Source organism: Spirochaeta isovalerica (assembly GCF_014207565.1).
GTDB lineage: Bacteria > Spirochaetota > Spirochaetia > DSM-2461 > DSM-2461 > Spirochaeta_F > Spirochaeta_F isovalerica.
Window position 1 is genome coordinate 692,059 of the sequence record NZ_JACHGJ010000001.1, and the last position, 115,343, is coordinate 807,401.

Genomic DNA, 115,343 nt, shown 5'->3' on the forward strand with positions numbered 1-115,343 from the left:
CAGGGTTGTCAGATCCCTTCGAATGGTTATGACTGATACGCCGAGTATGGAACTCAATTCATCGACTCTGACAATCCCCTGTTCTCTCAGCTTTTCGAGAATGCGGACTCTCCGTTCAGCCGGTATTTCATTTTTCATATTAATGATCCTTTTAAAAGTTCATTATGCATCAAAAACGATCATATTGTCTAATGGAAAGGATCTCTTATCCCGCGGTCGGTATCTGCTGCAAAATAGTTGGTTTCTTGTGTAGCTCTGTCTATGGTGAGCCGTAATTATTGAGAAGTGCCATATCATGTTTTAACGATGGAAAATCATCAGGATTCTGTTCCTTTAAGGCTTATTACACATGATTTTACCGTGAATATAGCTTTTCAGTTGACCGCTGACAAAATTCCTGTTATCAATGTAAGTAACTGATAAGTTGCGTTGATTACCCGCTTTCTATCCCGATTTCCCTCTGGCCGTGTCTTTTCTGCACTTCTGCTGAGTATTACGACTAAAGATAATCATAGCATAGCGAATGATAAAAAACGTAATCTCAACAGTTAATTTCTATAAAAGGATGGACAAGTGTCTAAGAAGATCTATGTAGGCAATCTCAGCTACAGAACAGTTGAAGATGGCCTGGGAGACCTTTTCGCCCAGTACGGACAGGTCAACAGTGTTAAAATCATTTTCGATAGAGAGACAAACCGCTCTAAAGGTTTCGGTTTTATCGAAATGGAAGATGATGAAGCGGCAGAAGCGGCAATCAGCGAACTGAACAACAGTGAGTTTGAGGGAAGAAATCTGAGAGTAAACGAAGCTATCGAGCGGGAAAGACGCCCCAGAAGAGATAACTTCAACAACTACTAATTACCGTTTTATTTAAACAATTCAAAGCAACCCTTTTCCCCAGGAAGAAGGTTGCTTTTTTTATTGTCATTTCTCTGCCAGGAATGCCTTTTTGTTTTTCCGCTCCGGAAGAGGAGCCAACAGAGGAAGCCACGGCGCTGTCATTTTCTTCCAGCGGATATAGCCTTCATATTTCCCGGCCGTAATATTCTCGGCCATGATGGTACTGCCGACAAAGAGAGCGAGAAGAACGACCGGCCCGGCCAGGGTATAGTGAAGCCCGACTCTGCTGTGCAGATAAAAATAAACAACAAACCACTGCCCCAGTTCGCATACATAATTGGGATGTCTGGAGTACTTCCAGAGTCCCAGAGTATTGAATCCCAGCTGAATTCTGCGATTATTTTTTTCAGCCTCATCAGAGCGTTTTTTATAATAAGTCAGTTGCTGTATATCCGCAGTCATCTCGCCGGCGAGGAGAATGAAATGCAAAGCAAACAGGATATAATCAACAGATGTCAAAGGTCCCGTTTGTGAACCTAGATAATACAGGGGGAGAGTGAAGAGATAAATAAGTCCCAGTTGGAAGCCCGAGATAAAAAAGAGATTGAACAGTTCGAACAGAACCGGGTTGGGAATTTTCGCTTTCAGAACATCCCACCGGTAATCTTCACCGTAAAATCCTTTTTTGAAGGAGAAAGCATATCCGCCTTTGATGGCAAAGTTTGTTGTCAGTCTTATTCCCCACAGAACAACCAGAACAGCGGCAATAACATATCTGGGGTTCGATGAGAAGTCTTTCATCCATATCAGAACATAGACGGGAGGCAGTACGGACCAGAGACGGTCTACCTGTGAATAATTTTTCGTAATCAGCCCGCCTAAAAAAGAATAGGCTATGGCCGCCAGCAGTATGTAAAAAGTTAATTGCAATGTGTCCATTAAATAAGGCTCCTAAATGTGAAGGGCTTCCTGCCGTTTGTAATGATCTTCCAGAACCAGACAGGCCATGGCTTCCACGACAGGTACGATTCTCGGACAGATACAGGGATCGTGCCGCCCTTCGGTTTTGATGTTGACCTCTTCTCCTTCGAGATTGACAGTCCATTGTATTTTACTGATACTCGATGTCGGTTTGACAGCTATGCGGAAGATAATGTCTTCGCCTGTCGTTATCCCTCCGAGAGTACCTCCGGCATTATTGCTTACAAATCCGCTCTTGTCCATAGGATCATTGTGTTCAGATCCTTTCATGGAAGCGCAGTTGAAACCGGAACCTATCTCAAAGCCCTTAACGGCTCCGAGACTCATCATGGCTTTAGCCAGATCGGCTTCGATTTTATCAAAAACCGGTTCGCCCAGTCCGGGAGCGACACCGGAAATGCGGCACTCGACGATACCTCCCATGCTGTCCCCTTCCTCGGCAAGCTTCTCAATAATGGGAACCATTCTGGCAGCGGCATCGCTGTCACAGGCTCTCATGGGATTCTTTTCTATCTGATCAAAGTCGATGGTCCGGCAGCTGATTCCGGCGGCTTCCTTTGTATAGGCGGTTACGGAAACACCTCTCTCTTCCAGGATTTTCCTGGCAATGGCCCCGGCGGCGACGCGGCCGGCCGTTTCCCTACCCGATGCCCTTCCCGATCCTCTGTAATCCCGAATGCCGAATTTTTTCAGAAATGTAAAATCGGCGTGACCCGGACGGAACTTATCTTTAATATCGTTATAAGCGGAAGGCATGGCATCCTTATTGTACAGGATGACGAGTATGGGAGTTCCTGTCGTTTTGCCTTCGAAAAGTCCGCTCATTATATGAACTTCATCCAGTTCCTTCCTGGGAGTTGTCACAGAAGACTGCCCGGGTTTGCGGCGGTCCATCTGGATTTGAATATCTTCTTCCCCGAGCGGCAGTCCCGGTTTTACTCCATCGATAATAACCCCGACGGCACCGCCGTGTGATTCTCCGAATGTCGTAATTCTAAAACTCTCTCCAAAACTGCTTCCCGCCATAAATACTCCTGATATACGTTTCTATGAATAACAACTTACGGATTTTTCACCTTTCTAGTCAATAGGATTGTCCTTTCGCATAAAAACGATTGCTGGAAATATCTTTTCTAATATATGATTTCCTTCATATGAAAAAAACAACCCTGTTTCGCCTGTCCCGTTGGGGAATTCTTCTCTCAATTCTCGTTCTGACAACAGTAATGGGTAGACTTCATCAGATGATAAAGCTCTATCCCTCGACAGATGCCTTCTGTCCTTTCGGAGGACTGGAAACATTCTGGGCTCTTCTCAGATATAACAGCCTGATCCGGAAAGTCGCATTGAGCAGTGTTATACTTCTGGCCGTTTCCACCGGGACTGCCCTTTTATTCCGGCGATCATTCTGCGGAAACCTCTGTCCTCTCGGTTTCATTCAGGAATTGTTCGGAAGCGCCGGAAAATCATTTTTTAATAGAAAATTTTCCCTCCCCCCTCTAATCGATAAAATCCTGAGATATTTGAAATATGTCGTTCTGGTCCTTGTTCTTGCCCTGTCATGGCAGACCTTCTCTCTTGTCATTCAGCCTTATGATCCCTGGCTTGCCTATCATCATATAGGTACAGAAGATCTGTTTTCCAAATATCTGGTGGGAACCATTATTCTTTTTGCATCGCTGGGTTTGGGAATATTCATAGAACGGCCTTTCTGTCGCTATCTCTGCCCTATGGGCGGGTTTCTGGGACTTATTTCAAAAATAGGTTTTATCAGGATTCGAAGAAATACAGAAACCTGTATAGATTGCGGAATCTGTGACATAAGCTGCCCTGTCGATATATCCATTTCAACAGCCGAACAGGTTGCTACAGCAGAGTGTCTTACCTGCAGTGCCTGCATCAACCGCTGTCCAGTCGAAAACACACTGTTTTACAGCTTACCCGGTAAAAAGAAGAGGAAAGTTTCCACCGCTTTTGTTCTCTTCGGAACAGTCGCCCTTTTTACAGCGGTTATCGCCTATGCAACTGTGACAAAACAGTTTATCTGGAAAGCCGATACCGGTCTGGAATGGAAAGTGGAAAGATTACTGGCCGGTCCCGATCGGATAAAAGGAGATAATCAACCTGTCCATATCATCCAGATATATCAGATACCGCCATCATATCTTCAGGATCAATTTTCACTTTTGACGGAAGAGGATTTTTATAAAACCTTTGATGAACTGGGTATCGAACCTTCTGATGTGGGAGATTATGTCTCTATGCTCTATGAACAGGCAGGTATGGATCCGACAAAACTTCTCGGCGGAAACGGAGGCGGCCGCGGTCATGGCCGTAACAGCCATGAAGAGGATGACCATTAATCAGCTTTTTCTTGACAGGGTTCTAAAGGGCATTCAATCTTTATAAGAGGGGTCAACTAATGAATTCTATTTCCCTGCTGCCTTTGAAAACCTATCTTGATGAGCTTGAAGATAAAAGCCGCACCAGTCTTCTCCCGGCTCTACTGAAAGCCCAGGAACTTTACAGCTATATTCCCGAGGAAGCTTCACTGCTCATTTCCGATCGTTTGAAAGTTCCGCCGGTACACATATACGGAGTCATAGATTTCTATTCGCTTCTTCATACCGAGCCGGTCCAGAAACCTCATATACAAGTGTGCGTCAGCCCTGTCTGCTCCAGCAGGGGATCACATAAAATAATAGAGGCTCTAAGGAAAACCGATGAGAAGAAAAGGATATACGTAGAGGCTGTTCATTGCCTGGGTCTATGTACGAATCCTCCCTCGGCTCTGGTTGACGGAAAACAGATCTGCCGTGTCAGTGCCGATAAAATCGATGACCTGATCGCCGGCCGGGGGGCGCCTCCTGTCAACAACAGCCGGAGCAGCCACCCTGTCCTTACCGGAAGATTTGAGCATGATAATGGAATATCCCTTGAATCCTACAGAAAAAGCGGCGGTTTCTCCGGTTTGAAAAACGCCCTTTCCATGGAACGCAATAAAGTCGTTGATCTGGTCAAAAACAGCGGGCTTCTCGGACGGGGCGGTGCAGCCTTTCCCACTGGCTTGAAAGAAGAGAGTTCGGCAAGAGACGGAAAAACTGATGTCTATATCATCTGTAATGCCGACGAGTCGGAGCCGGGGACTTTTAAAGACAGAGTACTTCTTCAGAGAGACCCCTTCAGCATCCTTGAAGGTATGATAATCACAGCTTATGCCATCGGTTCGAATAAAGGGTTCATATATATCCGGGGTGAGTATGAAGCGGAGCAGAAGCGATTCGCTGAAGCGATAAGAGATGCGGAAAAGAACAGTCTTCTCGGGAACTCAATACTTGGGTCGGACTTGAGCTTTCACGTGGAAATCCGCTCCGGAGCCGGTGCTTATATATGCGGAGAGGAAACGGCTCTCTTCGAATCAATCGAAGGTAAGAGAGGGTTCCCCCGCAATAAACCGCCTTATCCTGTAAATTCCGGCCTTTTCGGCAAACCGACAGATATAAATAACGTTGAGACTTTCAGCTACATCTCCCATATACTCGCCCGGAGCGACTATGCACCGGACGAACTCCCCTCTCCATCCGGAACCAGGCTTTTCTGTTTATCGGGAGATGTCAAACGTCCGGGATTATATGAACTTCCCTTCGGAACTCCTCTGAGCGATGTCATTTACAAGTGGGGAGGCGGGATTATAAAAGACAGAGATCCGGGACAGATAATTTTGGGTGGAGCTTCCGGAAGCTTCGTTCCTCCTGAACACTACGATATTCCCCTTGATAACCAGAGCCTTAAAAAAGCGGGGTTATCCATGGGGTCTGGGGTCATAATGGTTTTCGATGACAGCCGGTCCATCCTTTCATTGCTCGAAGATATCACTTCGTTCTTTAATCATGAGAGTTGTGGAAAATGTTATCCCTGCAGGTTGGGAACAGGAATTCAAAAGGAAATAATCAGCAGAATACACAAAAATGGTCCGGAAAAAGGCGATCTGGAAAAACTGGAAGATATAGGTATGACAATGAAAGATGCCTCATTATGCGGACTGGGCCAGACCGCCTCTACCGCCGTCTTAAGCGCCATTGCATTAAAACCGGAACTATTCGGCAAGGAGAGGCAATCATGAATCAGATTTCACTGACCATTGACGGAAAAAGGATTCAATGCGAAGAAGGTCTGACGATTCTGGAAGCTGCACGCTCACAGGGAATCGACATTCCTACGATCTGTTACCACGAAAGTCTTACACCTCCCGGTCTTTGCCGGCAATGCGTCGTTGAAGTAAAGGGCGCCCGGGTCCTTCTCCCTTCCTGCATTACGGAAGTGAAAGACGGCATGGTCGTTGAGACGTCATCACCCAGAGTGATGAGAGCCCGCAGGACAATACTCGAGATGTTATCCGCTTCGGCTGACTTATCTGAAGCACCTGATCTTAAAAAACAGATTGACACCCTTCAAGCTCAAACTGAACGATTTAAGCCGAAGGTTCCCAATATCCAGGAGCCTCTGATAGACAATCCATTTTATATCCGCGACTACGGGAAATGCATACTCTGCGGGAAATGCGTACAAGTCTGTTCCGAAGAAGTCCAGCTCTCATATGCCCTGACTGTCGCCGGTCGGGGTTTTGACAGCCGAATAGCCACCTTTTACAATCGCCCCCTTCCCGAAACCAGCTGTGTTTTCTGTGGAAACTGTATAGAAGTCTGTCCAACCGGAGCCTTGAAACCCAGAAAGGAATTTGAAAATGAAATTTGACCGAACGGTAAGCACGACCTGCCCCTATTGCGGAGTGGGATGCCAGATTGATTTGAATATAAAAGAGGGAAGAATCATCAGCGCTAAAGCTTCTGAAGGCAAAGCTCCCAATTTCGGCAGACTCTGCGTGAAAGGCCGGTTCGGAACAGATTACACTCATCATCCCACAAGGTTGACAAAGCCCCTCATCCGTAAGGATCTGGATAAAGAAAAAAGAGAACCCTGCGGTATGGAAGGCTTCAGAGAAGCTTCATGGGATGAAGCTCTCGATATGGCTGCAGACCGGATAAGCCGGACGTTCCTGCAATCCGGCAGCTCCGCTTTCGGCACGTTCTGCTGCGCCAAGGCGACAAACGAAGATAATTATCTGTTTCAGAAATTCGTACGCTCTGTTCTGAAAACCAATAACATCGACCATTGTGCCCGTTTATGTCATGCGGCTTCTGTAGCGGGGCTTCAGAAAGCGCTCGGCTCGGCAGCGATGTCCAACTCCATTGCGGAGATGAAGGATCTGGATCTTTTTATCGTTACCGGATCCAATACAACGGAAACTCATCCTGTCATTAGTACCTATCTCAAAGAGGCGGTCGTAAAAAATAACGCCCGTTTGATTGTTATCGACCCCCGTAAAATTGAAATGGCCAATTTTGCCATCCTCCATATTCAGCACAAACCCGGAACCGATGTGGCTGTCTACCAGGCTATGGCTCATGTGATAGTAAGAGATAAACTGTACAGCAGGGATTTTATTGACAGAAGAACGGAAGGTTTTGAACAATACTCCGCTTCCCTCGATGCTTGTACACCGCAATGGGCGGAAAAGATTACCGGAGTTACAGCGGATAAAATCGAACAGGCAGCCAGACTCTATGGGGAAGCGGAAAAAGCCGCGTTTTACTGGGGCATGGGGATCAGCCAGAGCGTTCATGGAACTGACAACACCTTATCCATTGCCAATCTGGCATTAATGTGCGGCCATCTGGGAAAACCGGGAACAGGGGTCAACCCTCTGAGAGGACAGAACAATGTTCAGGGCTGTTCCGATTCGGGAGGACTCCCCAATATCTATCCCGGTTACCAGAACGTAGCCGATGAAGAATCCGCTTTGAAGTTTGAAAAAGCCTGGGGTACGGACCTCAACAGAAAACCCGGTCTGACAACGCTGGAAATGTCCGATGCCATCGGAGAGGGTATCATCAGCGATTTCATTATTATGGGGGAAAACCCCCTCATGAGTGAACCGGATCTGAACAAAGCGAGGGAACATCTTTCCAAACTGAAGAATATGATTGTCATTGATATATTCCTGAACGAAACGGGTCAGTATGCCGATGTCATCCTACCGGCGGCGGCTTTCTCCGAAAAGAACGGCACTTTTACCAATAGCGACAGAAGAGTCCAACTGGTTCGAAAGGCTTTGGATCCTCCTGGAGAAGCCCGGGAGGACTGGCAGATCATCAGTGAGCTGGCTAAAAGGGTTGGAAGGAGAATCGGACAGGATTTCTCCTCTGAATTCAATTTTTCAAGAGCTGATGAAATCTGGGATGAGATGGCAGAGCTGGTTCCGGCATTCGGCGGAATCAGCCACGAACGGATTGAAAGAGAAGATGGAATACACTGGCCCTGCCCCGACAAATCTCACCGGGGATCGCCATATCTTTTCAGCGATTCTTTTCCGAGGGGAAAGGGAAAGTTTCATGAGCTGAAACTGACGAATCTTTCTGAACAGCCTGACGACGATTTTCCCTATATCCTTTCGACAGGCAGAGTTTTATACCACTGGCATGGCGGGACTATGACAAGGAGGTCGGTTCTGAACGATATATCCCCCCGCCCCTTTGTTGAAATCCACCCTGATGACGCCCGGAAAGAAAATCTGGACAGCGACAGCACAGTTCGTGTTTCGTCCCGGAGGGGTTCCATCGAGCTGGACATCCGTATCAGTGATCGGTCACCAACAGGCGTTTTGTTTATCCCCATTCATTTCGCCGAAGCTGCAGTCAATGAACTGACCAGAGATATACGGGATGCTTCGGCAAAAATACCCGACTATAAAATCTGCGCTGTTAAAATTGAAAAGGGGCGCTGATTCCCAGTTGTGCAAGTGCTTCCGTCGATGAATTGACGGGTTTCAGACAGTAATTATCCCGGCAGATCATAACTGTTCCGGGTTTTTCAGAATCATTTTCTTCTCCAGAAGAGAAAAACATCAGGTCGGGTATGTAATTTTGTTCTATTTCTCTTCTCAGCGTCTCTTTCTGCTTTCCGCTGAAAGTGGCTACATAGGGTTTTTCTGTAATGGTATTGATAAGAGAGTTCCAATGAGCAAAATGTATGGACCCTTTTTCACAATGAGCTCTAACGGCCCTGACCATAGATTCAGCCCGATCTACATACTGATCATTATGGAGCATCATTCCCATGCGGAATAAATTCTCAGCTGTCTGAGAGTTGGATGAAGGAATAACATTGTCGATGATTTCCTTCTTCCTGGCTATTAATGGTGAATCCACATCAGATTTATAGAATAAAAGAGGAGACCGGGAGTCGTGAAAGTGCGAAAGCACATACCGGGTTAATTGGCCTGCAATTTCCAGCCATGGAGAATCGAATGTGATTTCGTAAAGGGCGATGAATGCCTGTACGGTAAAGGCATAATCATCGAGAAAACCATCAATATAGGGCTTTCCGTTCCTCAGGGTTCGATAGAGCCGCCCATCAACAAAGAGTTTATCAATTATATACTGACCGGCCCTGACAGCTCGATCCAGAAAAGCCTTACGGTGAAAAGCTTTATAAGCATCGGCGTACCCTTTGATCATCAGCCCGTTCCAAGACGTCAGTATTTTATTGTCCAAAGAAGGTTTATTCCTTTTTTCCCTCTCCCCGAGCAATTTTTTCTTTACCTCTATCAGGTCGTCAGGGACTTCAACATCTCTTCGAATATGAAGGATATTTTTGCCCTTTTCCCAGTTTCCTGTTGATGTTACGGAATAGTATTTTTTTACAGCATCGCTTCTGTCACCCAGAATCTGATCAAGTTCATTTTCAGTCCAGATATAATACAGACCTTCCACGCCGTCACTGTCCGCATCAATGGAAGAGTAGAAAGCGCCTTCGGGAGATGTCATTTCCCTTTCGATGAAAGCAGCCGTTTCAAAAACGACCTGTCTGTACTTATCCTTTCCCGTTCTTTTGAAAGCATCGCTGTACAGGCTCATCAGCTGACCGTTGTCATAGAGCATTTTTTCAAAATGGGGGACTTTCCATTTCCGGTCTACGGAATAACGGGCAAATCCACCACCAATCTGATCATAGATTCCACCATCAGCCATTCTGTCCAAAGTCAGGAATACCTGATCACCGCCTTCAACGTTACCGGAAGAATAACTGTATCGTAAAAGAAATTGCAGAGCCGCCGGCATGGGAAATTTGGGCGCACCCATCTGCCCGCCTTCTACAGCATCCTGCAAATGAAGCATTTTGGTGAAAACACGATATGAGAAATCCGCATCAAATGATTCATTCCTATCTGCTTCCGGATCTAAAAGTGATTGATTAAGAGCTTCGGTTAATGAAACTGACTGTTCCAGAAGCTTATCACCTTTCTCTTCTGCATATTCAAGGATCTGATCCAGCAGCTTCAACCAGTTTTGAACAGGAAAATAGGTTCCACCGAAGATCGGTCTCCCGTCAGGAAGAGCAATGACATTGAGCGGCCAGCCTCCCGAACCTGTGAGAATCTGAACCGCTTCCATGTATATCTGATCAATATCGGGTCTTTCTTCCCTGTCTACTTTGATTGAAACGAAGTTTTCGTTCATAAACCGTGCCGCTTCTTCATTTTCAAAACATTCTCTTTCCATGACATGGCACCAGTGGCATGCGGCATACCCGATACTGATGATAAGAAGCTTGTTTTCCTTTTCTGCTTTCTTTAGTGCCTCTTCTCCCCAGGGATACCAGTCTACAGGATTAGTGGAATGCTGAAGAAGATAGGGACTTGTTTCATATTGAAGCCTGTTTTTATTCATATTGGAAACCCTGAAATTTCATTTGTTTTATCTAATATAGTGAGGATTCTCTATTTTTCAAACTAAAAAAGAGAGACTGCCGGCAGGAGGCAGTCTCTCAAAATATTTCAGACAGTATTGATTTACTGATTCTGAGTCTGGTTCTGAATCTCTTTCTGAATATTCATAAAGGATTCGAGTCCGACAGCGTCCCAGGGATTCATGGGAGAGCCTTCGCCTCCTCCGAAAATCATCATTTCGGGAAGATCGACGCTCGCCATGTTTTTAGAAACGACGTCGGCAATCTTGAGATCAAATTCTGCTTTCTGCTGAGGAGTCAGACCGGCGGCGACTTTCAATCTGTTAGATTCAGCTTCCGCTCGTTCTCGAACGAGTCTGGCTTCCGCTTCCTCCTCGGCTGACTGTCTGTTCAGCCTGGCGACTTCAAGCTGCTTCTGGGCGTTAAGCTCGGCAACTTCTTTTTCCTTCTGAGCCTGTGTAACAGCTGTAATTTTCGCTACGTTTTCATCGGCTTTCGCTCTGGCTTCCCTGGCTTTACCTTCTTCTTCCGCTGTTATGGCATCCTGACGGGCCTTTTCAGCGTTGGTTATAGCTACAGCTTTTTCCTGTTCGGCTTTTTTCTTCTGAGCGATGAGCGCGTCGATAGTTTCATCGTAATCGATATCTTTCAGAGTATTATTAACCAGCTCCAGATTGTATTCCTTGAAGATACCCGGTTTGGTCACGATGGGATTTCCCGCTTCATCTGTTTTGATAACAACTTTAGTAGAAGTCGCCATAACAGGATTGCCCTCTTCATCTACTTCATTTGTAGGAGTCTGCACTTCCACAGTTGTCGTGGCATATAAACCATGTGCTATCTGATCTGAAATGAGCTGTGCGAATTCCCCTCTTCTTGTCGAATAAGTCTCATCCGCTTTAAATGTGGAAGCCGTCTGTTTTTCGACTTCGATTACCCATTGTCTGACCTGGGCTGCCATGGACTGAAACGATCGGAAGTTTCTGTGGATTTTGATAATATCCTCATCGATCAGAGGCATTCTCCACTGCGTTACGGAACCGATTTCCGCCGTACCACCATCTCCGAATCTAACTGTAGTAGCCTGCGTATCGCTACCCATTCCGCCGTCGAGCGGATCGTTCGATAAATAAGTTTCATGGGTTCTGTAATACTTTGTGATTTTTCCGAACATCTGGGGATACAATCCCTCTTCTGTCCTGATTGTAAGAGTACCGGTAATGAATGCCTGTTTGACGTGAATCTCTCCACCTTCCACTGTCTCGACGAGAGACTGCGAGAAAAAGAGTACCACACCGGCAATAATAGCGAAAACTACTAAAAATCCGATTCTCCTGGGACTTACTTTTGCCATTGATTTTCCTTTTATTCAATGAGATTTGCGGCGCCATATTGCGCACATAATAAAAATAAACAATTTCTGAAGAAATTTCACAGGAAAAATTTATTTATTAACGGTTATTTAAGATTTAGTTGTTTTTAACAATATTACCAAAATTTTCCTTGTCTATTTATATTATAAGTGAAAATATAAAACGTTTATATCTGCAAACATTATTTTAACAAAACCAAATAAAGAGGTTTTCATGAAAATTAAGAAATTAATACAGCTGTTGGGAATTTTGATTGTCATTATTTCCTGTACACAGCCTTCATCAAATGATAGTGAGTCTGAATTTTCAATTATTACTGAAACAGAATCCTTAGGTTCTACACCACAAGATGTCTATTTTATTTTTACAAATAGTTCTTCGAGTACAACAAAAGTTGCACCGGAAGTGAATAATAACACAAGAAACCTTGATTCTAATCTGGCACAGGATAAAGAGGAAATAACATATACTTCAAACAGATTTTCTCATTCATATGGTATCATTGAAGAAATTAGGGAATATGAATCTTTACCGATCAATTTCCAATACGATAATTCGAGAACAGTTTCATCTCCTGTTTTTTCTTACACAGAGTTTCCCGATAATCCCAATGTAGATTCAAAAGATTTTTATATTTCAAATACAGGTTCAACAACTGTTCGATCAACAAACCGATATTATGAAACCATGAATAATGGAACAAAAGATATAACTTTATCCATTTGGGTAGCTGATGAAAGTTGGGTAACTGGAGGATCAAAGAACGATTTGATTACTTCAGAAATGATAACAGCTCTAGCCAGCTCTTTTTTAATTGCCGGTCCCGGTAACGATATATATGACTGGGTTACCGGAATATATGGTGAGCCATGGGGTGACCAGCCTTATCCATACCTTCTGCCTCTTGCTGCTGCTGACAACATTACAATTCTTTTATATGATATAGACAATGATGATGCAGATGCTATTACAAATGGAGGAACAGTCGGTTACTTCTGGAGTAAAGACAACTTCAAATATAATGCAATTTCAGATCCGGGATCTAATGAAAGAATTATGTTTTATATTGATTCCTCCATGTTTGCTCATGCTGATGATCTCGGTCCCTGGGAAGTTGCTGATTCATGGCCTTCTACTGTAATAAGTACCTTGGCTCATGAATTTCAACATATGATTCATTTTTACCAAAAACAAATCCTCAATGGAATCTCATCCAGTACTGATACTTGGATAAATGAGATGTGTTCCTTAGTAACAGAAGATTTTCTTTCCAATAAGTTAAATGTAACCGGACCCAGAGGTCTTATTAATGCAGGCGATGCTGGAAATTATCCCATAGACGAAGGAAGACTCCCTCTTTTTAATTACTGGAATGAAAATTCTTTTATGATATGGGACTACAATGACAGTGATCTAGTTTTGAGAGATTACTCTTCAGCCTATGCTTTTGGTGCATTCCTTGCAAGAAATTATGGAGGAGCAGCTTTATTTCAACAAATTGTACAAAGCTCCTTTACAGATGAAAATGCATTAGTGAATGCTGTTAATACAATAAATTCAACTAATTTGGATTTCAAAGATCTGCTTGTTGCCTGGGGAGAAGCCGCTATTCATACGAGCGATACAACTTATACTCCCGGATATAATACAGGAGCTTACTTTACCAGCGACTTAAATGGTATAACCTATAATCTTGGTTCAATAGATTTAAACAATTATGATCCCCAAATATTCTTTTATGATAGCAATTGGGTTATGCAAGAAATGGGTCCTGGTACTAATATTCTATACAAAGCTGGTTCCAACCTGACTGGTGAACAATCATGGAACCTTATCGTACCGAGAGGTGTAACAGTCACAACAGTTTTAATGGATTCATGATGAAACAATATTATAGAATTATAATAAATTTATTTGTATTCTTTTCAGTATTTACTTCCTTAACCGCTATGGGATCTAAAGATGATCCCATTGAAAATGAGGCACTAAGTCTAACAGGAATAATAAGAATAACAGGTAGTTCTCCCAATATTCACGTTACTTTAAAAACACAAGAAGGGATTTCTTTTTTTTTAATTGGAGAAAAAGCTGATGAGCTTGGCTCACATCATCAGTTACAAAAAGTAAAAATAGTTTATAAACAATTATCGCCGCAAAAACCTGGAAAACCTGCGGAGATAGATGTATTAAGTTACGAAATTATTAATTGAAATAAAAAACTGTTTCAGATTAACCTGAAACAGATTTTTTATTTCACTTAGAACAATAAACCCGGATAGCATCGCGAATAAAGACTGCAAGCCCTTCTCCGTATTTATCGATATTCTTCGTAAATCGAGGATCATCGACATACATTTCGCCCAGGCCTGCCAGCATTTCATTATTTACCTGGTAGAACCATTTCGTCATGTGCTGCTTCCACCGTTCAATCTGATCCTGAACAGCTTTATCGTCGGGATCAGAATCCATCAGGGAAACGAGAGTCTTGTAGATATCTTCCGATTCGGCTTTTATGGCCGCCCACTCTTTTTCCCCGTATTTTTTAGTCCTTCTGCTGCTTTCCCTGTAGGCATCGGTATTGCCCCATCTCTCTTTCACTTCCGCAGCGTATTTTTCCTGATGCTCTTCAATTTCCTTCATGTCGAAGGCATCGAACATTTTTTTCTTTTCCATAACTTTACCTTCCTGTCTGGCAGTTATCGTCTCATCCAGAGCAGTAATGATCCTATCGAGACGGTTTCTTTTCTTAAGGAGAAGCTCCCTTTGCCTGCCGAGTGCGTCCACTCCTCCGAATGAGGGATCCGCCATCATCTCTTTAATGGTTTCCAGAGAGAAATCCAATTCCCGCAGAAATAATATCTGCTGAAGCTGACTGATGTTTTCTTCACTGTACAGCCTGTAACCGTTTTCTCCCACCTTCTTCGGAATAAGCAGTCCGATCCGGTCGTAATGATGGAGAGTCCGTACGCTAATCCCCGCCATTTCGGCCATCTCTTTAACTTTATACATCTTCTTTCTTCTCCTCAGACTTAAGATAAAGTATTACGTAGCGTCATAGTCAATCATAATATTCATTTTTCTTGCAATAATTGTTATTTCGGTTTTTAATAATAATAACTCTATTCAATCAGGCTGAAGAAAAGGGGTGGCCCTTAAATAGTCGCGGATAGCCATGAAGGATTCATTTCCCGAAAGGCTTCCGGATATGGAATCGGGATCTGAATCCTCAGAAAAACTTAACTGAGGATTTTTATATGACCAAAACAAGAATTCAAGACATAATTCTCGAAGATCGCGGAAAGTTTTACGGCTGTGATAGAGATAGGTTCTTCACTACAGGCACAACTTTCAACCACAGAGAATCGCTCGATGGGAAAAAAATTCTTTACGTTACCGATTTTTTTGATCATACCTTCATTACGACAGGTCGCGAAATAATCGAACGTCTGAAAACAGTAGCAGACAAAAATCTCAACGATTCCCTTCTGCCTCAATATCTTCCCGGGATTAAGAAAGAAATGACTTACCCTCATTTTCTTTATCACGGTTCAGATATTACTATACCTCAGGTTGCTGATGGGTATGAAATAATTCCCGCCGATCCTGCCGATCATTCACTTCTTCAGCAATTTCTAAACGGCTGCACGGAAGATGATATTGATGACGCCCTTATTGATCTGGATGATCCCGATGAGGAAATCCGCTTAGTCATGTATAAGGGGAAGCCCATAGGTTACGGAGGTTACAGGAGATGGGGAAAAGAGATGGGGGATGTGGGTATCCTCATTCAGCCGGATCATAGAAAAAAAGGACTGGGCAGAGCTGCCGTTGCAGCGGCAACAGAAGCATGCCTGAAAAATGACTGTCTTCCCTTCTATCGAACATCAAGCGATAATACCGGCTCTGAAACGATAGCCAGAAGTCTGGGCTATCAATTTGAATGGATGACAACAGAATATCATCTCGAAAACTGATCATCGTCCGGAGGCTTTTCCAAGTCTCCGGTCTATAAAAATTACATTTGAACTGGCTGTATCTATCCGAGCAATATAAAATTCAGCCGCTAGGGATATCGCACTTGAAACAAAGCTATTATGAAAAACGGGATCTATGTTTCCTGTCAATCAGGAAGAGGAATCAGAGGCTCGGGATTTCGGGGGATAGTAAATCCAGCCGGTAAATCTTCTGACCAATTGACCGGATGCCATTTTTTCTTGCCTCCGAAAGTTTCCATAAGGGAACTCACAAAAGCCGATCCGGTACCGGTACCAATTGCCGCCTAACATGATCGGCTGGGAAAATAGAAATCGCGAGCCCATACAAAAGCCCTATTTGATTTTTATTGGCATTATTCCTTTAGATTCAATGGTTCGGTTCGATGTGTATGGAAAAGATCATATCATCGCCCAGTTCCTCTTTAATCGCCTCTTCCACTTTATGTGCGATGGAATGCCCATGCTCGATGGAGATTTCTGAATCCAGAAGAATGTGCATATCCACAGCCGATATATTGCCGATGCGCCGTGTCTTCAGATTATGCGGCTGCTGTACTTCCGGAACAGAGGCGGCGATATTCAGTATCTCATTTTGGATTTCCACAGGCAAAGAGACTTCCAGAAGCTCATTAATGCTGTTTTTTCCAATATGCAGCGCTTCTTTAATGATAAAGAAGCTTACGATCACACAGGCGACCGGGTCCAGAATGACCCATTTATCACCCATGAGTATGGCTCCGCTGATTCCTGCAGCCGCTCCCAGTGAAGAAAACGCATCGGATCTGTGGTGATAGGCATTGGCAATAACCGCCGAGCTGTTTATCTTTTTGCCTTTTTTTATTGTATAGCGGAAAAGGCTTTCTTTTACGATTATGGAAATGAGAGCTGATAGGAGCGTAACAATATGAGGTTTTATGATCAGACGCCCCTGAAAAATACCCATTGCGCTGGTAACACCGGAATATCCGATTCCCAGACCGACAATTGAAAGCAGAATCGCAATAATCAAAGCGGAAAGTGTTTCATATTTACCATGTCCGTAATTGTGGGACTCATCTTTGGGCCGGGATGCTATAAACATCCCGACAATGACGACTATATCTGTACCAAGATCTGAGAGAGAGTGAATACCATCGGCTATCATAGCCTGGCTGTGTCCGAGAATGCCGGCAACGATTTTAATCATACTTAAGAAGATATTGATTATCGCTCCGACCGCGGTTGTTTTGTTTGCCTGGATTAAACGTTCTTTAGATTTGGCAGCTGAATGTGTATTATGCATAACAAGACTCCATTGAAATAATTTTCTATGGGTCCCGCGAAATACTCGCTGCTAACGCCCGATCAATTTTATTTTCTGAAAAATAAAACCACCTGATCCCTTTTAAAAATAATACTTATTCATCCGGATAAACGTCAACCTTTAAATTATTCCTTTTTACACCTCTTTCAGTTCATGAATACAATGTGCTCATACCTTCCAATGCTTATAAAAATCCTGGAGAACATAAAATGCTTTTTTTCTGTATTTCTTGTCTTCCGACAGGAGCCCTTTGCGGTTATACCCTTTCTGAAACCGGTTCGTTCTCACAGGGGTTCTGAAATCATATAGAATCCAGGGAGACAATCCGGCGATATAAGCGACTTTTCCGATACAGCGGACCTGTTCTTTATAAAGAGCCTCCTGATGTTCTTCCGTAAACATGTCTGATTTACTGCCGTGCTGTCCCGCTTTGGCTCCGCCTCCCGTTTCGGTTATAATAACGGGCTTATCGGGATGGGAATAATGAGCCAGGCGCATGAAATTACAACCCAGTTCCCGTGCCAGCTCAAAATTCTCGCGGATTTCTTTGTCGGTTACGGCCATGCCGTTGACAACGCTCTCTTCGTGGCAGGAAATCCCTTTCAATTTGAGTGGTATTCCGTTAAGCAGAACCGATGTCCCTTCTGTCCGGACTACTCTGAACCCGGTCCGTTCTTAAAGCAAGTCTTCTCCCGCTTTGAAGGTTCTGATGTATGCCCGGGGAACCAGTTCTGTCTTCTGGCCGATGGAGAAGAGATAATGGAACAGGTTTTTGCAACAGACCCGACAGGTACTATGTGGAGTATATCACCGGCGTAAGAATCTCCGCGGCGAAGGAAATGCTTGTGCGGGGAGAAGGGAAGATTTATGAGATTTCCGAAAAACTCGGTTTTGAGAGCCCCTACTACTTCAGCAAGGTTTTTAAGAAAACCGAAGGAGTCTCCCCCCGGGAGTATCTGCAGAATGTATAGTTGATGTTTTTCTCAGAGATATGATAGCAGGAGAGAACCTTTGCGGTCTCCTGCTATTGTTAATCCCTCTATATGCATTCATAATATTGACTGATGAGCAGCATGGATTTATCAAAAGAATACAGTATCCTGAACAGAAAGATTTTCGACAATTCTTTGCCTGAGACCATACCGGTAAAGTGGAACAACTCACGTACCAATCTCGGAAAAACAAGAATTTCCCTCAATAGAGACGGGACTTATGATTTCGCAATAACCATAAGCCGTTTTTTTCTATGTAGCGATAAGCAGTATACTGAAACCCTTATACACGAAATGATTCATGTCTATATGGCTGTCTCCGGAGAATTCAGGAAAGATGGTAAAATCCACGGACCGCTTTTCAAAAAGCATATGAATCGTATCAACAGAGATTTCCCTCAATTCCAAATAACTATAAAAGAGGAAGGCCGGGTGAATGTTGATATCAGTAAGATCCCCCATCAGAATGGTTTTCTTCTCTGCACCGGGGACAGAATATTTTTTAATCTGCTTAACAAAGATATCGATGAAAGCATTCGCAAACAGGTTATCAGACAGATCCCCCTTGCCTACAGGATAAAGCAGGGAGATCTCTATTTCTTTCAGGGACGCTACAGTCAGCTTGCCACAGTGCCTGTCAGAAGAAACGTGAAAACTTTTATCGGCAAACTGCAATACCTGAGGGACAGGGACTCGATGGAAAGCCTGAGAGATTCCATCCTTCAGAACCATCAGTTACATATTCCTTTGCAGAAAAAAAAAGGGATGCTATGGAACATCGCTTCTTTCTGATATGTTCTGGACCCATCGACCGGAAAAGGGTAAGCGACGCTGAATATCCCTGACTGAATCAGAAGATATTTTCGAGGTCAATGTTGAGTGCTGTCCCGTTATGCTCAACGGAATCACCGGTGTGGGCATGAGCGATATCGAATAAGTGAGAAATTAAACTTTTCTTTGCCTATAATCTTTATTAGATTTATTGAATATAGGAGATATTATTTCATGAAATACAGAAAACTTGGAAACACAGGACTCAGTGTGAGCGAAATTGCTTACGGATCCTGGCTCACTTTTGCCAATCAGGTGGAACTGGACAAAGCGAAAAAGATAATAAACAGAGCTATTGAACTGGGTATCAATTATTTCGACTCCGCCGATGCTTATGAAAAGGGAAAAGCGGAAGAATTGCTGGGAGAGATTCTGCCTCAGAGAAAAAGAAGCCAGTATGTCGTTGCGACTAAAGCTTACTGGCCACAGTCTGAACATGAAACCGATAAAGGCTTGAGCCGAAAGCATGTGATCGATTCGATCCATCTCAGTCTCGACAGATTGAAACTGAAATATGTCGATCTATTTTACTGTCACCGTTATGATACTGAAACGCCGCTTATCGAGACACTGGAAGCCATTGAAGATATGATCAGACAGGGTAAGATTCTCTATTGGGGAACAAGTGAGTGGACTGCTGAACAAATCGCCGAAGCCCACAAAATCTGTACGGAAAGACAATGGCATCTCCCGGTTGTCAATCAGCCCCTTTACAATCTGCTGGCCAGAAATATCGAAAAGGAAATTCTTCCCAAGTGTGTTGAACTGGGTATGGGGACCTGTAATTTCTCACCGCTCGCCCAGGGAGTCCTGACCGGCAAATATTCCGGTGGAAAGGTACCCGCGGGAAGCCGGGGATCAAACGACAGACAGAACATGTGGATGAAAGATCAGATCGGCGATATCGAGCTGCTGAACAGAGTTGATTCGCTCGGCGAAATTGCCAAAAAATATAATCTGACAATCGGGCAGTTATCTCTGGCCTGGATTCTGCAGAATCCGGGAATATCAAGCGTCATAGTAGGCGCGACTTCGATAGAGCAGCTCGAATCCAATGCAGCCGCATCAGGTGTTGTACTTGAGACAGGGGATTATGAAAAAATGAATTCCCTGTTCCCTGTCGGATAATACTATTAAACTGGCTCCGGATTTCGGGAAACTGAAAATTCCGGAGACAGATTACTGATTATCCGGCTTCTCTATTCAGATGTTTGAGTTCAAGAGAGAACCAAACTCCCGTGATAATTGCAGCAAGGGCATCGGCCAGAGGGAATGTAAGCAGCAGCCCCTGAAGTCCGAGAACCGGCGGCAGTATCAGGAGCAGCGGAATAAGCAGCAGAAACTGCCTGGCGAGGTTGAGAACCAGCGAAGGAACAGCTTTACCTACGACCATAAAATACGTCCCGCCGACGATCTGCATTCCCACGAGAGGGAATATGGCGACGACATAACGTATAACGACCGCAACTGTATCCAGAAGATCCGGATCGCTGCTGAATACGGCGGCAATACTCCGCGGGAAAAGCATAAGAATGAAAAAACCTGCCGTAGTATAAATTGATGCATATAATAAGGTGATTTTAACTGTTTTAAGCACCCTCTTGAACAAACCGGCACCGTAATTGAACCCCGCAATGGGCTGAAATCCCTGAATCAGACCGAAAAGAGGCATGAACAGGAACATTATAAGTCTGTTGACGACTCCGTAAGCTGAGATAAAAATGGCTCCGCCATATAATCCCAGAAGATTATTTACCATAATTGAAACAATGCTCTGCCCGGACTGGCGTATAAAAGACGGAATGCCCAGCACGACAATTTCCCTGAGCACACTGCCTTTGGGGATCCAGTGTTTGGGCAGGACCTGAATCAGGGAACGGCGAAGTAAAAAGAACCTCGATGCGTAGACAAAAGCGAGAAACTGACCTGAAACTGTAGCCCATGCGGCTCCGGCGACTCCCATCTTAAAAACAAATATAAAAAGCGGATCCAGAATGATATTTGTCACAGCCCCGATAAGCATGACAGTCATGGAAACTCTCGCTTTCCCCTCGGCTCGGAGAAGATTATTGGAAACCATGGCCATGGCAATAAAAGGCGAGCCGACAAGAATGACCTTTAAATATTCTGTCGCGTGATCTCTCAGGGGTTCTCTCGCTCCCAGAAGATTAAGAAGAGGTTCCAGAAGAAGAGTTCCTGATATAAATGTCGCCAGACCGAGAAACAGAGCCAGAGCAAAAGCATTTCCCGCCGCACGCCTGGCCCGGCTGTCTTCCCCGGCTCCCAGAGCCCTTGATACAATGGAAGCCGATCCCTGTCCGATGGACATTCCGAATGCCATGACTATCATCTGTGCCGGAAAAGCGAGAGCCAGTCCGCCAATGGCATCGGTTCCCACTCCCCGTCCGATAAAAATGGTATCGACAAGATTATATAAACCGTTAACCGCCATGGCGACGGTCGCCGGTATGGATAGTTTCACCAGAAGAGAGCTGACCGGCGCCTGTCCGAGGGCGGCTCTCTCGTCAATTTTTTTATTTTCGTTCATATATATAATTCTATATGCAAATAGTTAACATAGCTACACTGCAAGAGGGAATAATAATGCCCCTGAGCAGACGACTCTCTATTTTTTTGATAAAATGACTTCTTTATTATAAAAAAAACCAATAATCCCCTATACTTGCTAACAGGAGACCCAAATGAAAAACAACAGAACCAATACTGCCATATTCATCATCCTCACTTTGATTACAACTTTCGCATTCCCATCAGGGAATCAGGGATCTTCGGGATCATCTTCAGCCTCAGTAAAAGGAAAAATAGCCTATATGGAAGGAGACGTTCTTCTGAACAGCAGAGAAGCCAATATTGGAGACACCGTAAACAACAGCGACACCCTGGAAACTGGCCCGGGCGCTTTTTGCGAGGTTGTTTTTGAAGACGCGAACGTATTCCGTCTCGATGAACTGACCATAACCCGTATAAACTGGACCGAAAGCGATATCGTACTCGAGCAGGGAGGTATCAGCGCCGTATTCAACAAACTGGATAAACTGATCAGGGAAATGAGAGATTTTACGGTGTCGACACCCACAACGACTGCCGGAGTGAGAGGGACTGTTTTCTACGCCCGCGTCGAAGATCCGGATAATACCTATGTCTGCATCTGCAATGGCGAACTCCAGATGAATTATAGTGATGATTCATTGAATATCGAAGCTCAACACCACAAAGCCTACCGCTTCACCAATAATAACGGCGCCGTTTCATGGAACAGCGCTCCCATGCTCTACCACGATGACCCGCAGATGGAGGAAGTCGCTTCAAGAATCGATTTTGTTATCCCCTGGGATAAAAGTACAAGCAGTTACTGAAACTATTCGGTTCTGAACCTGTTAATTTCTATGCCGAGCTTATCGCTGCTTTCACCCAGCTGAATGGATAAGCCGGCGATTTCGCTCATGGCCTCGTTGACTTCTTCTGTTCCGCGGACAACTTCATCCATACCGTTGGTGACTTCTCCGGAAATGCGTCTGACGTCTTCCATCGCCTTATTGACGAAAGCCGATCCCCTCTCCATTTCTTCCGCGCTGGTGCTGATATGAACGGTTATATCATTCAAAGAGGTCATTGCCTCGAGGATCTGACGTCCACCGACCGAAAGCTCTTCCGTGCTGGAATAAATCTCTGAAAAAGCACTGACGACTTCTCCCACTTCAGACTTAATCATATGAAACGCTTCGTCGGTTGTCGTTATGCTCTTTTCCGTATCGTCTATCCCCTGGATGATTCCCTTGATGCTCTCTTTTATTTCTTTGACCTGTCGGGAAGACTCTTCCGCCAGCTTTCTTATTTCATCAGCGACCACGGCAAAGCCCAGTCCGGAATCCCCCGCATGAGCTGCTTCGATGGCGGCATTCATGGACAAAAGGTTCGTTTTCGAGGCAATGGCGCTTATGATGGACACCATATCGCCGATTCTATCCACATTATCACCGATTTCAGCTCTGAATATGCGGCTTGTGTTACGCAACTGCTCCTCACCTTCCGCAGAGGTTTTCAGAAGCTGTTCAGAAGATTCGGATTTCATTCTGGTTATTTTGGAAACGCTTTCAATGGATGAAATCATTTCCGTAACCGATGCGGAGGTCTGTCGAACCATAGCTGATTGCTCATGCATCTGCCGGTTCAAACCGGAAATGTTGGAATCGATTTCGCCGATGGAACCGACTGAGGATATGATATTCTCATCGAGTTTTGTAATGTGATTCCTCATATTGGAAACGTTTGTCGAAATCTGAACGAGCGCCGAAGCCGTCTCTTCTGTATTGGCTCCCAGTTCGTCGCGAATGCGTAATGTCTGCATGGAGGCGTTCTTAATATTAATGACAATGGCTTTGAGCTGATTTATGAATGAATTGAAACTGTTAGCCAGCAGTCCCACTTCATCAGAGGATCTGACAATGATTTCCTGAGTGAGGTCCCCTTCTCCCGATGAAATCTCAGTAATTTTGGATTCTACAGAGGAGAGAGGCTTAAGTAGCTTTTTTATAGCGAAGAAAATAATCAGGAGAAATACGGCTAGAGCTCCGGACAGCAGAAGAATATAGAATATTTTAAATTCTTTGACCGCGGCAAACTTCTGATCCTGGGTCATTGTATAACAAACTGTCCATCCCCATTCGGGATATGTTCTGAAAACGACCCAGTAATCCTGACCATCAACGGTATAATCGAAATCACCGTCCCGTATTTCAAGAATCCTTTTTATATAATCATAATCTTTCAAATCTCCCGAATTCCGGCCAAGTTCCTTATGCATGATCGTATAGCCGGCACGGTCGATTATATAGGGAACAACGACCTGATCTTTGTTATTGAAATAAACAGCTTCCAGAGAGACGACCGCATTCCTCTGATATTCAGGGCGGTATCTGTTTTTCATTTCCTGTACCGAATTTCCACCATCTGTTCCTGATTCGAAGAGCAGTTTTCCCGTCAGGGAAGAAATATTCTGTTTGTCGACCGCTTCCACCGTTTCCTGAAGCATACGCTCCTGTTCCTGCAGATTCTGGAATACAACATTGACGCTCTCATTGAATTGGGTCTCTTTCTCAAGGCGGATAATCCCCATCAGCGTCGAATTGACGAATAGATACTGCCCGATATTCACACCAAGCAGAAGAACTGCTGAAACGAAAATGATTTTCAGGGAGATTGTCGTTTTATTCCTGGTCATTGTATTACCTCTCAGATATGGAATCCGTATAATACAATATATCCAGAAGTTTATATAATCAAGACCTGTTCTACGCTTTTCATCAAATTAAAGTGCATAATAAACGATTATCGTTTTAATCTGTTTTGAATCGATTAATTTCATTACCCAGGCGTTCGCTGCTGGCACCCAGATCCTCAGAAAGACGGGAGATTGAACTCATGGCGCGGTTTACTCCTTCGGTATTCACAACCACTTCACGCATACCATTCGCCACTTCATGAGATATCCGTTTGACATCATTCATGGCACTGTTCACATCCGCCGAACCCCTCAACATCTCTTCGGAGCCTGTGCTGATATGAACAGTTATATCATTGAGAGATGTCATGGCCTCCAGTATCTGCTGGCCTCCTATGGACAGTTCCTCCGTACTGGCAAAAATCTCCGAAAGCGCGCTTACCACTTCCCTTATTTCCGAACCGATTACAGCAAAAGCGGAATCGGTTTCACCCATGCTCCTCTCTGTCTGCTCGATTCCGGAAATAATACCCTTGATACTTTCCTTGATTTCCTTTACCTGACGATTTGATTCTTCAGCCAGTTTTCTGATTTCATCCGCCACAACGGCAAATCCCAGACCGGACTGACCGGCATGTGCCGCCTCTATGGCCGCGTTCATTGCCAGGAGATTCGTTTTTGAGGATATGCTGCTGATGACGGCTACCATCTCACCGATTTTATCCACATTGGCGCCTATTTCATTCCGGAAGATATTACCGGTTCGACGGAGCTGTTCTCCACCTTTTTCCGAAGTCGCCAGAAGCTGTTCCGAGGATTGGGATTTGACTTTCGTTATCCTGGACACGTTATCTATTGATGAAATCATTTGCGTCACCGATGCGGATGTTTCCCGGACCATGGATGACTGTTCCTGCATCTGGTCATTAAGCTGGGAAATATTCTTTTCGATCTGTCCTACCGCTGAGACTGATGTGGAGATATTCTCATCCAGTTTATTTATATGTCCTTCCATATTTGACATATTGCCGGAGATTTCTTCGAGTACTGTAACGGTTTCCATCATATTCCCGCCGAGGTCGTCTTTGATTTTCAGTGTGGTGGAAGCAGCTTTCTTGATATTGATGACTATGACTTTCAACTGACTGATGAAGCTGTTAAAACTGGTCGCCAATTTCCCGACCTCATCGGATGAGTGGATTTCGACTTCCTGCGTCAGATCACCTTCGCCACTGGATATCTCTCTGATTTTCGATTCTACACGTTTCAACGGTTTCAGAAGAGTTCTCAACGATATAAAAATCAAAACGAGAAAAATGATTAATCCCGCGAGAAGTATTGGAATATACCTGTCGCGGAAACTGTTTACTGCTGAATATTTTTCACTGAAACTTATGGTATAGCAGACAGTCCATCCCCAGGAGTCGAAGGTCCTGAAAACAATCCAGTATTCCTCGCCATCATCGCGATAATCGAGGCTCCCGTTTTTCAGATCCAGAACTTTCCGGACATAGTCTTTCTGACCAAGTTCCATCGATCCCCGATTCAGATCTTTATGCATGATTATGCTTCCATCGGCATTCAATATAAAAGGGACGACAGAATCATTATCATCACCGTAATAGGCTTTCTCCAGATTCTCGACTGCATCATTCTGAAACAGCTCTCTGAAGCGTTTTTCCTGCTGCGCTGAAGTTTCCCCTTCAATCGAAGAGGCATTCCAGAGAAACTGCTGGGTGGCGCTGATATCGTCACTGTAATTCAGAGCGTCAAGGGTACCGATAAGACTGCGTTCCCCCTGCTCCAGCGTCTGAAAAACGATATTCACCTTTTCATTGAACTGAAATTCCTTTTCCTCTTCAATAATGGACCGGAAAACAGTTCTGACGAAGAAAAACTGAGAAAAATTAATCAGAACGAGCAGCAGAGCGGAAAAGCTGATGATTTTGATAGAAATCGATAATTTTGTCTTCATTTGGTACACCTACTCCATTATTATAGTTATACAAAAATGAAAACATCAAATTTTTCTGCTTATTTCTTACTATCAAAAACATCCAGATAACGATAGGAAAAGAAAAGCGCCAACCCGATGATAAAAGAGGTGATCCATATGACCGGCATTCCATAGGAATTCAGTATGAGTCCCGATATGAGGGGACCGCTCGTATGTCCTATTGTTCTGGCAGTGGCAAACCAGGCGCTGAACCGCCCTCTGTAATTCACAGGAGTGTGATTGGCGACGAAAACACCGGAATTGATAACATTCAGAATTTCTCCCAGAGTCCAGATAACGGTCGATAGCAGATAAAAAACCGGGTTGTCTATGGCCAGATAAAGCATGCCAAAGCCTATGGCATAGCAAAGCTGGCCCATTGACATGTTAATCAGCGGTTTGACTTTATGGAGTACAGATGTGAGCAAAGGCGTTAGAATGAGTACTGTTACGGCATTAACAGACATGATGATTCCGAAAAACCGGGCTCCATCGTCATTGAGCCTGGCTTCGAGCAGGAGCGGAAGAGAAAAAGAATGCTGACTGTATATAAATGATGTCAGAGGAATAAGCAAAGTATAGATCAGCAAAACAGGGCGCTTTAAAATCGCAGAGAATATATGGCCTTTCTCGGCTTTCTCCTTCTCCGAATAGACTACTATATTCTCCTTTCTGATAGATGGAACAAAGAGGATAATCAGGATAATGGAGAGAAAGGTGGTTAGGGAATCTCCCCAGAAGATCCACTGTCTGAAATTATTGAAAAGGAATCCCGCCAGGAGCGGTCCGACGGAAACACCGATATTAATACCCAGATATAAGAGCGAAAAAGCTTTTCCTCTGTTTTCCGGGGTTGTCAGATCCGTCAGCATAGCAGAGTTAACCGGCCTGGCTGCACCATTGAAAAAATTAAAGAGAATGAGAACATAAGGCAGCATGGGGCTGTCGGGCATGAATCCGCAAATCGCCGCGATGGACGCGGAAAGCCCCTGGCTGATGATCAGGATTATCTTTCTATCGCCATGATCTGTAATTTTGCCGCCCAGCATCGTACCCAGGACGGAAAATATTCCGATCAGCGTAATGATAGTACCGGTCTGAGCTTCATTCATGCCCAGATAGCGGGTCAGATAGAGTGTGAGAAACAGTTTTACGAAATCCCCCAGGCGGTTGACAATGCGTGCCAGGAAGAGGATGTAGACAGACCGGGGAAGGCCTTTGTACGTGTTGAAAAGCATAAAATCCTCCAGAGCCCATTCTGAACCCTTGGAGGATTTATTTCAAGTTACCATTCCGAACCGGGATATGGATTGATATTTACCGTCTTTCCATCTTCATTATTCAGTCTCACTTCATAGTGAAGATGCGGGCCTGTCGATAAGCCGGAGTTACCCAGTGCCGCAATTTTCTGCCCCTGAACCAGGACATCTCCGGTTTTGACCAGAATGTTTTTATCCAGATGGGAATAAAAGGTTTCAAAGCTCTTTACGCCTCTTCTCCTCTGGTAAGGTATGAGATTCCTGTCGTGCTCTACCGTTACATTCCAGCCGTAGATATGATTATATTCTATGGTTTTGACAACACCGTCGGCTACGGAAACCACATATCCGGGATGATTCTCTTCTCTGACCAGATCTCCCGTTCTCGAGACGTACTCTATGTTACCGATATTGATGATATCAACAGCAAGATGAGGCTTGACTCCTCCTGAACCGAGCGGAGAGACTCTCCTATTGCTGAAAAAACTGGTAATCAGCAAATCTTCTCCCGTATTGTTTTCACCGGGTAGTTCAACGGGATAAATCAATCCGGGGATTGAAGATTCGTAGTGATCCATAGTCGTGATATTTGAACGATCGATCGTTAATGTGGCATAGGCCTGCTTTTCCGTTTCGGGCAGCCTGGACAGATGATAATTAAGCTCTTCATAGTTTTTGGATGACAAGATGCTTTTGGATATGAGCTCATATGATCTTCTTCTATAGAAGAATCTGCTGTTTATCTTCAGTCTCTCTTTTTTAATCCAGTCGCTTGCGATAACACGGCTTTCTTCAATCGTAACTGCCGCGTCTGATCTGTTCTGCTCTCTTCTCTCAAAAAAAGCTTTCACTTCATCCGAATCGACATAAACCGCAGAGTTTCTGCCCGCAGTTTCAGTAACGGAAAAGAAATGAAATGAGAAAGAAAGCAGTAAGGTTGAAAGAATTAACAAGGCGACAGGAAAAAACATTTTTTTCCTTGACATATCTTACTTTTTGTACTCCCTTGATTGCTAAGAGATATTACTAAGAGACAGGCAAAAGGTCAAATTCGCAATTGGCGAATTCCGGAAAATTAATCGATAATTATTTTATGAGTCATATAAAATTCTCCATTTTCAGAAAAATAGCAGAAAATTACACAATCCCCGAGGGTTCCGGTATTCTGCAGGAGTTTCTAAACGCCCTTTCTGACGGCACCGATGTGAGCGATCCCTTCTTTTCTAAAGCTCTCTCCAGAATACGGAAAGAAATAGGCAGAGAGCTTCCTTCCGCTGATGATTCCCATGATCCCTGGGAAATTTATTGGGACTTCTTTTTTCCCGAAGCAGGACTATTAAAAAGGAATTCTGATGAGATAATCCGGGAAATCCGCAGCAACCGTATAATATCCATATCAAAACTCAATAGCACGCCCATAACTGACATCCCTTTGGAAATGACCTTTACCTCAAATATACTCTTAACAGTGCCTGACCGGAACATTCCGCTCGAAAATCTTGATCTGCCGGAATCTGTGATAAACGCAATCCCGGATATAATGAAAGAGAAGCAGCTATACTGGTTCGACCATCCGGTACAGATGGGAGAAGTTCCCGAAAAAAATGAAATAATATATGGCTTGAAAGGCCTTTCAGAGGCTCTTGCTTTTGAAAAAAAACGGGGAACGTCAAGGCATGATGCAAAACTGGATGTTCTCCTGTCAGTTTCCGTCACACACAAGGGTCTTCAGGAAATAGCAGCGCCCTATATCAGTTATGAACTGGAAAAAGCCGGTGGTTTTCCCGATCTCAATATTTATATCTTTACTGAAAAAGATACAAAGGAGATTCTGGCAACATACAGCCGAAATTCAGAATCCATTAGCGAGTTTTTCGGTGTTGATGGAAAATACGGAAGACATTATAACTTCCTCAAATCCGTCAATGTCTTATGGAAACTGGCAGTAAATCCCTCTGTCAAAGGTACATTCAAAATTGATCTGGATCAGGTTTTCCCCCAGGAAAAGTTGGTAAAATACACCGGTAAGTCAGCATTCGAACACTTCATGACACCACTGTGGGGCGCGGAAGGTTCAGATGCAGAAGGAAAATCTGTATCCTTATCGATGATAGCCGGCGCGCTGGTCAACGAAGGCGATATAGCCGCATCGCTTTTTACTCCCGATGTATCCATGCCCGACAGGACCGCTCCCGCAAGCGATCTTGTTTTTTTCAAACACCTGACCATGGCCCTGTCAACAAGAGCAGAGATGATGACCAGATATGGGGAAAAAAGCGGTATTGACGGTAAAAAACAGGCTATAAGCCGCATCCATGTAACGGGAGGGACGAACGGAATCCTGGTCGACGCCCTTATGAAATACCGCCCTTTCACACCGGCCTTTATCGGAAGAGCTGAAGATCAGGCTTATCTTCTGTCAGTACTCAACAGCGAGACTTCTCCCCTGTTGCGCTATGTTCATGAAGACGGGCTGATCATGCGTCACGACAAGCATGCATTTGCCGGGCAATCAATCGAAGCGGCTAAAGATGGAACGTATATAGCGGATATCCTGCGGCTTATCTATTTCAGCTATTATGCGCAGGCTCTGCCCGGCGGTATCGACCGCACGAAAAAAAGCACATATCCCTTCACAGGATCTTACATTAGCCATTATCCCGTAACACTTTCCTATATGCGACTTATTTTTAAAATTCTGGAACATCTTGAACTTGGAGAGAAAGACAGAGCTGAAAACATCCTGGAATTAGGTAAAATCAGGCTCGGAGAACTGCTCGACAAGCTGGATCTTGAAAATTTTCCAGCCGGAGAGTTTTTTCGGGAGCGGGAACAGTGGAATAATTTCTACGATGAAATAGATAAACTTTTTCATGAGCAGAAATCAAAGACTCCGGTTTCCGATAGGATGGTTCTGTTGAAAGAGAGATTGAAAGAATGCAAGGTTAACTGATCTACGGAATGTTACCCCTGAGAGGGACTTCCGGGTCCCGGTAAAATAGTTCAGTAAAGCGCTCGCTGACCTGCAATTTCTCCTCTTCTGAAAAATCCGATACAATTTTTGAAATTGTGAAATCTTCATCCTCAAATCCGGAATTCTCGGCAACCATTAACCAGGCCGCCCCTTCTACCGGGTCGAACATTGATGTATCGGGAGCGAGATACACGCGGGAGAGCTCCACCATAGCCGGAACATATCCCTCCTGTGCTGCTAGCCAGAACCATTGGAAAGCATCCTCACGATCAGAGAGTTTTCCCAATTCGTATTGAGCGGCAGAATCACCCTGAGACGCTTTAAAACGATACAGGACCCGAAGCTGTTCAGTATTACTGCGCCTGGTGGCGTAATCGAGCAAATCATAGTAGGAAGGCGGGTAAATGCGATTATCAAGCTGGCTGAAGAATAAATTTGATTGCTCCGTATTTTCCGCGACGCCAATCCCTTCTCCATAAAATCGCGAAAGGTTGAATATAGCCAGCTGCGAATTCCATCGCGCAGCATTTTCATACAGCTCAAGAGCTTTTTCCGATGATTTTTTCAAGCTATCACCGAATTCGTATAGCCATCCGAGAAAGACCTGCGAACGGGGATCTCCATCATCAACAGCCCTCTGGAGAATTTCAAGAGCCTCATGGTCAGAGTAAGCATTCAGTTTCCCGCCAAGCGATAATATGGCGATTAAAGCTTTACCTGAAGCGTCTTCCACCGCATCGGCCGATCGGAACAGTTTTAACGCTTCTTCCCGGTCTGTTTCTTCAAGAATAAGTCCATAGCGATAATATGAATAGGGATCTTCAGCTTCAACTCCTTTACGGATCCATTGCAGCTGCTCATTTTCCTGACCTTCCAGTATAATAATCAGTTTCCTGATAGCCGGGACATATCTGTTTACAGCCGCTGAATAATACCATTCTCTGGCATCTTCTTCACTTACCGGAACTCCCCGGCCTCTCTCGTAAAGCTGTCCGATGTGGAAATAAGCTTCCGGATCCCCTTTGGCTGAGGCTTTTTTATACCACGCCATAGCTTGTTCAAAATCAACGGGAACACCGGCTCCCTCTTCATAAGCCTTTCCAACTTCAATCTGATCGGAGATATTGCCTGCCATGGCGCCTTCGATATGCTGTTCGTAGAGAGACTTTCTCTCAAGTCCACGCCCCGGATCAGCTTCAGGCATGGAGGTGCAGGAGGTTAAAACAGCCAAAAGACAGAGCGGGAGTATTTTCTTAGAAATCATATTTCACTATATATCCGAATCGTCCGGTTTATCCAATAATTTTTCACATAACTTCATATAGTATTGCGCGAGAGTATCGGCTCCATGAATTTTAAGGACATTGGAAAAACCTCCGTACGCTCGTATATGCTGGCCGGAATAATAGTGAAACAGACTATCTTCAAAAAGGGAACGGGTTTCTTTTTTCAATCTGAATGTTTCCTTTTTATCGGAGTCAAAAAACTCGAACAAAGACAGTCCTTGAGCGAACTGTCCGGCAAAGCGGAAATTATAGCGGTTCGGGTCAGTCAGAGATGCGAAAATCGAATGTTCCATTGCTACGGAGAGATCGATATCAGGAATATCTCTCTGAATATCATGACTCAGACATTTTTTTTCAGCAGACAGGAGTAAAATGGTTTGAGATTTTTTTTTACGGATTTTTAAGGCTCTCTTAACGAGTCTGTCCGCTTTCCGGAACAGAAAATTATCCGGAGATAAAACAATATACTTATCTTTTGTCAAAAACGACCTTCATATTGTCTGTTATTTCAAAATTTTCAGAAACAAATTCAATCAGAGCTTCGTGCCCTGATCTGAACTCAATTTCAAGGTACGGCAAATCATCATTATTGAACAACTTACAGTAGGTGGTTCTGTCGTAGTCGGAAAAGATCATAAAATTCTGAAGAAACATCCGTTTATTTGAAGTTATTACAATGAATGCGGTTTTGCCTTTGTCAGGATAGATATAGAGAGCTTCAATTGATGTGTTTTCTTTAATCCATTCAGTAAAGTCGCGAATAAACTCAGTGGAATCCATATTTCGATTATATGCATTATATGGGCAGCTAGTAAAGAAAGAAAGGGCTGCCGCCCAAAAGACGACAGCCCTCTATTTGATCAGGTCGGGAATTACTTACATTACACCCATTACGAAAACCATAACGAAGAGCGCTACGGTTTCTATAAGTCCCAGAACCATCAGGTAGTTACCGAAACCTTTACCTGTTTCAGCGAGAGCGTCGGCTGCCGAAGCTCCTGCTTTCCCCTGCATATAAGCGGAGTAACCCATAGCGATACCGGCGAAGACACCGGCTGCCAGTTTATACAGAGAAGGCATGGTTGAAGCGATAATGGCGTTCATAAGAATGAAACCGTAGATAGTCTGTGTCAGAGGCGCTCCGACAAAAGCTACCAGCATAAACGGCGCGGGCTTGTTGTTAGCAAAACATTTTTTCCATGAACCAATTGCAGACTGACCTGCCGCACCGGCTCCGAGAGCCGAACCAACTGCTGCCAGACCGATTGCTGCAGCGAAACCTAAATTACCGAGATCCATTTAGTACCCCTTTCCTTTAAATTATTCAATTTTATTTTTCGTCTTCGCGAGCCTTGAAAGGCTCATATTTAATTCCGGCCCATTCCATTCCGAGATGGCCCGAAAATTCCAACATATTGAGTCGCACACCGTGAACGATGACCGACAGAAGTCCCATAGCCAGGTTAAGCGTATGCCCAAGCAGCAAGATAACAACAGCTCCAATTATAGCGGGTCCATGCATCAACGGCGCAGCCATGGCATTGAAACTAGCGGCGATTGCCACCGATGCCAATCCTACGGCAAAAAGCCTGATGTAGGAGATGATATCGGAAAAAGCACCGATTCCATCGAGGAACGTCGTGATAAAACCTCCCAGACCTTTCAGTACGCCTTTGAAGAAATTCACGCCGGGTTCCTGTTCACCAAAGATAAATACCGATCCCAGTCCTCCGAAAATCATATAAATGGCGAAGTCGGGAGTCGGTCCCACGCCGAGAACAAGCTGCATAACCAGAAAGTACAGTCCCAACACCATGCTCAGCCAACCGAGCTGGGCGATGGAAGCGAGACCGGGCATCTGTTTCAGGAAGTTCTTGATGTGCGCAATGCTCAGGTGAATGGTTCCGATGATGAAACACATGGTCTTTATAACCTGCTGTGTCGTTGCTGATGTCAAATTACTGTTTTCCAGAATATCGGGAAAACTGGCGATCTGGGGGATAATCAATCCTTTCAGGAAGGGAAAAGATGCGATTGTCATCGAACCGAACCAGGTTCCCGTAATCGCTCCCCAGATAATCGTCGTCGTACTTATGAGGTAGAGAAGTCCCAGTATGGGGATCATCTTTTTCGTTTTCAAATGAATGAGCACGGCAAGGCTCAGGAATATAAGTCCATAACCGCCGTCTCCGATAATCATCGCATAGAAAACAGCAAAGAAAAGAAGAAACCATCCGCTGATATCGTATTCCTGATAGCCGGGTATGGTTCCCAGCATATCGAAAACAGGCTGGATTATGCTGACCAGCTTGTTGTTTTTCACCTGCGTCGGGACGTGATCTTCCTCTTCCGGTTCGGACAGAGACAGAGCCCATTGTTCCTGAGCCGCAAGGTTTTTCAAATCGTCGGCTTTATCTTCAGGGATGTATCCGGTCAGGTAAACGAGACTTTCATCAACTCCCATTCCGGTCTTATACTTCTCGAACTCAATATCGTGTTTGAGTTTTTCCAGATCCTCTTCCAGGATATGTCTAAATACCGAGAGCTCTTTTAATTCACTTCTCACCGACTGATAGGCTTCGCCATTCTCTTTGAGATTGTCTTTCAATTCGACTATGCCGAACCGGGGAAGATCAAATTCCTCCAGATCTTCCGGAAATTTTCCTTCCAGACTGACAATGGCCACCAGTATCCCCGCCTTCGACTCCATTAATGTGAAGGATTCAAAATCGGAAGACAGCCCTTTGTATTCGTCTTTGGAGAGACGATAGAGTCTGATATCTATCCCTTTCGACCGGAGAATCTCTATATCGGCGGGATCAAACTCACCCCAGATTTCGATGCGCGAAATCTCTTTGACAAGAGTATCCCTTTCATCTTCCAGCTCGACTTTTTTACGGCCGAGTTCAAGGATTTTATTTTTAAGGCTGTGAATCTCGTAACCTTTGAGCTCTTTCTGAAGGATTTTTTTATCGTTTTCAAGGAAAGAAAGAATCTGTTCGGATTCCGTTCTGGCGGATTCCATTTTATCCAGATCCTCGCTGGTTCCGAATGATCTCTCCAGATGGAGAACACCGGCTTTCCTCAGCTTGATAAGACTCTTCTCTTTCTCATATTCGAGGGTTACAAGATGAACCTTTTTCATTGGTACAATCATAAACTATGACACCTTTACCAGATTCTTTTTCGAAATCTTTCCGCGGACAACAGCAGCAGTCTGCTGATCGCCCAGATACACGGAAATCTTCTTGATATTCGTTTTGGTCTCGGGAATTTTGACTTTTTCAAAAAGGTTAACCCTTTGGGAAGTCGTCCTGAGCTCCCTGGCCAGCAGTTCGACCTGTTTATCCAGAACTTTCAGTTCCAGATCAAACAGCATGACCTGCTGAAGTTTTTCAACCGCTTTATCCACCCACAGAGGTTTCTCAAAAAGATCGTAGCTGACCGGCTCAAATTCGGCACCGACGAATACGGGAATTTCCACACCGGCGATATTGCCCGTGTCTGTTTTCACGTACTTCACTTTAATCAGTGAACCGTCGATTCCGACATCTTCGCCGAAGACTCCAATCCAGCTTCTGAAATCCTCATTTATGGCATCTTTCTTCGCCTGAACCTCTTTCTGCCGCATTTCCACCTGGCGTATTTCCAACTGGAGCTGCTGCTTCTTGAGAATAAGGGTCGGAAGGTAGCGGCTGAACATTTTCAGAGCGTCTTTTTGAGATTTCAGCTCATTTTTCGTCAGCTTTACTTTTGCCATATCTTATACGGTTTCCTTTACAGGCCAGAATTTCTCCAGAAGACTGGACTTGAGTCCTGTTTCTTCAGGAGCGAAACTATCGCTGAGGATTTCCCAACCAAGGTCAAGGGCTCGCTCAAGGGGAATATTGACCGTAAGGTCCATCATTCCCGATTCAAAAGCTTCTCCGTATTTCAGGAGTTTTTCATCCCAGCTGGACATATGGAATCCCATGGATTTTTTCTCAAGAGAGTCTTTGTACTGAGCGTAGAGCTTGATCATACCATCCATCAGCGCTCTGTGGTCTTCTCTGGTTTTATCGTTAACCTGCTGTTTCAGACGGGAAAGAGATCCGAATGGCTCGATTCTACCGCCCTTCAGGTAATACTGGCCTTCGGTGATGTATCCTGTGTTGTCCGGTACGGGATGGGTTACATCGTCGCCTGGCATGGTGGTTACACCGAGAATCGTAATCGATCCGGCGCCTTCGATATCAACGGCTTTCTCATAACGGGAAGCCAGCTGGGAGTAGAGGTCACCGGGGTAACCACGGTTGGAGGGAACCTGTTCCTGAGTGATGGCGATTTCCTTCATCGCGTCGGCAAAGTTGGTCATATCGGTCAGGAGAACCAGGACTTTCTTACCTTTCAGTGCGAATTTTTCAGCCACAGCCAGAGAGATATCGGGAACCATAAGAGATTCTACGACAGGGTCGGATGCTGTATGCATAAACATGATTGTTCTGCTGAGGGCTCCCCCCTCTTCCAGTGTGTCTTTGAAAAAGAGGTAGTCATCGTATTTGAGCCCGATTCCCCCGAGGATGATGATATCAACTTCCGCCTGCATGGCTATTCTGGCCAGCAGCTGGTTATAAGGCTCTCCGGATACGGAGAAAATCGGAAGTTTCTGAGACTCGACGAGCGAGTTGAATACATCGATCATGGGAATACCGGTCCGGATCATGTTCCGGGGAATGATTCTCTTGGCGGGATTGAAGGAAGGACCGCCGATCTCGATCAGATTTTCACTGAGCTCCGGTCCATTGTCTCTGGGAACACCGGAACCGTCAAAGATCCGTCCCATCAGATTGTCGGAAAAAGAAACCCTCATAGGGTGTCCCAGAAACCGTACTTCGTCTCCCGTGGAGATACCCCGGCCTCCGGCAAATACCTGGAGCGAAACAAGGCCTTCGTCCAACTTGATAACCTCGGCCAGAGATTTACCGAAGCTGGTGGAGACCTCAGCCAGCTCTCCGTATTTAATACCGTCGGCGTAAACGGAAATAACGTTACCGGCGATAGATTCGATTTTGCTATATACCTTTGTCATCTGACTATTTCTCCATTACCTTTTCGGATCCATGGAGGATACCGATTTTTTTATCGGCGATAAGCGTACCGATCTCTTTATCGAGAGCTTTGAATTCATCGCTCTCCCACTGCGTTCCATTGTAGTCCAGGAATGTCTGGCGAACCTTGTTGAACCAGGATCTCGCTTCATCTTTCGTATCCAGGTCAAGCTCCGCCGTAAGGACTTCCATGATCTGACCGAACAGGTAGCTCTGTCTTTCAGGAGTTACCGAAGCATCAACGGGATCGAAAGAGTTCTGCTGGTAGTAAACAGCGTCGAGGAACTCACCCTTAAGATAGGTAATAAAGTCATCCGTAGATGTTCCTTCCTCACCGACAACTTTCATCATGGATCCGATCTCATAACTTCTCCGGAGCATATCGTAGGCATAGCCGGTCTGAACCGGGTTGATAGATCCGGTATATTTACTCCAGGAATCGAGGGGATGGATGGCGGGATATTTACGGGCATCGGAACGCTCTCTCGAGAGACCGTGGAAAGCGCCGACGACTTTAAGAGTCGCCTGAGTTACGGGCTCTTCGAAGTTACCGCCCGCAGGAGATACAGTTCCGCCGATCGTAACAGACCCTTTTTCTCCAGACTTCAACGCTACGATACCGGCTCTTTCATAAAATCCCGCAATAGAGGACTCCAGATAAGCGGGGAAGGCTTCTTCACCGGGGATTTCTTCCAGACGTCCCGACATCTCACGCATGGCCTGCGCCCAACGCGATGTGGAGTCGGCCAGAAGAAGAACGTCCAGCCCCATCTGCCTGTAGTACTCAGCCAGAGTTACGGCCGTATATACTGAAGCCTCACGGGAAGCAACGGGCATGGATGAGGTGTTACAGATGATAATGGTTCTCTCCATAAGAGAACGGCCTGTTTTCGGGTCGAGCAGTTCGGGGAACTCTTTAAGGGTTTCTACAACCTCACCGGCGCGCTCACCGCAGGCCGCAACAATAACGATATCGACTTCGGCATTCTTACTCATAGCCTGCTGAAGGACAGTCTTTCCGGCTCCGAAAGGTCCGGGTACACAGAATGTGCCCCCCTTGGCTACAGGCAGGAAGGTATCGATAAGTCTCATTTTAGTAACGAGGGGCTCAACGGGCTTCAATCTCTCTGAGTAGCATTTGATAGCTCTTTTAACCGGCCACTGGAACACGAGAGTCACATCGTGAGAGTTCCCTTTCTCGTCTGTCAGAACAACGACTTTATCGGTAATTTTATAATTGCCTTTTTCCGCAATGGATTTAACAGTATACGTTCCCAGAAGATTAAAGGGAACCATGATTTTATGAACAAAGTTCTGTTCCGGTACAGTTCCAAGGACTTCTCCTGCTGAAACCTGCGCGCCTGTGTTGGCTACCGGTGTGAATTCCCACTCTTTATCTCTGGGAAGAGCGTCGAGGTAGATACCGCGCTCGAGGAAGAATCCCGCCTCTTCGGCCAGTTCGGGGAGAGGGTTCTGAAGTCCGTCAAAAACCTGTCCGAGAAGTCCCGGTCCCAGTTCAACAGCGAGCAGATCTTCAGTAAACTCGACTTCATCTCCGATTCCGACTCCCTTGGTCATCTCGAAAACCTGAACCTGGACATTGTCCCCCTGTATACGGATGACCTCACATTTCAGTCTCTTACCGCCGGTAAGAATATAGGCCACTTCGTTCATGGAAACCTGGCCGGTAACGCTGACCGTGACCATGTTTCCATTTACACCAATTACTTTTCCAGTATTTTTCATTTAGAATCTCCGACAGTAATATCTTCATCAACATTACTTAGTATATTTTGGTATATTTCCTGATACTTTTCGTAACCCCGCTCTGCATCGAACAGCGATTTCCTTTCGAGAAGCTGGAGCTGAAGATAGTAAACAGCAAGGGCTTCAAAATCGAAATAATGCCCCGTGCCCAATTGGTCGAGAGCCGACCATCTTGCTCTGTTGAGAAAATTCTCAGCTTCTAGAGGACTGTCGATCTTCATAGCCGAAGCGGCTATTTCCGGTGTTCCGAAAAGAGTTTCACCTTCCCGGATATAATCCTTTTCATCGACATTCATATTTCTGGCTCTGAGTTTAACCAGCTCATTCTTCAGACTTTTCTCCCAGGCCCAGAAATCACGGGCAGCGCCTTCAAGGAGCGCCTCGTTTTCAGGGATGGAAATTTTGCAGTTCATGAGCTTTTCCATGGACTCTTCATTCAGTTCCCGACTGCAGTAGTCCAGAAAAAGTTCACTGTCAATATGCAGCGAACCGTCATAAGAGAGCATGGGTAATGAAGCCATCGTATAATAATACTGACTCAAAATGCTCTCCTTATCCTTTCAGTGTTTCCGCCAGCGAGGCGTTGAGGTATCTCGATAGATAATCTGCCAGGACTTCATCGGTAAAATCGAAAAAGGCTTTACCGTCTTTTTCCGAAACCCGGAAACCGGCAGCGGCCCCCTTGTAGGGCTTCACTTCAAGACCGGCTTTAATTTCCTTAGCCAGTTTGCTTTTCAGTTCCTTATCAATTTCCTTAAGCTGCTTTTCGGAAACCAGAACGGAAAGGTCTTCAACGTCGCCCTTCCAGTTGCCTATAACAGAGGCAATCCCTTCTGTGAGGGCTTTTCCCGAAAGAGCATCGGCTGTGCCGGCTTTAATAAGACCGGTGAAAAGGTCTCCGACCTGGCCTTTTACATCAATGATAAGATCGCGACCCGCCTGTTTCAGAGCTTCCCGCCCCGACTGCTCGGCTCTGGCAGCTTCTGTTTTTGCGTCTTCCTTGATTCTCTGTGCCTCTTTATTGGCGTTGTCAATGATCTCGGCACTTTTGATTTCGGCATTTCTCAAGATTTCCGCAGCTTTATCCTCTGCTGTCTTAACACCGTCTGTTTTGATTTTCTCAATAAGTTCCTTCAGTTGAACATCCATCAAATAACCTCTTTCATCAGGCTCGTAGCCGTATTTTAAATAATAACTGATAGATAAATAATGCTATCCTACATATCCAGGTATTTTCTGACCTTATTTATTTTCGCTTTTGTAAAATTATGTACAGCATCAGAAAACTGCCGTTCTCTGACGATCTGTGCTATATATGCTTCCAGTTCAGTCAATATATGTTCCGGGGTGCTGTATTCATCGATCACAAAATTTTCCAGAAGCACACCAATTCTGTGTATGGAGTCGAGTTCCGCTTTCAATACCGCTCTGTTTTCAAAAAAAACATAGTGGGTTATCTCCGAACTGTCATGCCGATTAATGTAAAGCTTCTCCAGATTAACCAGGTCATGCTCCACTTCTTTCAACTCCAGTTTCAGCATATCGACCAGAAATTCAAGCGACACTGCCATTTCCAGTCCTCCTTTTATATATATATAAAAGTTTAATAGACAGTTTCCAACAATTCAAACTCGATTTTCCAACAGCTACATTAAACAACCAAGTGTGTTTTTTTGCAACCAAAACATATATTTTTTTATATATAACACTATGCTAAAGGCTGCCCAAAGATAAATCACCATGGATTTTGTAAATATGACCATCTTTTTCCACTTCCAAATCTCTATCGGGAAAAAAAACTTTCAACTTTTCCCGCACCATTTCAGCCGTTTCTTTTTCTATGATTGTTTTTATCTCATCGGGCACATGCGACAAAGTTGACATATGAACTTCAATCACATATCCCCGGCCAAGCTCCGATCCGTAACCGGCTGAAAACGCGGCACCCACATTGAACAGACCGTCAGACTCTTTATTGGAGGTTTCGCCCCGGGGCATTCTGTTAGGATGAAGCGGATAGAGATTCCCGTAACGGTCTTCCAGGTAATCATCTATCTCATCAAACATGGCTTTCATAGATTTCTCCCAGGCCACAAGTTTCGGATGTTTTAACATTTTATCTGTACTCCACTGTAAATTGAACATCGGATGGATTTGCCAGGATTTCGGAAACGGACTTGCGGTAAGTAACCGTCGAGCCGGTAAAAGTAGCTCCCTCCACACGGATTATACTTCCGGGGATGACTATCTGAATTTGAATGTAGTCATCTGAAAAACTTTCATTGACTATATTAATTACAGTAGGTGAGATTTCTTCTCCGCCGAAGTTGAAAAGGGATACGCTGAGAACAGTATTATTCCCCGATTGTTCCGAACCGAGGTTCATGCCTGAAAATAGGGAAAGAGCAGCCAGGCCTGTAAATCCAACTGTGCTGTCCGCGTAAAATCTCGTTCCGTCATCACTCTCCGACCAGTTGACAAGAGAGACTCCTTCTGCAGAAAGTACGGCGCGGTCCACAGCGCTCTTGAAAAGAGGAAAAGTAAAAAGAGGCTCTTTCTGATTCACCTTTTCCAGATCAGCGGCTAAGGTCGATATGGATGCGCGATACTGAAGTTCACCGCTCAAATCCTCAGACAGATCAATGCGGGCATCGATTGTCAGACAGGAGGTAAATAGATGGAGGGAGACTGCTAAAAGAAAGATTTTTTTTATCGCTTCAGCCATTTTTCAACTCTTCCATAATCCGCAGATAGCTTTCATACCTGTCAGGATGGATCCTTCCCTTTTCAAGTGCCGACAATACAGCGCATCCCGGCTCATGGATATGGGAGCAGCTGTTGAAGGAACACTGACCGAAGTATGCTTCCATTTCGGGAAAATATTCCTGAAGTTCAAGCTCTTCGATATCATAAAGGAGAAGCTCCCTGACTCCGGGAGTATCGATAATCGTTCCGCCGGCGGTATTTTCAACCAGGATGGAGTAACAGGTTGTATGTTTTCCCCGGGAATATTTGGTGGAGATTTCCGCTGTACGCTGATTGACCTGCGGCTCAATCAGATTGAGGAGCGTTGACTTCCCGACACCGGACTGGCCGACGAAAGCCACCTGATGGTCACGGATTCTATTTTCCAGCTCTTCAATTCCTTCTCGGGATTTGGCAGAACAGAACATGACTTCAAATCCCAGATCCCTGTAATTATCAAGCCTGTCCCTGACCTGATCATCGATTCCCTGGTCCGTTTTGTTCATAAGAATCATAACGGGGACGCCGCCCCTTTCTCCGGAAATCAAAGCCCTGTCTATAAACCTCGGCCTGAAAGGGGGCAATTCGGGCGAGGCGACGCAGATGAGCAGGTCCAGATTGGCTGCCAGCGTCTGGGGAGCTTTCCGTTTTTTGTTCCATCGGGAAAAATAGTTTTTCCGTTCTTCTCTGGAAAGAATCATCCCCTTCCCGGGATGATGATCATCAGCTTCGTATTCTACAAGATCTCCGGGAGCCAGAGGATTATAGGCTCCTATGGAATCCTTCAGAATTTTACCTTTAATGCGGCATTCGAGCGTTTCTTCACCGTCAAGAGGCTTTACATTAAATATATTATTCATTCCGAATAATATTGTCCCTTTCATAAACCCTCCATGACTCCGCTGTATTTCAAACCGAACATTTGAGCGAAAAGTCTGTATGAATCTCCCGGAGATTCAGCTGAACAATAAAAAACATCCTCTTTTTTTTCAGTAGAGAACAATCTGTTTATTTCGAGAACGTGCATGATCTGTCGTCCGACTCCTTCCCGGGAATCTATAATTTCCACATCGCCGCCCAGTCTTTTTTTTAAGATTTCATCGAGATATATAAAATGGGTACACCCGAGAACGACTTTGTCAACTTTCTCACCGGAGAAAAGATTGACAGCATTTTCAACGATTTCCAGCTTTTCTTCATCGGAAGCCCTGAAAAAGTCATTCTCGACAAAGCTGACAACGCCGCTGGCCGCCACTTTTTCCACATGACAGTCCGGAGCGAAATTATCAATAAGTCTTTGCAGATAAGAACCGTCGATGGTTCTTCTGGTCGCCATGACACCGATCCGCTTATTGCGGCTGGACATGGCTGCCGGCTTGACCGCCGGAACAACGCCTACAACGGGAAAATCTACAGCTTTCCGGACAGCATCCAGTGCCGTGACCGAAGCGGTATTGCAGGCGATAACCAGCATTTTGGGGTAAGATCCGTCGCGGAGAGACTTAACAGCATGGAGAACGATATCAACGATTTCGCCGCTGGTTTTTTCTCCGTAGGGGAAATTTTTTCTATCGGCGAGATACACAAAGTTCTCCTGAGGTAAATGCTCTCTGACCCACTGGAGATAAGGAAGCCCCCCGACTCCCGAGTCAATAAAAGCGATAGGTGCACTATTACTCATCAGAACTATTTTACATGGTTAAAGGATCTCAATCAATCAAAGGTCGATAAATTGTTCTTGATAGACAATGGATAAAGGTATTAATGTTTAAATATGTTTATTCTTAAAAAGTGTTCTCATGAAGAATGTGAGTCTCTCTGTCTGGCTGAGGAACCTTACTGTCCCGAACACCTGGCGGATCCTAAGGTTGTGGAAAGGCGAATTCTTGAAGAGCTCATTTCAGGGAAGGATTTCCGGGGCAGGTCATTTTCGCTTATAAATTTCGAAGATACCGATCTGAGCGGGAAAAACTTTGAAAACTGCAGTTTCTCCCATTGCAGTTTCAACCGCGTTGACTTTTCGGGAACCCGTTTCAATTTAACTTTTTTTGATTTCTGCGATATTGAAGAGACCATTTTCAAAGGTTGCGATCTGACCAATACGGTTTTTGCCGGAGCCCGTATTAATAAAACCATCTATAAAGGCTCCGAAATAGTTAACTGCAATTTTAACGGCAGCGAAATCCTCAACTCGGATTTTTCCGATTCGGACCTATATTTAAGCCGCTTCGTCAACTCAAACCTGGCGAAACTTGATTTTGTCGATTGCAACCTGAAGCGAACTGATTTTTCAGGCTCCGACAGAAAACAGATCAAATTCAAATATTCCAATATAGAAGAAGCCCTTTTCAAAGGTGAAGACAGATGAGACTGCTGATGTTTTACGGCTATGCCGGAAGAGCCAATACCTACATAATCGGCCCGAAAGAAGGGGGAAACGCGATCCTCATCGATCCCGGGCGCTTTGAAGTACCGCTGCTGAATATGATTGAAAACAATAATTACTATATCGAGTCCATCATCCTGACCCATGGTCACGGCAGTCATTCAAAAGGTGTCAGCACAACATTAAAAGTATATAATTCCTCGATTTACGCAGCCGTGGGGAAAGTAGATAACTACAGGACCATTATGGTTTCCGATAAAGAAAAATTGAAAATTTCAGGATTCGACGTGGAATTCTTTGAAATCCCCGGGCACAGCACTGACAGCCTTGTGTTCAAAATCGGGAATTTGCTTTTTACCGGCGATATCTTCACATCAGGCTACCTTGGAAATCCCATCAATGCATATGCCCATAATAATATGCAGCGTGAAATTCAGGAGCGGCTGCTGACAATGGATGGGGAAATTATCGTTCTGCCGGGACACGGTCCCCCCTCTACGATTCAGGCTGAGAGGGAAATCAATGAGAACCTCTATATCCCGGCGGATGTGACTACTTGAGCTGTCGGGAAATTTTCCCGATGATTTTCCGGAAACGCACGGGAACCGGTGCTTTGAAAAGAGAATAATCCATATTGCCCGGCAGTTTTATTTTCAGTTTCCAGGCATGAAGCATGAGGGTCGCATCGGGATAGAGATTATCTTTCCGCCCGTAAATCGGATCACCGAGAATGGGACATCCTATATGAACCATGTGAACCCGCAGCTGGTGAGTTCGTCCCGTATTGAGCTTAAGCAGCATAAGCGCATATTTATCCCAGCTTCTGAGAACACGATATTCCGTACTGGCAAACTTTCCCTGACTTTCATGGGTAATATACTTTTTTCTTTCAACCGGATGCCTGGTCAGATGAGTTTCGATAAGGCCTCTTCTTTTTGGCGGATACCCCCGGACTAAAGCCAGGTAGTGCTTTTCATTTGTTTTATCCCGGAACTGTTGTGAGAGAAACTCATGAGTTTCCGGATTTTTAGCGGCAATGATAACGCCCGATGTATCTTTATCAAGCCTATGAACAATCCCGGGTCTTTCCAGCTGGTTGTCAAATTTCTCTCCGAGATTTTTGATATGAAACAACAGCCCCTGAACAAGCGTCCCCGTATAGTTACCATTCGCCGGATGAACAACAATTCCCTGCTCTTTATTGACAACAATGGCATTCTCATCTTCATAAAGAATCTGTAAATCCATCTCTTCCGGTTCGATATCCAGAGCTTCCGGATCATCCCAATGGAGTTCGAAAGTATCGCCATTGCCAACCTTGCGGGATAATTTCACTTCCACACCGTTAATGAAGACCTGGGCGTTTCTGCTTTTGATCTGGCTTCTTGTCAGGATTTCTCTATCGGAGACATATTTATCAATTCTCTGTTTCACTGTCTCCGGTAGAATTACGGTTATTATTTCTCTGTTCATTTAGTTCCTGTTTTTCTCTCTCAGCTTTTTTCTGCTTTACTTTATTAATTATAAAATCCGCCAGACCTATGGTCAAAGAAACCCCGCCGGAAATCAGCAGAAGCCTGGTTATATCATCCTGGGTTCTGTGCGAGGCAAAGGAAGCCCGGTCATACAGATTCGAATCATTATTGTAATTATATGAGTCGATTGCCAGGTAGGTTAAATCATAGACAAGCGCCGTTACCATAAATGACAAGGGAAAGGATCCGAATGTAACGATCTCGGCTCTTCTCAAATCTAGAGTCCACTGGGGGAACTCATCGGGTCGGTAAGGAGCCGGGATGTCCGTTTCCTGACCGAAACAGGCCATCGATGTAAAAGAGACCAGAAGAACAAATGCTATTATTCGGCTTTTCAATATCGCGTCCCGAAAATGGAGCTTCCGACTCTGACCAGAGTCGCTCCTTCTTCTATGGCTATTTTAAAATCACCGGACATACCCATGGATAATGTATCAAAATCTTTCAGGCTGAATAAACGTTCAGCTTTTTCAAAATTTTCCCGGCAAAAACGGAAGCTATTCCGTACAAGAGACTCATCGCTGACAAACGGAGCGATAGTCATCATTCCCCGGATGCGTATATTCTCCATGGCAACAATCTGTTCGAAAGCGCTGAAGAAGTCATCGATATGGGAAAAGCCGGTCTTGGCTTCATCCTGTTCCGCAGTCTTCAGTTCCAGAAGGACATCCTGAACGATTTCCAAGTCTCCCGCTCTTTTATTGATTTTTTCAGCAATTTTTAATGAATCGACAGATTGAATGCAGGTAAATGTTCCCACGGCCTGTTTCACTTTATTGCTTTGTAAATGGCCGATCAGTTCTATTTCTGCATCGGAAGGCAACTCCTTCCTTTTCTCAACCCCTTCCTGTACCCGGTTTTCACCGAACAGGCGCATTCCCGCTTCGTAGGCTTCCAGGAGCATTTCCATAGGCTTGGTCTTGCTGACAGCCATCAGCTTTATATCATCGGGTTTCCGGCCGGATTTTTCTGCGGCATCACTGATTTCCCGAAGGATCTGTTCGATATTATGAGCGATACTGTTCATGCATGGAATAATAGCACAGCTGAAGTTTTACATCAAAGGGGAAAAGATTGTCGCAGGTGTTTTGAAAAGCGTTAATGATGTTTCAGATTCGATTTATAAATAAAAAAGCCGGCGACGACCTACTCTCCCACCATACAGCAGTACCATCGGCGCAAGAGAGCTTAACTTCCGTGTTCGGGATGGGAACGGGTGTGGCCTCTCTGCTATTATCACCGGACTTTGAGAATATACTGACAGCTTCAAAAAAAGTCAATCCATTGTTGACGATAAACAGATTATCCTCTAACCTTGTCCACAAGTCCTGGGGTGGTCTTGTCAAGACCTGAGATTATACCCGTTGAACCTGATGCGGATAATACCGACGAAGGGAGAGACAGGAAACATATCAACCAGAGACAGCATTAATTTATAAGGAGATTTCTCAATGAAATCACTCTTTGTATCTTTTAAAGCTGTTCTAATCATCGCATTAATTACAGCTTCACTAAATCTTTATGCCAATGGGCAATCAGATAAGGCAAAAGCCGGAAACAGCGGCCCGGAGAAACTGGTCGTCTACTCCTACGATACTTTTGCCTCCGAATGGGGCGCCGGCCCCTCTATCATCGCAGAGTTCGAACAGAAATACGGTGTCGAAGTTGAACTGCACGCTCCTGGAGACGGGGTAACTGTCATGTCCCAGCTGATTCTTGAAAAAGATAATCCCCGGGCCGATGTCGTTGTCGGACTGGACAACAATCTTCTGGCGAAAGCTCTTGAAGAAAAAATTCTCGAATCCTATAAGTCTCCCGAACTTGAAAAAGTCAAAAGCGACCTTCTGTTCGATAGTTCATACAATCTTCTTCCCTTTGATTTCGGTTACTTCGCGATCTGTTATGATAGCGAGAAACTGAGCGATCTGCCAGAATCCCTCGAGGATCTGACGGAAGAGAAGTACAGAGACTCCCTCGTCCTGATGGATCCCAGAACGTCGACTCCCGGACTAGGTTTTCTTTTATGGACAATAGCCGTATACGGAGAAGACTATCTGGCTTATTGGGACAGATTAAAACCATCCATTTTAACGATAACAGAAGGCTGGAGCAGTGGATACGGCCTCTTTCTCAATGAAGAAGCCCCTCTTGTGCTCAGTTACTCTACATCTCCCGCCTATCATGTGGAATACGAAGATTCTACCAGGTACAGAGCTCTAAAATTCAACGATGGGAATTATGAGCATATTGAAGGGATGGGTATTGTAAAAGGAACGGAGAACAGGGAAATGGCGGAAAAATTCATAGATCACATGCTAGCCGAATCCTCCCAGAAGACATTGGCGATCTCTAACATTATGTTTCCCGCAGTAAACGGCACAGACCTTCCCGACTCATTTGATTACTCTTTCCACAGCGACACTCCCCTTCTGCTTGATTCAGAAACCATTTCTGAAAACTACGATGATTGGGTTCAGATGTGGGTAGAAAACTACGGCAACTGAGAGGAAGCCGGGGGGATGGGTTGGAACTCATCCCCGCCTTCCTCTTTATCCTGATTATTTTTTACATTCCTCTGGGCGGTGTTCTCATAAAAGGTCTGCAGAACAGCAAAGGTGCTTTTTCTCTCGAAGGAATCGGGCACATACTTGGCTCTTCATATTACAGATCGATTATCGGCTTTACTTTTTTTCAGGCTCTGCTAAGTACGGTTCTATCTGTATTAATCGGACTACCGGGTGCCTGGATACTGTCCCACTACAGCTTTCCCGGGAAAAGGATTCTTAAAGCCGTCATCACAATCCCCTTTATTCTACCTTCCATTCTCGTTGTACTGGGCTTTGTTCTTTTCTTCGGCAAGAGCGGAACTCTCAACTCCCTTCTGAACCGGCTCGGCCTGGGAGAACTGAAGATTCTCTACTCTTTCAAGGCGATCATTATCGCCCATATATTCTATAATTTCCCAATCGCCATACGGATCATATCATCCCTCTGGGCTAAGATTCCCCGTAATCAGATTATGGCGGCACGCAGCCTCGGCGCAGGGAAGATCAGGATTTTTTTCACCATAACCCTCCATCAGATTTTTCCGGCGATTCTCACGAGTTCGATGATTATATTCATTTACTGCTTTATGAGCTTTGCCATCATCCTCGTACTGGGCGGAGGCCCGGAACTGACAACTGTGGAAGTGGAGGTTTACCGCCTTGCCAAAGTGAGCCTGGATATAAATAAAGGAAGTTCCCTGGCTCTGATCCAGTCAACTTTGACACTTATTTTCATGTTTATTTACAGCAGCCTTGAAAGATTTAAGAGTTTTGAAGAAAAACTCCTCTATCGGGACCAAAAGCCTCCATACAGATTCAAAGCTGATTGGCCGACAGTTTTTATCTTTTTATATTTCATATTTGTTCTGATACTGCTTATAGCGCCGCCTCTTTCCGTTATCGGCGAATCGTTCAGGGAAAGGAATTCTCTGTCGGGAAATGAAGTTTTCTCATTGCGGTGGTACAAAGAGATATTCTTTCCGACAGCACAGGGGACGTACAGCCGTATTGCTTTTCAATCCTTAAAAAACAGCCTCATTTATGGGTTTTCAACAGTTATCCTGACGATTCCCGTCAGTCTTCTCATATCGCGGGCTCTTTCAGTCAAAAACATTCCCTTCGCAGGGCTAACCGAACTGATTTTCGTTCTTCCCCTGGGAGTGTCATCTGTGATTTTAGGGATGAGCTATATGCGTTTATCCAATTTTCTCCCCGGTGATTTCCGGGGCAGCGCATGGCTGGTTATCCTGGCCCATTCGGCTATCGCCATGCCTCTGGCGTTTAAATCTGTTCTTTCCATATACAGAAAAATCAAAAAGTCCCTGAGAGAAGCGGGTCAGAACCTTGGCGCTTCGAGATTCAGGATTTTCAGAGATATTGAACTTCCTCTTCTGAAATCCGGTATTCTGACAGGCGCCACTTTTGCTTTTGCCGTTTCAATCGGGGAGATGAATGCGACACTGATGTTATCCCAGCCGGGAACGACGACTCTCCCCATCGCAATTTACCGGTTGATCGGGTCCTATAAATTTTACGGAGCCTGCGCTCTGGGGTCTATTTTAATGTTTATCTGTCTGATCGCTTTTCTTGCGATTGATTATTTTGACGGATTTGGAGACACGATATGAGCATCACTCTGAATGATATCCATAGAGATTTCGGTGATTTTAAACTTCATATGAATTTGCAGGCGGAAAAGGGAGAACTGATTTCTCTTCTCGGACCGAGCGGCTGCGGGAAGAGCACGACTTTGCGTATAATCGCCGGTTTCGAAGAAGCGGACAGCGGATCTCTTTTTCTGGAAGGAAAGGACCTTCTGTCCATATCTCCCGAAAAGAGGGAAATCGCCATGGTTTTTCAGGATTATGCGCTTTTCCCCCATATGACTGTTTTTGACAATATTGCCTACGGCCCGAAAATCCGAAAATGGAGTAAAGAAAAAATACGGGAGGAAGTGAACCGCTTTCTGAAAATTGTACATCTTGAAGGTTTTGCCGATAGAAAGACAGAGATGCTTTCAGGAGGCGAGCAACAGAGAGTGGCCCTTGCCAGAGCTCTTATTACCGAGCCTAAACTTCTCCTTCTCGATGAACCCCTCAGCGCTCTTGATGCCAGATTGAGAAAGAAGCTGCGCAGGGAAATCCGGAACATACAAAGAGAGCTGGAAATTACAACTCTTTACGTCACCCACGATCAGGAGGAAGCTTTGGCCATTTCAGATAAAATCGCTCTTATTGATAATGGGGAATGCATTCAGTTCGACACTCCTCAAAACCTCTACAGAAAACCGCAGCATATTTTTGCCGCGGGATTTATTGGAAACGCCAATCTGATTCCAGTTGGAAACATCGACCTGAAGAGTATGTCTGCTGAAACAGAAATGGGGAAATTCAGCGTAGACTACATTCGCGAAGGATCAGATGAAAAATTCATTTTCTTCCGTTCCGACAAATGTCTGATAGTAAGAGATGATAATCCGGAACTGTCAAATATGATAAGCGGAACAGTTGTTGATGAAGAATACACAGGTTCAAGAAAAGATCTGGAAATTCAGGTGGGGAATCAGATAATTCGCGCCAGCGTGCCGGAAGACAGCCCGGTGGCTGTAAACGATATGGTGACTCTGCACATACCGGAACAGCACTGCCGCGTCTTATAACTACATCTGTTTGGAAGCGTTTTCCGCTTTTTCCCTTGAATCGTAGAGATCGATCATCCCTTCAGGCACAACGCCGTGAATCTCCCCGGCCCGGACTTCATACCAGTATCCGCTGGAACCGTTTTCCCGATCGCTCTCCCGGGAAAGCACTTCAAGAATATCACCTTTGCGAAGAGTGGCAATGATATTATTCAAACGGTCGTTCTCATCGGTAATCCGAATATAGGAGCTGCTGACCACCCCCCACCTGGATGATGCTGTCAGCATCGGGGTTGAAGGCATGGCTATGTCTTCCTTAAGCGTTTCTTCCGAACAGGAAACTATAAATAAGGCCATCAGTGCAATTATCAGACGTTTCATTCATCACCCTTCAGACGGGCGATTTCATCTCGAAGGACGGCAGCCTCTTCAAATTCCATATTTTTGGCTTTTTCCAGCATCTCATTTTCAAGTGCTTTGATGAGTCTCTTCTTCTGTTTGGGATCAAAGAGATTCGTACTGTTTTTCATCATGTCGATAGTCATCTTCTCTGCATCTTTTTTCTGCTCGGCTTTCCTCTGCAGAATATCCTGAACAGCCTTTTTAACTGTCGACGGAGTGATGCCGTGTTCTTCATTGTATGCCATCTGCACAGCCCTGCGGTGTTCCGTTTCCTCTATGGCGTCTTTCATCGCCTGGGAAACTTTATCGGCGTACATAATGACTTTGCCGTTCTCGTTACGAGCCGCCCGGCCGATCGTCTGAATCAGCGATGTCGACGATCTGAGAAACCCTATTTTATCAGCGTCCATAATGGCTATTAAGGAGACTTCCGGTATATCCAGTCCCTCTCTGAGCAGATTAATACCAACCAGCACGTCAAAAACGCCATTTCGCAAATCTCTTATAATTTCAACCCTTTCGAAAGTGTCGATTTCAGAGTGGAGGTAACGGACTTTCAAATCCATCCCCGACAGATAATCAGCCAGATCCTCAGCCATTTTTTTCGTCAAAGTCGTAATCAGAACCCGTTCCTGAACTTCAAGCCTTTTGAGTATTTCGCCATAGAGATCTTCGATCTGACCCTCAGTCGACCTGACTGTAATCTCCGGATCGAGCAAACCGGTCGGACGGATTATCTGTTCAACCATTTTTTGAGACCGGGCGAACTCCTCTTTCCCCGGCGTGGCGGAAACGAAAATCATCTGGTTCTGCATTTCCAGAAATTCGGAATAAACCAGCGGTCTGTTATCAAGAGCCGAGGGAAGGCGGAACCCGAAATTAACAAGATTCATTTTCCGGGACCTGTCTCCTTCGTACATGGCTCTGATCTGGGAAAGAGTGACATGGGATTCATCGATAAAGGTCAGGTAATCTTTGGGAAAGAAATCCAGAAGGACTTCAGGCCTTTCCCCTTCATCCCGTCCGGCGAGAATCCTGGAGTAGTTTTCGATTCCGGAACAGTATCCCATCTCCTCCATCATCTCCATGTCGTATTCAGTTCGGGATTTGAGCCTCTGTGCTTCAACGAGCTTGCCTATGGATTCAAAATGCTCCAGCTGCAATTCCATCTCTTCGCGGATCAGAGAGACGCTATTTCGGATCTTCTCTTCGGGAAGAACAAAATGCTTGGCGGGGTAAACCGTGCACATGAATACATTTTCCGCGACCTCTCCCGTGAGGGGATTGATCCGGCAGATACTTTCGACGGTATCCCAATCGAGACTGATCCTGTAAGCCATATCCTTGAAATAGGCCGGAAAGATCTCGATGATATCCCCTCTTTTGCGAAAGCGACCCCTGTCGAGAACAGCATCGTTGCGGCTGTACTGGAGCGAAATCAACTGCCGCATAACGACATCAATATTTATCTCCTGCCCGACTTCTATCTGCAAACGCATATCTTTATAGGATGCGGGACTTCCGACTCCGTATATGCAGGACACAGTCGAAACGACGATAACATCTTTTCTTTCCATGAGAGAGCGGGTTGTCGACAGCTTGAGTCTGTCGATCTCATCGTTAATGGATGCGTCTTTCTCAATAAAGAGATCTTTAGACGGGACATATGCCTCAGGCTGGTAGTAATCGTAATATGAGACGAAGTACTCCACCGCATTGTCGGGGAAGAAATCTTTAAATTCCCTGTAAAGCTGGGCGGCCAGAGTCTTGTTATGGGATACAACGAGAGTCGGACGCTGCACTTTTTCTATAATTTTTGCCATGGAGAAGGTTTTTCCCGAACCTGTGACCCCTTTCAGGGTCTGAAACTCCAAGCCTTCATCCAAACCTTTTGATAGAGATTCGATAGCCCGGCCCTGATCTCCCGACGGTTCAAAGGGAGAAACAACTTTAAACTGATTCAATAACTCTGCCTTCTTTCGCTTAATTCAACTTCGATAATTTTCCTGTCATTGCCCCGGATGACCGTAACAGGGACGACATCTCCCGGCCTGGAATCTTCGAGAGCGCTGTAGAAATCACTAAGGGACGAAACGGATTTGTCACCGATCGCCACGATTATGTCTCCTCCGAGATAGATAATGGAACTTCCGCTTTTTACTGCCTGCTCCCGGTCTCCGCCCCGAAGCCCGGCTTCAGCCGCGGGACTGCTGGGGTCTATCCGGGAAATGAGAACCCCCTGGCTGACGGGAAGCCTGCCATATCTGACTAAAGAGGGGAACAGCTGTATTCCCACTATATTAATTGTACCCCTTTTGACCGTTCCATAATTGATCAGATCGGGAATAACCCTTCTGGCTGTATCGACAGGCACAGCGAATCCCACACCGACCGATCCGCCCGAAGGGGAATAGATCATAGTGTTGATTCCAATCATCTCCCCTTTTGAATTCAGAAGCGGGCCTCCGGAATTTCCGGGATTGATTGAAGCATCGGTCTGAATCATATTGTTTATGATATAACCTGTATCTGTCTTAAGCGGCCGCCCCAGTCCCGAAACGATCCCCGTCGTCAATGTTCTGTCTAGGGCAAAGGGATTTCCAATGGCCAGCACTTTCTGACCGACTTTTAATCCTGCAGAAGAGCCAAAGGAAATTGTCACCAGCTCGCGGTCCTGCGGGTCGAATTTGATCACCGCCAGATCGTTTTCATAATCTGTTCCGATCACCTCGCCTTCCATCTGTGAACCGTCGGCCAGTGTAAGGTAAACTTTGTAGGCATTCTCCACTACATGATGATTAGTAAGAACGTATCCTCTTGTATCTATTATGGAGCCCGACCCTGAAGTTCCTTCACTGGGAACCGGCTCGGTGAACCATGAATGGTACAGAACTTCTGTGGTAATATTGACAACAGCTTCATTCAGTCTGTCATATATCTCTATGTTTTCAGCTTCGTCAGCTTCATATGTCTGAAGAGCGACCCCGATGGCTGGAATATCTCCTGAAATCTCAGTCGGGCTTACATTCAAAACAAATGGCTCTGCAGCGTCTGAATGATCAGCAACAGCAGAACTTTCTTCTCCGGTAAACATCCCGAACCCGAAAAGAATCAGAAATACGACAAGAGCGCTGCAGAAGCTGTAAAATATGACTTGTCCTCGACTATATAATCTCATCTTTCATCCTCTTGTTATTAATATATAATTATAAGGGACGATTGATCCATTATTTTTCTAAAGTTAAAGCGAGATATACAGATTTATACAATACGAGTATAATTAATAAAAAGGTAAAAAACGATCGGAGGTATTATGAGTCAGACCCTACCAAAGCTTTTAAAAGAAATATCTGAAAAATATCCGGAAAATGCCGCTCAATACAGCAAAGACAGTTCGAAAACATTCCAGCCCACATCGTATAAGGATTTTTATTATGAAGTCCAATGCTTCGGAGCCGGGCTTATGGACAAGGGAATTAAACGGGGAGACCATGTCGGCCTTATCTCGGAAAACAGGAAAGAATGGCTCATAGCCGATCTCGGAACACTGTCGATCGGCGCGGCGGATATTCCTAGAGGCTGCGATTCCAACGCAGAAGAAATCGCCTATATTCTCAGTTTTTCCGAGAGCAGGATTACGATTCTGGAAAGCAGTTCCCAGATAAAAAAGATTGCTCAGAAAATAGGTGAAATGCCGCTTCTCAAGGACATAATTATCCTGGACAGCGATATCAAAGATGAAGATATAGCCGAGGAAGTCAAGCATATAAACTTTCATACTTTTAATGAGATTATGGATATTGGTAAGGCCGAACTGGCTAAAGATCCCGATCTTGTCGTGAGAGAAATTGAAAAAGGCGAGAAAGACGATCTTGCGACGATCATTTTCACTTCGGGAACAACGGGAACTCCCAAAGGAGTTATGCTCTCCCATAATAACTTCCTCCATCAGGTACACGGCGTACCGGAACTGCTTGACCTCAAGCCTTCAGACAAGTGGTTATGCGTTCTTCCGGTTTGGCATTCCTTCGAAAGGATAATGCAGTATGTCTCGATCGGTGCGGGAAACGCCCTTTGCTACTCCAAACCGGTCGGCAGCATTTTTCTGGCCGATTTTGCGGCGATCAAACCGACCTGGATGGCATCGGTACCCAGAATCTGGGAAGCTGTTATGTCGGGAGTTTACAAGAAAGTCAACGCGGCAGGCGGCGCCAAAAAAGCGCTGTTCCATTTCTTTGTATCAGTGGGAAAGAGTTTCAATTTATTCAGAAATATGCTGTACGGTTTGAGACCGGAATACAGAAAACGCTCAAGAGCCGTAGAAATTGTATTATCCATCATTCCTTTTATACTTCTTTTCCCTTTGAAAAAACTGGGGGATATCCTTGTATTCAAATCCATAAAAGCAAGGCTCGGGGGAAATTTTGTTGCCGGGATTTCCGGTGGGGGTGCACTTCCCGCTGCTGTAGATGAGTTTTTCTCAGCGGCCGGTATACTTGTACTGGAAGGTTATGGTCTCACAGAGTCCGCACCTGTTCTCGGAGTCCGCAAGCAGAGCCACCCTGTTCCGGGTACGGTAGGTCCGGTTTTTCCCGGTACCGAAATAAAAATCGTCGACGAGAACGCTAACGTTCTTCCTCCCGGAAACAAAGGTCTTGTTCTGGCCAGAGGTCCTCAGATCATGCTCGGATACTACAAAATGGAAGAGCAGACGAAACTGGCTATCGACAGCAATGGCTGGCTCAATACAGGCGACCTGGGAATGTTAACAATTAATAATGAGCTGACGATCATGGGCCGCGCCAAAGATACTGTCGTTTTACTCGGAGGAGAAAATATCGAGCCTTCGCCGATTGAAGAAAAGCTGAGCGAATCTCTGTATATAAGCAAAGCTGTGCTTCTCGGACAGGATCAGAAATATCTGGCTGCGTTGATAATTCCAGATCTTGAAATGATCGAATCCTGGGCTAAAGAGAATTCCATATCATATATGTATGTTGATGATCTTGTGGATACACCGGAAGTCAACGAAATGATGAACGATATCATTCAGGAGCAGATCAGCCCTAAAAACGGTTTTAAGAGTTTTGAGAGAATCTTCAAATTCAGGATTCTGGCCAATGATTTTGAGATCGGAAAGGAATTATCCGCCAAACAGGAAATCAAGAGGCATGTGATTAACGAAATGTATTCAAAAGAAATAAAAGAGCTTTTCAAATAAAAAAAAGGGGGCGGGACCCCCTTTTTTTTAACCTCTCTCTCTGTCGAGGATATCTTTATCGGGAAGGGTTTCAGTTCCCAGCAGAGAATTCTCAAACCAGATTTCCATGGCGTACAACCTTCTGAAAAAAGAAGAATAGGGATCCATGATTTTGTTAACGAAACCGGGATTGGCCAGCTTTACACCACAATATCCGTAAATCAGGATTTCTTCCTCGCCGGGCATCAGAAGAAGATCTATCTGCATATTCTCACTGCCGACAACTTTAAGTAAAAATGTGACGTTGCTGGTATTAGTCAATGAAAAAGACATGTTCCGGCCGTCATACCGGTATTCTGCGAGATAATAATCCCGTCCGAGATTGGCCTCTTTCATATGTATTTCAAAAGAATCGTATTCGGGAATTTCAAAAACGGGCATATCATATAAAGGCTTTTTATCTTCGCCAACTACATAAACGTCTTCGAAAAGAGTTCTATAGCGCTCCTTGGTTCTTGACCAGTATTGAACTCCGCTAATATGGCTGACCTCACGAACAATATTATAAAGGATCAGGTCTCTGTCTATTTGAGTCTCAGGCATATCATATGGATAGGGAACTGAAAAAAAGGCCTCGACTGTTACATCGGGATCAATTGAATCGTGTCTTAACACAATGTTGTCTGCCAATCCTGTTTCCGGTGTATAAAACAATCCTCTCCTTGTTCTGCCAAGCCGGAACACAACGCCTTCTCTCTTAAGCTCATCCATTTCTTCCGCATTCAGTTTCGAAAGGATCCGGTCTGAGGATGAGTCCTTGCTCTGCTGAGCATGAATAGTTGAGAGAGAAATAATAGCAATAGCTGTTAATAGAATTTTTTTCATTTTATGCATCCTAATAAAATATAGAAGAGATAACAAGCTTCAAAAATTGTTGTCAATCCATCTATCTTCATTTAGGATACACCAATGAAACATAAAATTCTTATCACATTTTTAATTATTGCACTTGGACATTCCCTTTCAGCCGATATTGTTTCTACACCATTGGGGAACCGTCTAAGACAGATATTTCCCGAGATCAGAGATAATTACATCGATTTAAATAAAAACGGAAAACTGGATCGTCTCGATGACATGGACGAAAGGATTTCCGATTTTCTCGTCCAGGATGATCAGCTGCAGGTACAGGAAACCCTCGAGTATATAAAAACAAATTACCGTTATTTTCCTGTCAGAACTCTTGAGTCGGTCAGAGATGCTCTGAACAGTCCCGAAGGGACGATTAACGAGCTGATCGGTTTGAACTACGGTTCCTCAATAAGCCAATTGATTGAAAAAAGGATAGCCATGGGTGAATATGGATTATATCTCCCCCCTTCCGCTCGAAGAGTGGCCATGGCTGAAATGTCCGGTTTTCTCGAAGAGATGAATCAAGCTTATAAAAAAGAAGGCAATCAGGCTGAGAATCAGTTTTCAGCTGCAAAAAGCTCTCTGTATTCCATGCTTGAGAAAGGCTATCCTCTTCCGGAACCCATGACAGAAAACGAAAAAGAGATTCTCGAATCAACCCTTATAAACACTCTTATACGGGAACAGAGTAACAACGAAGCTGTTGAAACCGCTTTATACACATTGGGTCTGATCCGCTCTTCCCGGGGCATACCTTATATAATTCCCCTGGTCTCCCATACTTCTTATTCCGTAAGCAGCATTCGTTCTCTGGGAGCGATCGGCAACCTGGAGGCGCTGGATCTTCTTCTTATCGCTTTAGAGGAAAACCCCGATGATAATAAAAAAATAGAGATTATACGGGCGCTCGGATCAATGGGGGCCAGAGAAAGCCTGCAACCCCTTCTGTCGATCCTCAATGAAGAAGAGTTATCGGAACCACTTCTTAAAGCGGTTTTGGATTCTCTTGGAAAAATTGCGGCTGCCGGGACAAAAGACCGCCGGATCTCCGCAGCTCTGGCCGAATATCTGAATTCGGCTGATCCGGGATTGAGAATCAGTGCAGTGAACGGTCTTGCCGCCTTTAATGACCAGGCGACAGTGGCGTCACTTCTCGGATTATTCAAAAAAGAAAGGTCAGAAACTGTCCTTCTTACGCTGGTAGACAGAGCGGCGGGGATAGAGAATCAGTCCATTGTCCCATCTCTCAGCAATCTGTTACAGAATCCTCAGACATCTCTCGAGCTCAAAATCAGTTGCCTGGAAGCAATAGGCAATCACAGAGACGGAATAAAAGGGGTAAATGGCATACTTGCAGAGCTATCCTCTTCTGAACCGGAGCTGAGGAGAGCCGCTTATGACGCTTCAAAAGCCTTATTTCGATCGGACAGCACTGCGCTGACGGCATCCCTCGCACGCAGTGTCAACATAAACAAGGATCTGCTGTTCCAACAACAGGCTGCACGGTTATTTGCCGAACTGCCCGATGAGGGATCAATTAACAGCCTCCTGGCTATGCTGGACTCGGAAGATCCGGAAGTAAAAAGATTCTCAACCCTGGCTTTGTACAGAATCCGTCCTGCTGGTAATCTGAGAATCACGACAGCCCTCAATAAAATGGTTTCCAATGAAACCGAACCTCTGGATGTGAGAATCAATGCGGTCAGAGCCCTCGGCGCTGCTGGCTTCGACCACCCCTCTGTGAATGTGGAACAGACTCTTATAACCGCTGCGAATATGAGAGACGCCAAATATGCTCAGCTCCGATACTTTTCACTGAAAGCTCTGGGGCAGATGTCCGGTCTCACCGACGACTCAGTAGAAAAGATCATTGCAATTGCCGGCCGGGAAAGAGATATGTCTATACGGGAAGAAGCTGTAAGAACTCTATCATCGATCGGAATCGCCGGCAAAGAAAGACTGGATCTTATTTCATCCGCTCTGGAAAAACTCAACCCCCGCACAAACACATCTATAGCTATTCAATTCTGTGAATTGCTCGGTGAAGCCGGAAATGATAGTTTTATATCTTTCGCAAAGGAACTTAAACCTTATCTGGAGACCATAGGAGATAAAAGACGTCTGGCTTACTCATTTTACCTGAGCGGTACTGATGAAGGATATGAAAATTTCATTATGATGGGCGAAGACAGAGAATTGACAGATTTTATATCTTCTCTGGCTGAAAGTGCCGATCGGGAATTACTGACCAGGGTTATCGAAAGATTAAAAAGAACCGGCGTCAATTCTGAGATCCTCGAATTGACAGCCATTATAGAATCAGAATTGTCCTATTCTTCATAAAAGACACGGCACCCCCTGCGAGTGCCTTTTTTTATCAATTTCTTTATGGAGAAAAGGACCTTTGTGTTCCTGTTCTTGCCATTTACCTCTATGCCTACCCATAAATGCAGTTATTGAATGAAATTTTTTAATATGCATTCCAGAATATATCCCGATCACCATAACGCCTGTAATACACCGCTTCCAGAAAATGATCTTTTTGGATGTCAGAACTTTCCTCCAGATCTGCAATGGTCCGGGCAATCTTCAAAACCGAATGACAAGCTCTGGAGGATAGCGAAAGCTTACTCACTGTTTCAGTGAACAAAACACGGGTCTCCTCATCGAGTTTACAATATTTCTTCACTGCTCCCGCCGGAATCCTTGCATTCCGTGAGAAAACCTCATCGGCAAACCGTTCCTCCTGCATCTTCACAGCGGACTCAACCCTAGTCCTGATACTAAGACTTGATTCGCTCACCCCTTCCAGCAGATAAGCCGGATCGACGGGCTTCACAGGCACCCGCATATCAATCCGGTCAAGCAGCGCCCCGCCGATCTTCTTCCAGTACCGGTGGATCTCATTAGCCGAACAGACGCAGGCGCTGCCCTCCTTCCCGAGGTTACCGCAGGGACAGGGATTGGCCGCCATGACCAGTTGAAAGTCGGCGGGATACCAATAGGAATTTCCCGCTCTGGCGATGGAAATCTTCCCGTTTTCGATTGGCTCTCTCATCCCCTGAAGCAAACTGGCGCCGAATTCCGGTGTTTCATCGAGAAACAGCACTCCCCGGTGAGCCAGAGAAACTTCTCCGGGCAGGATTTCCGAACCGCCGCCGACAATACCCTCTTTAGAAGCGGAGTGATGGGGCATCCGGAAAGGTCTGTCACGAATGACAGCGACGCCTTCGGGAAGCCTTCCGGCCTGAGACCAGATGCGCGTTACCTCCAGCGATTCATCTATGGATAAATCCGGAAGAATTCCCGGAAGCCGCAAACTGGCCATGGTTTTTCCCGAGCCCGGAGGCCCGAAAAGAAGTATGTTGTGCATACCGGCTGCACAGATTTCCATGGAACGACGTAAAACAGGCTGTCCCATCAGATCCTCAAAATCGGGAGCTGAGTCTTTTGTATTCCCTTTATTTAATATAACCGGATTCGACCTGTTCCCCTTCGAACCGGAGGCGACAGCATGAATAATTTCCGGAAGTTCTTTCAGGTGGGATAAACCGAAGATTCGTCCCCCTCCGGGTACGGAAGCTTCCGCCACATTCGCATCGGGTATTATAAAAGTATCGATCCCCTCTGACAGACCGGATGCTACAGCTGAAAGCACGCCTTTGACGGGGCGTATTTCTCCGCCGAGCATCAGTTCTCCGAGAATCATAATATTCAGTTCAGGAGGTCTTGCAATAGCTTCGGAAGCGAACATGATCTCGGCTGCGATGGAAAGGTCGTGTGAAGCACCCTCTTTCCTGACACCTGCAGGAGCCATGTTGACAAGCAGCCTGTCCCGGGGAAACTGGAAACCGCTTCTTTTTACGGCAATTCTGATTCTTTCCCGGGACTCCTTGACAGCGACGTCGGGCAGGCCGACGATATCTATACCGGGAATACCCCTTCTGACATCGACCTCAATGGAAATAATCGTACCATCAAATCCGGCCGATGCATAACTGAAAACACCCATGAAAACCTCCATACTTCTGGAATACGGAGATTTCCATAACGATGCTTCAATTTCAGCTGAACTTTAATCTCTCTTCTTCAACCAGGGAATCACAAAGTTCATTATACTCATCGCCGGAATGGCCTTTTACCCAATTCCACATCAGTTCGAGCTTATCGGCTTCATTTTTCAGAGCCAGCCAGAATTCTTTATTCTTAACCGGCTTTTTTGCGGCTGTTTTCCAACCGTTTCTGATCCAGTTGAAAATCCATTGTGTCAATCCGTTCTTCACATACTGGGAGTCTGTAAATATTTCAACTTTTCTGTTTCTCAGATCACTGTTCTCATTGATATGGGACAGAGCTTTTATGACAGCCGTAAGCTCCATTTTATTATTTGTCGTGGATTCTTCTCCACCTGACAACCGGACTTCGTTTCCGTCATATAATAATACAGCGGCCCAGCCTCCCGGTCCCGGATTTCCCGTACAGCCGCCATCTGTATAAACAGTAATATCATTCATTTACACTTCCTTTTCGATAAACTTCAAGCCCCTTTTTAAGGAGTTCAAGACAGACTCTGCTGTCGTCTTCAGCACTATGGGCCTTTCTGACATTTATTGCCAGAAAAACGGCCAGATTCTGGAGAGAATAGCTTCTTCTTCCCGGCCAGGCAGCTTTAGCCAGAGCAATTGTATCAAGAACCGGAATCTCTGGTACATCCATTTCTGCCCGACCTAAAGCTTTGCGCATAAATCCCACATCAAATGAGGCATTATGTGCAACGAGAACCGACCCTGCGATCAGATTGAGAAATCGCGGAAGAACCTCTTCAATAAACGGTTTGCCTATAACGTCCCTATCATAAATGCCATGAATGGAACTGGCTGAGGGAGGGATCGGAATACCGGGATTGATGACTTCATTCATCGAATCGGTAATGATTCCTCCCGAATACCTGACGGCTCCGATTTCAACAATACGGTCTCTTCTGTTGCTCAATCCGGTGGTTTCCAGATCAAAAACTGTAAAATCCGGAGTTTCGCTTTTAAGAAAATCCAGTTTATAGATCATTTTCATATTTTGAAACTGTACAGTGACTTAAATATTAAATCAAGCAATCTTCCTGAAATGTCATTTTGCTGTTACTATCTCTTTTATGACAATCAAAGAGCTAATGAAAGAGTACAATCTTGAAATTGATGATATACGCTGGTTTCTATCTATCGGAGAAGCGCAGAAGCTGCTCTCTTTCCCTCAGGATCGCAAAGAACTTATCCGGTATATCTGGTCAGGAGAACTGGAAACCAATCTCTATAATATGGAAGAAAAATACCTCGAGAACCTTCAGGAACAGATGGATCGGAATATTACCGATGAATCGGATATAAGGGATATCTTCAAAGAAGCCGAGCTGGCAGCTATTAAACGAAAGAATTTTTGATCGGCTCTATCCCTTATCCTGTTGAATTAAGATCTGAATGTAGCTGGTAATAAAAAGGGGGGCAAATCCCCCCTCTGTTTTACCTATTTCGCCGCCCGGCTGACCATTTCCTTTACTTGTGCTTCAATAGCAGAGATCTTGGCTGTCGTACCGGCTTTCGCTTCTTCGATTTCCATACCCGGCTTTTCACAGCAAGACGCATAGAACTTGATTTTAGGTTCTGTTCCGGAGGGCCTGACCGTTACAAGGCTTCCCTCTTCGAGAATAAACTGAAGAACATTGGATGATGGAAGTTCAATATTCTTTTCGACTTTTCCGGAACTGGTGTATTTCGTTGTTCCATTCTTATAATCAATGATTTCTGCGATTTTTATTCCACCGAACGACACCGGTGGCTCGGCTCTCAAACCGGCCATAAGATTATCCATGACGGCAGCTCCCTGCTGACCTTCAAAGTAATTGGAAAACAGAGCTTCCTGATAATATCCGTACTTCTCATAAATCTCATTGAGATGATCAAGCACCGATCTTCCCTGGGTAACGTTCCATAATGCCATCTCAGCCGTCATGGTCGCAGCAGAAACAGCATCTTTGTCTCTGGCAGCTGTACCGACCAGAAAGCCGTAACTCTCTTCCCCGCCGAATAAATATGTATAGTTTTCCTTCTCTTCAAACTCTCTGATTTTCAGACCTATATATTTGAAACCCGTAAGAACTTTAAAAGTCTTTATTCCATAGGCTTCGGCGATTTTGATTTGAAGGTCCGAGGTGACAATCGTGTTGATAAATGCGCCGTTGGAAGGAAGGGTTCCAAGTTCTTTTCTCGTTCTGAAAATATAATCCGCCAGAAGTGCTCCCAGCTGATTACCGGTAATTAAGCGGAATTCTCCATTCTCCGGCACGGCAATACCCAGCCGGTCAGAATCCGGGTCGGTTCCCATTATGAGGTCGGCGTTTTCCTGTTTACCGTATTTGAGAGCCAGCTCCATGGCTTCGGTGATTTCCGGGTTGGGAAAAGCCACCGTAGGAAAATCTCCATCGGGTTTTTCCTGCTCCGGTACGGTGAAGACCGCAATACCCATTTTTTTAAGTGCATTATTCACGGGAACATTTCCGGCGCCGTGGAGTGGTGTATAAACGATTTTTAGATCCTTACCTTTCTCTTTAACCAGTTCCGGACGCAGTGTCTGGGATACAACCATTTTTTCATATGGTTCGTCCACTTCACTGTCAATCATAACCAGAAGACCTTTGCTGATAGCGTCTTCTCTGGAGATTTTTTTTATTTCCGATGTAACGGCCCTGACTTCTTTGATTATTCCAGTGTCATGGGGAGGAGTGACCTGAGCCCCATCGCTCCAGAACACTTTATAACCGTTATATTTTGCCGGATTATGACTGGCCGTAACCATGATGCCGGCCGTTGCATGGAGTTCACGAACAGCAAATGAAAGTACAGGAGTCGGCCTTAAGCCGCTGAAAAGATAGGTTTTGATGCCGTTCCCCGCCAGAACTAATGCCGCCTCTTCGGAAAAATTATCGGAAAAGTTCCGGCTGTCATAGGAAATAACGGCGATACGATCCTCTTCCCTGACATTTTTAACCATATAGGTCGCCAGTCCCTGGGTCGCTTTGGAAACAGTGTAGGAGTTCATGCGATTGTATCCTCCACCGATTTCACCCCGAAGTCCGCCTGTTCCGAAATCCAGTTCCTTGTAAAACCTCTCATTCAGTTCATCCAGATCATTCCTGTCAATCAGTTCCTGAACCTGATTTCTGAAAAAAGGGTTCTTTTCTTCTTCGATATAGGCTTTAGCTTTATTCAATATCTCTTTTTTATCCATATTTATCTCCATTTGCAATTTTTCCTGTCAGAAAATATTAGCTGATAATTACCTCTTATTAAAGTAGTGCCGCTGAAAACAATCTTATTTAATTATATAGTAGAATAATGAGCAGATTTCTATTTATTGAACCTTTTTACGGTGGCTCTCATAAATACTTTGCAGATGGCTTAATCCAAAAAAGCTGTCATGAAATCGATTTATATTCACTTCCGGCCAGATTCTGGAAATGGCGTATGAGAGGCGCTTCAGTATACGCAGTTCAACACATAAAAGATTTGATGCGATATGAGGCGATAATAGTCTCCAATATGCTTTCTGTCAGTGATTTTAAAGCACTCGCCGGTCCGGACTTACCACCTGTTATTCTCTATTTCCACGAAAATCAGATTCTCTATCCTTTAGCTGAAGGCGAAACAGAAGACCTTCACTATGGATTTACTGATTTCATATCAGCTCTTTGCGCAGACTCTATCATTTTCAACTCAGAATTTCATATGAAGGCTTTTCTGAAAGGGATACCTCCCTTTCTCTCCCGTTTCCCCGACTTTAGACCTTCGAGTTCAATAGAGAAAATACAAACAAAATGTCAGGTGATCCCTCCGGGATGTCATCTTGATCCGGAACCATATATACCTGTAGAGAGACCTGAAAACCCTGTGATAATCTGGAATCACCGCTGGGAACATGACAAAAATCCCGAAGATTTTTTTGAAGTTCTCTTTGAGCTGGACTCGGAAGGCATTCCTTTCAGCCTCGCGGTCCTGGGGGAGCGGTATACAACATCTCCTGAAATTTTTTCAATCGCTGAACAAAAACTGAAAGACCGGATTATACACTTCGGCTATGCTGAAAATTATTCAGATTACAAAGCCATTTTGAATTCGGGAAATATCGTAATAAGCACGGCTTTTCAGGAAAATTTCGGAATTTCGATAATCGAAGCCATCGGAAGCGGAAATTTTCCTCTCTTACCGAACCGCCTATCATATAAAGAGATAATACCCGAAGAATTTCATAAGTTCTGCCTATATAAAAATAAAAAAGATCTGATTAACAAACTGAAGAAACTGATCAGTCATTACGATCCCCAGCTATTACGTAAACTGGTTGAAAAGAACAAACGATATGATTGGAATCAGATAATTGCACAATATGATTTATATCTCGAACAAAAAAAAAATCCCGTAAACCGGGATTTTTATCAGGATTTATCTATTTAAATATATTCCTGTAAATCTTTGATGATTTTAAACTTTCTCAATTTGCAGATAGCTTTTTCCTGAATCTGTCTGACTCGCTCTCTAGTGATTCCGAGCATTTTTCCGGTTTCCTCAAGTGTAAAAGGTCCTTCTCCGGCCAGACCGTAACGGTACTGAATAATTTTCATCTCACGTTCGCTCAGCTGTTTCAGAACTTCTTCCAAAGTGTCCTGTAAAGCCATATTAAAAACACTTTCAAAAGGTTCCTGAGAATTATCGTCTTTAATAAGATCGGACAGTCTCGTTACGTTATCATCATCGACAGTAATATCGAGAGAAGCTGTTTCCTGTGACAATTTCATGATCTCTTTCACTTTTGAAGTGGGAAGATTCATGTAGTCAGCCAGCTCTTCCGCCGTTGGATCGCGCCCATATTCCTGCGTGAGATATTTCGCAACGAAATAACACTTTTTTATGGTATTGAGCATATGAATAGGGATCCGGATAACCCGTCCCTTATCGGCAAGAGATTTAATGATAGCCTGTCTGATCCACCAGGTTCCGTAAGTTGAAAACCGGCAGCCCTTAGTGTAGTCGAACCTGTCTACTGCTTCTATAAGTCCTATGTTGCCTTCATCAATTAGATCCAGCAAAGACAGTCCCCTATGCTGATATTTTTTGGCGATGGAAACGACCAATCGGAGATTGGCATTAATCATTCGGTTTTTTAAAGTGAGAAGACGTTCTTCCCCGACTTTGTTCTGAATTTCAAAATCAGCCTGCAGGCATGCCCCGTTGGCTAAATTTTCTTTGAGATCTTCAATTTCGTCTTTTACTGCTTTAATTCCTGCACCGATTTCCTGTTCTTCATCGACATTGAGAAGCGGATATCGGGAGATCTGTTTCAAGTAAAGCGCGAGAGGATCTGTTTCATTGATGTAACCCTGTCCATCATCCGAATTGAATGGGAGAGTCTGTACCTTTGAAACGGTCTCACTTTCGATCATTTGTTTCAATGTTTGCCCCTGTTGCAGTGGATGAGAACAAATGATTGATACTAATCGGATCAGCCTCTCGGCGCAGTATAAGTGTCTACTGGTTTGCCATCTTTAAAAACGGAGAAAAACATATCCTGCTTTCCGTCTTCAGATACTCCCAGTCGTCCTATTCGGGTTCCGGCCTTTACTTCTTCACCGACATTCACAAAGATGTCCTCGTTGCCACCATATAGGTAAATGTAACCATTTACATCTATCAATATGACATTGCCGAACCCACGGTACGGTTCAGCCAAAACGACTTTTCCTGCAGCGATGGACCTGACGTAGGAATACGCCTCTCCGTTGATTCTCACACCTTCAAGCTTACCGTCCATCTTATACCTCGTACCTGAGACAGGCCATATGAGACCGTTATCTCCGCTATCCGGCTTTTCGGGTTCCGGTAATGGCTGTTGCCCCCCATTACCAGCTTCGGAACTCGATTTAACCAGCAACCTGTCGCCGATATGAAGTACATGATTATCCGATAGACTGTTAAGAGATCTGAGTTCTTCAACAGACATTCCATTTCTACGGGAAATGCTGTATAAAGTATCCCCCTTTTTCACAAAGTATTCTGAACTTTCAATATACCAGTTGTTTTCATTATAATCCAAATGATTCTGAGGAATTTGTAAAATAATTCCCGTTTTTAGTTCATTTGGAGACGAAAGTCCATTCCGCTCCATGATCAGATCTACGGTAACGTCGTATTTTCTGGACAGGCTATATAGGGTATCACCTTTCTGAACGGTGTGATTGATTGACTGGCCGCTTAGAGAGATTACAATAAAAGATGTCAATATAACTTTTAAAAGAGTATGTCTGTTTATCATTTCTCTTATAATTACGACTTTCCCGAAGCAAATATTAAAGGAAAAATCACTGTTTTATATAAAAAGACTGATATATGTGTAATGAAGCGACATGAGACTCGGGGTAATAAAAAAGGAACATCTTTCGATGTTCCCGATGTACGGAAGCGACGGGCCTCGAACCCGCGATCTCCGGCTTGACAGGCCGGCGCGATAACCAACTTCGCTACGCCTCCATAACGATGTGAGATTAAACGCATATAAATGATTTGTCAATATATACAACAGATAATCATGTGCTTTTTTTTTGAGAGCTTTACAGGCGGTTCTTATCGTTGACAGTTTATTCCTCTTCATGCTATTTTTTTCTAAGTTTTACTTCACTGTTATAAGGAAAAATCATGTCAAAAGACACTAAGTCAAATGCGTTTAAGAAAAAAGGTGTGAAACATCATAGAAATATAGGGGTTCTGATAGGAACAAGTACGATTCTTGTTATTACAATCGTTGCTTTCATTCTGGTTCCGGCGTTGTCACAGTCTGCCTCTTCAGCTGAAGAACTGGTTTTCGGACGTTACGGAAAAACAAAGATAGATTATGTCCCCGGTAATTATTTTGCAAGACAGATTGAGTATATCAACAACATTTACAGAGATTCCGATACTTTTTCCGACAATGTCGAATACAAAAGACAGCTGGTATGGCAGACCGCTTTCAATCAGACAGTTATTCAGAAAGCCATAGAAGACAGCCTTATGAACAGCGGTGTCACGATCTCAGACAAACAGATTGATAAAGCTGTAGTAGAAAGAGGTCCCTTTAAAGTAGATGGTGTATTCAATGAAGAAGCTTACAGAAACGCCAGCACTCAGGTTAAATTTGATTTACGAAATCAGTTAAAAGAAGAGCTGTTGCGTGAACAGTACCTTACTGATGTCATGTACGGTGCTTATAGAAATGATTCGCTTCTCGATTTTGTAGCGAATATGGGTTCTGAAGAGAAAAAGTTTAATTACGCTGTTTTCAATGCCGACAGTCTGGATGATGATTTTTTCAGATCCTATGCCTCAACCAACCTCGAAAAATTTACAAAAGCTTCGCTAAACAAAATTACTGTATATACATCACAGGAAGCAGCTGAAAAACTTCTGGACAGGATCAACAAAGAGGAGATCTCTTTCAGAGATGCCGCTATTGCCGAATCACAGGACAATTTTGCAGCTGAAGGCGGAAATGCCGGAGAACTTTACTTTTACGAAGTTCTTAATGATGTGGAATCAGAAGATGCGACTAACAACATATTCGCTTTGAATGATAGAGAGATCAGCCCTGTAATAAAGACAACATACGGCTGGGTTATCTATCAGATGATAAGCACTCCTTCTATGCCCGATCTCGTTTCACAAGAATTTCTGGACGACGTTAAAGTCTATATGTCCCGCAATGAAAAAGGTCTCATCGAAGACAGTCTCGTAGCAAAAGGAAATGAGTTCTCAGGAAGATTGGAGAATGATTCCGATTTCCTTACAACAGCAGCTGCCATGAATATACAGAACGGTACTTCCGGATATTTCGCAGTGAACTACGGAAACAACAGAATGATTCCCAGCAGCATAACAAATGCAACAAATCAGGATCCGGCGTTCTCAAGCGCAGCATATGACGAACTCTTCCTGGAAAGACTTTTCGCACTTTCCGATGAGGGTGAAGTTTCCGATCCCCTCGTTCTGGGAAACAATATCATTGTCGCGCAGCTGGCCGGAACCCAGGAATCGACTGCGATTCCCGAAGATAGCATGGCTTATTACAAATATCAGATTGAATCTGAAATAACCGGATATATGCAGTCGGATCTTCAGAATATCGTTCTTTCTTCAGACAAACTGGAAAACAATTTTCTGAGAACTTATGCTAAAATATTTTACGCTAACTGAGGTTATTAATCAGTGAGTTCCGAATTACCCCTGACTGTAGATACAGGCAGGGGTTTTTCAATTAATTACAAAGGTCAGAGCCTTTACTCCCGTTACAATCCCTCTAAAACTCCCGAACGTATCGCTTTGAATCAGGAACTGGATGAGGATACGCTTTATCTTTTACCCTCGCCGCTCCTCATGTACGGTGTCGATATATTATTAACCCGTTTACCCGAGTCATCTTTTCTTCTGGGAATAGAATGTGATCAGGAATTGATGAAATTATCTATGAGCTCAGGGAGTCTGAAATCTCATAGCCGATTTGAACTGGTCAGACTCGATACGCGAGAACAGTTGAAAACGATGATTGACAGGTTGGGATCCTGGCGGTTCAGACGATCTAAAGCCATATTTCTCAATAGCGGCTATAATCTGAATAAAGATATTTATGATACATTAATCAACTTCGCCGCCTTGCATTTAAATACCTTCTGGAAAAACCGGCTGACTTTGAACAAACTGGGGGCTTTGTGGATTCGCAACATCTTTCAAAATCTGGAATTAGTCCAATCTGATTTACCGGATAATTCGGGTAAAATGATTGTGGTTTGCGGAGCCGGTCCTTCCCTGGACTCAACAATTAATATTATCAGAGAGCATAGGAATCATTTATATTTAATTGCTGTCGATACGGCCCTTTCAACTCTGCTCGATGCCCATATTGAACCTGATCTTGTTTTTGCCCTGGAAGCGCAATTTTATAATCTCGGGGACTTTCACAATACGGGAAGCAGCTCTTTCGAACTACTGGCGGATTTAACGTCATATCCCGCCGTATGCCGTCTCAACAATGGCCGGGTGTATTTTACCTTTACAGATTTTGCTGAAACGATTCTGATCAACCGCCTGAAAGAATTCGGGTTATCATTAATTGAAATTCCCCCATTAGGTTCAGTCGGTGTTGCCGCTGTCTATTCGGCCTTAACCATTTTCAGCGAACCGATTTTCCTGACCGGTCTTGATTTCTCTTATATTCCCGGAAAAAGTCACAGCAAAGGCAGTCCTTTTATAAAATCCATACTCAGATCGAACGACCGTTTACATCCGCTGACCAACAATTCCGGTATCAGAAGAAGAAACATAATAAAACTTCAAGGCAAGATACCAGAGACGGAAATCACAACAGATTCCATTCTGAGCGGATACGGCCGGTTGTTAAGCGAGCTGCTGAGAGACAGCAACAGGGTTTTTGATCTATCCCGGGAAGGATTCCCCCTGAATATTCCCTTTGTCGATGAGAAAGAGTTATCAGAGATCATCTCTTCTCAGGAAAATACCGGAGCAGAAATTCCCTGTAAAACAATTCACACATTTGACTCAAGGGGATTTCTGGAGAATGAGCAGAATCTGCTGTCTTTCGTCATCAGTTTATGGGACAAATTTATTCAGTCGAACAATTCAGAGATACCTCAGGAGCTTATGAATGCTTTAGTTCAGGTAGATTATATCTATATAGATTTTCCGGACAAACTTCCTCATCCTGTTAACGATCTGTCATTTGTTTCAAGAGCTGTAAAAAAAGCCCGGGAATATTCCGGGCTTATCGAAAGAATACTGAAAAACTAATAGGTCAGTCTTCATCGGTGCGCAGTACCGCCAGGAAAGCTTCCTGAGGCAGTTCCACATTACCGACCATCTTCATTCGCTTCTTTCCTTCCTTCTGTTTTTCCAGAAGCTTTTTCTTCCTGGTAATATCACCGCCATAGCATTTTGCCGTTACATCTTTTCTGAGGGCGCTGATAGTTTCCCTGGCTACTATTGTATTGCCGATAGCCGCCTGGATAGGAATTTTAAACTGTTGACGGGGAATCTCACCTTTGAGCTTCTTGCAGACACTTTTGCCTCTTTCATGGGCATTGTCTTTAAAGACAAGCTGACTGAGAGCATCGACTACCTCCCCGTTGAGGAGAATGTCCAGCTTAGCGAGTGAGGTTTCCTTGAATCCGTGTAATTCATAGTCAAATGAAGCATAACCCCTGCTGATGGATTTCAGTTTATCATAGAAATCGAAGAGGACCTCGGCGAGCGGCATTTCATAGAAAATCTCGACGCGCTTCTCATCAAGGTAATTCATTTCCTGCTGTATGCCTCTCTTATTCATACAGAGAGTCATAATATTTCCAAGATAATCAGTCGGTGTGATAATTGCCGCTTTGATATAGGGCTCTTCCGCTTTTTCGATTGAACCGGGATCGGGATATTCGGCCGGATTATCGAGATAGTATGTTTCCCCTTTCATATTGGTCAGCCTGTACCGAACGGAAGGAGAAGTCAGAACAATGTTCAAACCGAATTCCCTTTCCAGCCTTGCCTGGACAACCTCGAGGTGAAGAAGTCCCAGAAAGCCGCAGCGGAAACCGAATCCCAGAGCGGCGGATGAGTCTTTCTCATAAATCAATGAGGCATCATTGAGCTTCAGTTTATCGATGGCTGTATGAAGCTCCTGATACTGATTTGTATCAATCGGGTATATGGATGAGAAAACAACCGGTTTGACTTCTCTGAAGCCCTCACAGGGCTCTGAGCAGGGATTCTTTTTCGATGTTACAGTATCACCGACTCTGACATCGGAAATATTTTTTATTCCCGCAATGAAATAGCCGACATCGCCAGCCTGTATTTTCCCGGTTTTATCAAGTCCGATTTTAAATACCCCGACGTCTTCCACTTTGTACTCGGCATTATTGGACATGAATTTAATTTCATCTCCTTCCTTCAGCTCTCCATCAAACATTCTCACATGAATGACAACTCCCCTGTAGGGATCATAATGAGAATCGAAAATTAGAGCTTTAGGGGGATTTGATCTCTCGCCTGATGGTGCGGGAATCCACTCGACAAGTCCTTCCATCAGTTCATCGATGCCCAATCCCGTTTTTGCCGAGATGGGAAAAGCCATTTCAGAATCAAGTCCGAGATCATGTTCAATCTGATGCTTGACTCTTTCGAGATCAGCACTTGGCAAATCCATCTTGTTAATGACTGGTATGATCTCCAGATCGTGTTCCATAGCCATAAACATGTTGGACAGGGTCTGAGCTTCCACGCCCTGAGTAGCATCAATGAGAAGTAAGGCTCCTTCGCAGGAGGAAATTGCCCGGGAAACCTCATAAGAAAAGTCGACATGTCCCGGGGTGTCGACCAGATTCAATTCATATTCATTTCCGTCTTTACTGTGAAAAGGGATTGTGACGGCTTGAGATTTAATTGTGATTCCCCTTTCTCTTTCAATATCCATGGAATCGAGCATCTGATTCTGAAAATTCCGATCATTAACGACTTCGGTTTTCTGAAGAAAACGGTCAGCCAGAGTTGATTTACCATGATCGATATGGGCGATGATGCAAAAATTCCTTATTTTGGACTGGTCACTATTCATAGGAGGAATCATATCTCAAGAAGGCGAAATCATCAATTACTGTCGAGACAGTTCCTGATAAGTCCGGAAAAATCATCGGGGTCAAAAGGCTTCTGAATAAAGTAGCTCAATTGGCTGTTACTTTTATGAGCCGTCGAAGTAAACATAGTTTTCATAGATGGTGAAAATGCTGTAATTCGACGACTCAGCTCTTCTCCGGAAATATTCGGCATATAGAGATCGGTTATGAGAAGATCGAAAGGAGGATTCCTCTTTTCGGCAATGAGAATAGCCTCTCCCGCATATCCGGTATCGGTTACATTGTATTTTTTGTTCCTGAGAATTCTCACCATGATAGAGCGGACAAATTCATCTTCTTCTACAACCAGAATGGATTCATTTCCCAGGTCATCGATAGAAGATTTCATAGAGGGTTTATTTCCCGTGACGACTGATTCAAGTCTTTTGAAATAGAGTTCGAAAAGGGTTCCCTGACCTGCGCTGCTTTTGAGATCTATGAAACCACCGGAATTCTGTATGATCCCATAAACTGTGGATAAGCCGAGTCCGCTGCCCTTCCCCCCCTTTGTCGAAAAGAACGGTTCAAATATCATGGATTGAATTTCAGCGGGAATCCCCGTTCCGCTGTCTTCCACACTGATTTTCACATATTCTCCCGGAGGTAATTTTCCGGATCGGAGATATATTTCCCTGGCGTTTTTCACAATTTCCGTTGAGACTTTTATTTTGCCTTTCTCCTGAATGGCGTCACGGGAATTCACAACAAGATTAATGAGAATCTGTTCCATTTGAACAGGATCAATACTGATTATGGCTTCGGAGGGAGTAAGCGATATATCAAGAGACACTGATTCAGGAACCATTCTTTCGAGAATTCTTTCCAGATCGATTATGATTGAGTTAAGATCAATGTTTCTGGGATTGTGTACCTGATTTTCGGAAAAAGTTAAAAGCTGCTTTGTCAGCTTTACGGCTTTTTTAGATGTGGTCTGTATTCCTTTAATATCATTTTCCAGAGTCGGCTCACATTGCATAAGATTCTCATTATCGAGAATAAGAGAACAGTATCCCATTATGACTGTTAAAAGATTATTAAAATCGTGTGCCACACCTCCTGCCAGACGGCCGACCGCTTCCATTTTATGAGACTCTCTCAATTGCGCTTCGAGATAAAGCTGCAGCGTTATATCCGTCAGGATTCTTACAGAAGTACCCTTATTTCCTATATTTCCCTGTAAATAGGTCTGGTTAATCTCCAGTGTTCTTAAATTGCCTTCAGTATCGGTAAATTCTCCTCTTTTTCCATTGAGGGAGTAATTAATCTTAAAGACATCATCAAATAAACGCCCAGTCAATTCTCCCGGTCCTACCAGCTTTACCGCTGCCGGATTGATATATTTGATGATATTTTCTTTGTCACAGATAATTACCGAATCATCAATGCTGTCGAATGTAGAAACGAAGAGAGCTTCTCTTTCCTTGAGTTTCTCTTCCAGATGAATCATATTCAGAGCCATTTCAATAATGACGAGCAGCCTTCGCTTATCGTAAGGCTTTATAATATATCCGTAGGGATATGAGTTTTTTGCTTTTTCAAGTGTGGATTTGTCTGCATAAGCAGTCAGAAAAATAACCGGGATGTCATAGAGCTCTTTAATTTTAAGTGAAGAATCCAAGCCATCGAGAAGGCCTTTTATATTAATATCCATCAGAATCAGGTCCGGGCGGGGATATTTTTCGAAATCGTTAAAAAGATCGTCACTGGAACTGCAGATACGATTGATATCATAACCGGCTTTTTCAAGAAGCATTGAGAGATCAAGCGAAACGATCGCCTCATCTTCAACAATGAGGATAGATTTTTTATTCATCAATCAAGTTATTGTTCTTCAAAACCCAATTTGGACATTTCCTGCTTTAGCTGAGCTATTTCCACAGGTTTGACAATATAGGACGACGCTTCACCTTTATTATAAGCCGTAACGACATTTTTGGGATCTCCCAGAGCTGTGGTCATAATGACTTTAACTCTGTCGACGTCGGAAAGACCGATCTCTTTTTCATAAGCCCTGATCTGCTGGAGCGCCTCCTGCCCATCCATTTCGGGCAGCATGATATCCATCATAATAAGGTTGTAGGGAGCTTTTTCTTCCCATGCCATTTTAAAAGAGCTGAGGGCTTCCTCTCCATCGACAACGACATCACAACTCCCGTATCCGGCCAGAAGCTTTTTCATAAGAACTCGACTTCCAAAATCATCTTCAACTATAAGAATTCTCATAAACTCCTCCTGAAGAACTGACGATATGTGAGGTCAGTTCCATGTGAATCTTATTTAATTTATCTATGTTTTTCAACTTAACCGCAGCTGCTAATCTGAAGAGAGCTTCCGATTCGAAATTCAGTTCCACGATTTTATGTTGAGAGCGGAATTCCCGTATTCTGCGATTGCATTTATCATATTCTTTTTTTTCAAAAAATATTTTAAGTTCTTCCACCAGAGAGATCAGTTCCTTTTCCATCCCGCTGGCTTCGCGGGAAACACCAGCTTCGGTTTCCTGAACGATTTCAACAGTTTTCTGATCGGAACTTATTTCTACAGGGATCTGAATAGTGAAAGTACTGCCTTCTGAAAGCTCGCTTTCCACTTCCAGTGAGCCGTTGAGCAGTTGTACCAATTTATTCACCAGAGTCAGACCGACTCCAACTCCACCATAATATCTGGTTCTCGAGCCATCGACCTGTGTAAAAAGCTGGAAAATCCTCTTTTTCTGATCGTCGCTTAGACCGATTCCCGTGTCTTTAAAACAAAGAATCAGAGCCCCTTTATCGACACGGGCTGAAATCTCAATATGTCCATTCTGGGTAAACTTAAAGGCATTACTGAGCAGACAGGAGATAATTTCGCGTATTTTGTTTTTATCTGCAACGATCACAGGCAGATCTCCTGTGGAAACCAGCAAATCTATAGATTTTAATTCAGCCTGCTGACGGAAAGTTTCCGCGACCTCTTCTATCAATGCTTTTACGGAAAAACGGCTGGTTAAAATCTTTATTACACCTCTATCAATTTCCGCCAGTTCAAGCAGTTCGTTAACCTGTTTCAACAACCTGTCTGCGGCCTTCCCGATCAGCTCATGCATTTCCTTTAGTTCGCTATCTGTCGAGAGCTCTGATACTATGCTGTTCATTCCGATAATGGTATTCAGAGGAGTTCGCAGTTCATGAGTTATATTGGCCAGAAAATCATTTTTAGCCCGGCTGGCATCTTCTGCCGCCCGGCGGGCTTTCTCCAGACCGATCTCATAGGCGACCTGTTTGGTGATGTCATGTATAAAATGCACCTGGCCCAGCTTCTGATCATCCTCAAAGATTTCTGTTCGGGAGTACTCAATTTCAATCTCCCGCTCACCTTTTCGAAATCGCATTCTGCCTTTTTCTGAAAAAATGTAATCGTCGATCTCGAAAATATCACCGGGAGATAAATCATAATCCATCAGTTCCCCGGCTTTCCTGTTAAAGAATATCACCCTGTTTTCTTCCGATACGGTAATAACCGCATCGTTCATATTATTGAGAGTGCTGTATAGCCAGTTGCTGTTATCCTGGATTTTTTTTCTGACATCATCACGCTTGATAGCCAGTTCAATGGTAACGAGAAGTTCTCCCTCCCGGAAAGGTTTCAGGATGTAACCTGACGCATCTGAGATCCTGGCCTTTTTCATTGTTTTCTCATCAGCAAAAGCTGTGAGAAAAATGATAGGACAATCAACAGCCCTTCTTATAAGAGAAGCTGTTTCAATTCCATCAATCGAGCCTTTGAGGTTGATATCCATAAGAATCAGATCAGGAACTTCCTCTTTGGCGATTTCAATGGCCCGGCTGCCGGTTGAGACTATGTCAATGACACCGTATCCATGGCTTTCCAACCTGGACTGGATATCGAGGGCGACTATACCTTCATCTTCAACGATTAGTATTCTTTTTTCCAAGAGAAGACTGACCTCAACCCAGCAGTTTTTTGACAACAGCCAGAAGCTTATCAGAAGTAAAGGGTTTCACAATCCATCCTGTAGCTCCGGCGGCCTTCCCTTCTTCCATCTTGGAGGACTGGGATTCCGTTGTCAGTATAATTATGGGAATGAAGCGGAATTCCGAAAGTTCCCGGATTTTAGAAACCATCGTTATGCCATCCATATTAGGCATATTGACATCGGAAACAACCATATCGACCGCTGATCCTTTTATTTTTTCCAGACCTTCAGCACCATCAGCGGCTTCTATTGTTTCATAGCCTTCCTGCTGCAGAACGAATGTTACACTCTGTCTGATAGCTGCTGAATCATCTACTACCAATATTTTTTTTGCCACTTCAATCTCCTTAATCAGGTAAAAAATTATTATCTAGCAGCCTTTAAAGCCGCAGCCGCAATCTGTTCCAAAGGGATGATCAGGTCAACACACCCTCTTTTGATCGCTTCATTGGGCATTCCGAAAACAACACAACTGTTCTCGTCCTGAGCAATATTGTAGGCGCCGTTCTCCTTCATTTCCTTCATTCCCCTGGCTCCGTCGTCTCCCATACCGGTCATGATAATACCGACGGCGTTTTTTCCGACGAAACGCGAAGCAGATCTGAAAAGGACATCGACCGACGGTCGGTGGCGGCATACCAGAGGACCGTCCTTAACCTCAACATAATATCTTGCACCGCTTCTTTTTATGAGACAGTGCTTATTACCGGGAGCGATGAGAGCCCTCCCTCTGATAACTGAATCGTTATCCGCCGCTTCTTTGATCTCAAGGTCGCAAATACTGTTGAGACGCTGTGCAAATGCCTTGGTGAAATTTTCCGGCATATGCTGAACGATGACGATCCCCGGAGCATCAATAGGCATTTCTTCCAGAAAGACCTTCAGAGCTTCCGTACCGCCTGTGGAAGCCCCGACAACAATGATTTTTTCCGTTGTATCGATATGGGAAGGACCGGCAGCTCTGGGCAGAACAACATCCGCCGACAGCTTCGGCTGCACTTCTCTACGAACAACAGCGGGCTTTGGAGCACCTTTTTTAATTCTGGCTATCGCGGCAGCTTTCACTGCATCAACCAGCCTTACTTTTGAATCTTCAAGAAACTGCTTTGTGCCCATTTTGGGTTTCTGAATAATATCCACCGCTCCGTATTCGAGAGCATTGAGGGCGTTGTCCGATCCATCCTCGCTTTTACTGGAACAAATTATAACCGGAATCGGGTTTTCGGACATTATTTTTTTCAGAAATGTCAGTCCATCCATTCTGGGCATTTCAATATCGAGGGTTATGACATCGGGCTTATCCGATTCAAGCCTTTTCAAGGCAATAAGTGGATCGGCAGCGACGCCGACGACTTCAATATTCCGATCTTCTTCAAAAATCTGTTTCAGAGTCTGTCTGACAACCGCAGAATCGTCGACGATAAGAACTTTAATTTTGGCCGGGCTCATACAAACTCCTCCTTCAGGTAAGAAGCTTCTCTTCTTTTTGGACGATTTGAGTAATCTTCAATACATCCAGTATCAGAGCTATGGAACCATCACCGAGAATTGTTCCACCCGACAACCCCTCTACATCTTTATATATGGACCCGAGGGTTTTAATTACTGTCTGATAATCACCAATGACTTCATCGACAATAAAACCGATTCTGTGATCATGGGTATTTACAACAATCAACTGCTCTATTTCCGGCGGCTTGCCCTGAATATCAAAGAATTCGCGTAAACGTATGAACGGAAGGATTTCTCCTCTTACACTGGCGATATTCTGTTTTCCGTTTTCCTGTTCATCCTGAATATGTTCAACGCACTCCTCAACGACTGACAGGGGAAAGACGTAGAATTCCTCATCGATCTGAACAAGCAATCCTTCGATGATAGCCAGAGTGAGCGGCAGCTTCAGCTCTATGGCTGTCCCTTTTCCCCCTTCACTGCTGATGGAGACCTGACCGCCAAGCGTTTCAATTTCCTTACGGACTACATCCATACCAACGCCCCTGCCGGAGACCTTGGTAATGGCAGAACTGGTTGAGAATCCCGGAGCAAATATCATTTTAAATAATTCACCTTCAGGAAGTTCCTCATCAGCCAGCATCAGCCCCTTATCAATGGCCTTCCGCCTGATCTTTGAAGCATCAAGCCCCGCCCCGTCATCAGCGACGGTGATAAGAACATTGGCGCCCGAGTGTCTTGCCGAAAGCGTAATGGTACCGCCGGCCGATTTGCCTGCCTCAATCCTCTCTTCGGGAGATTCTATACCGTGATCAATGGAATTGCGGATAAGGTGTATCAGGGGATCATTGAGCTTTTCGATAACAGTTTTATCCAGTTCTGTTTCGCCTCCCACCGTGACCAGAGAGATACCCTTACCCAGATCAGCCGAAAGATCCCGCACGAGCCGTTTGAATTTACTGAAAGTAGTGCCGATGGGGAGCATTCTCATGCTCATGGAGTTATCTCTCAACTCAGCTGTAAGCCGCTCCAGCTGTTCCGCAATGGAGATGATAGAGGCATCCTGTTTATGGGAAGCCAGTTCGGATAAATGCGCCTGAACGGTCACCATTTCTCCGACAAGATCCACAAGTTCATCCAGCTTGCCGGAATCGACACGGACACTCCCGCTGGTTGTAATGGCTTTTTTCTTTTCCATGAGTCGATTGATCTGCTGCTGCTCTTCCAGAGCCGAATCGAGCTGAGGTTTCGTGACCAGCTTATTCTCCACAAGCACTTCCCCGACTCTTTTACGCCCTGTCAGGACTTCATTGATATCTTCGCTTTTTACAACACCACGGTCGACCAGGATCTCACCGATCTTTTTACCGCTCTCATCGAGGCTGTCAGAAATAATATTAATCCTGACTTCCGCAGAGCTTTCCACGAAAATGAACACATCGCGGACTTCTTCCTCCGGCGTCGTCGTAGATAGTATTATCTCCCAGGAGGTATAGTTGAATTCCGGATTGATTTCCGAAAGTGGCGGGATCTCCTCTTTGACTGCAAGAATGGAGATCTCTCCCAGCTCTCTCAGTTCGGCAAGGAGGAGAAGAGGATTGGTCCCGGAAAGGAAAATGTTGTTTTCTGGACAGAATATGATTCTGTAGGTAATGAGTTCATCTGATTGATAGGATGGAGATTCACTCTCTTTTTCATCAGGTTTTAATGGAACTTCGGGAGCTGATTGAGGCTCCTCTTCGAAAGTATCTCTGTTTTGGTTTCGCACTTCGGCTTTAAATTCCCCGAGAAGAGTCTGAACTTCTTCATCCAGCTTCCTGGACGGATCTTCGAGCATGATCCGGATATAGTCTCTAGACGTCAATGTCATGTCTATCAGCTCTTTTGTCACTACCAGTTTCCCGGCACGGAGAAGATCCATTATATTCTCAACTTCATGAGTAAAGAGAGAAATATCATCGAAACCGAACATGGCTGCCGACCCTTTGATCGTATGCATGATTCTGAAAACTGAAGAGATGGTCTCGGGATTGTCAGGCTCTTCTTCAAGCCTTAACAGCGAATCTTCAAGTTCTGTCAGCAACTCAAAAGCTTCTTCTCTGAACGCTTCTTTAAATTGATCAACCATAACTATGCCCCTTCACCGGTTAACTGCTTGAAAAGCATGGCACCGCCATCGTATAGATTTCTGTCAAATCCGGCCAGTTTAACAGCAGAAATAAAATCATCGGGAATATCTCCGCTAAGAGAAAGTTCCTTACCTTTTTTTTCCGCTTCCAGGCCGGCGGCGTGGAGCAATTGGAGGAAGGAAAGATCGACCTTTTCTACTTTGGATAGGTTTATGAGGATTTTTTCTTTTTTACTCTTAAGTGCCTGGAGCAAGGATTCTTTAACAGATTGGGCTTTTTCGATTGTTTGAGAGCCTTCAAATGTCAAGACCTGAATATTCTCTGCCATACATACCTCCGAAGTGGTTCGTTACAGGTCGCTGTAACCCTACAGTTAATTATAAGTATAATGGTTGATAAATCAAACAGGAGATAACTCTATATAAAAAACCCTTTATTCAGATATGTCCCGATCTGGACGGCTGATTCTATGAACCCGGCTTTGCGGCTTTTCATCAGGATTTGCATAAGCAGGATATTGCTTTTTTCGGGATTCTCCCATTTTCTGAGCAGAACGGAATCTCCCGCAGCCAATCCGGCTTCATCAGCCGTAGTCCCGGGATACACTTTCAAAAGATTATATAGAACATTTTTATTACCTGTTCCGCGAACCCGTTCTGCATCCATTCCGAATAAAGGAACCAGAAGATTATCGAAGGCATCACGATCCAAAGCTTCCTTCATCGGATTTTCCGGCCGCTGATCCAGCGACGCGACTGCTGACCGGTTTCCTTCACCTGTCATCCATTCAATCCGCACAAGCGTACCTGTATCTTTTTTTAAAAAGAACCTCTGCAGCTCGGTTATCTTCTGATATTTTTTCCCATCCACCGATTCAATGACATCTCCCTGTTTCAATCCGATCTGGCGGGCGGGAGAACCGGGGGTAACATAAAGAACTTCAAGCTTGCCGGACCGTTCGAACAGAGCAGCTCCCAGCCAGGAATGGATGACTTCTCCCCCGGTATAGAGATCGGCTAGAATATCTTTAACATCCGAAACGGGAATGGCAAAATTCACTCCTTCAAACTGTTCGATTCCGGCAAACACCAGACCGATAACATCCCCGGAAGGATGAAGAAGCGGACCGCCGCTATTGCCCGGATTTATCGGCACGTCAATCTGTAAAGTATCGCCAATGCTCTGAAGCTGTCTGTTCAAAGTGGAGACAGAACCGGAAGTAAGAGTATTCTTCAACCCTCCCGGCGATCCGATAGCGTAGATTTTATCACCCGGTGCAGGATCGTAATCACGGGCAAATGAAAAAATATACTGCGGATCAACTTCGCATTTTATCAAAGCCACATCCAGTTCTTTATCCCAACCGATAACCTTTGCGGGAATCCGCTCTTCGCTATCATCGGAGAGTTTGATGAAAAGTCTGGAATACCCTTCGTATTCAGGATCGACCTCACTGGATATGACATGATAATTGGTAAGAATATGCCCTCTTGCATCGATAAAAAAACCACTTCCGATCCCCCGGTCGGGAAAACCGATACCGTTTTCTATGCGGATACCTCTGTTGACCCATACAGTAACAGTACCTGCAGTCATATCCTGGAAATTCGGCTTCCCACTGAGGAAACGGATAGTTTGAGGATCGGCGTTCATAGATTTCTTAACATAGTAATCAAACAGATTCTGAAGAGGACCCCTTATTTCCGCCTTAATCAGCTTCTGCTCCAGTTCAACCAGAGATTCTTCATCCAGATCGTCAAAATCGAGATAATTGTAAAAAACGGCAACTGCAGCGCCATCCTCACCTTGATCGAAAAGACTCAATACATATTTGAAGCTCAGTTCCTTAAGAGACACTTCATCGATATAACTGTCTTCTCCGATAGCTTTAAATGAGTCATATATACTGATAGCTTTCCGATAGTCTTTCTCTTCCAGAGCCTGTCTGTAGGATTCTTCCATTTTGCTCAGAGCCAATGGATAAAGAGAACGGACATCTTCATATTCAGACTGATCTTCGGGAGCGGAGAGAATGTATTGCAAGGCTTTGGACGGAGCCCCTTCATCAATTAGGGAGTGAATTGTTTCGAGGTTTTTTTCTTTTAGAATTTCCTCGATCTCCATTTCGCTTAATGCGTCTTTCTCAAAAGGTCCTGGAAGAGAACTGCAACTGACAAAGAAAAAAAGAATCAGGATTGAAGAGTATGATATTTTTTTAAACATATATTTCCCTAGTTATTGCCAAACCAGAAATTTTCAAAGGAAAAGTTCCAGGAATAGAGATCATTTTGAATAAAAGAATTCTCAGATCCCGGATCACTGAAATACACTTCACCATCAGAGGATTGTATATGCTGCGCATCGGGAAGAAAATCTTCATCAAAATCCCAGCTTTTAATCTGAAGGACAGACCAGTCCTCTATATATTCCGGTTTACCATTATTATTCCAGTCTATCGCGATTCCGCTTAGTTTTCCATCTTCATAATACTCAAAAATATCGACAAAATCATCATTATTGAGATCTTTTCGTCCAGCTTGAGGCAACCATGCCGCAATATCCAGGAAATAACTGAAAGTGCCGTCACCCAGCGTGTCTTCCCTGATGCCTGCAAGCTCTCCGTTCCGGAAACTGTATTCTCTGAAAATGCTATTGCTTTCGGGAAAATACTCCACCATCAGATAAGACATGGCTACCAGATCCGATTCGCCCAGCCCCTTTTCATCAGCATACAATGACCGCTCTTCATTATACTTCCAGCTGAAGCTGTCGAGCTCTTCTATAGGGGTATACGCCGTGCCGGGATACACTTTATATGTTCTTCTTTTATTGTCTTTATAGTAATCAACGGTATCGAGGTAGGGATAATTGGAATAGGAGAATTCGAAACCGCTGCTTCCATTGTTTATATAGATATTCGAAGGCGTCCCATTATCGAATTTTACTGATAAATCCGTGATATTATCCTGATCGGGATCGCTGAGATAGGTTATGAGAGAACCGGTTACAGTTACTATTTCGTCGGAAATCCCGTCAAAATTGTAATCTCCGAAATAGACACCATCTGTCAGGTTGTCGGTTCCGTAGGAACGGATCATAAGATTCCGGCTGTTATTAATAGCGTCATCTTCCTCGCGGCTACCGCTTTCCAGGGCAAAAAAACCTGTTTCTCCGAAAATTTCTTTATAGAGTGAAAGAAGCTCATTTTTATGAGAACCGGAGTCATCAAGAATCAGCTGCTGAAAAACAACTTCATCATTGTCATCATACTCAATCCTGTGAAGGGCCATGCGAAGCTTTTCCCTGTAATCGTTCTGCCTGTCAGATCGCATGAGATACAAAAGAGCTTTCAGTTTATAGGGGTTTTTCATATAGACTTCAGCTGCCAGATTCCGGCTGTAATCAATCATTCCCCTCCTGAAAGCAGCATCGGAAACCTTTAAAAGGATTTCCTGATCTTTCTCAAAGATATCCTTCTTCTCTTCGAAGAAATCCAGAACGTCTTTATAGGATGATGTAATATTGAGAAGATTGAGGTACCTGGTGTACAAATCATAATAATAATCCGTGTAGACTTCAGTCAAATCTATACTTTTGCGGTACAGCTCAATGGATTTTAAACGATCCCCCTGCTCCTCTCTTAAAATTCCGGCCAGATACCAGGTCTCGGGTATAAGAGATGAGAAAACCATAGCGCGGGAAACATATTCATCGGCCAGAGAGAGATTTCCTCTGTCATAAAAATAAAAGGCCTCGTTTGTATATAGTTCTGCAAGCTCCCGGTCGACTTCTCCATACAGAAAAGCAGTCGCGGCGAGAAGCAGGAGACAGAAAATTGTTTTCTTCAAAACGGTTTACTTCTCTCCATTTAAAGGTATTTCGAGCAGTTCTCTAATTTCCTTATCGTCAAGAGTTTCCTTCTCCAGAAGTATTTCCGTTAATCTTTCCAGTTCATCGCGATGCTTTTTGAGTAAAGTCCTGACTTCATCAAGAGAGCTTTGCAGAATTCTTTTTATTTCCCGGTCTATCAATGAAGCCGTTTGATCGGAATAATCCTTGTGCTGGGCGATTTCTTTTCCGATAAAGATCGGTTCATCATTCTGTCCATAGGAAACAGGTCCCAGTTCCGCGCTCATACCCCAATCGCAAACCATTTTCCTTGCCAGATCCGTCGCCTGCTCCAAATCGTTCTGGGCTCCCGATGATGTTTCGCCATAGATCAGCTCTTCAGCTGCAAATCCTCCGTAACAGATTTTTATTCTGTCATAAATCCAGCCGCTACTTCGGGAATATTTATCCTCTTCCGGCAGAGAGAATGTAACACCGAGTGCCCGTCCTCTCGGAATAATGGTAACTTTATGGATAGGATCGGCATTTTTCAGATAATAGTGCAGGAGAGCGTGTCCAGCTTCATGGTAGGCGGTCATTTTTCTTTCCGCATCGGAGAAAACTCTCGACGTTCTGGCTACTCCCATCAGGACTTTATCACTCGCCTCTTCAAAATCCACCATTTCAACCAGCTCTTTTTTTCTTCTTGCCGCAAAAAGAGCCGCTTCATTGACGATATTGGCTATATCGGCGCCTGATGACCCGGGAGTGGCTCTTGCGATAATGTTCAAATCAACAGAATCACCGAGATTGATTTTGCGGGAGTGTATTTTCAGAATCGCTTCCCGTTCTTTCACATCGGGAAGATCGACAACCACCTGCCTGTCAAAACGACCCGGTCTCAGGAGCGCCGGATCGAGAACATCGGGCCTGTTCGTCGCCGCGATAATGATAACCCCTTCCTGAGTATCGAAACCGTCCATTTCTACAAGAAGCTGATTGAGAGTCTGCTCCCTTTCGTCATGACCGCCCCCATAGCCGGCGCCTCTGGTTCTCCCTACAGCATCAATTTCATCAATGAACAGAATACAGGGCGCGTTCTTCCGGCCCGTTTCAAAAAGGTCGCGCACTCTGCTGGCACCTACCCCGACAAACATCTCGACGAAATCGGAACCGGACATATGGAAAAAAGCGACTCCCGCTTCTCCGGCAACAGCTTTCGCCAGCAGCGTTTTGCCCGTACCGGGACTCCCTACGAGCAATACGCCTTTCGGGATTTTTGCACCGATACTTGTGAATCGGGTTGGATTTTTGAGAAATTCGACAACTTCCTGAAGCTCGTATTTCGCTTCCAGTTGTCCCGCGACATCAGTGAAGGTTATGGGATTGTTATCCTTCTCATACTTACGGGCTTTGCTTTTGCCGAAGGAGAAAGCCTTTCCTCCTCCCGATCCTCCCTGAACGGACCTGAACATCCACCAGATGAAAACAAACATTAATAGCCAGGGAAGGATCTGCATGACAATTGTGCCGATTCCGATTTTCTGGGCACCTCCGGAAACCTCGACCCCCTTATCTTTGACGTCTTCCATCAATTGTTCATCGTAATAGGGAATTTTCGTTTTAAAGGAAGTAACAGCTCCGGTACGGTCTACAAAAGTGCCGAATATTTCACGCTGGTCAAGAATTTCAATTTCACGGACATTCCCCTGACCCAGCTGCTGATAAAAAAGAGAATAAGATATTTCATTTATGGTAGATGTATCGGAAAAAGAAAAAACAAAGAGGAAAAGGGTTACGAGAGAAAATAGAAAAAAGAGGGCATACTTATTGTTATTATCAAAAAAATCATTGGGATCTTTATTGTTTTTATCATCGTTCATAAGTCGGTCTCACCTCAAATTTACTTTACGTTTCTTTTCCTACCTCTAAGTATAATATATTAAATTTTTCCGGCGCATTCATTTTTTTCTTACGGTGGATGTTTCTGAAACCCGCCAGCTCTCCCAAAACGGCTACAACTCCTAGAGGATCTTCAATGACGGGAACCAGAGATCGTTCAGACATTTCGATGCCCCATTGTCTGAAAAGTTCTTTTATCTTTCGATTCCCCTGCTCAGTTTCGATGCTGTCTCCTTCTACCGCCGACCGGAAAAATACCGGAGAATTTTCTACAGTCAATAAAGGGATCCCTTCTTTAAAATGACGCCGTATCCGATACTTATTCGCAACAAAGGTCTGCTCATGGGAAATAACATGAAAATAACCACGTTCCATGCCTTCATCGACCCGCATAATCAGTCTGCCGGCCTGACATTCAATCAGAACGCCATGAGCCCGGGAATAAACTTTTCCTGAAGTCAAACTCCCCTTTAAAAAAGGATGAAAAAAGCCTGAAGGAAGACGATAGCCTTTCGTATCTCCGGGAAAAATCCGGTCGAAAAGCCTGTAAAGGATTTTTCTGCGAACGAAAGCATTGCATTCATTGAAAGACTCGATGTCCACCGAAACCTTATTATTTTCCGAAACAATAACCATCTCTTCGCTCTTTTTTTCAAAATGGCTATCAAGATCTGTAAAGAGCTTTTCCTGTTTCAGCAGCGCTTTTTCCATTCCCGGAAAAATATCTTCCAGAACAGGGACAAGTTTATTACGGACTTTGTTTCTCAGGTAATCACTTTCAGCGTTTGAGGGATCAAAACACCAATCCTGCCCGATATCATGAAGATAAGCGAGAATCTCGCTTTTCCGGATATGGATTAAAGGCCTTAGAATAGGATCATTTCTATGGGGGATTCCCTTTAAACCGGCTGTTCCGTTACCCTGGAAGAAACGGGTTATAATCGTCTCGAACTGGTCATCAAGATTATGACCCAAGAGCAGACAGGATTTGTCAAACTGCTTCAGAACAGATGAAAAATGAGAATATCGGTATTCTCTGGCAACCTCTTCAGTGCTCCTCTGTTCTAGAGAAGAAAGGGATTTAATCTTTCCAGGAGGAATTCCTTTTACAAATAAGGGGACATGATACTTTTCCGAGAGGTTTCTGACAAACTGATCTTCCCGATCGAGCTCGCTCTTCTCCCTCATGCCATGATTTACATATGCGGCTCCGATGCCTACTGATAGTTGATCACGCAGTGAAACCATAGCCCGGAACAAAGCTGTTGAATCCGGACCTCCGGATAGGGCCACCAGGCACATGGTCCCTTCTTCAATTTTATGATTTCTGAGAAAAACCAGAACTTTTTCAGGAAGGTTTTTTTCTGTTGAGCTCATTCATCACCTTATCAAGTTTATCATCGCAGATCTCGAGAACCGCTTTGGCACAGGCCCGGTATGAATCTCCGTACAAAGGCCATTCCTGCTCATCGGGATCTCCGATAACATAATCCCTGACGAGATCACGATGGCCGGGATGGCCGATCCCGATAAATATCCTCATATATTCAGAACTTTCAAGAACACCGCTGATAGATTTCAGGCCATTGTGCGCCGCAGGCGAACCTTTTAGCTTAAATTTACACCGTCCCGGAGGAAGATCGAGATTGTCGCAGAGAACCAGCAGGTTTTCTCTTTTCATTTTAAATTTTTTCAAAAGATCCGGAAATATATTTCCTGAAAGATTCATATAGGTGAGAGGTTTGACAAGAACAATTCTGTTCCCTTTGTACTCTGAATAACAGTAAAGATAAGGTTTCAAAAACCTTTTTTTGTAAGAAAGATCAAGCTCCCTGGACAGGAGCTCGACAACTTTGTAACCGACATTATGCCGGTTGTTTTCATATTTCCGGCCTGGATTACCCAGGCCGATAACTAGCAGATCCAGAAACTACTCTTCTTCTCCGGCAACAACTTCTTCTTCATCTTCTTCAGTTGAAGCTGCAGTTGTTCCCTTGGGATGATTAACAACAACGATTGTCTGGTTCTCGGAAGCCATGATTGTCACACCGCTGATACCAGCGATATCTCCAACGTGAATGGAATGTCCGACGTCGAGACCGTCGAGGTTGACTTCAATCTGTTCGGGAAGGTCTTTGGGAAGACATTCAACTTCGACTTCAGAAATTTTCTGAACGAGGATACCGCCTTCTTTCACTCCGGGAGAGTTTCCTGTAAGGACTACAGGAACGTGTGTTTTCAGTTTTTTCCCTTTTTCAATTTCGTAGAAATCGAGATGGTCAATTCTGCTTCTTACAATATCTTCCTGGAAATCTTTGATAAGAACTTCACAGGAGTCCTTACCGAAATCGAGAGTAATGATTGTATTTTCAGAAATCGTTTTGAATTTCTTGGTAAATTCTCTTTCATTTACAGTGATGTTTCTGTTGTCGTGCGCACCATAAATAACTGCAGGGATTTTTCCTTCACTTCTCATTCTACCGGCCGGTCCCTTACCGAACTCGTTACGAAGCTCAACGGAAAGAGTCTTATGCTCCATTTATTTCTCCTTAGTACCTACTAATAATACTTTTTCAGATCTTGGACGGCAGGATTCGAACCTGCGAATGCCGGGATCAAAACCCGGTGGCTTACCGCTTGCCGACGTCCAAATACATCTTTTATTTATTCATCAGCAGGAACTTCGTCCGAGTCTCCGATTTTATTGTACTCATCAAGGATCCGGTCCTGTAATACAGCCCTGAAATCCGTATTGATGGGATGAGCAACGTCTTTGTATTCACCGTTTTTTGTACGCCTGCTGGGCATAGCGATGAAAATGCCGTTCTCACCTTCGATCACCTTCACATTATGAACCACAAAGGATTCATCAAAAGTAACCGTTACATAAGCTTTCAGTTTTCCGTCAGCATTAACTTTGCGTATGCGGATGTCAGTAATATCCATCTGCTCCTCCTTCCGCTGTTTAAGTTGCAATTAACTAAATTGTAATGCAGCAACCATAGCAGTATCAAGTGGATTTGCAAATATCATTCTACCGAATGATTCTGAAAGCTTTTCCGAAGCGGAAACGCAGTCTTCCTGCCTGCTGAAAATGCCGAACATAACACTTCCGCTACCGGACATTCCTGCAAAATCAGCGTTAGAATAATAAAAAAGATTCACAATATGCTCAAGTACATTGTGCTCTTTTTTTAAACAATTAAGGAAACTATTGTGAAACTTCCACCGGGATATCTCTCCCTCTCTGTACATTTTAAGAACTTCATCCTCTGAAAGGGGGTATACGGGCTTGTGTTTCTCTCTAAACCTGGCAAGTGCATTAAATGCCTGTCCGGTATTAATGCTGAAATCCGGTACAACAAGCAGTAGAAAATAATCAGTTCGTGGCTCTATCGGCTCGAGGTATTCTCCTCTTCCCCTTACAAGGGCGGCGGGAGAGCCCAGAAAGAAGGGAACATCGCTGCCCAGAGAAGCCCCCAGATCGAATATTTCATCCCGGGGGATTGTGATACCGGAAAGAGATTCCAGCGCTCTGAGAACCGCTGCGGCATTGCCCGAGCCCCCTCCCAGACCGCCGCCCTGAGGAATGTTCTTTACGATTCTGATATGAACCGGTTCAGAATAGCCGGTTGCCCGACGGAAAAGAGTCACGGCTTTGTACATGAGATTGTCCTGAACGGGGAAATCGAATGGTCCGTCGATTGAACACGTCCCGCCATTGCTTCCTTCCCGGATTTCTATATGATCGTACAGGGAAATCATCTGAAAAACAGAAAAAAGATCATGAAAACCGTCTTCCCGTCTGTCGAAAATGTCGAGATGCAGATTTATTTTGGCCGGAGAATCGATTCGTACGATTTTACTCACGGCTCTCTCCTTTATCCGGAATATAATGACACCCCAGAGATTTCGGATTGGACAGAGCACCCCGCGTAATGATTATCGCTGTTTCAACAGCATTTCTCAGTTCAACGATTTCCCTTGTTACATAGGACTGCTTGTAGAATTTCTCTACGCGGTGCCGGAGATAGTTGAGATCGGCCAGGGCTCTTTCCAGCCTTTTCTTCGAACGCCTTATACCCACATAATTCCACATGACTGTGCGGATCGTTTCCATATCGCTGTCAATCAGGATGGAATCAAAACTCTCTTCTTTCCTGGGATATACCCAGTCAGGGATTGTTTCAATTAGAGAAGCCACGTTTCGGCGATCCTGAGCCGCGATATGCCGTGCCGCGCGCAGACCGAACACAACCCCCTCAAGAAGAGAGATAGATGCCAGACGGTTGGCTCCGTGAAGCCCTGTGCAGGCCGATTCTCCAACAGCATAGAGCCCATCGATTCCGGCTGAGCCGTCGAGATCCGTTTTTATTCCTCCGCAGAAATAGTGCGCAGCCGGGACAACAGGGATCAGATCCTCCCTGATATCGATGTCGAGTTTCCGGCACGTATCGAAAATCTGGGGGAACCGTTCATCCAGCTTGTGTTCTTTTATCTCTCTGGCATCGAGATAGACGCAATCCGATCCCGTCTCCTCCATCTCGTTGTATATGGCCCTGGAAACTTCATCGCGGGGGGCCAGATCTTTCAGCTCTTTATTATATCGGTTCATAAAGGGCTGCCGGTATCTGTTCAACAGGACAGCCCCCTCTCCCCGGAGCGATTCGGAAATGAGAAAATTCTCCGAATCCCTATGATAGAGCGTCGTAGGATGAAACTGAATATACTCGCTGTTGATAACGGAAGCTCCAGCTCTATATGCCATAGCTATTCCGTCTCCCGTTGCGCAGGACGGATTGGATGTATGCTCATACAGGGCTCCGACTCCACCGGTTGCGATAATAACTGAAGGAGCGAAAAAAGAAATGACTTTCCGTTTTTCTTCGTCGAGCACATAAGCTCCCAGGATTGAGTTCTTTCTGTACTTCTGCTGATGATCCGATGAATGATGGCAATTGGAAATGAGATCGAGAGCCATCAGAGAGGAATGGAAGCTGATATTTTCATGCTCCAGAGCTGTCGAAAGAAGACCTTTCGACAGCGCGAACCCCGTCTTATCCCTGGAATGGAGAATTCTTCTGACCGAATGAGCCGCTTCTCGAGTCAGTTCATATCCGCCCTTTTCATCTCTGGAAAAACGGACATTTACACGGTCGACAAGAAATTGCTCAACCATGGCCGGACCCTCTTCAGCAACGAGTCTGACGGCATCTCTGTTGTTTATATAGGAACCGGCCTTCAGGATGTCCTGAAAGATGAGATCCGGTGAATCATCGTAACCCGGTCCCACAATCCCGCCCTGAGCATACAGGGTATTCGATTCAGCAGGATCACTGTTTTTTGTTATCAGAGAGACTTTCAGGCCGTTGTCGGCCGCTTCGATTGCGGCGCAGAGCCCCGCGACACCTGTGCCGATGACCAGAACATCACTGTAATTTCTCAGTTCCAAACAGTTACCCTATTTTCAGAGTAAAATCGAAAGCCCCGACAGAATGCGTCAGACTTCCCACAGAGATGAAGTGTACACCGGTCGGGCTGTATTTTTTTATTTTTTCAATGTGCATATTTCCCGAAGCTTCAAAAGAGACCGTGCCGTCGCCCAGAGCGACAGCCTGAGCCGTCTCATTGGGATCCATATTATCGAGCATGATTCGATCGACTCCGAGGGATACGGCCTCACGGACTTCCTGAAGGTTGCGGCATTCCACTTCGATTTCGAAAGCGCCGTCCCATTTATCCCGGACCTTGCCGACCGCCGCAGTGATCGAACCGGAGGCATCTATGTGATTGTCCTTGATCATGACCATATCATATAACCCGAACCTGTGATTGGTTCCTCCCCCGACGGAAACCGCATATTTCGACAAACTTCGATAACCGGGAAGAGTTTTTCTTGTATCCAGGACAACAGCTCCCCCGTTTTCCTTTGCAGCGGCAACGCAGAGATCGGTCTCCGTCGCTATTCCCGAAAGAAATGATAGAAAATTGATGGCCGTCCTTTCAGCCTCAAGCACAGCTGCTGTCAGTCCGGAAATCTCAGCGACTTTATCTCCGGGTTTTAAGAGTGAGCCATCTTTTTTAAAAATCGTAACAGACAGTGAAGGATCGACTTTTATGAAAACCTGCCGGAAAAAATCAATCCCCGCCAGGATTCCACTGTCTTTGCTGTATAGGACAGCAGTTGTCATATCATCTGCGAATATGGCTCTCGAGGTGACGTCTCCGACTTCCTTCAGATCCTCTTCCAGAGCTAATTCGAGAATTTTTTCGAAATATTTATCTTTCATAGGTGGGATTCTACGATGGATTTTTTTTTATTTCAACAGAGATGCTGTTTGACAGAATCAATAGCAATATAATATATTTTTATTGTGATTGAAGATGATTTCAGCTATCTCCCCGTAAGTCTCAGAGCTTTTCTAAAAGCTGCAGGTTTTTCCGGATCGGTAAGATCTGTAAAAAAAATAAAATGCCATGCAAATGTTCTTACAGCAGTCGGCATAACAGGCGATAAAGTCGGTTTTCTTACTTTGACAATGGATCAGGAAAATGCCGTGACCCTTTCGCGCCGTTTCGCCAACCTGATGGAAATACCCATTGCATCGGAGGAACTTGACGATTCCCATCTCGAAGCCCTGGCGGAATTGACCAACCAAATCGCCGGCAGAGTCGTTATGTTTATGGAAGAGAACAAAACAAACTGTTCCATTACTCCGCCCAGCATAATGTCCGGCGGAGACATATCATTCAGCCTGAACACAATGAAAGTCCACAGGATTTATAAAATTACTTTAAAAAACAGCTACTTCTACGTCTCAGTCGGCATAAAATAACCTCAATTTAAAAAAAGGAAGCGCATTTATGGAAAACCCGGAAATTTCAGAGTCAGCAGAAGAGGTCCTTCTCTTCTACCCCGGTGATTTTACCGAGGAAAATGATCTCTATGATCAAAATGAAGACGATTATGATTTCGATGAAGATGAGAGTTATGACGACGGGATCGCCGGATCATCAAAACAGGACGAAGACTGGGAATACGGATATGAAGATGATTCCGACGAGCTGACCAACCAGGAGACCGGATCTTCCGCTTTCCAGCAGGAAATAGAAGACAGTCTCCAGGAAACTGAGGATTACGACGCGATCGACGACTGATAAATGATTTCACCGTCGGACCAGCGGTCTTCAAGATCGTAAAACCGGCGCGATTCCTCATCCATCAGATTTATAATATAGTCGCCACAGTCAAAAAGGACCCATCCTTCAGAATCATCCCTGTTTCTTGGGTTTCTGATATCATCCCCGACCGATAGAACGTATTTTTTCACTTCGTTTTTCATTCCCCGGATATGGGTCGCACTGGTCCCTGTGGCAATGATAATATAGTCGCCCCAGCTGCATAAGCCGGTTACTTTCATAATCTCCACATCCAGAGCTTTATTGTCTTCAAGAACATGAGCCACTTCCATGACTCTTTTATTTAACGTATCTTCCATCAAAATCCTTTCCTAATATAAGTGTTATATCTATCGTGTCATCGAGAGACTCATCAGCCTCAGAATGCCATCTTTCGCATTTCAGTAATGCGGCCAGCCCTTTAGCCGCATCGGGGTTCCCTTTTCTATCAAGTATAACCGTTTTTTCTACTTCCTGGCCGTCCGTTCTGGTCGCGTTCCCCAATCCGGCTATTTTATATCCGAAGCTTTTCAGAATCTGGGAAGTTCTGGACGCCAGGCCGTTAATATCCGTACCGTTAAGTATTTCAACGGAAAAAGCAACGCCCTGATCCGACAGGGACTGTATATTCACAAGATAATCTTCGATCTGATTGACCAGCTCTTTGAGAAGCCTCTCGTCATAGTGAGGAAAAAGGAGCTCTTTGTTGTCAACAAACCGCTTGACTCCCAGCACTTTGTTATACTGCAGACGATCCATATCCAGGTCGGAGAGATAGGAAAGAAAGTTCTCAAAGGATTTCCTGTCCATATTGGTCACGGCCATATCCCGGGTAAAATCACTGACCTCATCGGTCGAGAGATATCCCCGGCTGTCAGCCATTTTTTCCAGTAAAGATTTGATGAACTTGTGGTTACGGTCGATTTTTTCCGAATCCGATTCTCCATCTATATTGTAAAGCAGATATGAAACGACTTTCGCGCCGTCCAGAGTCACGCTGCCTGAAGGAAGAAGGTATGTTCTGCCGTCTTTCCTAATGTCTACCGGGTTGGCAATAAAGAGGTTCAGACCATCGATGAGATCAACCATTTTCTCAAGATTTTCGAGAGAAATGATATAATAAAAAGGGATATCGATCCCAGTCAGATCTCCGACTTTCGCTCTGTAGGGATCAATATTGTCTTCGTCGTAGAGAATATCGATACGATCCACTTTTTTCAGATTGGAAATAATCGAACCCGTATTCCCGGGAATATCGAGGACAGCGCCTTTTCCGGTATCGTGATAAAAAAGAAAAAGCTCCGTCAGCAGAGGCTTGTCTTCCTCTGATACGATTATCATAACAGGTACGATAGCTTCTGATTTTACCATCTCCGACATTTTATCAGTTCTGACCTGAAAATAAAGAAACAAAGCTGTGATGATTATAACGAGCATCATCACAATTAGTAAAATTAAAGATCTATCCTTTTCCTTTTCTCTCTTCAAGTGAGTTCCTCAATCATTTGCAGTAACGCCGGTTCAAGCGGCAGCCGCTTCGCCGCCAGATGACTCCTTATTGAACAGGCTATGGACAAAACCATATCATCTAAATCCAAAGAGAACAATCTCTCTCTTTCTTCTCCTGACAGATGCGTTCTGCCCTCTTCGATATAATCGGCGGCGAATACGATCTTGCCGACCCCGTCGAGTCCCGGCGATCCGGAAATATGATGGCGGACAGCCTGCAGAACGGAAGAATTTCTTATTCCGAAATCTCTTTCCAGAACAATGGCTCCGGCCTCTCCGTGGAGCATCACTGGATGCCGGTGCTTTCTTCCGGTAATCCGCTCCAGAACATCTGCTTCATATTCCCGGCAGATATCATGACCGAGACCGGCCAGAGAACAGAGCAAAGGGTCTTCTCCAAACCTTTCGGCAAGGAACCGGGAAGCCTTTTCCGCTCCTTCACTATGACGGAATCTACTCCCGGAAAGAGTCTCCTTCAAATGATGCCTGATTTTTTCGAGAGATCTATCCATATAAACGGTTTTCCCTTATATAGCGCAGGGCTTCAGGTGGAACAAGATCTGAAAGATCCTGTCCCGATTGAGCTAAATCACGAATTTGAGAAGAAGATAGAGAAAATATCCTGTTATCCGCGTATCGGTGGGGAAATGTCAGAGAAATCTCATGTTTGTACAAACGGTGGGCGATTATCAGATCGGCTAACTCGAAAATGCGCTCGGTTGACCGCCATTTATAAAAATTCTCAGCAAGATCATCGCCGATAATTAAACCGGGTTTACCCTCGAACTCATAATGACTGTATATATATTCGAGGGTATCGACCGTATAGGACACACCTTTTCTGCGGATTTCACAATCGGAATAGTCAGCCCAGTCATAAGGCCTCAGAGAAAGGCGGATCATTTCGAGCCGCTCATCTGCCGAGACATTGCCGGTAATGTCTTTGTGGGCGGGGAGAAACGACGGTACAAAGAGGATTCTGTCATAAGCGAATTCCTCCCTGACGATCTCAGCCAGATTGATATGTCCAAGATGAAGGGGATTAAACGTCCCTCCGAGCATTGTCAGTTTCATATATCAATGCGCCATGTTCAGCAGATTCAGCCGGACCTCCTCCAGACCGGTTCGGGCAAATACCGATATGGGGATGATTTTTTCATCGGGATACTTTTTCTGGAGTTCTTTTAACGATTCTTCAGTCCCTTCCACATCGGTTTTCGTCGCAATTATAATCCGCTGCTTTCTCAGTAGGGAAGATTCGAACTCTTCCAGTTCTTTTTTCAGATGCTCGAAAGCATCGAGATATCCGGGATCGCTAAGATCTATCATAAAAGCCAGTCCGGCGGTTCTGGCAATATGACGAAGAAACCGGAGCCCGAGTCCGGCTCCATGGGATGCGCCGTCAATGATTCCGGGAATGTCAGCCAGAACGACATCCTTATCGGCGATTCTGAGCATACCGAGATTCGGGATTTTTGTCGTAAAGGGATAAGCCCCGACTTTGGGATCGGCATTTGTCAACTCCCTGAGAAGACTGGATTTACCCGCATTGGGAAAACCGACAAATCCCACATCAGCGATCATATTCAGTTCAAGCATGATCTCAGCATATTGACCGGGAATTCCCGGCTGAGCATAACGGGGCACCTGTTTTTTGGAGGAACGGTAGTGCCAGTTACCAAGGCCGCCCCGGCCTCCCTGTAGAAAGACCCACTGCTCTCCATCTATGTTTTCGGAAAAATCCTTGATGATCTGTTTTGACTCATAATCGCGGATTATCGTTCCCGGGGGTACAGCAATAATGACGTCTTCACCGTCCTTACCATGCATTCTTCTCCCCATACCGGGCTGTCCGTTCTTCGCTTTAAATGTATGTTTTGCGTTCAGGTGGCTGAAAGTCTTTAAATTCTTTTTGACTTCGAACACCACATTTCCGCCTACTCCGCCGTCTCCGCCATCCGGTCCGCCTTTTGCGACATATTTCTCTCTGCGGAAAGAGACACATCCGGGACCGCCGTTACCGGAAAAAAGCTCAAGACGGGTTTCATCTATAAATCCCTGCACAATCGACCTTTTATTCTATTTATTCTCTGTAAGTTCATTACAGAGTCTTAGCACTGCAAAAGCCTACATACCGTGAGCAAAACTCCCGATAGGTAGGCTTCAGCAAGTTAATCCGACGGCATAAACCGCCGGTTTTCCATTGTAATAACTTTGCATCATAGACACAAAGCAAATCAATCAGATTATATAACCTGACTGTCTAGTTTGCTTCCGTAATAGAAACTCTCTTCTTTCCCTTTTTGAAGTGGAAAAGAACGTTTCCGCTTACTTTGGCAAAAAGAGTAAAGTCTCTTCCGAGTCCCACATTTTCACCGGGATGAATTTTTGTTCCTTTCTGACGTACGATGATTTCGCCGGCTTTAACTGTCTGTCCGCCGAAACGTTTTACACCGAGTCTTTTGGAATTGGAATCTCTTCCGTTCTTTGAGCTACCGCCACCTTTCTTATGAGCCATGAATCATTTCCTCATTACTAATAATTTCAAGTTTGATACAAGCGGGATATTCCCTCTCAAGGTCGGACAGACCGTTTAACAGAAATTCCGTTATTCCTTCCGTCCATTCCCGCTTCCCTTCATCGATCTTTAAAACATTCAGTTTAAAAGATCCTCTTTCTCCGGATTCGAACGTGCAATTCTTATTGAATCGCGAAATCAGAATCCGACCGGCCGTTCTCGAAAGAACCGTTACGGCGGAACAGACAATATCATATCCCTTTTCTCCGTAACCGGCGTGACCGCTGACGTCCAGATAAACCAGACAGGAACGATCATCGACAACAGCTCTGGCAGTTATCATTTACAGCTTGATATCCTCAACTGTAAGCATTGTGTACTGCTGTCTGTGACCCTGGGTCTTTTTGTAACCTTTTCTTCTTTTCTTCTTGAAGACGATTACTTTCTTGTCTTTGATTGTTTCACCAATCTTTGCTGTTACTTTTGCTCCATCCACATAGGGAGTTCCGATTTTAGTTTCCTTATCGTCGGAAACGAGCATAACTTTGTCAAGTTCAAGCGACTGTCCGGCTTCAGCGTCGAATCTGTCTACTCTGAGAACAGATCCTTTTTCAGCCTTGTACTGCTTTCCTTTGATTTCTACAAGAGCGTACATTAAACCAACCTCTTTAAAATATATTTTCGGCCGGCAGTAAACAGATCTCAGAGACCGGACTTCTCCCGTCGGACCATCCGGTCCGGGTGAGGTTCTAAAGCCCTAAAAATCTCCCGTCCTTACTACGGGCATCGAAATCCTAATAAAATAGCCGACTTTAATCAATGCGGAATCGGCTGTTCCCGACTACATTTTCTCAAGAAACCGAATATTAATCAGCTTGAACGCATTTTTCAAGACCTGGAGCACTGCTTTCGAGAGTTCGATTCTTGTAACAATCAGATCGGCATCGTCATTATTCAGTATGGGATTTTCATGATAGAACCGGCTGAAGTTCCTCGACAGCTCGTAAACGAAGGAGGCGATAACCGAGGGATTCATCTCCGAAGCGGCCTGATCGACCATACCGGGATAAGCGCCGATGAGCTTGACAAGTTCCCATGCTTCGGGAGATGCGAGCAACTCCGGTTTGAAAGCGCCGCCGGAATAATCGCCCTCTTCATACTTTCTCAGCATACTGCTGATTCGAGCCCCCATATACTGCATGTACGGCCCCGTGTTCCCGTTGAAGGACAGTGACTCCTTGGGATTGAAAACCATATCTTTTAGAGGAGAAATATGGAGCAGATAGTAGTTAAGAGCACCGAGGGCGATAGCGTGGGCTGTGCCCGTCACATCGTCCAGCTCTTCTTCACGGCCCTTGGTTTTAATCTCTTCCACCACCAGTTCTTCCAGCTGGGCCAGAAGATCGTCGGCGTCGACAACTGTGCCTTCCCGGGATTTCATTTTACCTTCCGGCAGATTGACCATGCCGTAGGAAAGATGATAGAGCTGATCCGCCCATTCGTACCCGAGCTTTTTCAACGTGTGAAAGAGAACTTTAAAGTGGTACTCCTGCTCATTTCCAACTACATATATAAGCCTGTCGAAAGGGAAATCTCCATGGCGGGCTATAGCTGTCCCGAGATCCTGGGTCACATAAACGGATGTTCCGTCTCCGCGGAGGAGAACTTTCGTATCCAGTCCGATGTCGCTCATATCCAGGCGGATGCTTCCGTCATCATCTTTATAAAAGTGTCCATCCTCCAGCCCTTTGAGAACGATATCCTTTCCGGACAGATAGGTTTCACTTTCAAAATAAAACCTGTCGAAGGAAATATCGGTCTTCTCATAAGTTTGATTGATACCATCGAGGGTCCACTTGTTCATGGTTTTCCAAAGCTCGCGGGTCGCGCTGTCGCCGTCTTCCCATTTTTTAAGCATTTCCTGAGCCTGTCCGTCTGCGCTTGAATCCTCTTTCGCCCAGTTGTTGTATTTTACGTAGTAATCTCCGACAAAATGGTCGCCCTTGACTCCCGTAGACTCAGGTGTTTCACCCTTTCCGAACTTGCTGTATGCCAGCATGGACTTGCAGATATGAACCCCTCTATTGTTGATCAGATTGACCTTCATGACTTCTGCGCCGGCCGCTTCGAGAATGCGCGCCGTGCTCTCTCCGAGAATATCGTTTCTCAGATGTCCGAGATGGAGCGGTTTGTTCGTATTGGGGCTGGAGAATTCAATCATGACTTTCTCACCCTTCAGACTACCGGTCCGTCCGTAATCGTCTTTTTTTTCCCCTACCGATTGAAGTACCGATTGAAAAACAGCCTGGCGGCTGATGAAAATATTGATATAGGGTCCGGCAGTTTTGGCTTCTCCAGGAATATCGCTACCGAGGCTGGCGGCGATATCAGCGGCGATGGCCGGAGGAGCTTTTCTGAAATCTCGGGCAAAGGGGAACATGGGAAATGCGAGATCGCCCATTTCCGGTTTAGGAGGTGTCTCAACGATGATTCTCGTTCTCGGATCATCCATCTCTATTCCCGCCTGAGCAGCGGCCTTTTTCAGAGAGGCGGCAATGATATCTTTCCATTGCTCTTTCAATTCCTGCATAATAAAACTCCTTTTGATGCATCTGGTGATCCATACCGCGGCAGCACGGGCTATCAGCTGACGAGAACAGCAACCAGCTCCAACGCTTCGCAAATGCGGTTCACCACACCGGCGGGCAGTAAACAAATTTCACAACCGGCCATAAGTATTTGCATATCTCTAATTAATAGCAAAAAAGAAAGCTGAGAGTCAATTGAAGGGTATTTTCAGAGTTCTTTTTCTTCCAGAACTTTCATTTCCGAAATGTATCGGACAATTTTATTAATAAGCAGCGAAAGAAGTTTAAAAGTCTCTCTCAATTCATTATTCGCCTTTCCCCCTATTGAGGAAATATTGGAAAGCGTATCATAGGCGCCACCGTCACCGACAACAATGCCCTGCAGCACTTTTGCCATCAGTCTCATATGACTGACAAAACCGGAAACAAGCGGCTCGATCTCCATGTCCAGATGCTCCAAAGCGTGAACGACGGCGTTCCGGTATGTCTGCTCTTCCGCATCTCCGGGAAACAGAGAATGATCAACAGGAAAATTGGAAGCGTTAATGATGTTTTTTAATCCGGTAAATTTTTTACCCAGCATATCTATATAAGCAAGGACTTTATCAAACTCGGCCTTATTATCTTTTTTATAGAAATCCCCTTCCCTCCTGATAATCATGAAAGTGGAATAGAAGCGGTTGGGCAGAATTTCCGAAAGAAAAGACTGAACGAAAGCCAGGCTCTTTTCATACATGGCCGGACTTCCCGGAAAATAATGATTCCTCGTATATTTTTCAATCGGCTTAATGTACCTTACCCCGGTCAGCGAACAGATATCCTTTTCCGAATCGTTTTTCTTTCTCTCATTAACGAAAAAAGCATAAGTGCGGGTAATTCTTGATGACCAGAATTTCCTGAAAACGCGGAACCAGTCATCGACCAGCGGTGGAGTCTGAGATCCTTTTGAAAGATCACCGGACAAAACTCTGACCAGATTTTCGAGCGGAACATTTTTATTAAAGTTTCTGATAATAGAAAGGAAGGTATCAGCAGCCATCATCTTTCTGCTCAGGATTTCTCCCGGTCCCTCTTTTGAATTCTCATAGAGGAAGAGAGCTTCCAGCGCACGAACGGTCGGCGGCTTATTGAGAGATTTGATAATACCTGACAGCTCGAGAAGAGATTCATGCACGTCCTCGATCCTGCAGACCGGTTCAGCTCCCGGCACAATTGTATCAAAACTCTTCAATATGGCCCCGATATCATAATTCGACAGCAGATGGAGGCTGTAGAGACTCTGGCAGGCTTCATTCATTATCGAACAGTCAAGATCGGAAACCGATTCCATCTTCATATTGAAGAATTCGTCTATTTCAGCTTTTATTTCTGATGAATCTCTCTCCATTTCCTCTTTCTCAAGAATCCAGGGATCGGTTTTATCAAGCAGTTCCCGCTGCAGGTCCGGTAGAACGATACCTCCTATAAATGCATAAAAGTCCTGTTTATTATCGTAACTGAAAATCTGCCTGAGCGGTTTTCTGAAAAAGCGGCACGGTTCCTTTAATTTGGCTAATTCGTCATAGAAGGCTTTTTTAAGAACCTGAGTTTTAAAATCAGCTAGTTCGCTGTTGTTGAAATACTTTTTCCGTAAAAGATTGACTTTATACTCTTTAAGAAGCGTCGGAATATCCTTCTGCTTCACCAGAGATTGCAGAAAAAGTACTATTTTCTGCAACACATTAAGAGTTTCGTAATCCAGCTGATTCTGCTGAAAATCACTTTCCGCTGTTTCTTCCTGAGATACAAGCGGCTCCTGTGAAAGATCGATGGACATTTCCATCTTTTCCAGCAGTTCTTTTTTTTCTATAGTGGATAAATTAATTATAAGTTTGTCAAAATTCGTCTGATTATCCATGTTTCTAATTTTATTTCTATTATATGCTCAAAGCAACAAAGAGTAAGGATTTATTATGAAGAACTTGAAGAAAATAACAATTTTCGACACAACTTTGAGAGACGGGACTCAGGGAACGGGCATAAATCTCACCCTGAAGGACAAACTTGATATAGCAGCCAGACTTGATGATGCGGGAATTGACTATATTGAGGGCGGTTTTCCCCTTTCTTCCGAGAAGGAAGCTTCATTTTTCAGACTGGCAAAAAACGAGAATTATCAACATTCCAAAATCGCAGCTTTCGGCTCTACGAGAAAATCCGGCAATAAAGTTGAGTCTGATCCCTACATTACCGCTATGCTTGAAGCGGAAACTCCTGCTGTTGTAGTGGTCGGCAAATCCTGGAAAGAGCATGTTGAAAAGGTAATCAATACGACTTTCGAAGAAAACATTGAAATGATCTACGACTCTATCTCCTATCTGAAAAAAGAAGGGAGAGAAGTCATTTTTGATCTGGAACATTTTTTTGACGGATACAAGGGCGATATGGAGTATGCCCTCAGGGTTTTGCAGACCGGAACTGAAGCCGGTGCCGATTCTCTCGTGCTCTGCGACACGAATGGCGGTACACTTCCCACAGAAGTCATGGAAATTATCAGAAGTCTTCCTCAGGATAAACTGGCCCCTATCGGCGTCCATTATCATAATGATACGGGCAACGCCGTTGCCAATTCCATCCTCTCCGTAGAAGCCGGAGCGACCCACATTCAGGGGACGATAAACGGCTGGGGAGAACGGTGCGGCAATGCCAATCTCTGCATTATCGTTCCGAACCTGGCTTTAAAGATGAATCGCGTTACCAACATGAATGACAATATTGACGGCTTGACATCGCTCTCCAGGTTTGTGGCAGAAAAAGCGAATATCATTCCCGATAAAAATCAGCCCTACGTCGGTGAAACAGCCTTCAGCCATAAAGCGGGACAACATGCCGATGTCATAGCTAAAGCTCCTGAGCTTATGGAACACATTGACGGAAAGCTGGTGGGAAACAAAAGAAGGATTCTGATTTCAGGACTGGCCGGAAAATCCACTATCGTCAGAAAACTGGCGAAGTACGGTGATTTTGATAAAAATTCGGAAATTGTCGCCCAACTCTTTGAAGATTTAAAGGAAAAAGAGCTGCAGGGTTATGAATACGAAGCGGCCGAAGCTTCTTTCGACTTGTTGATAAGAAAAAATCTGGGACGATTCACCTCTCTCTTTGATCTGAATAATTATCACCTGGAATCATTTAAAACAAATGGAACAGTTTCGAAAACAGTCGGAAGGATCTTCCTTAAAGCCAATGGCATTGAACATATGGGAGCCGCCGTAAGCAACGGCCCTGTGGAAACTATAGATGATGCGCTCCGCGATGCTTTATCGGAAACCCACCCCTTCCTGTCAAAAATGAATCTTATTGACTACAAAGTACGTGTTTTGAATCCCGAAGAAGCTTCCCATGCCAAAGTACGGGTTTTTATAACCTCTTCCGACCATCAGCACAGCTGGGATACGGTCGGCGTTTCGGAAAACATTGTCGAAGCATCCTGGGAAGCTCTTGTCGACAGCATGGATTATTACTACAACAATTTTGTCATCGATCCGGAAGATTGATCATTGAGACAATAAAAATAAGGCGGCCCGCAATCGGAGCCGCCTTTTTTTATTTCCTGAAGTCCGGCAGAGGACTTATCGAGAGAGCACCTTTCCTGATCCACTCAATTCCCTTAACAGCCGCCTGAGCCGCACTGGTCGTTGTGGTATAAGGTATTTTTCTTCTCACAGCTTCGGCTCGGATGTAAGTATCTCCATACTGGGAGAACTGTCCCATCGGCGTATTGATAAGAAGATCTATCCTGCCGGCAGCCATATGATCCACAACATTGGGGTGGCCTTCGTGAATTTTCAGAATAACTTCGGCAAAGATTCCTTTAGAAAAAAGAAAATCGGCTGTACCCCGGGTCGCGGCGATATCGAATCCCATATCGATAAACTCTTTTACTACGGGAAGAATAGTCTCCCGGTCCCGTTTGTTGACAGAAACGTAAACCCGCCCTTTCGAGGGAAGATGAGTGTTCACGGCAATCTGGGCTTTGGCGAATGCCTCACCGAAAGAACTGCCCGTTCCCGCAGCTTCTCCGGTCGACTTCATTTCAGGTCCGAGAATGGGATCCTGCCCGGTAAACCGGTCAAAGGAAAATACGGCTTCCTTAACGGCCCATCCGGTGATGCACTCTCCTCTCGCTATTCCCGAATCATCTACCAGCTTCTGCTTTTTGAGATTCTCTCCATCCCAGACTTTTACCGCCGCATCGACAAGATCCACTCCTGTTACTTTCGACAGGAAGGGAACAGTTCGGGAAGCCCGGGGATTTACCTCGATAATATAAAGAACATCATCTTTTACGGCAAACTGTATATTGAGGAACCCCTGCACATTGAGCTCGCGACTGATATCCCATGCGGCTCTCTCCATCTCCCGGAGGATTGCATCCTTTGATTTGTAGGGAGGTATAACGCAGGCCGAGTCTCCGCTATGGATTCCCGCCGCTTCAATATGCTGCAGAATACCCCCTACATAGATGTTCTCGCCATCAGCCACAGCATCCAGATCATATTCGAATGCATCTTCCAGAAACTGATCGACAAGAAGAGGGCTCTCTTCTGATACCCGGACAGCTTTGCTGAGGTACTCATTCAACTCATCGTCATTATAGGCGATAAACATGCTTTTTCCCCCGAGAACGAATGAAGGCCTGAGCAGAACGGGATAACCGATCTCGTGAGCGAACTTGATGACATTTTCATTGGTAAGCGCTGTTTTATTCCGGGGCTGTTTTAAATTGAGCTTGTCGAGCATGGCGGCAAAAAGTTTTCTGTCTTCCGCGGTATTGATGCTTTCAAGACTGGTTCCTGTAAGCTCCGCTCCGGCTTCCAGAAGATCGCCCGCCATATTGAGGGGCGTTTGCCCTCCGAGCTGAACGACGACTTTATGGGCCTTTTCCTTTTCGATAACCGAGATGACATGTTCGTTACTGAGCGGTTCCAGATAGAGCCGGTCCGAAACATTGTAATCGGTCGAAACCGTTTCGGGATTGGAGTTTACCATTATGGTTTTATAGCCTCTGTTTCTCCAGGCTTTAGAGGCCAATGTGCAGCAGGTATCAAACTCAAGCCCCTGCCCGATTCTATTAGGCCCGCTGGATATGATGACGACTTTTTTACAGTCTTCCGAACCGCCTTCGTCGATCTCGCCCCAGGTCGAATAAAAATATGGCGTCTCGGCTGTAAACTCACCGGCGCAGGTGTCGACAAAGTGATAGGAAGGCTTCATATCAAGAGATTTTCTTAAGGCTTTTATCTCCGCCCCCTTAACTCCGACAAGTTTGCCGATCCGTTTATCCGTCAATCCCATTCTCTTGGCGTCCATAAGCAGGTCTTCGTCCAGACCGTTTATGCCGGAAGAAGCGAGACTGTTTTCCAATTCGACCTGACTGGAGAGCATATGGAGAAACCATTTGTCAAAGCCGGTAATTTCATTGAGTTTGTCCATTGCCCCGGAACCTTCTTTTTTCAGAACCGTGTAGGCAGCCAGAATGCGGAAAGGATTCGCTGTCGTCAGCATGGTATTGATCTCCTCATCGGAGACAGAGAGCTCTTCAATACCTTCAAAGCCTATTTCCGCTGCGCAGATGGCCTTATTCAATGCTTCTTCTGCTGTGCGGCCTATGGCGAGGGCTTCCCCGACCGATCGCATCTGCGTGCCGAGAGCCGTTCCGCTCAGAGGAAATTTCTCTGTCTCGAATCGGGGAACCTTAACGGCACAATAATCCAGAGCCGGTTCAAAGCAGGAAACGGACTTTCCGGTTATTTCATTGACGATTTCATCAAGAGTGTAACCGACAGCGAGCTGAGCGCTGCAGGAAGCGATGGGAAATCCTGTCGCTTTGCTGGCCAGAGCCGAAGAGCGTGAGACACGGGGGTTCATTTCGATGACAATCTGCCGTCCCGTTACCGGATCAACGGCAAACTGGACATTGGCTCCTCCGCAGTCAACGCCGACAGCTCTTAAAATATCAATAGATGCGGTGCGCATTTTCTGATATTCCGAATCAGACAGAGTCTGAATCGGGGCAATTGTGATGCTGTCTCCCGTGTGCACTCCCATGGGATCTATGTTTTCGATAGAACAGACGATAATGGCATTATCTCCTTTATCGCGCATGACTTCCATTTCGAATTCTTTCCATCCGATAAGACATTCTTCTATAAGAGCTTCGCCGACGGGGCTTTCGATCAGAGCTTTTTCGAATACCGATATGAGCTCCTCTTCCGAAGAAGCGATAGCACCTCCCATCCCACCGAGTGTAAAGCTGGGTCTGACAACCAGTGGATACCCCCATTTGCGTCCCATTTCGACAGCTTCGTCGCGATCACCCGTAATAGTTGATTTGGCCGATTCCAGCCCCAGCCACGCTACGACTTCCTTGAAAAGCCTCCTGTCTTCAGCCAGATTGATCGCTTCGATATTGGCACCGATTATTTTGACATTGTGTTTTTTGAGCACACCGGCTTTATCAAGGGCCAGTGTAAGGTTCAAAGCCGTCTGCCCCCCCATAGTGGAGAGTATGGCATCGGGGTTTTCCTCTTCGATTATCTTTTCCACATAGGGAACGGAAAGCGGTTCAATATAGATCTTATCCGCCGTACCGGGAGTGGTCATGACCGTAGCCGGGTTGGGATTGACCAGAATGACTTCATAGCCCTCTTTTTTCAGGGATTTGACGGCCTGCGTTCCCGAATAATCAAACTCGCAGGCCTGGCCGATCACAATGGGACCGGAACCGATTATCAATATCTTTTTTATGCTCTTATCTGCTGGCATTATTTCCCCTCCCATTCTTTTGTCAGTTTTACGAATTCGTCGAATATCCAGGTAGAATCATCGGGTCCCGGTTCCGCTTCGGGGTGGAACTGGGTTGTAAATATTTTTTTATCCCGGGATATAAGACCTTCAACAGACTGATCGTTTGCGTTTCTGAAGCGAATGGAAACATCCGATGGGAGAGATGTCTCATCGACCATAAATCCATGATTCTGAGCCGTAACGAAAACCCGGCCTGTATCTTCATCGCGAACGGGATGATTTCCTCCGTGATGGCCGAACTTCATTTTCTCCGTTTTCCCGCCGAGGGCGAGTCCCATTATCTGATGGCCGAGACATATGCCGAAAAGGGGAACCTCACCGATAAGTGAACGGCATAGACCGATCTGATTTTCCAGAACCGCCGGATCCCCGGGACCATTGGAAAAAAGAACTGCATCCATTCCGGCTGCCAGTAACTCTTTTTTAGTAACCGTCGAAGGGAAGAGCGTAATATTGACGCTCCGGCTCTCCATCTCCTGTACGATTCCCTTTTTAATACCGCAATCGATCAGAGCAAAATCGAGTGCTTTTGAATCGGGTCTCTCAGGAGAGACTGTCATATCAGTCCCGAGCTCATCGATAAGGTTCCTCCCCTCCATGGAGGGAATGGATTTAAGGTAATCAAGAGCAAGAGCCACCTCGCCCTCGCTGAGAGTTTTACTATCACTTCTTACAATGACGCCGTTCCGGCTGCCTTCATTCCGCAGACTGAGAGTCAGAGCCCGCGTATCTATATCGGAAATACAGCGGATTCCCTCTTTCTTAAGGAAATCATTAAAAAAAAGCCGCCCTTCAGCTACCGGTCCATTATAAAACGACCTGACAACCAAAGCGGCGGCCTGCTTCCCTCGGGAAGAATCACCGGAACTGTGCGGACCCGTCTGGGACCACTTTTCCTCGGTACCGTAATTACCTATGTGCGGATAAGTCATCAGGACAATCTGTCCCGTATAAGAAGGATCCGTCACGATCTCCTGATATCCCGTCATGGAAGTATTGAAGACGACTTCGCCGACGGGACAATCATCGGTATTCCCTTTTTTCAACTCACTGACAAGAGGGATTGCCGCTCCCCAACCGAATCCCTTGAAGACCGCGCCGTCTTCAAGAATGAGAAAAGAGTTTACTTTCATTTCACCAGCCTTTTAAAACATTTTCGTATTTGTAATATAAAAGGGGGATCTATGGCAAACACTTTTTGTGTATTTATTCCATTTTTTTTATTTTTTTAGAGTTTTTATGTATATAAACCGAATTCTATGCAAATATAATGAATAAATAGAATATTTTATTCACTATCATAGTCTATAAATGTAGTTATTTTAAAGTCTTTGAGTACTTCCGAATAGTTGAGAAACGGAAGACCTATAACACTGAAAACATCGGTTACTTCCGCTCCGCCTTCAATCAGCAGATCAGCAGCCGCTTTTAGAGTTCCGCCTGTCGCCAGCAGATCATCAACGATAAGGACATTCTTTCCCACGGGGATATCCGCTTTATGAATTTCTATGGTCGCTTCGCCGTACTCGAGTTCGTATGATTTTTTTAGAGTCTCCCCGGGAAGTTTTCCCGCCTTGCGGACAAGGATCAGCGGAAGTCCCAGTTTTTCGGCAAGGGGGGCAGCAAAAATGAATCCCCTCGATTCAACTGCGGCGACGGCACCGATATTACGGCTTGAAAAAACCTCAGCCATTTTATCCAATACCCATTTAAACGCCTCGGGATTCATCATAATGCTTGTAATATCATAAAAAAGAATACCCGGTTTGGGAAAATCGGGAACTTTTCTGATGACATCATCAAGATTAAACTCTTTCAACTTGTACCTGCCTTGTATTTTTTTTAGTCACAAAGGTGATACTAATCGCCACAACCCGCTCTGTCAATTGCCTGTTTTACCCTCACGGCTATTCCCGATAAGTGGACGCGAACAGATTTTCTCCTTGCATAAACCAAGTTGCGCAAATTATCATACTAATATGAAACAAATTATACCTGTAGCCAGCGGTAAAGGCGGAGTCGGAAAAACGACGACTGTAGCCAATCTCGGTATTTCACTTGCCAGGAAGGGAAAAACAGTCATAATGATCGACCTTGATCTGGGAGAATCCAATCTGCATACGGTCATGGGTATAAAAAATATTAAACCCGGTCTGGGTCACTTCATCAACAAGAGAGAGGATTCCTTCGAATCTCTCATTCAGGAAACCGGATTTGAGCGGCTTTACCTCATTACCGGCGATTCTCTCTTTCCCGGAGCAGCCAATCTGCCCTATTTCCAGAAAAAGAAAATCATCAAATCCATAAGAGAGCTGACAGCCGATTATATCCTTCTCGATATCGGATCCGGTTCATCCTATAACGTCATCGATTTTTTTCTGATTTCTCCTGAGAATATTATCGTGACCATTCCCGAGACCACAGCGCTCCTGAACGCCTATTCTTTTCTAAAAAATGCTCTGTACAGATTGATTTATCTGGCGCTCCCGCCTCATAGCGAGGAAAGAGATTATTTTAATGAATTCAGCAGGGAATCTATCGAAAAAGGAGAAAACAATCTCTCCAATCTGGTAAAAGTCATAGGATCTTTCAGTGAAGAGCTCAGCGGCAGAATCAGCCATTCCCTCACACAATTCAGCCCCCATGTCATTTTTAATATGTCATTGAACGATGATGAAAAATTCATCACCGACAAACTGATCAAAATCACAGATAAGAATCTGGGAAAAAAAATCCGCACGGCGGGTCAGATCCCCTGGGTCAATGAAATGCGGCGTTCTTCCATAATTATGAAACCCTATCTGCAATTATATGAGAACAGCGTGTATGAAAATGCTATGAACCACCTGGTGAGCTATATCGAAGAGAATTTTAAATTCCGATTCAATTAATCCGGATCAGGGATATTTCCTTTTAAAGGAAGCCACTCTCGCCATAGCATTGACTGTTAGGTCGGAGACATCTCCCTTCTTCAGGTAATGATAGCCTATGGCAGCTATCATGGCTCCATTATCCGTACAGAGCTTCAGAGAGGGGTAATAGGCTTCGATTCCGTAAATTGAAGATATAGCCTTTCTGAAATAGCTGTTAGCCGTAACACCGCCTCCAGCAACAACTCTGGTCAAACCGGTATTTTTCACAGCTTTCTTCAGTCTTTTGATCAGTATATCAATTGCAGTTTTCTGAAAAGACGCCGCGATATTCTCCGGAGATTTCTCATATCCTTCATTGTGAAACTGATCGAGCTGATTGATAACGGCCGTTTTCAATCCCGAATAGGAAACATCATAAGTATGATCCCCTTTATGCAGATTCGGTTTGGGAAAGGAAAACGCTTTCGGATCTCCTTTTTCAGACATTTTATCAATGATGACACCGCCCGGGTAACCGAAATTATAAAACTTGGCGACTTTATCAAAAGCTTCTCCACAGGCATCGTCAATAGTCGTTCCCAGAACCTCAACATCGTCGAAACCGGATACTTTGGAAATAATGGTGTGACCGCCCGATACGAGAAGACCGATATAGGGATACTCAATCTCGTACTCCAGGTGAGGGGCATAGAGGTGAGCCCGGATATGATCAACACCGACAAAAGGGATGTTTAGAGACCATGCAAGCCCCTTGGCAAAGGAAAGCCCGACAAGCAGAGAGCCGACTAGCCCCGGTCTGTTGGTTACGGCGATGCCGTCGATCTGATCCACAGAGACTCCCGCTTCGGCAAGAGACTCCTCGACCACGGGATAAATCCATTCAGTATGGAGACGTGAAGCGATTTCCGGAACAACTCCGTTAAAGGGTTTGTGAAGATCTATCTGCGTTGCGATGACATTGCTCAGGATTCTTTTACCATCTTCAACGACAGCTACGGAACATTCATCGCAGGAACTCTCTATACCTAATACCAACATATGATATGCCTCTTGTTGCCCGGTCATTCATCCTGGGACGTTTTGCCGGAAAATAAAAAGGCTGTTCCGGAAGTTTCAGAACAGCGCAAGCTGCAGAGCCGGTCAATAAGTTGATAGCTTACGACCGGTCCCCGATAAAGAGAATTTATGATTAAAGCTTTTACAAGTCAAGTAGCCCGCTTTTTTAATTAAAGAGAAACTCTTTGTACTCCTCAGCCTGATCTCTCAGTTTTCTCAGAGCACGGATTTCAATCTGCCGAACAGTTTCGGGAGAAATTCCCATCTCTTCTCCGATCCGTTTTAAAGTGTATTTTTCTCCTCCATAAAAGGAAAAACGGTATTTCAGTATCTCTTTTTCTCTTTCCATGAGAGTTTCGAGAAAGCGGACCGTATCTTCCTTAATGCTCTTTCTGATCAATTCCTCATCAGGAGCATAGGTATTATCCTCAACGACATCGAGAAGCGTGCCGTTGTCCAGATTTATTTCACTGTCGAGAGAAACAACCGCATTGGAAATTTCCAGTATAGACACAACTTCGTCCGGTTCCATTCCCGCATATTCAGCTATTTCCTCAATGGATGGATTACGCATATTTATTTGTGTCAGAGTATTAATAGTGCTCTGGATTCTTCTGAGCGTTTCCTCTTTTCTGTGTGGAAGTCTGATAGCTCTTTTTTTATTGGATATGGCTCTGACAATGGATTGTTTAATCCACCATGAGGCGTATGTGCTGAATCTGACACTTTTTCTGTAATCGAATTTGCCTGCTGAACGAATCAACCCGAGATTTCCTTCCTGAATCAGATCGAGAAGATTAAGATCGGTTCCCGTATAGGCCTTTGCAATTTTAACGACAAGCCTGAGATTTGAATTTATAAGTTCCTGTCTTGCAAGCTCGTCGCCCTGTTCGATCCGCCTGGACAAGTCCATTTCCTGTTCGAATGTTAAAAGTGGGAATTGGCTGATTTGTTCAAAATAGGTTTTAAGTGCATCTTCGTGATCAATTGTACTCTTTTTACTCATAACAACTCCTACTCAAAAATATGCAAGAGCTGTGCCAAAGCTTATATTTACATACAAATAAAAAATAATCCCTTGCAATACAAGGGATTATTCAAATACTTAAAGCCATTTTATTTAATTTATCATTGAATCTGTATAGAATATTATACAGTCAAACTAATAATATAACTCAATTTTTTCAGAATTCAGGTCTCTGAGTCGATAATTGTCGGAACATCATATCAGAAATTCCCAGATTTGCCGTCTGAGCCATTTTTTTGGCGTACTCATCGTATAGCATATCTTCAAAAATATCCTGCCCCATTCCGCCATCGAGAAGCCCGCTTTTCGTGACTGTTTTTTTCATACTGTTCAGCATCTGTTTGATGAACATAGCCTCAAACTCCACTGTGGCTTCCCTCAGTTTCTGCTCATCGGAAGAATGGGAACTTCTAAGGCTGGAATTCAGAGAGGAATCGATTGTAGAATTAGAAAAATTTGCCATTCCCGTCGCTGTTACATCCATATGCTATTCCTTCCTGTTTTATCTCTTCAGGTTATTGGCGATTCCCAGCATGGTATCCGAGGTCTGAATCGCTTTCGAGTTGAGCTCGTAGGCTCTCTGGGCAACTATCATGTTAACCATTTCTTTTACTACAGAGACATTTGAATTCTCGATAAATTTCTGCAGGGTTTTACCCATTCCGTCAAAACCCGGCGTTCCCGTTATCGCATCGCCCGAAGCGTTTGTAATCTTATACGTGTTGTCTCCGATCGCCTGGAGACCGGCAGGATTGACAAATCTGTAAATCTGAAGCTGCCCGACCTGAATAGGATCATCATTCCCTGGAATTTTTACCGTGACTCTACCGTCCTGACTGATTGCCAGACTTTCGCGGATAAAATCTTCGGGAAGAACGAGCTCGGGGAGCATTTTGTTTCCGTTTGATGTGACAAACTGTCCGTTTGAGTCAATTTTAAATGATCCGTCTCTGGTGTAGCCGTAGGTGCCGTCCAGCTGAAGGGTCCGGAAGAAGCCTTCACCCTGTATGGCGATATCGGCCTCATTCCCCGTATTCTGAAGAGACCCCTGAGTGAACATTCTCTGTGAAGCGCCGACTTTGACACCGTGACCGACCTGAATTCCTGTCGGCACAACTGTTTCCTCGGTAGCCGGCGTTCCCGCTATTCTCGATGTCTGATAGAGGAGATCCTCAAAGTCCGCACGAACCTGTTTAAAACCCGTCGTGTTGACGTTTGAAAGATTGTTTGAAATTGTGTCGATGTTAAACTGCTGGGCATTCATCCCTGAAGCAGCAGTCCATAATGATCTCATCATAATTTATTCCTCACTGCAGCCTAAAATCTGGCCGCATTATTTATCAGTTTATCGAGAAGGCTGTCGTGTGTGCTGATCACTTTCTGATTGGCCTCATACGCCCTGTTCACTTCAATCATTTCCACCATTTCCCGAACAGGATTAACATTGGAGCCTTCGAGAAATCCCTGACGGACTTTCGGTCTGCCGCTATCATTCAATATGGCGGCCGGACCGGATTCGGTTGTGTCGGTCCACAGGGATGTTCCCTGCTTCTTAATAAACCTGTCGCCCTGACCATCGAAACCGACGATTTTCAGTTTATCGACAAGTTCCGTGTTTTCCCAGGTGTTCTCATCCATGGTTACCAGACGGTTGGGATCATCAGCAAAATCGAGATTCTGCCAGACGTTTCCCTCTTCATCAATTGTAAAGTTATTGGCTTTAATCTGAATCGGTCCGTTTTCTCCCAGGACATGGTACCCTTCTTTAGTCAGCAGATACCCTTCTTTTCCGAGGATGAAAGATCCGTTTCTCGTATACCGTTCGCCTTCATTGGTCTGAATGGAGAAAAAGCCTTCGCTTTCCAGAGCCAGATCGAAGGGATTTTCCGTCTGCTTGAGAGCTCCCTGAGTGAAAACAGTAAAGGATTCGTTGTATTCGACACCGGTACCCAGTTTTCCGACGACAGGCGCCACATCGACAGAACCGATAGGGAACCGGTGAACTCCGTCATCGTTAAACCGCCGCATGAGCATTTCGGGAAATGCCTTTTGAATGGAAGTGTCCTTTTTGTATCCGGTGACATCCACATTGGCCAGATTGTTGGCGAGCGCATCCATTCGATGCTGCTGAGCCTGCATCCCGCTTGCGCCTGTGTAGATACCTCTAACCATGTAATCCTCCGATCATAACTTCTACTTAAAATGATCGGAGGATGGGATTTTTACTTAAGATTTTTTCTATAAACTTATGCCGCGGCTTTTGAAACCGGAGCCGATGACATCGTGAACTTCATTCATAATGATGAAAGCTTCGGGATCTTCCTGAAGAATAATGTATTTGAGTTGCGCGGACTGCCGGATACTGAAGGAAACGAATAGGATTTTTTTCTCCTGTCCCGTATAGCCCCCTTCTCCGTATATATAGGTAACGCCCCGTTCAAGTTCATTAAAAACGCGTTCTTTTATTCTGTCGGCCGCTTCATTGTCGCTGCAGATGATGTGGGCGGCTTTCACGCGCGAAAGTCCTTCGGTAACCATATCCACGAATTTTGAAGAAAGAAACAAGGCGAAATAACTCCACATGATAAGGTTCAGGTCACCGAACATGATTCCCGTAAAAAGAATGATTGCCGTTTCAATGATAAGATATCCGTTACCCACTGAAATATTGAATTTTTTCTTCAGGAAAGCGACAGGGATATCTGTTCCGCCGGTTGAAGCGCGGGATTTGAAGATAAGCCCGATACCCACTCCCAGAAAGATTGATCCGGCGATAGTGGCGATCAGGATTTCATCAGTCATCGCCAGTTCGGACATGTGTTTAAGCTTCCCGTCAACCATATTGTATTTCTCTATAAGCGGAACGAGGAGACCCCATTTATACAATCTGGCAGGGGCTACCAGATCGACCATAAGGGAACTGATAAAAAAGCCGATGAATGTTCCCAGACCGAATTCCCGCCCGATAAAAAAGATACCCAGCAGCCAGAGAGGAATATTCATTGCAAGCATGGAGATGCCGGCGTTCCACCCGAAAAAATGAAGAAAGATCTGACTTAGCCCTCCGACACCTCCCGGAGCGACTTTATAGGGCAGGAGAAACCAGGAGAGACCAATCCCATATATGAGACTGCCTAATAAAATGCCTCCTGCCTGCTTAAAAAGTCCGTAGACTGATACTTGCGGTCTTTCACCCATATCCGGCCTCCTCCATATAATCTGATAAGCTTTTATTCAATCAAAATTGACATACAAAAGTATTTTGTTCAATAATTAAGTAGGGGTAATTTAATGAAAGAACACAGAAGGTTCAACAGAGCCGATTATCACACAAAGGGCTATTTCATAAAAAACGATCAGGAGATACATTTCGGGATTATCAACATATCTCTAAACGGTATCCTTGTTGATCCGGACAGCATTGAAGATTACACACTCCACATGGTTGTCCCTCTCATCATTCAGCTGTCATCCTCTGACATCCAGATAAAAACAACCGCCAGGCTGGTCCATCAGGAAAACCATCATTTCGGATTTCGATTTGAAGAGATTGATGTTGAAAGCATGATTCATTTGAGAAGGCTGGTCGAATTGAATTCCGACAGCGCCGA

At 44.7% G+C, this 115,343-nt stretch carries 106 protein-coding genes, 2 tRNA genes, 1 rRNA gene, 1 pseudogene and 1 riboswitch (2 of these 111 only partly in view); of the genes and pseudogenes, 29 read left to right on the plus strand and 81 right to left on the minus strand.

Annotated elements, in window-relative coordinates; translation table 11 throughout:
• On the minus strand, window positions 1–138 hold the 5' portion of the coding sequence (locus HNR50_RS02900; protein WP_184743451.1) for a DeoR/GlpR family DNA-binding transcription regulator. 639 nt of this gene lie to the left of the window's left edge; the window shows 138 of its 777 coding nt (coding positions 1–138); it begins with the start codon at window positions 136–138; its stop codon lies off the left edge, out of view.
• A gap of 435 nt (window positions 139–573) precedes the next feature.
• Here HNR50_RS02900 and HNR50_RS02905 point away from each other — a divergent pair, with 435 nt between their 5' ends.
• Window positions 574–858: an RNA-binding protein gene (locus HNR50_RS02905; RefSeq protein WP_184743454.1), complete on the plus strand. Its 285-nt coding sequence runs from the start codon at window positions 574–576 to the stop codon at window positions 856–858.
• A gap of 66 nt (window positions 859–924) precedes the next feature.
• Here the strand turns inward: HNR50_RS02905 and HNR50_RS02910 are convergent, their stop codons facing one another.
• Together HNR50_RS02910 and aroC are read right to left on the minus strand one after the other, a co-directional pair.
• Window positions 925–1,779 carry a DUF1295 domain-containing protein gene (locus tag HNR50_RS02910; RefSeq protein WP_184743457.1) on the minus strand — a complete coding sequence of 285 codons (855 nt, stop codon included), beginning with the start codon at window positions 1,777–1,779 and terminating at the stop codon, window positions 925–927.
• Window positions 1,780–1,791: 12 nt separating this feature from the next.
• Window positions 1,792–2,847 (minus strand): chorismate synthase, encoded by a 1,056-nt coding sequence (aroC, locus tag HNR50_RS02915; RefSeq protein WP_184743460.1) that lies wholly within the window; start codon window positions 2,845–2,847, stop codon window positions 1,792–1,794.
• A 128-nt stretch (window positions 2,848–2,975) separates the two neighbouring features.
• Between aroC and HNR50_RS02920 the strand changes: the two genes are divergently transcribed.
• The 4 genes from HNR50_RS02920 to fdhF are packed head-to-tail and all read left to right on the plus strand — an operon-like array spanning window position 2,976 to window position 8,665.
• Complete coding sequence (locus tag HNR50_RS02920) at window positions 2,976–4,184, plus strand: 4Fe-4S binding protein (RefSeq protein ID WP_184743463.1); 1,209 nt, start codon at window positions 2,976–2,978, stop codon at window positions 4,182–4,184.
• A gap of 59 nt (window positions 4,185–4,243) precedes the next feature.
• Entirely contained in the window at window positions 4,244–5,944 is a 1,701-nt protein-coding gene (locus HNR50_RS02925) for an NAD(P)H-dependent oxidoreductase subunit E (protein WP_184743466.1), read from the plus strand.
• Window positions 5,941–6,576, plus strand: a complete 636-nt coding sequence (locus HNR50_RS02930; RefSeq protein ID WP_184743468.1) for a 2Fe-2S iron-sulfur cluster-binding protein — start codon at window positions 5,941–5,943, stop codon at window positions 6,574–6,576. Before HNR50_RS02925 ends, HNR50_RS02930 begins: the two co-directional genes overlap by 4 nt.
• Entirely contained in the window at window positions 6,566–8,665 is a 2,100-nt protein-coding gene (fdhF, locus tag HNR50_RS02935) for a formate dehydrogenase subunit alpha (protein WP_184743471.1), read from the plus strand. Before HNR50_RS02930 ends, fdhF begins: the two co-directional genes overlap by 11 nt.
• On the opposite strand, the gene HNR50_RS02940 is transcribed toward fdhF, so the two are convergent.
• Both HNR50_RS02940 and HNR50_RS02945 read right to left on the minus strand, forming a co-directional pair.
• Complete coding sequence (locus tag HNR50_RS02940) at window positions 8,643–10,610, minus strand: thioredoxin domain-containing protein (protein ID WP_184743473.1); 1,968 nt, start codon at window positions 10,608–10,610, stop codon at window positions 8,643–8,645. The two genes, fdhF and HNR50_RS02940, sit on opposite strands and share 23 nt — an antisense overlap.
• A 122-nt stretch (window positions 10,611–10,732) precedes the next feature.
• Entirely contained in the window at window positions 10,733–11,983 is a 1,251-nt protein-coding gene (locus HNR50_RS02945; protein ID WP_184743476.1) for an SPFH domain-containing protein, read from the minus strand.
• 232 nt (window positions 11,984–12,215) lie between these two features.
• On the opposite strand from HNR50_RS02945, the gene HNR50_RS02950 reads away from it, so the two are divergent.
• Both HNR50_RS02950 and HNR50_RS02955 read left to right on the plus strand, forming a co-directional pair.
• Entirely contained in the window at window positions 12,216–13,883 is a 1,668-nt protein-coding gene (locus tag HNR50_RS02950; RefSeq protein WP_184743479.1) for a M30 family zinc metallopeptidase, read from the plus strand.
• On the plus strand, window positions 13,880–14,212 hold the full coding sequence (locus HNR50_RS02955) for a hypothetical protein (protein WP_184743482.1): 333 nt from the start codon (window positions 13,880–13,882) through the stop codon (window positions 14,210–14,212). Before HNR50_RS02950 ends, HNR50_RS02955 begins: the two co-directional genes overlap by 4 nt.
• Before the next feature lie 43 nt (window positions 14,213–14,255).
• On the opposite strand, the gene HNR50_RS02960 is transcribed toward HNR50_RS02955, so the two are convergent.
• Window positions 14,256–15,011, minus strand: coding sequence for a MerR family transcriptional regulator (locus HNR50_RS02960; protein WP_184743485.1), 756 nt, complete (start codon window positions 15,009–15,011; stop codon window positions 14,256–14,258).
• A gap of 245 nt (window positions 15,012–15,256) precedes the next feature.
• Here HNR50_RS02960 and HNR50_RS02965 point away from each other — a divergent pair, with 245 nt between their 5' ends.
• Window positions 15,257–15,976, plus strand: a complete 720-nt coding sequence (locus HNR50_RS02965; protein WP_184743488.1) for a GNAT family N-acetyltransferase — start codon at window positions 15,257–15,259, stop codon at window positions 15,974–15,976.
• Between the two features lie 388 nt (window positions 15,977–16,364).
• On the opposite strand, the gene HNR50_RS02970 is transcribed toward HNR50_RS02965, so the two are convergent.
• Together HNR50_RS02970 and HNR50_RS02975 are read right to left on the minus strand one after the other, a co-directional pair.
• Complete coding sequence (locus tag HNR50_RS02970) at window positions 16,365–17,279, minus strand: cation diffusion facilitator family transporter (protein ID WP_184743491.1); 915 nt, start codon at window positions 17,277–17,279, stop codon at window positions 16,365–16,367.
• A 189-nt stretch (window positions 17,280–17,468) separates the two neighbouring features.
• Window positions 17,469–17,936: pseudogene (locus tag HNR50_RS02975) on the minus strand (glycoside hydrolase family 2 TIM barrel-domain containing protein); the annotation flags it as partial.
• A 77-nt stretch (window positions 17,937–18,013) separates the two neighbouring features.
• On the opposite strand from HNR50_RS02975, the gene HNR50_RS02980 reads away from it, so the two are divergent.
• From HNR50_RS02980 to HNR50_RS02990, 3 genes are all read left to right on the plus strand, one after another.
• Entirely contained in the window at window positions 18,014–18,271 is a 258-nt protein-coding gene (locus HNR50_RS02980; RefSeq protein ID WP_184743494.1) for a helix-turn-helix transcriptional regulator, read from the plus strand.
• Between the two features lie 93 nt (window positions 18,272–18,364).
• Entirely contained in the window at window positions 18,365–19,084 is a 720-nt protein-coding gene (locus tag HNR50_RS02985; protein WP_184743497.1) for a SprT-like domain-containing protein, read from the plus strand.
• Window positions 19,085–19,297: 213 nt separating this feature from the next.
• Window positions 19,298–20,251 (plus strand): aldo/keto reductase family protein, encoded by a 954-nt coding sequence (locus HNR50_RS02990; RefSeq protein ID WP_184743500.1) that lies wholly within the window; start codon window positions 19,298–19,300, stop codon window positions 20,249–20,251.
• 58 nt (window positions 20,252–20,309) lie between these two features.
• Here HNR50_RS02990 and HNR50_RS02995 read toward each other — a convergent pair whose 3' ends face one another.
• Window positions 20,310–21,671, minus strand: a complete 1,362-nt coding sequence (locus HNR50_RS02995) for an MATE family efflux transporter (RefSeq protein WP_184743503.1) — start codon at window positions 21,669–21,671, stop codon at window positions 20,310–20,312.
• A gap of 154 nt (window positions 21,672–21,825) precedes the next feature.
• Between HNR50_RS02995 and HNR50_RS03000 the strand changes: the two genes are divergently transcribed.
• Complete coding sequence (locus tag HNR50_RS03000) at window positions 21,826–22,500, plus strand: FecR family protein (RefSeq protein ID WP_184743506.1); 675 nt, start codon at window positions 21,826–21,828, stop codon at window positions 22,498–22,500.
• Window positions 22,501–22,502: 2 nt separating this feature from the next.
• On the opposite strand, the gene HNR50_RS03005 is transcribed toward HNR50_RS03000, so the two are convergent.
• The 4 genes from HNR50_RS03005 to HNR50_RS22155 form a co-directional block, all read right to left on the minus strand.
• Window positions 22,503–24,365 (minus strand): methyl-accepting chemotaxis protein, encoded by a 1,863-nt coding sequence (locus HNR50_RS03005; RefSeq protein WP_184743509.1) that lies wholly within the window; start codon window positions 24,363–24,365, stop codon window positions 22,503–22,505.
• Window positions 24,366–24,480: 115 nt separating this feature from the next.
• A complete protein-coding gene (locus HNR50_RS03010; RefSeq protein WP_184743512.1) occupies window positions 24,481–26,340 on the minus strand; it encodes a methyl-accepting chemotaxis protein in 1,860 nt (619 codons plus the stop codon).
• A gap of 59 nt (window positions 26,341–26,399) precedes the next feature.
• Entirely contained in the window at window positions 26,400–27,599 is a 1,200-nt protein-coding gene (locus HNR50_RS03015; RefSeq protein WP_184743515.1) for an MFS transporter, read from the minus strand.
• Between the two features lie 47 nt (window positions 27,600–27,646).
• On the minus strand, window positions 27,647–28,606 hold the full coding sequence (locus HNR50_RS22155) for a M23 family metallopeptidase (RefSeq protein ID WP_221439776.1): 960 nt from the start codon (window positions 28,604–28,606) through the stop codon (window positions 27,647–27,649).
• 107 nt (window positions 28,607–28,713) lie between these two features.
• On the opposite strand from HNR50_RS22155, the gene HNR50_RS03025 reads away from it, so the two are divergent.
• Window positions 28,714–30,573, plus strand: a complete 1,860-nt coding sequence (locus tag HNR50_RS03025; protein WP_184743518.1) for a hypothetical protein — start codon at window positions 28,714–28,716, stop codon at window positions 30,571–30,573.
• A 1-nt stretch (window position 30,574) separates the two neighbouring features.
• On the opposite strand, the gene HNR50_RS03030 is transcribed toward HNR50_RS03025, so the two are convergent.
• The 15 genes from HNR50_RS03030 to murI form a co-directional block, all read right to left on the minus strand.
• On the minus strand, window positions 30,575–31,858 hold the full coding sequence (locus HNR50_RS03030; RefSeq protein ID WP_184743521.1) for a tetratricopeptide repeat protein: 1,284 nt from the start codon (window positions 31,856–31,858) through the stop codon (window positions 30,575–30,577).
• 6 nt (window positions 31,859–31,864) lie between these two features.
• Window positions 31,865–32,362 (minus strand): hypothetical protein, encoded by a 498-nt coding sequence (locus HNR50_RS03035; RefSeq protein ID WP_184743524.1) that lies wholly within the window; start codon window positions 32,360–32,362, stop codon window positions 31,865–31,867.
• Complete coding sequence (locus HNR50_RS03040) at window positions 32,349–32,660, minus strand: hypothetical protein (RefSeq protein ID WP_184743527.1); 312 nt, start codon at window positions 32,658–32,660, stop codon at window positions 32,349–32,351. Before HNR50_RS03040 ends, HNR50_RS03035 begins: the two co-directional genes overlap by 14 nt.
• Window positions 32,661–32,756: 96 nt before the next feature.
• The gene (locus HNR50_RS03045) at window positions 32,757–33,179 is read right to left on the minus strand and encodes a V-type ATP synthase subunit K (RefSeq protein WP_184743530.1); all 423 of its coding nucleotides are present in this window, start codon (window positions 33,177–33,179) and stop codon (window positions 32,757–32,759) included.
• Window positions 33,180–33,210: 31 nt separating this feature from the next.
• On the minus strand, window positions 33,211–35,025 hold the full coding sequence (locus tag HNR50_RS03050; protein ID WP_184743532.1) for a V-type ATP synthase subunit I domain-containing protein: 1,815 nt from the start codon (window positions 35,023–35,025) through the stop codon (window positions 33,211–33,213).
• Window positions 35,026–35,040: 15 nt separating this feature from the next.
• Window positions 35,041–35,640, minus strand: coding sequence for a V-type ATP synthase subunit D (locus HNR50_RS03055; protein WP_184743535.1), 600 nt, complete (start codon window positions 35,638–35,640; stop codon window positions 35,041–35,043).
• 3 nt (window positions 35,641–35,643) lie between these two features.
• Window positions 35,644–36,948: a V-type ATP synthase subunit B gene (locus tag HNR50_RS03060; RefSeq protein ID WP_184743538.1), complete on the minus strand. Its 1,305-nt coding sequence runs from the start codon at window positions 36,946–36,948 to the stop codon at window positions 35,644–35,646.
• A 4-nt stretch (window positions 36,949–36,952) separates the two neighbouring features.
• Entirely contained in the window at window positions 36,953–38,713 is a 1,761-nt protein-coding gene (locus tag HNR50_RS03065; RefSeq protein WP_184743541.1) for a V-type ATP synthase subunit A, read from the minus strand.
• The gene (locus HNR50_RS03070; protein WP_184743544.1) at window positions 38,710–39,276 is read right to left on the minus strand and encodes a DUF2764 family protein; all 567 of its coding nucleotides are present in this window, start codon (window positions 39,274–39,276) and stop codon (window positions 38,710–38,712) included. The genes HNR50_RS03065 and HNR50_RS03070 overlap by 4 nt, the downstream gene beginning before the upstream one ends.
• A gap of 10 nt (window positions 39,277–39,286) precedes the next feature.
• Window positions 39,287–39,883 (minus strand): F0F1 ATP synthase subunit B family protein, encoded by a 597-nt coding sequence (locus tag HNR50_RS03075; protein ID WP_184743547.1) that lies wholly within the window; start codon window positions 39,881–39,883, stop codon window positions 39,287–39,289.
• A gap of 68 nt (window positions 39,884–39,951) precedes the next feature.
• Window positions 39,952–40,305: a hypothetical protein gene (locus tag HNR50_RS03080; RefSeq protein WP_184743550.1), complete on the minus strand. Its 354-nt coding sequence runs from the start codon at window positions 40,303–40,305 to the stop codon at window positions 39,952–39,954.
• A gap of 142 nt (window positions 40,306–40,447) precedes the next feature.
• The gene (locus HNR50_RS03085; protein ID WP_246433751.1) at window positions 40,448–40,810 is read right to left on the minus strand and encodes a hypothetical protein; all 363 of its coding nucleotides are present in this window, start codon (window positions 40,808–40,810) and stop codon (window positions 40,448–40,450) included.
• A 40-nt stretch (window positions 40,811–40,850) separates the two neighbouring features.
• Window positions 40,851–41,459 (minus strand): hypothetical protein, encoded by a 609-nt coding sequence (locus HNR50_RS03090; protein ID WP_184743556.1) that lies wholly within the window; start codon window positions 41,457–41,459, stop codon window positions 40,851–40,853.
• Window positions 41,452–42,363 (minus strand): ribosome small subunit-dependent GTPase A, encoded by a 912-nt coding sequence (rsgA, locus tag HNR50_RS03095; RefSeq protein WP_184743562.1) that lies wholly within the window; start codon window positions 42,361–42,363, stop codon window positions 41,452–41,454. The genes HNR50_RS03090 and rsgA overlap by 8 nt, the downstream gene beginning before the upstream one ends.
• A complete protein-coding gene (murI, locus tag HNR50_RS03100; protein ID WP_184743565.1) occupies window positions 42,360–43,160 on the minus strand; it encodes a glutamate racemase in 801 nt (266 codons plus the stop codon). The genes rsgA and murI overlap by 4 nt, the downstream gene beginning before the upstream one ends.
• Window positions 43,161–43,253: 93 nt before the next feature.
• Between murI and HNR50_RS03105 the strand changes: the two genes are divergently transcribed.
• Window positions 43,254–43,847 (plus strand): pentapeptide repeat-containing protein, encoded by a 594-nt coding sequence (locus tag HNR50_RS03105; protein WP_184743568.1) that lies wholly within the window; start codon window positions 43,254–43,256, stop codon window positions 43,845–43,847.
• On the plus strand, window positions 43,844–44,425 hold the full coding sequence (locus tag HNR50_RS03110) for an MBL fold metallo-hydrolase (protein WP_184743571.1): 582 nt from the start codon (window positions 43,844–43,846) through the stop codon (window positions 44,423–44,425). Before HNR50_RS03105 ends, HNR50_RS03110 begins: the two co-directional genes overlap by 4 nt.
• On the opposite strand, the gene HNR50_RS03115 is transcribed toward HNR50_RS03110, so the two are convergent.
• The 4 genes from HNR50_RS03115 to rrf all read right to left on the minus strand — a co-directional run bounded on the left by HNR50_RS03115 (window position 44,418) and on the right by rrf (window position 46,644).
• Window positions 44,418–45,299, minus strand: a complete 882-nt coding sequence (locus HNR50_RS03115; RefSeq protein WP_343060076.1) for an RluA family pseudouridine synthase — start codon at window positions 45,297–45,299, stop codon at window positions 44,418–44,420. The two genes, HNR50_RS03110 and HNR50_RS03115, sit on opposite strands and share 8 nt — an antisense overlap.
• Window positions 45,283–45,738 carry a hypothetical protein gene (locus HNR50_RS03120; protein ID WP_184743578.1) on the minus strand — a complete coding sequence of 152 codons (456 nt, stop codon included), beginning with the start codon at window positions 45,736–45,738 and terminating at the stop codon, window positions 45,283–45,285. Before HNR50_RS03120 ends, HNR50_RS03115 begins: the two co-directional genes overlap by 17 nt.
• Window positions 45,735–46,427, minus strand: a complete 693-nt coding sequence (locus HNR50_RS03125; RefSeq protein WP_184743581.1) for a YggS family pyridoxal phosphate-dependent enzyme — start codon at window positions 46,425–46,427, stop codon at window positions 45,735–45,737. The genes HNR50_RS03120 and HNR50_RS03125 overlap by 4 nt, the downstream gene beginning before the upstream one ends.
• Window positions 46,428–46,533: 106 nt before the next feature.
• A 5S ribosomal RNA gene (rrf, locus tag HNR50_RS03130) occupies window positions 46,534–46,644 on the minus strand.
• Between the two features lie 75 nt (window positions 46,645–46,719).
• A riboswitch (TPP riboswitch) is annotated at window positions 46,720–46,815 on the plus strand.
• A 36-nt stretch (window positions 46,816–46,851) separates the two neighbouring features.
• Here rrf and HNR50_RS03135 point away from each other — a divergent pair.
• The 3 genes from HNR50_RS03135 to HNR50_RS03145 are packed head-to-tail and all read left to right on the plus strand — an operon-like array spanning window position 46,852 to window position 50,605.
• On the plus strand, window positions 46,852–47,904 hold the full coding sequence (locus HNR50_RS03135; protein ID WP_184743584.1) for a thiamine ABC transporter substrate-binding protein: 1,053 nt from the start codon (window positions 46,852–46,854) through the stop codon (window positions 47,902–47,904).
• Complete coding sequence (locus tag HNR50_RS03140) at window positions 47,880–49,574, plus strand: ABC transporter permease subunit (protein ID WP_184743587.1); 1,695 nt, start codon at window positions 47,880–47,882, stop codon at window positions 49,572–49,574. Before HNR50_RS03135 ends, HNR50_RS03140 begins: the two co-directional genes overlap by 25 nt.
• Entirely contained in the window at window positions 49,571–50,605 is a 1,035-nt protein-coding gene (locus HNR50_RS03145) for an ABC transporter ATP-binding protein (protein WP_184743590.1), read from the plus strand. The genes HNR50_RS03140 and HNR50_RS03145 overlap by 4 nt, the downstream gene beginning before the upstream one ends.
• Here HNR50_RS03145 and HNR50_RS03150 read toward each other — a convergent pair whose 3' ends face one another.
• From HNR50_RS03150 to HNR50_RS03160, 3 genes are read right to left on the minus strand one after another with little or no spacing between them, the layout of a single operon-like run.
• Window positions 50,606–50,965, minus strand: coding sequence for an SH3 domain-containing protein (locus HNR50_RS03150; RefSeq protein ID WP_184743593.1), 360 nt, complete (start codon window positions 50,963–50,965; stop codon window positions 50,606–50,608). It lies immediately after the preceding gene.
• On the minus strand, window positions 50,962–52,950 hold the full coding sequence (uvrB, locus tag HNR50_RS03155; protein WP_184743596.1) for an excinuclease ABC subunit UvrB: 1,989 nt from the start codon (window positions 52,948–52,950) through the stop codon (window positions 50,962–50,964). Before uvrB ends, HNR50_RS03150 begins: the two co-directional genes overlap by 4 nt.
• A complete protein-coding gene (locus tag HNR50_RS03160) occupies window positions 52,947–54,164 on the minus strand; it encodes a S1C family serine protease (RefSeq protein WP_184743600.1) in 1,218 nt (405 codons plus the stop codon). The genes uvrB and HNR50_RS03160 overlap by 4 nt, the downstream gene beginning before the upstream one ends.
• 135 nt (window positions 54,165–54,299) lie before the next feature.
• Between HNR50_RS03160 and HNR50_RS03165 the strand changes: the two genes are divergently transcribed.
• Window positions 54,300–56,207 (plus strand): AMP-dependent synthetase/ligase, encoded by a 1,908-nt coding sequence (locus tag HNR50_RS03165; RefSeq protein WP_184743607.1) that lies wholly within the window; start codon window positions 54,300–54,302, stop codon window positions 56,205–56,207.
• 27 nt (window positions 56,208–56,234) lie between these two features.
• On the opposite strand, the gene HNR50_RS03170 is transcribed toward HNR50_RS03165, so the two are convergent.
• Window positions 56,235–57,071, minus strand: a complete 837-nt coding sequence (locus HNR50_RS03170) for a DUF6675 family protein (protein ID WP_184743623.1) — start codon at window positions 57,069–57,071, stop codon at window positions 56,235–56,237.
• 84 nt (window positions 57,072–57,155) lie between these two features.
• Between HNR50_RS03170 and HNR50_RS03175 the strand changes: the two genes are divergently transcribed.
• Entirely contained in the window at window positions 57,156–59,441 is a 2,286-nt protein-coding gene (locus HNR50_RS03175) for a HEAT repeat domain-containing protein (protein WP_184743625.1), read from the plus strand.
• Window positions 59,442–59,568: 127 nt separating this feature from the next.
• Here the strand turns inward: HNR50_RS03175 and HNR50_RS03180 are convergent, their stop codons facing one another.
• From HNR50_RS03180 to HNR50_RS03190, 3 genes are read right to left on the minus strand one after another with little or no spacing between them, the layout of a single operon-like run.
• On the minus strand, window positions 59,569–61,110 hold the full coding sequence (locus tag HNR50_RS03180; protein WP_184743626.1) for a YifB family Mg chelatase-like AAA ATPase: 1,542 nt from the start codon (window positions 61,108–61,110) through the stop codon (window positions 59,569–59,571).
• A gap of 52 nt (window positions 61,111–61,162) precedes the next feature.
• Window positions 61,163–61,612: a ribonuclease HI gene (rnhA, locus tag HNR50_RS03185; RefSeq protein WP_184743628.1), complete on the minus strand. Its 450-nt coding sequence runs from the start codon at window positions 61,610–61,612 to the stop codon at window positions 61,163–61,165.
• Window positions 61,605–62,168 (minus strand): 3'-5' exonuclease, encoded by a 564-nt coding sequence (locus tag HNR50_RS03190; protein ID WP_184743634.1) that lies wholly within the window; start codon window positions 62,166–62,168, stop codon window positions 61,605–61,607. Before HNR50_RS03190 ends, rnhA begins: the two co-directional genes overlap by 8 nt.
• 79 nt (window positions 62,169–62,247) lie before the next feature.
• Here HNR50_RS03190 and HNR50_RS03195 point away from each other — a divergent pair, with 79 nt between their 5' ends.
• Window positions 62,248–62,532: a hypothetical protein gene (locus tag HNR50_RS03195; RefSeq protein ID WP_184743637.1), complete on the plus strand. Its 285-nt coding sequence runs from the start codon at window positions 62,248–62,250 to the stop codon at window positions 62,530–62,532.
• Window positions 62,533–62,615: 83 nt separating this feature from the next.
• Here the strand turns inward: HNR50_RS03195 and HNR50_RS03200 are convergent, their stop codons facing one another.
• The gene (locus tag HNR50_RS03200; RefSeq protein ID WP_184743639.1) at window positions 62,616–64,376 is read right to left on the minus strand and encodes a phospho-sugar mutase; all 1,761 of its coding nucleotides are present in this window, start codon (window positions 64,374–64,376) and stop codon (window positions 62,616–62,618) included.
• A gap of 107 nt (window positions 64,377–64,483) precedes the next feature.
• Between HNR50_RS03200 and HNR50_RS03205 the strand changes: the two genes are divergently transcribed.
• On the plus strand, window positions 64,484–65,599 hold the full coding sequence (locus HNR50_RS03205) for a tRNA-queuosine alpha-mannosyltransferase domain-containing protein (protein ID WP_184743642.1): 1,116 nt from the start codon (window positions 64,484–64,486) through the stop codon (window positions 65,597–65,599).
• Here the strand turns inward: HNR50_RS03205 and HNR50_RS03210 are convergent.
• The 3 genes from HNR50_RS03210 to HNR50_RS03220 all read right to left on the minus strand — a co-directional run bounded on the left by HNR50_RS03210 (window position 65,596) and on the right by HNR50_RS03220 (window position 67,669).
• Entirely contained in the window at window positions 65,596–66,585 is a 990-nt protein-coding gene (locus HNR50_RS03210) for a sigma-70 family RNA polymerase sigma factor (RefSeq protein ID WP_184744459.1), read from the minus strand. The genes HNR50_RS03205 and HNR50_RS03210 overlap by 4 nt on opposite strands.
• Window positions 66,586–66,644: 59 nt before the next feature.
• Complete coding sequence (locus tag HNR50_RS03215) at window positions 66,645–67,454, minus strand: LysM peptidoglycan-binding domain-containing protein (RefSeq protein ID WP_184743645.1); 810 nt, start codon at window positions 67,452–67,454, stop codon at window positions 66,645–66,647.
• Between the two features lie 141 nt (window positions 67,455–67,595).
• Window positions 67,596–67,669: transfer RNA gene (locus HNR50_RS03220), tRNA-Asp, on the minus strand.
• 165 nt (window positions 67,670–67,834) lie between these two features.
• On the opposite strand from HNR50_RS03220, the gene HNR50_RS03225 reads away from it, so the two are divergent.
• Window positions 67,835–69,367 carry a SurA N-terminal domain-containing protein gene (locus HNR50_RS03225; RefSeq protein ID WP_184743648.1) on the plus strand — a complete coding sequence of 511 codons (1,533 nt, stop codon included), beginning with the start codon at window positions 67,835–67,837 and terminating at the stop codon, window positions 69,365–69,367.
• A gap of 12 nt (window positions 69,368–69,379) precedes the next feature.
• Window positions 69,380–70,975: a 6-hydroxymethylpterin diphosphokinase MptE-like protein gene (locus HNR50_RS22275; RefSeq protein ID WP_184743651.1), complete on the plus strand. Its 1,596-nt coding sequence runs from the start codon at window positions 69,380–69,382 to the stop codon at window positions 70,973–70,975.
• 4 nt (window positions 70,976–70,979) lie between these two features.
• On the opposite strand, the gene lepA is transcribed toward HNR50_RS22275, so the two are convergent.
• From lepA to nadC, 19 genes are all read right to left on the minus strand, one after another.
• On the minus strand, window positions 70,980–72,788 hold the full coding sequence (gene lepA, locus HNR50_RS03235) for a translation elongation factor 4 (RefSeq protein ID WP_184743654.1): 1,809 nt from the start codon (window positions 72,786–72,788) through the stop codon (window positions 70,980–70,982).
• Between the two features lie 32 nt (window positions 72,789–72,820).
• Window positions 72,821–74,659, minus strand: coding sequence for an ATP-binding response regulator (locus HNR50_RS03240; protein WP_184743658.1), 1,839 nt, complete (start codon window positions 74,657–74,659; stop codon window positions 72,821–72,823).
• A gap of 8 nt (window positions 74,660–74,667) precedes the next feature.
• Window positions 74,668–75,069, minus strand: coding sequence for a response regulator (locus tag HNR50_RS03245; RefSeq protein ID WP_184743661.1), 402 nt, complete (start codon window positions 75,067–75,069; stop codon window positions 74,668–74,670).
• The gene (locus HNR50_RS03250; RefSeq protein WP_184743664.1) at window positions 75,050–76,780 is read right to left on the minus strand and encodes an ATP-binding protein; all 1,731 of its coding nucleotides are present in this window, start codon (window positions 76,778–76,780) and stop codon (window positions 75,050–75,052) included. Before HNR50_RS03250 ends, HNR50_RS03245 begins: the two co-directional genes overlap by 20 nt.
• A gap of 13 nt (window positions 76,781–76,793) precedes the next feature.
• Window positions 76,794–77,159: a response regulator gene (locus HNR50_RS03255; RefSeq protein ID WP_184743667.1), complete on the minus strand. Its 366-nt coding sequence runs from the start codon at window positions 77,157–77,159 to the stop codon at window positions 76,794–76,796.
• Window positions 77,160–77,188: 29 nt separating this feature from the next.
• Entirely contained in the window at window positions 77,189–78,271 is a 1,083-nt protein-coding gene (locus tag HNR50_RS03260; RefSeq protein ID WP_184743670.1) for a protein-glutamate methylesterase/protein-glutamine glutaminase, read from the minus strand.
• A gap of 13 nt (window positions 78,272–78,284) precedes the next feature.
• On the minus strand, window positions 78,285–80,402 hold the full coding sequence (locus HNR50_RS03265) for a chemotaxis protein CheA (RefSeq protein ID WP_184743673.1): 2,118 nt from the start codon (window positions 80,400–80,402) through the stop codon (window positions 78,285–78,287).
• 2 nt (window positions 80,403–80,404) lie between these two features.
• Entirely contained in the window at window positions 80,405–80,731 is a 327-nt protein-coding gene (locus tag HNR50_RS03270) for an STAS domain-containing protein (RefSeq protein ID WP_184743676.1), read from the minus strand.
• A gap of 89 nt (window positions 80,732–80,820) precedes the next feature.
• Window positions 80,821–82,626, minus strand: coding sequence for a S1C family serine protease (locus tag HNR50_RS03275; RefSeq protein WP_184743679.1), 1,806 nt, complete (start codon window positions 82,624–82,626; stop codon window positions 80,821–80,823).
• Window positions 82,627–82,634: 8 nt separating this feature from the next.
• Entirely contained in the window at window positions 82,635–84,251 is a 1,617-nt protein-coding gene (locus tag HNR50_RS03280; RefSeq protein WP_184743682.1) for a hypothetical protein, read from the minus strand.
• Between the two features lie 6 nt (window positions 84,252–84,257).
• Complete coding sequence (ftsH, locus tag HNR50_RS03285) at window positions 84,258–86,114, minus strand: ATP-dependent zinc metalloprotease FtsH (protein WP_184743684.1); 1,857 nt, start codon at window positions 86,112–86,114, stop codon at window positions 84,258–84,260.
• A gap of 25 nt (window positions 86,115–86,139) precedes the next feature.
• Window positions 86,140–87,510, minus strand: a complete 1,371-nt coding sequence (gene tilS, locus HNR50_RS03290) for a tRNA lysidine(34) synthetase TilS (protein ID WP_184743687.1) — start codon at window positions 87,508–87,510, stop codon at window positions 86,140–86,142.
• The gene (gene pth, locus HNR50_RS03295; protein ID WP_184744461.1) at window positions 87,482–88,060 is read right to left on the minus strand and encodes an aminoacyl-tRNA hydrolase; all 579 of its coding nucleotides are present in this window, start codon (window positions 88,058–88,060) and stop codon (window positions 87,482–87,484) included. Before pth ends, tilS begins: the two co-directional genes overlap by 29 nt.
• A gap of 3 nt (window positions 88,061–88,063) precedes the next feature.
• A complete protein-coding gene (locus HNR50_RS03300; protein WP_184743690.1) occupies window positions 88,064–88,672 on the minus strand; it encodes a 50S ribosomal protein L25 in 609 nt (202 codons plus the stop codon).
• Window positions 88,673–88,712: 40 nt separating this feature from the next.
• Window positions 88,713–88,784: transfer RNA gene (locus HNR50_RS03305), tRNA-Gln, on the minus strand.
• Window positions 88,785–88,797: 13 nt separating this feature from the next.
• The gene (spoVG, locus tag HNR50_RS03310) at window positions 88,798–89,079 is read right to left on the minus strand and encodes a septation regulator SpoVG (protein ID WP_184743692.1); all 282 of its coding nucleotides are present in this window, start codon (window positions 89,077–89,079) and stop codon (window positions 88,798–88,800) included.
• Between the two features lie 30 nt (window positions 89,080–89,109).
• Window positions 89,110–90,003 (minus strand): 4-(cytidine 5'-diphospho)-2-C-methyl-D-erythritol kinase, encoded by an 894-nt coding sequence (ispE, locus tag HNR50_RS03315; protein ID WP_184743695.1) that lies wholly within the window; start codon window positions 90,001–90,003, stop codon window positions 89,110–89,112.
• Complete coding sequence (nadB, locus tag HNR50_RS03320; RefSeq protein ID WP_184743700.1) at window positions 89,996–91,585, minus strand: L-aspartate oxidase; 1,590 nt, start codon at window positions 91,583–91,585, stop codon at window positions 89,996–89,998. Before nadB ends, ispE begins: the two co-directional genes overlap by 8 nt.
• 4 nt (window positions 91,586–91,589) lie before the next feature.
• Window positions 91,590–92,423 carry a carboxylating nicotinate-nucleotide diphosphorylase gene (gene nadC, locus HNR50_RS03325; RefSeq protein ID WP_184743703.1) on the minus strand — a complete coding sequence of 278 codons (834 nt, stop codon included), beginning with the start codon at window positions 92,421–92,423 and terminating at the stop codon, window positions 91,590–91,592.
• 84 nt (window positions 92,424–92,507) lie between these two features.
• Here nadC and HNR50_RS22280 point away from each other — a divergent pair, with 84 nt between their 5' ends.
• Together HNR50_RS22280 and HNR50_RS03335 are read left to right on the plus strand one after the other, a co-directional pair.
• Entirely contained in the window at window positions 92,508–92,969 is a 462-nt protein-coding gene (locus HNR50_RS22280) for a chemotaxis protein CheX (RefSeq protein WP_184743706.1), read from the plus strand.
• 28 nt (window positions 92,970–92,997) lie between these two features.
• Window positions 92,998–93,291, plus strand: a complete 294-nt coding sequence (locus tag HNR50_RS03335; RefSeq protein ID WP_184743709.1) for a hypothetical protein — start codon at window positions 92,998–93,000, stop codon at window positions 93,289–93,291.
• On the opposite strand, the gene rsfS is transcribed toward HNR50_RS03335, so the two are convergent.
• The 10 genes from rsfS to HNR50_RS03385 all read right to left on the minus strand — a co-directional run bounded on the left by rsfS (window position 93,270) and on the right by HNR50_RS03385 (window position 101,824).
• A complete protein-coding gene (rsfS, locus tag HNR50_RS03340; RefSeq protein WP_184743713.1) occupies window positions 93,270–93,632 on the minus strand; it encodes a ribosome silencing factor in 363 nt (120 codons plus the stop codon). The two genes, HNR50_RS03335 and rsfS, sit on opposite strands and share 22 nt — an antisense overlap.
• Window positions 93,613–94,683 (minus strand): LCP family protein, encoded by a 1,071-nt coding sequence (locus HNR50_RS03345; RefSeq protein WP_184743716.1) that lies wholly within the window; start codon window positions 94,681–94,683, stop codon window positions 93,613–93,615. Before HNR50_RS03345 ends, rsfS begins: the two co-directional genes overlap by 20 nt.
• 113 nt (window positions 94,684–94,796) lie before the next feature.
• Entirely contained in the window at window positions 94,797–95,333 is a 537-nt protein-coding gene (gene yqeK, locus HNR50_RS03350; protein WP_184743719.1) for a bis(5'-nucleosyl)-tetraphosphatase (symmetrical) YqeK, read from the minus strand.
• Window positions 95,326–95,895 carry a nicotinate (nicotinamide) nucleotide adenylyltransferase gene (gene nadD, locus HNR50_RS03355; protein ID WP_184743722.1) on the minus strand — a complete coding sequence of 190 codons (570 nt, stop codon included), beginning with the start codon at window positions 95,893–95,895 and terminating at the stop codon, window positions 95,326–95,328. Before nadD ends, yqeK begins: the two co-directional genes overlap by 8 nt.
• A 3-nt stretch (window positions 95,896–95,898) precedes the next feature.
• Window positions 95,899–96,885 carry a GTPase ObgE gene (gene obgE / locus HNR50_RS03360; protein ID WP_184743725.1) on the minus strand — a complete coding sequence of 329 codons (987 nt, stop codon included), beginning with the start codon at window positions 96,883–96,885 and terminating at the stop codon, window positions 95,899–95,901.
• Between the two features lie 199 nt (window positions 96,886–97,084).
• On the minus strand, window positions 97,085–97,339 hold the full coding sequence (gene rpmA / locus HNR50_RS03365; protein WP_184743728.1) for a 50S ribosomal protein L27: 255 nt from the start codon (window positions 97,337–97,339) through the stop codon (window positions 97,085–97,087).
• A complete protein-coding gene (locus HNR50_RS03370; RefSeq protein WP_184743731.1) occupies window positions 97,329–97,682 on the minus strand; it encodes a ribosomal-processing cysteine protease Prp in 354 nt (117 codons plus the stop codon). Before HNR50_RS03370 ends, rpmA begins: the two co-directional genes overlap by 11 nt.
• Window positions 97,683–97,994 carry a 50S ribosomal protein L21 gene (gene rplU, locus HNR50_RS03375; protein ID WP_184743734.1) on the minus strand — a complete coding sequence of 104 codons (312 nt, stop codon included), beginning with the start codon at window positions 97,992–97,994 and terminating at the stop codon, window positions 97,683–97,685.
• A 186-nt stretch (window positions 97,995–98,180) separates the two neighbouring features.
• Window positions 98,181–99,929 (minus strand): arginine--tRNA ligase, encoded by a 1,749-nt coding sequence (argS, locus tag HNR50_RS03380; protein ID WP_184743737.1) that lies wholly within the window; start codon window positions 99,927–99,929, stop codon window positions 98,181–98,183.
• A 206-nt stretch (window positions 99,930–100,135) separates the two neighbouring features.
• A complete protein-coding gene (locus HNR50_RS03385) occupies window positions 100,136–101,824 on the minus strand; it encodes a DUF5312 family protein (RefSeq protein WP_184743740.1) in 1,689 nt (562 codons plus the stop codon).
• A 64-nt stretch (window positions 101,825–101,888) separates the two neighbouring features.
• On the opposite strand from HNR50_RS03385, the gene cimA reads away from it, so the two are divergent.
• Window positions 101,889–103,463 carry a citramalate synthase gene (gene cimA / locus HNR50_RS03390; RefSeq protein ID WP_425506733.1) on the plus strand — a complete coding sequence of 525 codons (1,575 nt, stop codon included), beginning with the start codon at window positions 101,889–101,891 and terminating at the stop codon, window positions 103,461–103,463.
• 49 nt (window positions 103,464–103,512) lie between these two features.
• Here cimA and carB read toward each other — a convergent pair whose 3' ends face one another.
• The 3 genes from carB to HNR50_RS03405 all read right to left on the minus strand — a co-directional run bounded on the left by carB (window position 103,513) and on the right by HNR50_RS03405 (window position 108,595).
• Complete coding sequence (gene carB / locus HNR50_RS03395; protein WP_184743746.1) at window positions 103,513–106,734, minus strand: carbamoyl-phosphate synthase large subunit; 3,222 nt, start codon at window positions 106,732–106,734, stop codon at window positions 103,513–103,515.
• Window positions 106,734–107,909, minus strand: coding sequence for a glutamine-hydrolyzing carbamoyl-phosphate synthase small subunit (gene carA / locus HNR50_RS03400; RefSeq protein ID WP_184743749.1), 1,176 nt, complete (start codon window positions 107,907–107,909; stop codon window positions 106,734–106,736). The genes carB and carA overlap by 1 nt, the downstream gene beginning before the upstream one ends.
• 155 nt (window positions 107,910–108,064) lie before the next feature.
• Entirely contained in the window at window positions 108,065–108,595 is a 531-nt protein-coding gene (locus HNR50_RS03405; RefSeq protein WP_184743751.1) for an adenine phosphoribosyltransferase, read from the minus strand.
• Window positions 108,596–108,755: 160 nt separating this feature from the next.
• On the opposite strand from HNR50_RS03405, the gene HNR50_RS03410 reads away from it, so the two are divergent.
• Window positions 108,756–109,667, plus strand: coding sequence for a nucleotide-binding protein (locus HNR50_RS03410; RefSeq protein ID WP_184743754.1), 912 nt, complete (start codon window positions 108,756–108,758; stop codon window positions 109,665–109,667).
• 6 nt (window positions 109,668–109,673) lie between these two features.
• On the opposite strand, the gene tsaD is transcribed toward HNR50_RS03410, so the two are convergent.
• From tsaD to HNR50_RS03440, 6 genes are all read right to left on the minus strand, one after another.
• Complete coding sequence (tsaD, locus tag HNR50_RS03415) at window positions 109,674–110,687, minus strand: tRNA (adenosine(37)-N6)-threonylcarbamoyltransferase complex transferase subunit TsaD (protein ID WP_184743757.1); 1,014 nt, start codon at window positions 110,685–110,687, stop codon at window positions 109,674–109,676.
• Between the two features lie 184 nt (window positions 110,688–110,871).
• On the minus strand, window positions 110,872–111,711 hold the full coding sequence (locus HNR50_RS03420; protein ID WP_184743760.1) for a sigma-70 family RNA polymerase sigma factor: 840 nt from the start codon (window positions 111,709–111,711) through the stop codon (window positions 110,872–110,874).
• 178 nt (window positions 111,712–111,889) lie between these two features.
• Complete coding sequence (locus HNR50_RS03425) at window positions 111,890–112,216, minus strand: rod-binding protein (protein WP_184743763.1); 327 nt, start codon at window positions 112,214–112,216, stop codon at window positions 111,890–111,892.
• Between the two features lie 18 nt (window positions 112,217–112,234).
• Window positions 112,235–113,029, minus strand: a complete 795-nt coding sequence (flgG, locus tag HNR50_RS03430) for a flagellar basal-body rod protein FlgG (RefSeq protein ID WP_184743767.1) — start codon at window positions 113,027–113,029, stop codon at window positions 112,235–112,237.
• Between the two features lie 20 nt (window positions 113,030–113,049).
• A complete protein-coding gene (gene flgF / locus HNR50_RS03435; protein ID WP_184743770.1) occupies window positions 113,050–113,904 on the minus strand; it encodes a flagellar basal-body rod protein FlgF in 855 nt (284 codons plus the stop codon).
• Window positions 113,905–113,970: 66 nt separating this feature from the next.
• Entirely contained in the window at window positions 113,971–114,930 is a 960-nt protein-coding gene (locus tag HNR50_RS03440) for a YitT family protein (RefSeq protein WP_184743773.1), read from the minus strand.
• A gap of 93 nt (window positions 114,931–115,023) precedes the next feature.
• On the opposite strand from HNR50_RS03440, the gene HNR50_RS03445 reads away from it, so the two are divergent.
• Window positions 115,024–115,343, plus strand: the 5' portion of a protein-coding gene (locus tag HNR50_RS03445) for a PilZ domain-containing protein (RefSeq protein ID WP_184743776.1). The gene runs 46 nt beyond the window's last position; the window shows 320 of its 366 coding nt (coding positions 1–320); its start codon is at window positions 115,024–115,026; its stop codon lies off the right edge, out of view.

Excerpts from the sequence above, each read along its gene's own strand:
- HNR50_RS02945 (WP_184743476.1), bottom strand. The coding sequence starts at position 11,983 with ATGGCAAAAGTAAGTCCCAGGAGAATCGGATTTTTAGTAGTTTTCGCT.
- HNR50_RS02965 (WP_184743488.1), top strand. The coding sequence starts at position 15,257 with ATGACCAAAACAAGAATTCAAGACATAATTCTCGAAGATCGCGGAAAG.
- HNR50_RS03065 (WP_184743541.1), bottom strand. The coding sequence starts at position 38,713 with ATGAAAAATACTGGAAAAGTAATTGGTGTAAATGGAAACATGGTCACG.
- HNR50_RS03200 (WP_184743639.1), bottom strand. The coding sequence starts at position 64,376 with ATGGATAAAAAAGAGATATTGAATAAAGCTAAAGCCTATATCGAAGAA.
- ftsH (WP_184743684.1), bottom strand. The coding sequence starts at position 86,114 with ATGAACGATGATAAAAACAATAAAGATCCCAATGATTTTTTTGATAAT.
- HNR50_RS02970 (WP_184743491.1), bottom strand. The coding sequence starts at position 17,279 with ATGCATAATACACATTCAGCTGCCAAATCTAAAGAACGTTTAATCCAG.
- HNR50_RS03420 (WP_184743760.1), bottom strand. The coding sequence starts at position 111,711 with ATGAGTAAAAAGAGTACAATTGATCACGAAGATGCACTTAAAACCTAT.
- HNR50_RS03425 (WP_184743763.1), bottom strand. The coding sequence starts at position 112,216 with ATGGATGTAACAGCGACGGGAATGGCAAATTTTTCTAATTCTACAATC.
- HNR50_RS03050 (WP_184743532.1), bottom strand. The coding sequence starts at position 35,025 with ATGAAAAAGGTTCATCTTGTAACCCTCGAATATGAGAAAGAGAAGAGT.
- HNR50_RS02940 (WP_184743473.1), bottom strand. The coding sequence starts at position 10,610 with ATGAATAAAAACAGGCTTCAATATGAAACAAGTCCCTATCTTCTTCAG.
- HNR50_RS03270 (WP_184743676.1), bottom strand. The coding sequence starts at position 80,731 with ATGGCAGAGAATATTCAGGTCTTGACATTTGAAGGCTCTCAAACAATC.
- HNR50_RS03170 (WP_184743623.1), bottom strand. The coding sequence starts at position 57,071 with ATGAAAAAAATTCTATTAACAGCTATTGCTATTATTTCTCTCTCAACT.
- HNR50_RS03075 (WP_184743547.1), bottom strand. The coding sequence starts at position 39,883 with ATGGATGTTCAACTGAAGGAACTTATTGAGAAAATCAAAACAGACGGT.
- HNR50_RS02920 (WP_184743463.1), top strand. The coding sequence starts at position 2,976 with ATGAAAAAAACAACCCTGTTTCGCCTGTCCCGTTGGGGAATTCTTCTC.
- HNR50_RS03085 (WP_246433751.1), bottom strand. The coding sequence starts at position 40,810 with ATGAAAGCCATGTTTGATGAGATAGATGATTACCTGGAAGACCGTTAC.
- HNR50_RS03370 (WP_184743731.1), bottom strand. The coding sequence starts at position 97,682 with ATGATAACTGCCAGAGCTGTTGTCGATGATCGTTCCTGTCTGGTTTAT.
- HNR50_RS03215 (WP_184743645.1), bottom strand. The coding sequence starts at position 67,454 with ATGATAAACAGACATACTCTTTTAAAAGTTATATTGACATCTTTTATT.
- HNR50_RS03190 (WP_184743634.1), bottom strand. The coding sequence starts at position 62,168 with ATGAAAATGATCTATAAACTGGATTTTCTTAAAAGCGAAACTCCGGAT.
- carA (WP_184743749.1), bottom strand. The coding sequence starts at position 107,909 with ATGAAAGTAAACTCTTTTCTCATTCTTGAAGACGGCGCGGTCTTCAAG.
- HNR50_RS02950 (WP_184743479.1), top strand. The coding sequence starts at position 12,216 with ATGAAAATTAAGAAATTAATACAGCTGTTGGGAATTTTGATTGTCATT.
- HNR50_RS03045 (WP_184743530.1), bottom strand. The coding sequence starts at position 33,179 with ATGGATCTCGGTAATTTAGGTTTCGCTGCAGCAATCGGTCTGGCAGCA.
- HNR50_RS03195 (WP_184743637.1), top strand. The coding sequence starts at position 62,248 with ATGACAATCAAAGAGCTAATGAAAGAGTACAATCTTGAAATTGATGAT.
- argS (WP_184743737.1), bottom strand. The coding sequence starts at position 99,929 with ATGCAGGAATTGAAAGAGCAATGGAAAGATATCATTGCCGCCTCTCTG.
- HNR50_RS03005 (WP_184743509.1), bottom strand. The coding sequence starts at position 24,365 with ATGACCAGGAATAAAACGACAATCTCCCTGAAAATCATTTTCGTTTCA.
- yqeK (WP_184743719.1), bottom strand. The coding sequence starts at position 95,333 with ATGGATAGATCTCTCGAAAAAATCAGGCATCATTTGAAGGAGACTCTT.
- HNR50_RS03260 (WP_184743670.1), bottom strand. The coding sequence starts at position 78,271 with ATGAGCCCGGCCAAAATTAAAGTTCTTATCGTCGACGATTCTGCGGTT.
- spoVG (WP_184743692.1), bottom strand. The coding sequence starts at position 89,079 with ATGGATATTACTGACATCCGCATACGCAAAGTTAATGCTGACGGAAAA.
- HNR50_RS03240 (WP_184743658.1), bottom strand. The coding sequence starts at position 74,659 with ATGAATAAAAAATCTATCCTCATTGTTGAAGATGAGGCGATCGTTTCG.
- HNR50_RS03175 (WP_184743625.1), top strand. The coding sequence starts at position 57,156 with ATGAAACATAAAATTCTTATCACATTTTTAATTATTGCACTTGGACAT.
- rsfS (WP_184743713.1), bottom strand. The coding sequence starts at position 93,632 with ATGGAAGATACGTTAAATAAAAGAGTCATGGAAGTGGCTCATGTTCTT.
- rsgA (WP_184743562.1), bottom strand. The coding sequence starts at position 42,363 with ATGAAAGGGACAATATTATTCGGAATGAATAATATATTTAATGTAAAG.
- HNR50_RS03345 (WP_184743716.1), bottom strand. The coding sequence starts at position 94,683 with ATGGTAAAATCAGAAGCTATCGTACCTGTTATGATAATCGTATCAGAG.
- HNR50_RS03180 (WP_184743626.1), bottom strand. The coding sequence starts at position 61,110 with ATGGGTGTTTTCAGTTATGCATCGGCCGGATTTGATGGTACGATTATT.
- tilS (WP_184743687.1), bottom strand. The coding sequence starts at position 87,510 with ATGAGCTCAACAGAAAAAAACCTTCCTGAAAAAGTTCTGGTTTTTCTC.
- flgF (WP_184743770.1), bottom strand. The coding sequence starts at position 113,904 with ATGGTTAGAGGTATCTACACAGGCGCAAGCGGGATGCAGGCTCAGCAG.
- HNR50_RS03150 (WP_184743593.1), bottom strand. The coding sequence starts at position 50,965 with ATGAAACGTCTGATAATTGCACTGATGGCCTTATTTATAGTTTCCTGT.
- fdhF (WP_184743471.1), top strand. The coding sequence starts at position 6,566 with ATGAAATTTGACCGAACGGTAAGCACGACCTGCCCCTATTGCGGAGTG.
- HNR50_RS03055 (WP_184743535.1), bottom strand. The coding sequence starts at position 35,640 with ATGGCAAAAGTAAAGCTGACGAAAAATGAGCTGAAATCTCAAAAAGAC.
- HNR50_RS03440 (WP_184743773.1), bottom strand. The coding sequence starts at position 114,930 with ATGGGTGAAAGACCGCAAGTATCAGTCTACGGACTTTTTAAGCAGGCA.
- HNR50_RS02960 (WP_184743485.1), bottom strand. The coding sequence starts at position 15,011 with ATGTATAAAGTTAAAGAGATGGCCGAAATGGCGGGGATTAGCGTACGG.
- HNR50_RS03265 (WP_184743673.1), bottom strand. The coding sequence starts at position 80,402 with ATGGTTGATCAATTTAAAGAAGCGTTCAGAGAAGAAGCTTTTGAGTTG.
- HNR50_RS03160 (WP_184743600.1), bottom strand. The coding sequence starts at position 54,164 with ATGAGATTATATAGTCGAGGACAAGTCATATTTTACAGCTTCTGCAGC.
- rnhA (WP_184743628.1), bottom strand. The coding sequence starts at position 61,612 with ATGAATGATATTACTGTTTATACAGATGGCGGCTGTACGGGAAATCCG.
- HNR50_RS03010 (WP_184743512.1), bottom strand. The coding sequence starts at position 26,340 with ATGAAGACAAAATTATCGATTTCTATCAAAATCATCAGCTTTTCCGCT.
- HNR50_RS03145 (WP_184743590.1), top strand. The coding sequence starts at position 49,571 with ATGAGCATCACTCTGAATGATATCCATAGAGATTTCGGTGATTTTAAA.
- HNR50_RS03165 (WP_184743607.1), top strand. The coding sequence starts at position 54,300 with ATGAGTCAGACCCTACCAAAGCTTTTAAAAGAAATATCTGAAAAATAT.
- HNR50_RS03105 (WP_184743568.1), top strand. The coding sequence starts at position 43,254 with ATGTTTATTCTTAAAAAGTGTTCTCATGAAGAATGTGAGTCTCTCTGT.
- HNR50_RS22155 (WP_221439776.1), bottom strand. The coding sequence starts at position 28,606 with ATGTCAAGGAAAAAAATGTTTTTTCCTGTCGCCTTGTTAATTCTTTCA.
- HNR50_RS03385 (WP_184743740.1), bottom strand. The coding sequence starts at position 101,824 with ATGGATAATCAGACGAATTTTGACAAACTTATAATTAATTTATCCACT.
- HNR50_RS03060 (WP_184743538.1), bottom strand. The coding sequence starts at position 36,948 with ATGACAAAGGTATATAGCAAAATCGAATCTATCGCCGGTAACGTTATT.
- HNR50_RS02990 (WP_184743500.1), top strand. The coding sequence starts at position 19,298 with ATGAAATACAGAAAACTTGGAAACACAGGACTCAGTGTGAGCGAAATT.
- HNR50_RS02955 (WP_184743482.1), top strand. The coding sequence starts at position 13,880 with ATGATGAAACAATATTATAGAATTATAATAAATTTATTTGTATTCTTT.
- HNR50_RS03275 (WP_184743679.1), bottom strand. The coding sequence starts at position 82,626 with ATGTTTAAAAAAATATCATACTCTTCAATCCTGATTCTTTTTTTCTTT.
- HNR50_RS02980 (WP_184743494.1), top strand. The coding sequence starts at position 18,014 with ATGCCCGGGGAACCAGTTCTGTCTTCTGGCCGATGGAGAAGAGATAAT.
- HNR50_RS02985 (WP_184743497.1), top strand. The coding sequence starts at position 18,365 with ATGAGCAGCATGGATTTATCAAAAGAATACAGTATCCTGAACAGAAAG.
- HNR50_RS03110 (WP_184743571.1), top strand. The coding sequence starts at position 43,844 with ATGAGACTGCTGATGTTTTACGGCTATGCCGGAAGAGCCAATACCTAC.
- aroC (WP_184743460.1), bottom strand. The coding sequence starts at position 2,847 with ATGGCGGGAAGCAGTTTTGGAGAGAGTTTTAGAATTACGACATTCGGA.
- HNR50_RS02925 (WP_184743466.1), top strand. The coding sequence starts at position 4,244 with ATGAATTCTATTTCCCTGCTGCCTTTGAAAACCTATCTTGATGAGCTT.
- HNR50_RS03030 (WP_184743521.1), bottom strand. The coding sequence starts at position 31,858 with ATGATTTCTAAGAAAATACTCCCGCTCTGTCTTTTGGCTGTTTTAACC.
- HNR50_RS03000 (WP_184743506.1), top strand. The coding sequence starts at position 21,826 with ATGAAAAACAACAGAACCAATACTGCCATATTCATCATCCTCACTTTG.
- HNR50_RS03225 (WP_184743648.1), top strand. The coding sequence starts at position 67,835 with ATGTCAAAAGACACTAAGTCAAATGCGTTTAAGAAAAAAGGTGTGAAA.
- HNR50_RS03125 (WP_184743581.1), bottom strand. The coding sequence starts at position 46,427 with ATGAACAGTATCGCTCATAATATCGAACAGATCCTTCGGGAAATCAGT.
- HNR50_RS03245 (WP_184743661.1), bottom strand. The coding sequence starts at position 75,069 with ATGAGAATTCTTATAGTTGAAGATGATTTTGGAAGTCGAGTTCTTATG.
- HNR50_RS03080 (WP_184743550.1), bottom strand. The coding sequence starts at position 40,305 with ATGGCAGTGTCGCTTGAATTTCTGGTCGATATGCTGAAACTGGAGTTG.
- HNR50_RS03210 (WP_184744459.1), bottom strand. The coding sequence starts at position 66,585 with ATGATCGAAAGTGAGACCGTTTCAAAGGTACAGACTCTCCCATTCAAT.
- HNR50_RS03300 (WP_184743690.1), bottom strand. The coding sequence starts at position 88,672 with ATGGAGCATAAGACTCTTTCCGTTGAGCTTCGTAACGAGTTCGGTAAG.
- HNR50_RS03015 (WP_184743515.1), bottom strand. The coding sequence starts at position 27,599 with ATGCTTTTCAACACGTACAAAGGCCTTCCCCGGTCTGTCTACATCCTC.
- lepA (WP_184743654.1), bottom strand. The coding sequence starts at position 72,788 with ATGAATAGTGACCAGTCCAAAATAAGGAATTTTTGCATCATCGCCCAT.
- HNR50_RS03205 (WP_184743642.1), top strand. The coding sequence starts at position 64,484 with ATGAGCAGATTTCTATTTATTGAACCTTTTTACGGTGGCTCTCATAAA.
- tsaD (WP_184743757.1), bottom strand. The coding sequence starts at position 110,687 with ATGTTGGTATTAGGTATAGAGAGTTCCTGCGATGAATGTTCCGTAGCT.
- HNR50_RS02995 (WP_184743503.1), bottom strand. The coding sequence starts at position 21,671 with ATGAACGAAAATAAAAAAATTGACGAGAGAGCCGCCCTCGGACAGGCG.
- murI (WP_184743565.1), bottom strand. The coding sequence starts at position 43,160 with ATGAGTAATAGTGCACCTATCGCTTTTATTGACTCGGGAGTCGGGGGG.
- HNR50_RS03040 (WP_184743527.1), bottom strand. The coding sequence starts at position 32,660 with ATGGATTCCACTGAGTTTATTCGCGACTTTACTGAATGGATTAAAGAA.
- carB (WP_184743746.1), bottom strand. The coding sequence starts at position 106,734 with ATGCCAGCAGATAAGAGCATAAAAAAGATATTGATAATCGGTTCCGGT.
- nadC (WP_184743703.1), bottom strand. The coding sequence starts at position 92,423 with ATGAAAGATAAATATTTCGAAAAAATTCTCGAATTAGCTCTGGAAGAG.
- HNR50_RS03135 (WP_184743584.1), top strand. The coding sequence starts at position 46,852 with ATGAAATCACTCTTTGTATCTTTTAAAGCTGTTCTAATCATCGCATTA.
- HNR50_RS03025 (WP_184743518.1), top strand. The coding sequence starts at position 28,714 with ATGAGTCATATAAAATTCTCCATTTTCAGAAAAATAGCAGAAAATTAC.
- HNR50_RS02930 (WP_184743468.1), top strand. The coding sequence starts at position 5,941 with ATGAATCAGATTTCACTGACCATTGACGGAAAAAGGATTCAATGCGAA.
- HNR50_RS03090 (WP_184743556.1), bottom strand. The coding sequence starts at position 41,459 with ATGGCTGAAGCGATAAAAAAAATCTTTCTTTTAGCAGTCTCCCTCCAT.
- nadD (WP_184743722.1), bottom strand. The coding sequence starts at position 95,895 with ATGAAACTGACAATGCTCGGAGGGACGTTTAATCCCCTTCATCTTGGA.
- HNR50_RS03410 (WP_184743754.1), top strand. The coding sequence starts at position 108,756 with ATGAAACAAATTATACCTGTAGCCAGCGGTAAAGGCGGAGTCGGAAAA.
- HNR50_RS02910 (WP_184743457.1), bottom strand. The coding sequence starts at position 1,779 with ATGGACACATTGCAATTAACTTTTTACATACTGCTGGCGGCCATAGCC.
- rpmA (WP_184743728.1), bottom strand. The coding sequence starts at position 97,339 with ATGGCTCATAAGAAAGGTGGCGGTAGCTCAAAGAACGGAAGAGATTCC.
- flgG (WP_184743767.1), bottom strand. The coding sequence starts at position 113,029 with ATGATGAGATCATTATGGACTGCTGCTTCAGGGATGAATGCCCAGCAG.
- HNR50_RS03335 (WP_184743709.1), top strand. The coding sequence starts at position 92,998 with ATGGAAAACCCGGAAATTTCAGAGTCAGCAGAAGAGGTCCTTCTCTTC.
- rplU (WP_184743734.1), bottom strand. The coding sequence starts at position 97,994 with ATGTACGCTCTTGTAGAAATCAAAGGAAAGCAGTACAAGGCTGAAAAA.